105 protein-coding genes, 3 tRNA genes and 1 other RNA gene (1 of these 109 cut by a window edge) are annotated in these 111,868 nt (G+C 66.7%); 53 read left to right on the top strand and 56 right to left on the bottom strand.

Annotated features, from left to right (window positions below; genetic code table 11):
• Positions 1 to 17 precede the first annotated feature (17 nt).
• Together gluQRS and ACF3NP_RS09580 are read left to right on the top strand one after the other, a co-directional pair.
• Positions 18 to 956 (top strand): tRNA glutamyl-Q(34) synthetase GluQRS, encoded by a 939-nt coding sequence (gluQRS, locus tag ACF3NP_RS09585; RefSeq protein WP_181889526.1) that lies wholly within the window; start codon positions 18 to 20, stop codon positions 954 to 956.
• Positions 957 to 1,053: 97 nt separating this feature from the next.
• Positions 1,054 to 4,287 carry a YPDG domain-containing protein gene (locus ACF3NP_RS09580; protein WP_181889527.1) on the top strand — a complete coding sequence of 1,078 codons (3,234 nt, stop codon included), beginning with the start codon at positions 1,054 to 1,056 and terminating at the stop codon, positions 4,285 to 4,287.
• A 69-nt stretch (positions 4,288 to 4,356) separates the two neighbouring features.
• Here ACF3NP_RS09580 and ACF3NP_RS09575 read toward each other — a convergent pair whose 3' ends face one another.
• Both ACF3NP_RS09575 and ACF3NP_RS09570 read right to left on the bottom strand, forming a co-directional pair.
• Entirely contained in the window at positions 4,357 to 6,054 is a 1,698-nt protein-coding gene (locus tag ACF3NP_RS09575; RefSeq protein ID WP_181889528.1) for an alkaline phosphatase D family protein, read from the bottom strand.
• Between the two features lie 85 nt (positions 6,055 to 6,139).
• Entirely contained in the window at positions 6,140 to 6,643 is a 504-nt protein-coding gene (locus ACF3NP_RS09570) for a ferritin (RefSeq protein WP_181889678.1), read from the bottom strand.
• A gap of 347 nt (positions 6,644 to 6,990) precedes the next feature.
• Between ACF3NP_RS09570 and ACF3NP_RS09565 the strand changes: the two genes are divergently transcribed.
• Positions 6,991 to 8,184, top strand: coding sequence for an IS481 family transposase (locus tag ACF3NP_RS09565; RefSeq protein WP_392398516.1), 1,194 nt, complete (start codon positions 6,991 to 6,993; stop codon positions 8,182 to 8,184).
• Positions 8,185 to 8,280: 96 nt separating this feature from the next.
• Here the strand turns inward: ACF3NP_RS09565 and ACF3NP_RS09560 are convergent.
• Positions 8,281 to 8,366, bottom strand: a tRNA-Ser gene (locus ACF3NP_RS09560).
• 122 nt (positions 8,367 to 8,488) lie between these two features.
• On the opposite strand from ACF3NP_RS09560, the gene ffs reads away from it, so the two are divergent.
• From ffs to ACF3NP_RS09530, 6 genes are all read left to right on the top strand, one after another.
• Positions 8,489 to 8,586, top strand: an RNA gene (gene ffs, locus ACF3NP_RS09555) — signal recognition particle sRNA small type.
• 19 nt (positions 8,587 to 8,605) lie between these two features.
• The gene (locus ACF3NP_RS09550; RefSeq protein WP_181889529.1) at positions 8,606 to 9,886 is read left to right on the top strand and encodes an aminotransferase class I/II-fold pyridoxal phosphate-dependent enzyme; all 1,281 of its coding nucleotides are present in this window, start codon (positions 8,606 to 8,608) and stop codon (positions 9,884 to 9,886) included.
• Positions 9,887 to 9,896: 10 nt separating this feature from the next.
• A complete protein-coding gene (locus ACF3NP_RS09545) occupies positions 9,897 to 12,053 on the top strand; it encodes a DNA polymerase III subunit gamma and tau (RefSeq protein WP_181889530.1) in 2,157 nt (718 codons plus the stop codon).
• A gap of 39 nt (positions 12,054 to 12,092) precedes the next feature.
• A complete protein-coding gene (locus ACF3NP_RS09540; protein WP_181889531.1) occupies positions 12,093 to 12,467 on the top strand; it encodes a YbaB/EbfC family nucleoid-associated protein in 375 nt (124 codons plus the stop codon).
• 62 nt (positions 12,468 to 12,529) lie between these two features.
• Positions 12,530 to 13,156 (top strand): recombination mediator RecR, encoded by a 627-nt coding sequence (gene recR / locus ACF3NP_RS09535; RefSeq protein ID WP_181889532.1) that lies wholly within the window; start codon positions 12,530 to 12,532, stop codon positions 13,154 to 13,156.
• A 116-nt stretch (positions 13,157 to 13,272) separates the two neighbouring features.
• Entirely contained in the window at positions 13,273 to 14,355 is a 1,083-nt protein-coding gene (locus tag ACF3NP_RS09530; RefSeq protein WP_181889533.1) for an HNH endonuclease signature motif containing protein, read from the top strand.
• A 52-nt stretch (positions 14,356 to 14,407) separates the two neighbouring features.
• Here the strand turns inward: ACF3NP_RS09530 and ACF3NP_RS09525 are convergent, their stop codons facing one another.
• The 8 genes from ACF3NP_RS09525 to ACF3NP_RS09490 all read right to left on the bottom strand — a co-directional run bounded on the left by ACF3NP_RS09525 (position 14,408) and on the right by ACF3NP_RS09490 (position 22,523).
• Positions 14,408 to 15,130 (bottom strand): glutamine amidotransferase, encoded by a 723-nt coding sequence (locus ACF3NP_RS09525; RefSeq protein ID WP_181889534.1) that lies wholly within the window; start codon positions 15,128 to 15,130, stop codon positions 14,408 to 14,410.
• Positions 15,123 to 16,409: a Mur ligase family protein gene (locus tag ACF3NP_RS09520; protein ID WP_181889535.1), complete on the bottom strand. Its 1,287-nt coding sequence runs from the start codon at positions 16,407 to 16,409 to the stop codon at positions 15,123 to 15,125. Before ACF3NP_RS09520 ends, ACF3NP_RS09525 begins: the two co-directional genes overlap by 8 nt.
• A 10-nt stretch (positions 16,410 to 16,419) precedes the next feature.
• The gene (locus ACF3NP_RS09515) at positions 16,420 to 17,412 is read right to left on the bottom strand and encodes an exonuclease domain-containing protein (RefSeq protein WP_392398645.1); all 993 of its coding nucleotides are present in this window, start codon (positions 17,410 to 17,412) and stop codon (positions 16,420 to 16,422) included.
• A gap of 14 nt (positions 17,413 to 17,426) precedes the next feature.
• Positions 17,427 to 18,650, bottom strand: coding sequence for a hypothetical protein (locus tag ACF3NP_RS09510; protein ID WP_392398644.1), 1,224 nt, complete (start codon positions 18,648 to 18,650; stop codon positions 17,427 to 17,429).
• Positions 18,651 to 18,705: 55 nt separating this feature from the next.
• The gene (gene leuA, locus ACF3NP_RS09505) at positions 18,706 to 20,517 is read right to left on the bottom strand and encodes a 2-isopropylmalate synthase (protein ID WP_181890134.1); all 1,812 of its coding nucleotides are present in this window, start codon (positions 20,515 to 20,517) and stop codon (positions 18,706 to 18,708) included.
• Positions 20,518 to 20,656: 139 nt separating this feature from the next.
• Entirely contained in the window at positions 20,657 to 21,217 is a 561-nt protein-coding gene (locus ACF3NP_RS09500; protein WP_181890133.1) for a PIN domain-containing protein, read from the bottom strand.
• A 1-nt stretch (position 21,218) separates the two neighbouring features.
• Positions 21,219 to 21,635, bottom strand: coding sequence for a helix-turn-helix domain-containing protein (locus ACF3NP_RS09495; protein WP_181890132.1), 417 nt, complete (start codon positions 21,633 to 21,635; stop codon positions 21,219 to 21,221).
• Between the two features lie 36 nt (positions 21,636 to 21,671).
• Positions 21,672 to 22,523: a DMT family transporter gene (locus tag ACF3NP_RS09490; RefSeq protein ID WP_181890131.1), complete on the bottom strand. Its 852-nt coding sequence runs from the start codon at positions 22,521 to 22,523 to the stop codon at positions 21,672 to 21,674.
• Positions 22,524 to 22,613: 90 nt separating this feature from the next.
• Here ACF3NP_RS09490 and ACF3NP_RS09485 point away from each other — a divergent pair, with 90 nt between their 5' ends.
• Both ACF3NP_RS09485 and ACF3NP_RS09480 read left to right on the top strand, forming a co-directional pair.
• Entirely contained in the window at positions 22,614 to 23,879 is a 1,266-nt protein-coding gene (locus ACF3NP_RS09485; RefSeq protein ID WP_181890130.1) for an aspartate kinase, read from the top strand.
• Between the two features lie 12 nt (positions 23,880 to 23,891).
• Positions 23,892 to 24,917, top strand: a complete 1,026-nt coding sequence (locus tag ACF3NP_RS09480; RefSeq protein WP_181890129.1) for an aspartate-semialdehyde dehydrogenase — start codon at positions 23,892 to 23,894, stop codon at positions 24,915 to 24,917.
• 124 nt (positions 24,918 to 25,041) lie between these two features.
• Here the strand turns inward: ACF3NP_RS09480 and ACF3NP_RS09475 are convergent, their stop codons facing one another.
• From ACF3NP_RS09475 to ACF3NP_RS09440, 8 genes are all read right to left on the bottom strand, one after another.
• Positions 25,042 to 26,568 (bottom strand): YkvI family membrane protein, encoded by a 1,527-nt coding sequence (locus ACF3NP_RS09475; protein ID WP_236883628.1) that lies wholly within the window; start codon positions 26,566 to 26,568, stop codon positions 25,042 to 25,044.
• A gap of 80 nt (positions 26,569 to 26,648) precedes the next feature.
• Complete coding sequence (locus tag ACF3NP_RS09470; RefSeq protein WP_181890128.1) at positions 26,649 to 27,200, bottom strand: RNA polymerase sigma factor; 552 nt, start codon at positions 27,198 to 27,200, stop codon at positions 26,649 to 26,651.
• Positions 27,201 to 27,212: 12 nt separating this feature from the next.
• A complete protein-coding gene (locus ACF3NP_RS09465) occupies positions 27,213 to 27,527 on the bottom strand; it encodes a Na+/H+ antiporter subunit G (protein ID WP_181890127.1) in 315 nt (104 codons plus the stop codon).
• The gene (locus ACF3NP_RS09460) at positions 27,527 to 27,793 is read right to left on the bottom strand and encodes a cation:proton antiporter (protein ID WP_181890126.1); all 267 of its coding nucleotides are present in this window, start codon (positions 27,791 to 27,793) and stop codon (positions 27,527 to 27,529) included. The genes ACF3NP_RS09465 and ACF3NP_RS09460 overlap by 1 nt, the downstream gene beginning before the upstream one ends.
• A gap of 3 nt (positions 27,794 to 27,796) precedes the next feature.
• Positions 27,797 to 28,234 carry a monovalent cation/H+ antiporter subunit E gene (locus ACF3NP_RS09455; protein WP_181890125.1) on the bottom strand — a complete coding sequence of 146 codons (438 nt, stop codon included), beginning with the start codon at positions 28,232 to 28,234 and terminating at the stop codon, positions 27,797 to 27,799.
• Complete coding sequence (locus ACF3NP_RS09450; RefSeq protein ID WP_392398643.1) at positions 28,234 to 29,781, bottom strand: monovalent cation/H+ antiporter subunit D family protein; 1,548 nt, start codon at positions 29,779 to 29,781, stop codon at positions 28,234 to 28,236. The genes ACF3NP_RS09455 and ACF3NP_RS09450 overlap by 1 nt, the downstream gene beginning before the upstream one ends.
• Positions 29,781 to 30,242, bottom strand: a complete 462-nt coding sequence (locus ACF3NP_RS09445; protein ID WP_181890123.1) for a sodium:proton antiporter — start codon at positions 30,240 to 30,242, stop codon at positions 29,781 to 29,783. Before ACF3NP_RS09445 ends, ACF3NP_RS09450 begins: the two co-directional genes overlap by 1 nt.
• 3 nt (positions 30,243 to 30,245) lie before the next feature.
• Positions 30,246 to 33,155, bottom strand: a complete 2,910-nt coding sequence (locus ACF3NP_RS09440; RefSeq protein ID WP_181890122.1) for a DUF4040 family protein — start codon at positions 33,153 to 33,155, stop codon at positions 30,246 to 30,248.
• A gap of 148 nt (positions 33,156 to 33,303) precedes the next feature.
• On the opposite strand from ACF3NP_RS09440, the gene ACF3NP_RS09435 reads away from it, so the two are divergent.
• On the top strand, positions 33,304 to 34,689 hold the full coding sequence (locus ACF3NP_RS09435) for an ABC-2 family transporter permease (RefSeq protein ID WP_181890121.1): 1,386 nt from the start codon (positions 33,304 to 33,306) through the stop codon (positions 34,687 to 34,689).
• 363 nt (positions 34,690 to 35,052) lie between these two features.
• A complete protein-coding gene (locus tag ACF3NP_RS09430) occupies positions 35,053 to 38,283 on the top strand; it encodes an alkaline phosphatase (protein ID WP_392398642.1) in 3,231 nt (1,076 codons plus the stop codon).
• Positions 38,284 to 38,499: 216 nt separating this feature from the next.
• Here the strand turns inward: ACF3NP_RS09430 and ACF3NP_RS09425 are convergent, their stop codons facing one another.
• The 3 genes from ACF3NP_RS09425 to ACF3NP_RS09415 form a co-directional block, all read right to left on the bottom strand.
• Positions 38,500 to 39,318, bottom strand: a complete 819-nt coding sequence (locus ACF3NP_RS09425; RefSeq protein ID WP_181890119.1) for a hypothetical protein — start codon at positions 39,316 to 39,318, stop codon at positions 38,500 to 38,502.
• Between the two features lie 229 nt (positions 39,319 to 39,547).
• A tRNA-Pro gene (locus ACF3NP_RS09420) sits at positions 39,548 to 39,624 on the bottom strand.
• Between the two features lie 87 nt (positions 39,625 to 39,711).
• On the bottom strand, positions 39,712 to 40,650 hold the full coding sequence (locus tag ACF3NP_RS09415) for a metallophosphoesterase (protein ID WP_392399145.1): 939 nt from the start codon (positions 40,648 to 40,650) through the stop codon (positions 39,712 to 39,714).
• Between ACF3NP_RS09415 and ACF3NP_RS09410 the strand changes: the two genes are divergently transcribed.
• Positions 40,630 to 41,079: a GatB/YqeY domain-containing protein gene (locus ACF3NP_RS09410; RefSeq protein WP_181890118.1), complete on the top strand. Its 450-nt coding sequence runs from the start codon at positions 40,630 to 40,632 to the stop codon at positions 41,077 to 41,079. The two genes, ACF3NP_RS09415 and ACF3NP_RS09410, sit on opposite strands and share 21 nt — an antisense overlap.
• A 55-nt stretch (positions 41,080 to 41,134) precedes the next feature.
• Here the strand turns inward: ACF3NP_RS09410 and ACF3NP_RS09405 are convergent, their stop codons facing one another.
• Positions 41,135 to 43,501: a penicillin-binding protein gene (locus ACF3NP_RS09405; RefSeq protein ID WP_392398641.1), complete on the bottom strand. Its 2,367-nt coding sequence runs from the start codon at positions 43,499 to 43,501 to the stop codon at positions 41,135 to 41,137.
• Positions 43,502 to 43,681: 180 nt separating this feature from the next.
• Here ACF3NP_RS09405 and ACF3NP_RS09400 point away from each other — a divergent pair, with 180 nt between their 5' ends.
• Genes ACF3NP_RS09400 through ACF3NP_RS09385 form a run of 4 tightly spaced genes read left to right on the top strand, consistent with a single transcriptional unit; the run spans position 43,682 to position 45,521 of the window.
• Positions 43,682 to 44,041 carry a WhiB family transcriptional regulator gene (locus ACF3NP_RS09400; protein ID WP_239307013.1) on the top strand — a complete coding sequence of 120 codons (360 nt, stop codon included), beginning with the start codon at positions 43,682 to 43,684 and terminating at the stop codon, positions 44,039 to 44,041.
• 15 nt (positions 44,042 to 44,056) lie between these two features.
• Entirely contained in the window at positions 44,057 to 44,212 is a 156-nt protein-coding gene (locus tag ACF3NP_RS09395) for a DUF4177 domain-containing protein (protein WP_076590059.1), read from the top strand.
• A complete protein-coding gene (locus tag ACF3NP_RS09390) occupies positions 44,213 to 44,668 on the top strand; it encodes a RidA family protein (protein ID WP_181890115.1) in 456 nt (151 codons plus the stop codon). It abuts the gene before it with no gap.
• A gap of 40 nt (positions 44,669 to 44,708) precedes the next feature.
• Positions 44,709 to 45,521, top strand: coding sequence for an MBL fold metallo-hydrolase (locus ACF3NP_RS09385; RefSeq protein WP_181890114.1), 813 nt, complete (start codon positions 44,709 to 44,711; stop codon positions 45,519 to 45,521).
• A 60-nt stretch (positions 45,522 to 45,581) separates the two neighbouring features.
• Here ACF3NP_RS09385 and ACF3NP_RS09380 read toward each other — a convergent pair whose 3' ends face one another.
• The 3 genes from ACF3NP_RS09380 to glxR form a co-directional block, all read right to left on the bottom strand.
• Entirely contained in the window at positions 45,582 to 46,595 is a 1,014-nt protein-coding gene (locus tag ACF3NP_RS09380) for a DDE-type integrase/transposase/recombinase (protein WP_181889614.1), read from the bottom strand.
• Positions 46,574 to 47,485 carry a hypothetical protein gene (locus ACF3NP_RS09375; protein ID WP_181890113.1) on the bottom strand — a complete coding sequence of 304 codons (912 nt, stop codon included), beginning with the start codon at positions 47,483 to 47,485 and terminating at the stop codon, positions 46,574 to 46,576. Before ACF3NP_RS09375 ends, ACF3NP_RS09380 begins: the two co-directional genes overlap by 22 nt.
• Before the next feature lie 121 nt (positions 47,486 to 47,606).
• Positions 47,607 to 48,290 carry a CRP-like cAMP-activated global transcriptional regulator GlxR gene (gene glxR, locus ACF3NP_RS09370; RefSeq protein WP_181890112.1) on the bottom strand — a complete coding sequence of 228 codons (684 nt, stop codon included), beginning with the start codon at positions 48,288 to 48,290 and terminating at the stop codon, positions 47,607 to 47,609.
• A 264-nt stretch (positions 48,291 to 48,554) separates the two neighbouring features.
• On the opposite strand from glxR, the gene nth reads away from it, so the two are divergent.
• From nth to ACF3NP_RS09350, 4 genes are read left to right on the top strand one after another with little or no spacing between them, the layout of a single operon-like run.
• Positions 48,555 to 49,328: an endonuclease III gene (gene nth, locus ACF3NP_RS09365; protein WP_181890111.1), complete on the top strand. Its 774-nt coding sequence runs from the start codon at positions 48,555 to 48,557 to the stop codon at positions 49,326 to 49,328.
• Complete coding sequence (locus ACF3NP_RS09360) at positions 49,325 to 49,858, top strand: TlpA family protein disulfide reductase (RefSeq protein WP_181890110.1); 534 nt, start codon at positions 49,325 to 49,327, stop codon at positions 49,856 to 49,858. Before nth ends, ACF3NP_RS09360 begins: the two co-directional genes overlap by 4 nt.
• Positions 49,859 to 50,557, top strand: coding sequence for an NUDIX hydrolase (locus tag ACF3NP_RS09355; protein WP_181890109.1), 699 nt, complete (start codon positions 49,859 to 49,861; stop codon positions 50,555 to 50,557).
• 10 nt (positions 50,558 to 50,567) lie between these two features.
• The gene (locus tag ACF3NP_RS09350) at positions 50,568 to 51,752 is read left to right on the top strand and encodes a MarP family serine protease (RefSeq protein WP_181890108.1); all 1,185 of its coding nucleotides are present in this window, start codon (positions 50,568 to 50,570) and stop codon (positions 51,750 to 51,752) included.
• On the opposite strand, the gene ACF3NP_RS09345 is transcribed toward ACF3NP_RS09350, so the two are convergent.
• Positions 51,742 to 52,302: a phage holin family protein gene (locus tag ACF3NP_RS09345; protein ID WP_181890107.1), complete on the bottom strand. Its 561-nt coding sequence runs from the start codon at positions 52,300 to 52,302 to the stop codon at positions 51,742 to 51,744. The two genes, ACF3NP_RS09350 and ACF3NP_RS09345, sit on opposite strands and share 11 nt — an antisense overlap.
• Before the next feature lie 123 nt (positions 52,303 to 52,425).
• Positions 52,426 to 53,241: an HAD family hydrolase gene (locus tag ACF3NP_RS09340; protein WP_181890106.1), complete on the bottom strand. Its 816-nt coding sequence runs from the start codon at positions 53,239 to 53,241 to the stop codon at positions 52,426 to 52,428.
• 179 nt (positions 53,242 to 53,420) lie between these two features.
• Here ACF3NP_RS09340 and ACF3NP_RS09335 point away from each other — a divergent pair, with 179 nt between their 5' ends.
• From ACF3NP_RS09335 to ACF3NP_RS09300, 8 genes are all read left to right on the top strand, one after another.
• Positions 53,421 to 54,017, top strand: a complete 597-nt coding sequence (locus tag ACF3NP_RS09335; RefSeq protein ID WP_392398640.1) for a hypothetical protein — start codon at positions 53,421 to 53,423, stop codon at positions 54,015 to 54,017.
• A 17-nt stretch (positions 54,018 to 54,034) separates the two neighbouring features.
• A complete protein-coding gene (locus ACF3NP_RS09330; RefSeq protein WP_392398639.1) occupies positions 54,035 to 54,436 on the top strand; it encodes a hypothetical protein in 402 nt (133 codons plus the stop codon).
• On the top strand, positions 54,437 to 55,558 hold the full coding sequence (locus tag ACF3NP_RS09325) for a TadA family conjugal transfer-associated ATPase (RefSeq protein ID WP_181890104.1): 1,122 nt from the start codon (positions 54,437 to 54,439) through the stop codon (positions 55,556 to 55,558).
• Positions 55,555 to 56,298 carry a type II secretion system F family protein gene (locus ACF3NP_RS09320; RefSeq protein WP_181890103.1) on the top strand — a complete coding sequence of 248 codons (744 nt, stop codon included), beginning with the start codon at positions 55,555 to 55,557 and terminating at the stop codon, positions 56,296 to 56,298. The genes ACF3NP_RS09325 and ACF3NP_RS09320 overlap by 4 nt, the downstream gene beginning before the upstream one ends.
• Positions 56,295 to 56,843 (top strand): type II secretion system F family protein, encoded by a 549-nt coding sequence (locus ACF3NP_RS09315; protein WP_181890102.1) that lies wholly within the window; start codon positions 56,295 to 56,297, stop codon positions 56,841 to 56,843. The genes ACF3NP_RS09320 and ACF3NP_RS09315 overlap by 4 nt, the downstream gene beginning before the upstream one ends.
• Before the next feature lie 76 nt (positions 56,844 to 56,919).
• Positions 56,920 to 57,078 (top strand): DUF4244 domain-containing protein, encoded by a 159-nt coding sequence (locus ACF3NP_RS09310; RefSeq protein WP_228496346.1) that lies wholly within the window; start codon positions 56,920 to 56,922, stop codon positions 57,076 to 57,078.
• Positions 57,078 to 57,347, top strand: coding sequence for a hypothetical protein (locus ACF3NP_RS09305; protein ID WP_181890100.1), 270 nt, complete (start codon positions 57,078 to 57,080; stop codon positions 57,345 to 57,347). Before ACF3NP_RS09310 ends, ACF3NP_RS09305 begins: the two co-directional genes overlap by 1 nt.
• Positions 57,347 to 57,661: an Rv3654c family TadE-like protein gene (locus ACF3NP_RS09300; RefSeq protein WP_181890099.1), complete on the top strand. Its 315-nt coding sequence runs from the start codon at positions 57,347 to 57,349 to the stop codon at positions 57,659 to 57,661. The genes ACF3NP_RS09305 and ACF3NP_RS09300 overlap by 1 nt, the downstream gene beginning before the upstream one ends.
• A gap of 12 nt (positions 57,662 to 57,673) precedes the next feature.
• Here ACF3NP_RS09300 and ACF3NP_RS09295 read toward each other — a convergent pair whose 3' ends face one another.
• On the bottom strand, positions 57,674 to 60,019 hold the full coding sequence (locus ACF3NP_RS09295) for a DEAD/DEAH box helicase (RefSeq protein WP_181890098.1): 2,346 nt from the start codon (positions 60,017 to 60,019) through the stop codon (positions 57,674 to 57,676).
• A gap of 180 nt (positions 60,020 to 60,199) precedes the next feature.
• On the opposite strand from ACF3NP_RS09295, the gene ACF3NP_RS09290 reads away from it, so the two are divergent.
• Positions 60,200 to 60,403, top strand: a complete 204-nt coding sequence (locus ACF3NP_RS09290) for a cold-shock protein (RefSeq protein WP_034996968.1) — start codon at positions 60,200 to 60,202, stop codon at positions 60,401 to 60,403.
• Positions 60,404 to 60,448: 45 nt separating this feature from the next.
• Here the strand turns inward: ACF3NP_RS09290 and ACF3NP_RS09285 are convergent, their stop codons facing one another.
• Complete coding sequence (locus ACF3NP_RS09285) at positions 60,449 to 61,075, bottom strand: VTT domain-containing protein (RefSeq protein ID WP_181890097.1); 627 nt, start codon at positions 61,073 to 61,075, stop codon at positions 60,449 to 60,451.
• A gap of 136 nt (positions 61,076 to 61,211) precedes the next feature.
• Here ACF3NP_RS09285 and topA point away from each other — a divergent pair, with 136 nt between their 5' ends.
• Both topA and ACF3NP_RS09275 read left to right on the top strand, forming a co-directional pair.
• The gene (gene topA / locus ACF3NP_RS09280) at positions 61,212 to 64,085 is read left to right on the top strand and encodes a type I DNA topoisomerase (protein WP_181890096.1); all 2,874 of its coding nucleotides are present in this window, start codon (positions 61,212 to 61,214) and stop codon (positions 64,083 to 64,085) included.
• 155 nt (positions 64,086 to 64,240) lie between these two features.
• On the top strand, positions 64,241 to 65,278 hold the full coding sequence (locus tag ACF3NP_RS09275; protein WP_181890095.1) for an HNH endonuclease signature motif containing protein: 1,038 nt from the start codon (positions 64,241 to 64,243) through the stop codon (positions 65,276 to 65,278).
• Between the two features lie 57 nt (positions 65,279 to 65,335).
• On the opposite strand, the gene ACF3NP_RS09270 is transcribed toward ACF3NP_RS09275, so the two are convergent.
• Positions 65,336 to 66,859 (bottom strand): adenylate/guanylate cyclase domain-containing protein, encoded by a 1,524-nt coding sequence (locus tag ACF3NP_RS09270; protein ID WP_181890094.1) that lies wholly within the window; start codon positions 66,857 to 66,859, stop codon positions 65,336 to 65,338.
• Between the two features lie 37 nt (positions 66,860 to 66,896).
• On the opposite strand from ACF3NP_RS09270, the gene ACF3NP_RS09265 reads away from it, so the two are divergent.
• Both ACF3NP_RS09265 and ACF3NP_RS09260 read left to right on the top strand, forming a co-directional pair.
• On the top strand, positions 66,897 to 68,096 hold the full coding sequence (locus tag ACF3NP_RS09265; RefSeq protein ID WP_181890093.1) for a DNA polymerase III subunit delta': 1,200 nt from the start codon (positions 66,897 to 66,899) through the stop codon (positions 68,094 to 68,096).
• A 66-nt stretch (positions 68,097 to 68,162) separates the two neighbouring features.
• Positions 68,163 to 68,235, top strand: a tRNA-Thr gene (locus tag ACF3NP_RS09260).
• On the opposite strand, the gene ACF3NP_RS09255 is transcribed toward ACF3NP_RS09260, so the two are convergent.
• Entirely contained in the window at positions 68,235 to 69,860 is a 1,626-nt protein-coding gene (locus ACF3NP_RS09255) for an AMP-binding protein (protein ID WP_181890092.1), read from the bottom strand. The genes ACF3NP_RS09260 and ACF3NP_RS09255 overlap by 1 nt on opposite strands.
• Positions 69,861 to 69,913: 53 nt before the next feature.
• On the opposite strand from ACF3NP_RS09255, the gene ACF3NP_RS09250 reads away from it, so the two are divergent.
• From ACF3NP_RS09250 to ACF3NP_RS09240, 3 genes are read left to right on the top strand one after another with little or no spacing between them, the layout of a single operon-like run.
• Complete coding sequence (locus ACF3NP_RS09250) at positions 69,914 to 70,738, top strand: GDSL-type esterase/lipase family protein (RefSeq protein ID WP_338026669.1); 825 nt, start codon at positions 69,914 to 69,916, stop codon at positions 70,736 to 70,738.
• 11 nt (positions 70,739 to 70,749) lie between these two features.
• Positions 70,750 to 71,847, top strand: a complete 1,098-nt coding sequence (locus ACF3NP_RS09245; protein WP_181890091.1) for an S-(hydroxymethyl)mycothiol dehydrogenase — start codon at positions 70,750 to 70,752, stop codon at positions 71,845 to 71,847.
• A complete protein-coding gene (locus tag ACF3NP_RS09240; RefSeq protein WP_181890090.1) occupies positions 71,847 to 72,467 on the top strand; it encodes an MBL fold metallo-hydrolase in 621 nt (206 codons plus the stop codon). Before ACF3NP_RS09245 ends, ACF3NP_RS09240 begins: the two co-directional genes overlap by 1 nt.
• Here the strand turns inward: ACF3NP_RS09240 and ACF3NP_RS09235 are convergent.
• The 14 genes from ACF3NP_RS09235 to ACF3NP_RS09170 all read right to left on the bottom strand — a co-directional run bounded on the left by ACF3NP_RS09235 (position 72,464) and on the right by ACF3NP_RS09170 (position 86,250).
• Entirely contained in the window at positions 72,464 to 72,814 is a 351-nt protein-coding gene (locus ACF3NP_RS09235) for a DUF2304 domain-containing protein (RefSeq protein ID WP_181890089.1), read from the bottom strand. The genes ACF3NP_RS09240 and ACF3NP_RS09235 overlap by 4 nt on opposite strands.
• Positions 72,811 to 73,500, bottom strand: a complete 690-nt coding sequence (locus ACF3NP_RS09230) for a glycosyltransferase family 2 protein (protein WP_181890088.1) — start codon at positions 73,498 to 73,500, stop codon at positions 72,811 to 72,813. Before ACF3NP_RS09230 ends, ACF3NP_RS09235 begins: the two co-directional genes overlap by 4 nt.
• Before the next feature lie 13 nt (positions 73,501 to 73,513).
• Positions 73,514 to 74,290: a glycosyltransferase gene (locus ACF3NP_RS09225; protein WP_392398638.1), complete on the bottom strand. Its 777-nt coding sequence runs from the start codon at positions 74,288 to 74,290 to the stop codon at positions 73,514 to 73,516.
• A gap of 24 nt (positions 74,291 to 74,314) precedes the next feature.
• The gene (locus ACF3NP_RS09220) at positions 74,315 to 74,533 is read right to left on the bottom strand and encodes a hypothetical protein (RefSeq protein WP_181890086.1); all 219 of its coding nucleotides are present in this window, start codon (positions 74,531 to 74,533) and stop codon (positions 74,315 to 74,317) included.
• A gap of 5 nt (positions 74,534 to 74,538) precedes the next feature.
• Entirely contained in the window at positions 74,539 to 74,787 is a 249-nt protein-coding gene (locus ACF3NP_RS09215; protein ID WP_181890085.1) for a toxin, read from the bottom strand.
• 3 nt (positions 74,788 to 74,790) lie between these two features.
• Positions 74,791 to 75,654: a glucose-1-phosphate thymidylyltransferase RfbA gene (gene rfbA / locus ACF3NP_RS09210; RefSeq protein ID WP_181890084.1), complete on the bottom strand. Its 864-nt coding sequence runs from the start codon at positions 75,652 to 75,654 to the stop codon at positions 74,791 to 74,793.
• 15 nt (positions 75,655 to 75,669) lie between these two features.
• The gene (locus tag ACF3NP_RS09205) at positions 75,670 to 76,992 is read right to left on the bottom strand and encodes a sugar nucleotide-binding protein (protein WP_181890083.1); all 1,323 of its coding nucleotides are present in this window, start codon (positions 76,990 to 76,992) and stop codon (positions 75,670 to 75,672) included.
• 188 nt (positions 76,993 to 77,180) lie between these two features.
• Positions 77,181 to 77,942 (bottom strand): hypothetical protein, encoded by a 762-nt coding sequence (locus tag ACF3NP_RS09200; protein ID WP_181890082.1) that lies wholly within the window; start codon positions 77,940 to 77,942, stop codon positions 77,181 to 77,183.
• 31 nt (positions 77,943 to 77,973) lie between these two features.
• Positions 77,974 to 78,963, bottom strand: a complete 990-nt coding sequence (gene rfbB, locus ACF3NP_RS09195; RefSeq protein ID WP_181890081.1) for a dTDP-glucose 4,6-dehydratase — start codon at positions 78,961 to 78,963, stop codon at positions 77,974 to 77,976.
• A 6-nt stretch (positions 78,964 to 78,969) separates the two neighbouring features.
• The gene (locus ACF3NP_RS09190) at positions 78,970 to 80,148 is read right to left on the bottom strand and encodes a hypothetical protein (RefSeq protein WP_181890080.1); all 1,179 of its coding nucleotides are present in this window, start codon (positions 80,146 to 80,148) and stop codon (positions 78,970 to 78,972) included.
• A complete protein-coding gene (locus ACF3NP_RS09185) occupies positions 80,145 to 81,392 on the bottom strand; it encodes a M1 family metallopeptidase (protein WP_181890079.1) in 1,248 nt (415 codons plus the stop codon). The genes ACF3NP_RS09190 and ACF3NP_RS09185 overlap by 4 nt, the downstream gene beginning before the upstream one ends.
• Before the next feature lie 13 nt (positions 81,393 to 81,405).
• Complete coding sequence (locus ACF3NP_RS09180) at positions 81,406 to 83,373, bottom strand: prolyl oligopeptidase family serine peptidase (protein WP_181890078.1); 1,968 nt, start codon at positions 83,371 to 83,373, stop codon at positions 81,406 to 81,408.
• A 1-nt stretch (position 83,374) separates the two neighbouring features.
• Positions 83,375 to 84,493, bottom strand: a complete 1,119-nt coding sequence (locus ACF3NP_RS09175) for an alpha/beta hydrolase (RefSeq protein ID WP_181890077.1) — start codon at positions 84,491 to 84,493, stop codon at positions 83,375 to 83,377.
• A 332-nt stretch (positions 84,494 to 84,825) separates the two neighbouring features.
• On the bottom strand, positions 84,826 to 86,250 hold the full coding sequence (locus ACF3NP_RS09170) for an alpha/beta hydrolase (protein WP_269952130.1): 1,425 nt from the start codon (positions 86,248 to 86,250) through the stop codon (positions 84,826 to 84,828).
• 80 nt (positions 86,251 to 86,330) lie between these two features.
• Between ACF3NP_RS09170 and lpdA the strand changes: the two genes are divergently transcribed.
• Complete coding sequence (gene lpdA, locus ACF3NP_RS09165; protein ID WP_181890076.1) at positions 86,331 to 87,743, top strand: dihydrolipoyl dehydrogenase; 1,413 nt, start codon at positions 86,331 to 86,333, stop codon at positions 87,741 to 87,743.
• Between the two features lie 561 nt (positions 87,744 to 88,304).
• Here the strand turns inward: lpdA and ACF3NP_RS09160 are convergent.
• Positions 88,305 to 88,769, bottom strand: a complete 465-nt coding sequence (locus ACF3NP_RS09160) for an SRPBCC family protein (RefSeq protein WP_181889682.1) — start codon at positions 88,767 to 88,769, stop codon at positions 88,305 to 88,307.
• Positions 88,770 to 89,034: 265 nt separating this feature from the next.
• Here ACF3NP_RS09160 and ACF3NP_RS09155 point away from each other — a divergent pair, with 265 nt between their 5' ends.
• From ACF3NP_RS09155 to ACF3NP_RS09125, 7 genes are all read left to right on the top strand, one after another.
• Positions 89,035 to 89,808, top strand: coding sequence for a succinate dehydrogenase cytochrome b subunit (locus ACF3NP_RS09155; protein WP_181889683.1), 774 nt, complete (start codon positions 89,035 to 89,037; stop codon positions 89,806 to 89,808).
• A gap of 21 nt (positions 89,809 to 89,829) precedes the next feature.
• Positions 89,830 to 91,908 (top strand): fumarate reductase/succinate dehydrogenase flavoprotein subunit, encoded by a 2,079-nt coding sequence (locus ACF3NP_RS09150; RefSeq protein ID WP_392398637.1) that lies wholly within the window; start codon positions 89,830 to 89,832, stop codon positions 91,906 to 91,908.
• On the top strand, positions 91,908 to 92,657 hold the full coding sequence (locus ACF3NP_RS09145) for a succinate dehydrogenase/fumarate reductase iron-sulfur subunit (protein ID WP_181889685.1): 750 nt from the start codon (positions 91,908 to 91,910) through the stop codon (positions 92,655 to 92,657). The genes ACF3NP_RS09150 and ACF3NP_RS09145 overlap by 1 nt, the downstream gene beginning before the upstream one ends.
• 87 nt (positions 92,658 to 92,744) lie before the next feature.
• Complete coding sequence (locus ACF3NP_RS09140) at positions 92,745 to 93,113, top strand: hypothetical protein (protein WP_181889686.1); 369 nt, start codon at positions 92,745 to 92,747, stop codon at positions 93,111 to 93,113.
• Positions 93,114 to 93,202: 89 nt separating this feature from the next.
• Entirely contained in the window at positions 93,203 to 94,486 is a 1,284-nt protein-coding gene (locus ACF3NP_RS09135; protein ID WP_181889687.1) for a DUF445 domain-containing protein, read from the top strand.
• 14 nt (positions 94,487 to 94,500) lie between these two features.
• Positions 94,501 to 95,043 (top strand): CGLAU_01105 family protein, encoded by a 543-nt coding sequence (locus tag ACF3NP_RS09130; protein WP_181889688.1) that lies wholly within the window; start codon positions 94,501 to 94,503, stop codon positions 95,041 to 95,043.
• 44 nt (positions 95,044 to 95,087) lie between these two features.
• Entirely contained in the window at positions 95,088 to 95,363 is a 276-nt protein-coding gene (locus ACF3NP_RS09125; protein ID WP_181890039.1) for a DUF2516 family protein, read from the top strand.
• A gap of 18 nt (positions 95,364 to 95,381) precedes the next feature.
• Here the strand turns inward: ACF3NP_RS09125 and ACF3NP_RS09120 are convergent, their stop codons facing one another.
• Genes ACF3NP_RS09120 through ACF3NP_RS09110 form a run of 3 tightly spaced genes read right to left on the bottom strand, consistent with a single transcriptional unit; the run spans position 95,382 to position 97,484 of the window.
• Complete coding sequence (locus ACF3NP_RS09120) at positions 95,382 to 96,173, bottom strand: LmeA family phospholipid-binding protein (RefSeq protein ID WP_181889689.1); 792 nt, start codon at positions 96,171 to 96,173, stop codon at positions 95,382 to 95,384.
• Between the two features lie 10 nt (positions 96,174 to 96,183).
• Positions 96,184 to 96,993: a class I SAM-dependent methyltransferase gene (locus ACF3NP_RS09115; protein ID WP_181890040.1), complete on the bottom strand. Its 810-nt coding sequence runs from the start codon at positions 96,991 to 96,993 to the stop codon at positions 96,184 to 96,186.
• Positions 96,993 to 97,484 (bottom strand): DUF2505 domain-containing protein, encoded by a 492-nt coding sequence (locus tag ACF3NP_RS09110; RefSeq protein WP_034997073.1) that lies wholly within the window; start codon positions 97,482 to 97,484, stop codon positions 96,993 to 96,995. The genes ACF3NP_RS09115 and ACF3NP_RS09110 overlap by 1 nt, the downstream gene beginning before the upstream one ends.
• 24 nt (positions 97,485 to 97,508) lie before the next feature.
• Here ACF3NP_RS09110 and ACF3NP_RS09105 point away from each other — a divergent pair, with 24 nt between their 5' ends.
• Positions 97,509 to 98,510, top strand: coding sequence for a UDP-N-acetylmuramate dehydrogenase (locus tag ACF3NP_RS09105; protein WP_338026644.1), 1,002 nt, complete (start codon positions 97,509 to 97,511; stop codon positions 98,508 to 98,510).
• 63 nt (positions 98,511 to 98,573) lie between these two features.
• On the opposite strand, the gene ACF3NP_RS09100 is transcribed toward ACF3NP_RS09105, so the two are convergent.
• Together ACF3NP_RS09100 and ACF3NP_RS09095 are read right to left on the bottom strand one after the other, a co-directional pair.
• Positions 98,574 to 100,310 carry a long-chain-fatty-acid--CoA ligase gene (locus ACF3NP_RS09100; RefSeq protein WP_181889690.1) on the bottom strand — a complete coding sequence of 579 codons (1,737 nt, stop codon included), beginning with the start codon at positions 100,308 to 100,310 and terminating at the stop codon, positions 98,574 to 98,576.
• 33 nt (positions 100,311 to 100,343) lie between these two features.
• The gene (locus tag ACF3NP_RS09095) at positions 100,344 to 102,038 is read right to left on the bottom strand and encodes a long-chain-fatty-acid--CoA ligase (protein ID WP_181889691.1); all 1,695 of its coding nucleotides are present in this window, start codon (positions 102,036 to 102,038) and stop codon (positions 100,344 to 100,346) included.
• Between the two features lie 143 nt (positions 102,039 to 102,181).
• Between ACF3NP_RS09095 and ACF3NP_RS09090 the strand changes: the two genes are divergently transcribed.
• Both ACF3NP_RS09090 and mshA read left to right on the top strand, forming a co-directional pair.
• Positions 102,182 to 103,168 (top strand): MinD/ParA family ATP-binding protein, encoded by a 987-nt coding sequence (locus ACF3NP_RS09090; protein WP_181889692.1) that lies wholly within the window; start codon positions 102,182 to 102,184, stop codon positions 103,166 to 103,168.
• 148 nt (positions 103,169 to 103,316) lie between these two features.
• Positions 103,317 to 104,579: a D-inositol-3-phosphate glycosyltransferase gene (mshA, locus tag ACF3NP_RS09085; RefSeq protein ID WP_181889693.1), complete on the top strand. Its 1,263-nt coding sequence runs from the start codon at positions 103,317 to 103,319 to the stop codon at positions 104,577 to 104,579.
• On the opposite strand, the gene ACF3NP_RS09080 is transcribed toward mshA, so the two are convergent.
• The 3 genes from ACF3NP_RS09080 to ACF3NP_RS09070 are packed head-to-tail and all read right to left on the bottom strand — an operon-like array spanning position 104,580 to position 108,025.
• Positions 104,580 to 105,677, bottom strand: a complete 1,098-nt coding sequence (locus tag ACF3NP_RS09080; protein ID WP_181889694.1) for a chymotrypsin family serine protease — start codon at positions 105,675 to 105,677, stop codon at positions 104,580 to 104,582.
• Positions 105,678 to 105,735: 58 nt separating this feature from the next.
• Positions 105,736 to 106,848: a chymotrypsin family serine protease gene (locus ACF3NP_RS09075; protein WP_181889695.1), complete on the bottom strand. Its 1,113-nt coding sequence runs from the start codon at positions 106,846 to 106,848 to the stop codon at positions 105,736 to 105,738.
• A 52-nt stretch (positions 106,849 to 106,900) separates the two neighbouring features.
• On the bottom strand, positions 106,901 to 108,025 hold the full coding sequence (locus ACF3NP_RS09070) for a chymotrypsin family serine protease (protein ID WP_181889696.1): 1,125 nt from the start codon (positions 108,023 to 108,025) through the stop codon (positions 106,901 to 106,903).
• 66 nt (positions 108,026 to 108,091) lie between these two features.
• On the opposite strand from ACF3NP_RS09070, the gene ACF3NP_RS09065 reads away from it, so the two are divergent.
• The 3 genes from ACF3NP_RS09065 to ACF3NP_RS09055 are packed head-to-tail and all read left to right on the top strand — an operon-like array spanning position 108,092 to position 110,714.
• A complete protein-coding gene (locus ACF3NP_RS09065; protein ID WP_181889697.1) occupies positions 108,092 to 108,838 on the top strand; it encodes a phosphoglyceromutase in 747 nt (248 codons plus the stop codon).
• 15 nt (positions 108,839 to 108,853) lie between these two features.
• On the top strand, positions 108,854 to 110,023 hold the full coding sequence (locus tag ACF3NP_RS09060) for an ATP-binding protein (RefSeq protein WP_181889698.1): 1,170 nt from the start codon (positions 108,854 to 108,856) through the stop codon (positions 110,021 to 110,023).
• A 1-nt stretch (position 110,024) separates the two neighbouring features.
• Positions 110,025 to 110,714 carry a response regulator transcription factor gene (locus ACF3NP_RS09055; protein WP_181889699.1) on the top strand — a complete coding sequence of 230 codons (690 nt, stop codon included), beginning with the start codon at positions 110,025 to 110,027 and terminating at the stop codon, positions 110,712 to 110,714.
• Between the two features lie 6 nt (positions 110,715 to 110,720).
• Here the strand turns inward: ACF3NP_RS09055 and ACF3NP_RS09050 are convergent, their stop codons facing one another.
• Complete coding sequence (locus ACF3NP_RS09050; protein ID WP_181889700.1) at positions 110,721 to 111,635, bottom strand: hypothetical protein; 915 nt, start codon at positions 111,633 to 111,635, stop codon at positions 110,721 to 110,723.
• A gap of 33 nt (positions 111,636 to 111,668) precedes the next feature.
• Here ACF3NP_RS09050 and ACF3NP_RS09045 point away from each other — a divergent pair, with 33 nt between their 5' ends.
• Positions 111,669 to 111,868, top strand: the 5' portion of a protein-coding gene (locus tag ACF3NP_RS09045) for a Ppx/GppA family phosphatase (protein ID WP_239307410.1). It continues 766 nt past the right edge of the window; the window shows 200 of its 966 coding nt (coding positions 1-200); its start codon is at positions 111,669 to 111,671; its stop codon lies beyond the right edge, outside the window.

Genomic DNA, 111,868 nt, shown 5'->3' with positions numbered 1-111,868 from the left:
GCTTTATCATGGCACACATGTCTGATTTTCAAGCTCCCGCCGGCCGTTACGCCCCGAGCCCCAGCGGTGATCTCCACTTCGGCAACCTCCGCACCGCGGTGTTGGCGTGGTTGTTCTCGCGCCACACCGGCCGCAACTTTTACCTGCGCGTGGAGGACATTGATTCGGAGCGCTCGTCCGCGGAGTCCGCGCAGCGCCAGATCGAGGATCTGCAGATGCTCGGCCTCGACTTCGATCAGCCGGTGATGTACCAGCACGACCGCGGCGACGCGTACGCCGATGCGCTGTCCCGCCTGGATACCTACGAGTGTTACTGCACGCGCCGCGACATCCGCGAGGCCGCTTCCGCGCCCCACGCCCAGCCCGGCATGTACCCGGGCACCTGCCGCGATCTTTCAGAAGAGCAGCGAGCTTTTCGACGCTCCGAGCTCCACGCCGAAGGCCGCCTCCCGGCAATCAGGCTGCGCGCGCACGTGAAAGAGTGGACGGTGCGCGACTTCTACCAGGGTGAATACACGGGTCCGGTGGACGATGTGATCTTGAAACGCGGCGGGCGCATCGACCAGGCGCAGGCGGGGGATTGGGCGTACAACTTGGCCGTGGTCGTCGACGACGGCTACCAGGGTGTGGATCAGGTAGTGCGCGGAGACGATCTGTTGTTTTCAGCGCCGGCTCAGGCGTACCTTGCCGACCGCTTAGGGCTCACAGTTCCCGTTTATATTCATGTGCCGCTCGTGGTGGGGCCGGAGGGGCGTCGATTGGCAAAGCGCGATGGGGCGGTGACGTTGCGGGAGATGCTTGCCGGGAAGAGCGTGGAGGATGTTGTGTCGCAAATCGCGGAATCGCTCGGCTACGTGGGCGTTTCGAGCGTCCAAGAGTTACTGGAGGAATTTGATCCGGCGCAGCTTTCGCGCGAGCCATGGTTGTGGACACCTCAACAACCTGAGGGTTTCTAATATATAACCTGACAATTATATCAAAAAATGTTGCAGAATGCCTGAAGTTTCTTCATATTGGGCGAAACCCTTTAGTTAGCCTTTTGAGGAGATTTCAATGAACGCGAAGAAGATCGCCGCGAGCGCCGTCGCGCTGGCTCTCGGCACCTCCGCCATCGTCGCGCCGCAGGCGACTGCGCTGCCGGAAGAGTTTGTCAGCCCGCCGGGTGTGCTCGGCAACCCGGAGCAGGATGACTGCCAGATCACCATGGAGGACAACGTTTCCACCTCCCAGCCGGGCGAAGCCAGGGAAGCGGACCAGAACGGCGTTGCCGCTGGTGTCGCGCTCAACGAGGCCAACACCGAGTACCTGGCGTGGGTCACGCTGGACAGCAAGGGTGAGCGCATCTTCAAGCGTGCCGTGGCGAACGCCGAGATCGCGAACAAAGCGACCAAAGACGTCACGCAGTCGTTCACGGTGAAAGAGCAGCAGTCGGGCGCGCTCGCGTTCGATGCGGAACTCAAGGACAAGAAAGTCAACCTCGACGTTACCGACATTGTCCCGGTGAATAACGACAGCTTCTCGGTGAAGCCCGGCGATGAGCAGAAAGTGTCCGCGAAGCTCGGTCTGAACAATTCCCTGGATAAGCAGACGTGGGCGTGGAAGATCAACCAGCCCACCTCCTCTGGTCAGTCGGTCACCCGTGTGAACACCTGGGCGACCGTCGACGTTGCGCCGTGGCCGATTGAGACGGACAACTGCCTGCCGATTACGGCGTCGTCCACCAAGTCCAAGGCGATCATCGCCGACGGCAACGAGTACGACACCGGCATCACCGTCGCCAACGCCGAGAACGACTTCGAGCGTCTGACCGGCAACGTCACCGTGGGCGGTAAGGCTGTCGCCGACGCGAAGGTGCGCGTGGACGCCGACGGCAAGGTCTACGTCACCCTGCCGAAGAACGCGACCGGCGGCGTCGATAACGACAAGCCTGCCAAGGTCGACGTGCAGCTGCTCGCCCAGCCTCGCGAGGAGACCAAGGACTCCAAGTTCGAGGCCTACAACTCGCCGCAGGCGCTGCGCGTGGTGGACGACCTCGGCCGCGTTACCCAGGATTCGCCGGAGTTCACCGGCGAGGTCCCGGTGCAGAAGTTCGCGCCGGAGTACAAGTCCCCGGCGACCGTGAAGCCGGGCAAGACCGTCAACGTTGCGCTGAAGACCCAGCCGGGCGACGTGCGCGGCAAGGCCGTGGACGCCACCTACACCGTCAAGAACGCCCCGGAGGGCTGGACCGCCGAGCCGGCCAAGGACGGCACCCTGAAGGTCACCGCACCGAAGGGCGCGAAGGGTGGCGACACCGCTGAGTTCACTGTTGAGGTGGCGTACCCGGACGGTTCCGTCGATACGCTTAAGCCCGTTGTCAACGTCAAGGACTTCGACACCACCGGCGCCACGCCGGGCTACGGCGAGGAGAAGGGCAAGCGCGGCACCGAGGTCACCCTGACCCAGAACGAGAAGCTGCCGAAGGGCTCCACCTTCACCATCACCGAGGACCAGGACCTGGGCGACTGGAAGCCGCAGGTTGACCCGAACACCGGCGAGATCACCGTCACCATCCCGAAGTCCGCGAACCCGGGCGACGAAAAGACCATCCTGGTCGACGTGAAGTACCCGGACGGCTCCACTGACAAGAAGGTCCCTGCCAAGGTCATCGTGCTCAACGAGCCGAGCTACGGCGAGGTCACCGACAAGCCGGGCGAGAAGGTCGAGCTGCCGCAGACCGGCGACGTCGTCGACGGCTCCACCTTCACCATCAACCCGAAGCAGGACCTGGGCGACTGGAAGCCGGTTGTGGACGAGAAGACCGGCAAGGTCACCGTCACCATCCCGGAGAACGCGAAGCCTGGCGACGAGAAGGAAATCCTCGTCGACGTCAAGGACCCGAAGTCCGGCAAGACCGACACCGTCCCGGCGAAGGTCATCGTCCACGGCGCACCGGAGTACCCGGCAGTGGAGAAGACCCCGGGCGACAAGGTGACCCTGCCGCCGAAGACCGACGGCGTGCCGCCGAAGTCCACCTACGAGATCACCCCGGACCAGGACCTGGGCGACTGGAAGCCGGAGATCGACCCGAAGACCGGCGAGATCACCGTCACCGTGCCCGAGACCGCCAAGGACGGCGACAAGAAGACCATCGACGTCACCGTCACCTACCCGGGCGGCAAGACCGACAAGGTCCCGGCCGAAATCACCGTGAAGGACCCGAAGACCCCGGGCAAGGACGACGAGCCGGGCACCCCGGGCACCGAGACCCCGGGCACCCCGGAGAACCCGGACAACAAGGGCCCGAAGGTCATCGTCATTCCGGGTGAGACCAAGGAACTGAATCCGGAGGTCATCGGCGACAAGAACGGCGACCCGACCTACAAGATCCCGGACGGCTGGAAGATTCCGGACGGCTGGAAGATCACAGTCGACCCGAAGACCGGCGACGTCAACATCACCGCACCGAAGGACGCCACCCCGGGCACCAAGATCGAGGTCCCGGTGGAGATCACCTTCCCGGACGGCGAAAAGAAGACCCAGGAGATCCCGGTCGAGGTCGGCGAGACCTCCGAGGGCACCATCCCGTACGTCCCGGGCCAGAAGAACCCGCTGGTGATCTTCGTGCCGAAGGACGCGGACAAGGGCACCGACCCGAAGCTGCCTGAGGGCTGGACCATCGTCGAGCGCGGCGACAACTCCTTCACTGTTGAGGTGCCGGAGGGCACGAAGCCGGGCGTCTACGAGGTCGTATTCCCGGGCAAGAACGGCGAGGTCAAGGTGCTGGTCGAGGTCAAGCAGGCCGTGACCGAGCAGGGTTCCTCCGAGAACCTGCAGAAGTGCTTCGCCAACATGTCGTCCGAATCCAACCCGCTGCTGTGGCTGGTCCCGGTCGGCCTGCTCATCGCCATCGGCGCTCCGCTGGCCGGCCCGCTCGGCCAGGAGCTGGGCAAGGCTGCCGCGAACGTGTCGGCGCAGATGAACATCCCGAACCCGCTCGAGCAGTTCGGCATCGGCGGCAACACCAACCGCCGCCCGCAGCCGGAGTGGGTGACCCAGCTGCAGGCTGAGGCTAACCGCATCCAGGCGCAGTTCGGCCCGCAGGTCACCCAGGCCGCCGCAATCGGCCTGTCCCTGGCCGGCCTCGCAGCGGGCCTGGGCATCCTGGCCGCGCTGTGCAAGGACGGCGAGCTGCCGGAGTGGGCGGCTTCCTCCGCCAACGTCGAAGGCTCGTCCGCGAAGAAGGACGCTGAGGGTTCCTCCAAGGAGGAGAAGCCGGCTGAGGAGAAGCCGGCTGAGGAGAAGTAACTCCCACCGCTAGAACGCCCAGCCGCCCCCGTGAGATCAACCGGGGGCGGCTGGTTTTTCGTCGATAGGCTATTGCCCGAAGCCCTCGCCCTTGCGCCACGTCAAGGCCGCGCCGGGGGAGACGGGGGAGGCTGGGTCCAGGATGTTGTGGACGCGAAGCCACTGCATGTCCACCTGCTCGGGCGTGATGGCCACGATCGTGTAGCCGTGCGTGTCCAGCGCCACGTGGTGCAGGCTGGGGTTCGCGGCGCGCAGGTAGCCGCACGCCGCGCTGAAAACGGGGTGGCCGGCGCGGATCTTCGTCGACTCCGCCACGTTCGGCGCGGTGATGGACGAGCAGACGATCTCGCAGCCGATCTCCTCGCCGCCGTGGGTGATGGTGTGCGCCCACTCGGAATGGATGTCGCCGGTGAGGAAGATCGGGTGCTTGCCCAGGCGGCCCAGGGCGTTGATCAGGCGGCGGCGCTCGAAGTCGTAGCCGTCCCACTGGTCGCCGTTGAGCGGCATGTCGTTGAGCTCGGGCAGCGGCGCCTGCGCTGGCACGATGTTCGCGCTGAGTGACTTAGCGACGGGACGCGTGGCCGCATGGTTAAACGCCGCGCCGATGTGCAGCGGGGAGAACATCACCGAGTTGCCCAGCGCGTTCCACGTCGCGGTGGAGCGCTCGAGGGTGTCGATGAGCCAGTCGTACTGCTCCGAGCCCAGCATCGTGCGCGCGTCGCCGGTCTGGCGGGCGCCGCCGCGCCAGAACTCCTTGTCGCGGTAGGTGCGCAGGTCCATGATGGTCAGCTCAACCAGGTCGCCGAATTGCAGGGAGCGGTAGATGTGGCCCTCGTCGGAGGTTGCGGTCAGGCGCACCGGCATCCACTCGTAGTAGGCGCGCATGGCGGCGTCGCGGCGTGTGTGGAAGTCGCCCTCGTCCGCGTTGTGGTTTTCGGCGCCGTCGCGCCAGTTGTTGTTGGCGAACTCGTGGTCGTCCCACACCACCACCCACGGCAGGGCGGCATGCGCGTCGCGCAGGTTGGGGTCGGTGCGGTAGCGGCCGTAGCGGGTGCGGTAGTCCGCCAGGGTGACAATTTCGTGGGCGGGCTGGTGCAGGCGCACGGGCCCGTAGCCGGCGTATTCGTACTGGGCGTACTCGTAGATGTAGTCGCCGAGGAACACGGTCAGGTCCAGCTCGCCGTCCCAGCCGCGCGCCGCCATGTCCTTGTAGGCGGGGAAGAAGCCGGATTCCCAGTTGGCGCACGACGCGACGGCCCAGCGCTGCCGGTCCACGTGGCCAACGGGTGCGGTTTTGGTGCGGCCGAGCGGGGAGGCGGCGCCTTCGTGCGGGCCGTCTGCCACGGTGAACGCGTAGTAGTAGACGGTGTCCGGCTCCAGGCCGCGCACGTCGACGTGGATGGTGTGGTCGCGCTCCACGCGGCTTTCGGTCTCGCCTTCGGCGATGACGTCGCGGAGCTGTGCGTCGCGCGCGACCCGCCAGCGCACCCGGGTGTTGGCGCCGCCGCCGGAGCCGGGCATCGCCTGCTCGTCGGGGGTGATGCGCGTCCAGATCACCACCGCGTCCGGCAGCGGGTCGCCGGAGGCCACGCCGTGCACAAACGGCAGGGGTGGCAGCTCCATCTCCACGGGCACCGGCTTCGTGGGCAGCGTGCTCTGCGACTGCGCACTCGGCACCGCCACCGCCGCACCCGCCGCCGACGTCGCCACAGCGGCGGTGCGCAGGAAGTTGCGGCGGGAGACTGTGTGCGGCGAGTTCACGCCCATATCTTGGGCCGTGGATGGCAGTCCCGCGACCCGAGTGGCGCGATTTTGCGGGGATTTCAGCTCGAATTTTCGCGCTGTTTACCCTTTACGCGGATGGGGTCGCGATGTCGCGGTTGCCCAGCCGGGCGTCGATACGCAGAAGGCCCGAGCCGTCATCGCCGACGAGGTTGAGCTGGTCGAGGATCTCACCGACGGTGGCCTCCTCCTCGACCTGCTCGTTGAGGAACCAGTTGAGCAGGGCGCGGGACTCGAGGTCACCGACTTCGTCGGCAAGCCGGGTGATGGTGCGGATCTGCTCGGAGACCTTCCGTTCGTGGGCGAGCGCGGCCTCGAATGCCTGGCGCGGCGTGTTGATCTCCGGCGCGTTGATCTCGATGGTCTTCGGCACGACGCGCTCACCGCGGTCGATGAGGTGCTGGGCGAACTTCAGTGCGTGCTCGCACTCCTCCTTTGCTTGGGCGACGAACCACTGGCACAGGCCCGGGAAGGACAGTGCGTCCATCTCGTTGGCCAGGTGGCGGTAGGTGTAGGCGGCTGCGTACTCTTCGGTGACTTGCTGGTTGATGGCGTCTTTGAGCTGTTGGTCGATCATGGTGCGCAATCGTACGCGAAATTTTGTAGCTAGGTAAGCCTTGCCTAAAAATTTTTAGGAGGAGCCCTATGGCGGTGAGTGGGTGTGTTGCAACGGCATTGATGACAGATCTGTCGTTTAACCCCAATTCCCCCACGCGTATATGCGAAAACCGGCACCCACGCAGGGCACCGGTTTCGGATTTTGCGGAGGATGTGGTGCCTGAGGTCACGACATATTTGACGGGGTGTGCCTGCGGAAGGCGTTGTGATCCTTGACAGGTGAGTCGCGTCATTGTTGACACTTAGGGTTACCTCAGCCGTGTCGGTGACGCTTGACTGGTGAGTCGGGACATGTTTGACGCTATGAACAGTCCCAACCGCAACCTCGCCATCGTCAGAGCCGTCAGAGACCAAGGCGGCACACCCACCAGCGTCGCCAAGCGCTTTGGCATCTCACGCCAACGTGTCCACCAGATCCTCAACGCCTACGACGCAGGCGGCGCCGAGGCAATCGCACCGAAATCGCGTGCCCCTCACACCCACCCGCACGCCATCCCGGAAGCACTAAGCAACGACATCATCAGCATCCGCAAGCAACTCACCCGGCACGGACTCGACGCAGGACCCGAAACCATCGCCTACCACCTCGAACAGGCCGGCAAACGTGCCCCGTCAACTTCAACGATCCGCCGCATCCTCACCAAAGAAGGCTTGATCACCCCGCAGCCGCAAAAGAAGCCAAAAAGCTCCTACATCCGCTTCGAAGCCGCAATGCCCAACGAATGCTGGCAAGCCGACATCACCCACCTCTTCCTCGCCGACAACACACGAGTCGAAGTCCTCGACTTCCTCGACGACCACTCGCGATACTTGCTGTCAATCACCGCGGCCGCCGCATTTACAGGCCCCGCCGTCGCCGCCGAACTCACCCGCCTGATCGGCGCGTACGGCCCACCAGCATCCACGCTGACGGACAACGGTTTGGTGTTCACCGCCCGCCTAGCCGGGCGCAAAGGTGGAAGAAACGCGTTTGAAAAAGTGCTCGTCGCACACAAAATCCAACAGAAAAACGGCCGGCCCGGCCACCCCCAAACCCAAGGAAAAATTGAGCGGTTCCACCAAACCCTCAAAAAATGGATCAAGGCCCGACCCACAGCACAAACAGTTGCTGAGCTGCAACAACTCCTCAATGAGTTTCGCCAATACTACAACTGCACCCGGCCCCACCGCGCCCTGGGCAGACGCACCCCGCAGCAGGCATACACCACCGGAGTCAAAGCCACACCCAACGACAACCCCAAAGAAGAATGGCGAACCCGAAACGACACAGTCGACAAAAACGGCAAAGTCACCGTGCGCTACGCCGGCAAACTCTTCCACCTCGGCATCGGACGCGCCTACAAACACAAGAAAATTCTCATGGTCATCACCGACAACCACGTCATCACATCACTAGCCGAAACCGGAGAAGTCATCACCGAGCACTACATCGACACCGCCCGCGACTACCAAAAGGCCTACTGGAAACACGGTGACCCACCACTTCGCCCCAAATGAACAAAACCGGCACCCCAGAATAAAAACAACTGGGATGCCGGTCCGTCCAGCATGTCGCGACTCAGGCGTCAAGCATGACGCGACTCATGACATTTGCGGAGGATGTGGGATTTGAACCCACGAGGGTCGTGAAACCCGCACGCGTTCCAGGCGTGTGACATAGGCCGCTAGTCGAATCCTCCAGCGACACTCGAAAGCGTCTTGCGATATATTAGACCACCCGGCGCCCAAGGCCAAAACCGCAGCGCATCCGGCTTATGCGTCCTTGGCTTGTTTCTGGAGGGGCAACATGACTACAGTATCGGGCAGGATCCCACGCGGTGTTATCTTGTGAACTCCCCCAGGGCGGGAACGCAGCAAGGGTCAGCGAGCTCTGGCAGGTGCGTGGGGTCCCCTTTTATTGCGCTGTACGATGTAACCCATGTCTCTTTCGGATCTCGATCCCGCACAGTTCTCCGAGCTGGCCCAGCGCACCCGTCAGCAGTATGACGAGCTCAAGGCCCGCAACCTCAACCTGGACCTCACCCGCGGCAAGCCGTCGAGCGAACAGCTCGGCTTCTCCAACGCTCTGCTCTCCCTGCCGGGGGAGGGCGATTACACCGACAACACCGGCGCGGACGTGCGCAACTACGGGGGCCTGACCGGCATCCCCGACATCCGCGAACTGTGGGCCGAGGCCCTGGGCATCGACCCGGACAACCTCATCGCGGGCGACTCCTCCAGCCTGAACATCATGTTCGACCTGATCTCCTGGTCGTATATCTGGGGCAACAACGACTCGCCGCGCCCGTGGAAGGATGAGGAAACCGTCAAGTGGATCTGCCCCGTGCCGGGCTACGACCGCCACTTCTCCATCACCGAGCACTTCGGCTTCGAGATGGTCCAGGTGCCCATGACCTCGACCGGCCCGGACATGGACGCCGTCGAGGAACTGGTCAAGGACCCGCAGGTCAAGGGCATGTGGACGGTGCCGGTGTTCGGTAACCCGACGGGGGTGACGTTCGCACCGGAGGTCGTCGAGAAGCTTGCTGCGATGGAAACCGCGGCGCCCGACTTCCGCATCGTCTGGGACAACGCCTACGCCATCCACACCCTCACCGGCGCGCAGACCGACAACCCCGACGTGATCGCCCTGGCGGAAAAGCACGGCAACCCCAACCGCTTCTGGTACATGTCGTCCACCTCGAAGATCACCCTCGCGGGCTCCGGCGTGGCGTTCTTCGCCTCCTCGAAGGCGAACTTGGAGTGGTACGCCTCCCACGCCTCCATCCGCGGCATCGGCCCCAACAAGGTCAACCAGCTCGCACATGCGCGTTTGCTTGGCGACGTCCAAGGGTTGCACACGCTCATGAAACAGCACGCGAGCTCGCTTGCGCCGAAGTTCGAGGCCGTCGTCGGGATTTTGCAGGACCGCCTCGGCGAGTTTGGCGTGACGCAGTGGACCGAGCCGGAGGGCGGCTACTTCATCTCCCTCGACGTGCTGGACGGCTCCGCCACCCGCGTGTGGGAGTTGGCCAAGGACGCCGGCATCACCCTGACCAAGGCCGGCGCGTCCTTCCCGCACGGGGTGGATGAGAAAGACCAAAACATCCGCCTCGCGCCGTCGCTGCCGCCTCTCGACGAAGTGCGCACCGCCATGGACGGTGTGGCCACCTGCGTGCTGCTCGCCTGCGTGGAAGCTGCGGAGGCACAGGCGGGCTAGACTTGCCCGCGTGGCTCTGTACAGGAAATACCGCCCCGCAACGTTCGGCGAGGTCATCGGCCAGGAGCAGGTGACCCGCCCACTTTCGACCGCCCTGGACAACGGGCGGATCTCGCACGCCTACCTCTTCTCCGGCCCGCGCGGCTGCGGAAAGACATCCTCGGCGCGCATCCTGGCGCGCTCCCTGAACTGCGCCGAGGGGCCGACTTCCACCCCGTGCGGCGTGTGCGAATCCTGCGTTGCGCTCGCGCCGGGCGGGTCCGGCAACCTGGACGTGATGGAGCTCGACGCCGCCTCCCACGGCGGCGTGGAGGACATGCGTGAGCTGCGCGAGCGGGCGCTGTTCGCGCCGGCGGAGTCGCGCTACCGCGTCTTCATCATCGACGAGGCCCACATGATCACCAAGGAGGGCAACAACGCCCTGCTGAAGATCGTGGAGGAGCCGCCGGCCCACCTGATTTTCATCTTCGCCACCACCGAGCCGGAGAAGATGCTGGGCACCATCCGCTCGCGCACCCACAACTACCCGTTCCGGCTGCTGGCGCCGCAGGCGATGCGCGAGCTGGTGCAGCACGTGGTGGAGGAAGAAGGCGTCCACGTCGACGAGAACGTCTACCCGCTGGTCATCCGCGCAGGCGGCGGCTCGCCGCGCGACACCCTGTCGATTCTGGACCAGATGCTCTCCGGCGCCGGCGAGGACGGCCTGACCTACGAGCTGGCGCTGCCACTGCTGGGCGTGACGGACCTGACGCTTCTCGACGCCGCCGTCGACGCCCTTGCCGACCGCGACGCTAGCGCGATGTACCGCACCATCGACCAGGTCATCGAATCCGGCCACGAGCCCCGCCGCTTCGCCCTCGACCTGCTCGACCGCATGCGCGACCTGCTGCTGATCCGCACCGTCCCGGATGCCTTCGGGCAAGGGCTTGTCGACGCCCCTTCGGACCGCGCCGACATCCTCACCCAAGAAGCCCACCAGTTCTCCCCGCAGCACCTGGCTTTGTTGGCGTCCGAGGTCAACGACCGCATCGCGAGCCTGCGCGGCGCGACCTCGCCCCGCCTGCTGCTGGAGATCATGGCCGCCCACCTGCTGACGTTGCAGCCGGGCGGCGGGGCCGCCCTGCCCGCCCCGGCCACCGGTGCCGGCGCTGCTGGTGCTGTCCAGCCCCAGGCCGCTCCTTCATCTGCGCCGTCACCGCAGCAGCCCCAAACGTCGCAACAACCCAGCTCTGTTCCCGCGGGTGGTGGCGCGGCCGCGGCGGCCGCCGCAGCAGCCGCAGCCGCGAGCTCGCGCAACCGCCAGCAGGAGGCGCCTGCGCAGCCCGAGCCGCAGCCAGCGCAACAGCAGGCAGAACCCCAGCAGCCGGAGCCCAAGCCTGAGTCCCAGCCGGATACGGACGAGTTGTTCGAGCGCATCGACAAGGACTGGACGCGGCTGCGTCAGTCCGTCGGCGAGCGCAACAAGGTCGCCGAGATCATGCTCACCGAGGCCAAACCGCTCGGCTTCGACGGCGACGTCCTCGTGGTCGGCCACCACACCGGCGCGCTGGCCGAGCGCATCAACGCAGAGAAGAACAACGCCGACATCGCCACTGTGCTTTCGGAGAAGCTCGGGGCGAAGATCCAGGTCCGCTGCGTCATCGGCACCGACCCGTCTACCGCGAACCTGCGCCGCCCCGCCAAGCGCGAGGTGTGGAACCCGGGCGCTGAAACCAGCAGCGAGGACGGCTCGAGTTCCGACAGCGCCGAATCCGACGACCCTGCGCCTGCCAGCGGCTGGGACTCGCCCGCCCAGATCGGCGAGTCCGCCGCGGAGCAACCCGCCCCGCCGCAACCACAGGCACAGCAGCAACCGCAGCAGCCAGCCCAACCAACGCCCGCCAAGCGCGAGGACGACTGGCGCAGCGCAGCACTTGCCGCCAGCCAGAAGGCCGCCGAGAAAGCCAAGCGCGAACGCGACGAAATTCCGCCGCCGCCCGAGCCGTATGACTATGACGAGGGGGAGCCGGAGGCGTCGATAGGCAATGTGCCCGAATACACCCGCGAGGACGAAGAACGCGACATGGCTGACCAGGCGCGCGACGAAGCCGGCACCGCCGACCGCCGCGACGCCACCGAAGTCGCGATGGACCTGCTTGCCGCCGAGCTCGGCGCGAAGCCGTTGTAGACTGGCCCGAGAACTATTAGCGAACGAAAGGGGACAACCATGACCCAGCCGCAAGACATGCAGGAACTCATCCGCCAGGCCGCCGAGGTGCAGGCCGCCCTCCAGCAGGCGCAGATGGAGCTGCTGCAGACCGAGGTCACCGGCACCGCCGGCGGCGAACTCGTCACCATCACCATGACCGGCGGCGCCGAGATCACCGACATCAAAATCAAGCCGGAGGCTGTCGACGCCGACGACATCGAGTCGCTGCAGGATCTTATCCTCGCCGCGTACCGCGACGCCCACAACCAGGCCGGCAAGCTCGCCGAGGAGAAGATCGCCCCGCTGACCGGCGGCGCGATGGGCGGCGGCGCACCGCAGGGTGGCGCACCGCAGGCAGGCCCGGGCGAGATCCCGTTCGGCGGCATCATCTAACACCCGCTTAACCGCGTCCGGCCCCTTGCGGTCGGGCGCGTTTTCTTTTGTGAAAGGACGCCGTGTTCGAAGGACCACTGCAGGACCTTATCGACGAGCTATCGCGCCTCCCCGGCGTCGGACCGAAGTCCGCGCAACGGATTGCGTTTCACCTTTTGAAGGAGGAGCCGGAGGACGTCGATAGGCTGCGCGCCGCGTTGGCCGCCGTGCGCGACGGGGTGACGTTCTGCCGCATCTGCAACAACGTCTCGCGCGAGGACGTGTGTCGCATCTGCGCCGACTCGGGGCGCGATAAGGCGCTCGTGTGCGTGGTGGAAGACGCGAAAGACATCCAGGTCATCGAGCGCACCGGCGAATACTCCGGTCGCTACCACGTGCTGGGTGGGGCGCTGGACCCGCTGGCCAACGTCGGGCCGAAGGATCTGGCGATTGCGCCGCTGCTGCAGCGCATCGGTGGGGTGCTTCCGGACCTGGAGGGCGCCGGGGCGCCGGCGGTGTCCGAGGTCATCTTGGCCACCGACCCCGACACCGAGGGCGAGGCGACCGCGTCGTACCTGGTGCGGCTTTTGAAGGATTTTCCGGACTTGACCATCTCCCGTTTGGCGTCCGGCATGCCGCTGGGTGGGGACTTGGAATTTGTCGACGAGCTCACGCTCTCCCGGGCCCTGACCGGCAGACTGCGGTTGTAGCGCCGCGGTTCCCGGGTGGGGGCGGCTGTGGACAACTTTGGGGCTGGTGTGGCGAGTTATCCACAGATTTCGTTTCGGGGGTTGTGCGGGGTTGTGTGCTGTTTAGTGTTCGTGGCATGAACCCGTTCGACGCGTTTATCGAGGCGATGGCCGCAGCATCCATGGAGACGCTGCGGCACTTCGACCTGTCGGTTGCGCTTTCGGCTGGGATGGCGCCGGATCGGGCGCGCGCGTGGGACGGGATGCAGAAGGTGTACTACGGGCCGACGAAATTCACCCGAAAGCAAGCGTTGGCAGTACAGAAAGCCCGCGGGTTCTCCCTGGACGAGCTCGCGTTGATCGAACGCCGCGTCGGCGGCGTGAAAGACGCCGGCGAGCGGTGGCGGCTTCGCCTGGCCTTGTTGGATGTCACCGGCGGGTACCGCGCGATCGAACGCGCCGCACGAGAATTGGTACCCCGCGCGGATAACGCTCCGAAGAAGAAACAGGTCGCGTTCTCCGCGCCGAAGAACGGCCGAGCACGCATCACCATCGACACCACCGACCGCAAAGCAGCAGACCTCGAACACCGCCTGCGGCAAGACATCGACGCCACACAGCCAGCAGCACCCCAGATGGAGGAGGCGCTCTGGCGCATCGTCGAAGGCAAAACCGGCGGGGTCGTCGCTGCCGCGCCACGCCCGATCGTGATGGTGCCGATTTCCGAGCACGCCCGCATCATGGCGGGTAATGGCGACGACATCATCCTCACACTCACCGACGGCACCATCATGACCGGGGCGGAGTACATGCAGCAAGAGTTCGGCGAAGCCTTGGAGGTCGCCGCCTTCCACCCGGAGGAAGGGGCGGTGAACCTGTACGACACCGAGCGCTTCGCCAACCAGAAGCAGCGCGACATGGCCTGCATGGTCTCACCCGTGTGCGCGTTCCCCGGCTGCCGCCACGGGGCGTACGGTGCGGAGATCCACCATGTGGATGCGTGGAAGCACGGCGGCTACACCAACATGGACAACCTCGTGCCGCTGTGTAAGTACCACAACCGCATCAACGACGACGACCCCTGGCGCAAATCCCGCGGACGCATCGCCATGATCAGAGGCGCACCCTGGTGGATCTCACCCCGCGGATACCACCTGAGAAACACAGACCGCGGAGCACTCGACCAACTCTTCGGACCACGAAGTACACCCCTGCACTGACAACGCGAAACGCCGCCGCCCAATCGGACGACGGCGCTCACGCATGCGGTTTTTAGCGCAGGCGCTCCTCGCGCAGCTTGGTTACCGCGTCGAGCTCAAGCGGCTCCAGCTCCGCCAGCGGGATGTCCAGGGCGCGGGCGATGAGCAGGTCCGCCAGCTGCGGGTTCCGGGCGAGTGCCGGGCCGTGCATGTAGGTGGCGATCACGCTGCCCTGCACGACGCCGTCGACCTTTTCTTCGCCGTCGGCGCCGTTGCCCACGCCGCGGGTCACGCGCCCCAGCGCCGACGCGTCCGGGCCGAGCACTGTTGCGCCCATGTGGTTTTCGAAGCCGGTCAACGGCTCGGAAAGCTCGGCGGTGATGCCGGCGCGGGTGGGCTCGGAGGCGAGTTCGCCGGTGGCGCGGCGGGTCAGCGGGGCGGTGGTGACGTCGAGAAGCCCGACGCCCTCGACCTCGTTGCCGTGGGCGCGGAAGGTATGGCCGAGCACCTGCAGCCCGGCGCACACGGCGAAGATGGGCCGGCCGTCGGCGGCCGCGGCCTGCAGCCCGGGGGATGCGCTCAGCCGCGCCGCGGCGAGCAGCTGGGCGGAGTCTTCGCCGCCGCCGAGGGTGTAGAGATCGTGGGAGGGCGGGACGTCGTCGTGAAGCATGATGCGCTCGATGGACGCGTCGATGCCGCGGCGGCGCGCACGCTCGCGCAGAACGAGCGCGTTGCCGTCGTCGCCGTAGGTGCCCAGCACGTCGGGCAGGACGAGGCCGATGGTGAGTTTAGGCACGGTAGTCCTCCTCCTTGGTCAGCGCGCGGCGCAGGTTGAGTAGCGCGGTGTAGTTGGCCAGCACCTCGACGCGCCCGGGCGGGCAGGCGCGGATGGCGGCGATGGGGTCGTGGACAGTGTCGTGGCCGATGCCGCCGTAGGTCAGGCGCACGGCGAGGTCGGTGGCGCGCTCGCCGGCGGCGACGACGTGGGTGTCGCCGAAGTCCTCGAATTTCACGTCCCACAGCCAGGAGACGTCCTCGCCGTCGCCTTGTTGGGCGTTGACGGCGATGACCACGCCGTCGGCATCGCGGTCGACCATGGACAGCGCCTCTTGCCAGCCGGCGGGGTTTTTGGCCAGGAGGAGGTGGACGTCGTGGTCGCCGAGGTGGACGGTGGTGTAGCGGCCGGCGACGTTGTCCACGTCGGCGGCGGCGCGCACGGCGGCGTCGAGGGGGACGTCGAACGCTTCGACAGCGGCAGCGATGGCTTGGGCGGCGTTGCCCCGGTTGGCGCGGCCGGGGAGTTTGAGCTCAAGCTTTGCGACGCCCTCCGGTCCCACCAACGTCTCCCCCTCGACCTTGTACGTGGGGGTGGGGCGGCGGAATTCGCGGCCGTCGGGGAGCGGTTCGACGGCGTACCAGTCCGCTTCCCCCTCGTGCGTGACGGAGGAACGCACGACGTGGCCGCCGGAGCGGGGGTTGGTCACGGAGTCGCCGGTCCAGCCGGCGCCGGCGGAAACCCAGACGGCGTTGGGGTGGTCGTAGGCGATGGAGGTGATCAACACGTCGTCGCAGTTGGCGACGACGGTGGCGTCCGGGTGCGCCATGACGGCTGCGCGCAGGGCGCGTTCGATGGAGTTGATTTCGCCGACGCGGTCGAGCTGGTCGCGGGTGAGGTTGAGCAGCACGAACGCGGTGGGCTGCAGGCGTTCGGCGACTTTGGGCACGTGCAGCTCGTCGCATTCTAAGACGATCGCGTCGGCGTCTTTGCCGGCGAGGAGGGCGGAGATGATGCCGGCGTCCATGTTGTCGCCGCCGTCGTTGGTGGCCACTTTGTGCTTGGCGCCGACGGCTCCGGCGAGCATGCGGGTGGTGGTGGATTTGCCGTTGGTGCCGGTGACCAGGACGGTGGGGCGGCCGCCGCCGAGGGAGGCCATGATGTTCGGGTCGATCGCCGCGGCGACGAGGCCGCCGATCATGCCGCCGGCACCGCGGCCGGTGGCCCGCGAGGCGGCCGTGGCCAGGTTGGCGGCGGTGGCGGCTACCGCGGTGCGGAAGCGGGAGATGGGTCCTTGCATGCGGACAAGGCTACTCCGCGGATTCCATCTGTCCGACTAGCCGGGCGAATTCGTCGCCGGAGACGATGGGGATGTCTTTGCGGTGCGCGTGCATGGCTTTGCCTCGCAGGTCGGCGCCGCGTTGAATGGCGTCGGTGACGGTGACGGACGTTTCGCGGGTGACTTTTTCGCGGTAGGTCAGGCCGGCGCGCACGCCGGCGTCGATGAGCTCGTCGGGGTCGAGGGCGATGTCGTCGGAGACGACGAATTCCATGCCGCGCAGCAGCCCGCCTTTGCCGAGGTGGCCGGGGTTCGCGCCGACGGCGGGGGCTTTTTCCGCATCCACGCGTATCGACGAGCGCTGCAACCCGAACGCGTCCGGCGCCAAATCTTCGGGGTTGAGCTCGACCAGCCCGCCGGGGGCGAGTTGCAGGTACATGGCCACGAGTTTCAGGGTTTGCCCGCGCGAGAAGTCGGCCTCGGGCTCGCCGATGCGCTCGGTGGAGGCGGTCGGCGGGGTGGAGGCGACGCCGACGAGGTTGGCTACAGCGTTGATGCGGGTGTCCACCGGGATGTGGCCCTGCCTGCGCGCACTCGCCAGAAGGTCCACGATCGCAGTTGGCTTAGGGACGTGGCCGACCCTCTGGCGGCGCCTGTTGCCGCGGCCGCGGCGCGAACGGTTCGCCCGGGCCGCGGCGTTCATGGCTCGGCGCGCCTCGGAGACGAGGAAACCCCAGGTGGTGGGGGAGTCGTGGGTGACGAGCACGCGGCCGTCGAGAAGCTTGTCCAGCGTGCGCAAAAAGCGCGAGAACCGCGGGGCTTGGGCGAAGTCGTGCGGGGTCAGGCCGTGGGTGTGGGCGGGGCCGGGGTCGGTGCCGGGGTTGACCACGGCGTGGAACTCCTCGCCCACGCGCCCGGCGGCGTCGAACGTGACCGCGTCGATGGTGAGCAGACGCCCTGTCGACGGGTGAATCCCCGTGGCCTGGGTAAACAGCGCCACGTAGGGGTAGTCGTTCTCAGTCATCGTTCCAACGTAGCTTACGGCTCGGCCACCTCGTACAGTGGCTGATCCAGCCTGGTGTTGGAGCGCACCTTCAGCCCGCCGATGTTGTACTCGTACGGCTGCTGCTGCGGCGCGGGATCCGGGGCAGGTGCAGGCGCGGGAGCCGGTGCGGGGGCGGGAGCGGGCGCCGGCGCCGGGGCCGGTGCGGGGGCCTGCTGCTGCGGCGCGGGGGCTGGCGCGGGCGCGGGCGCGGGGGCCGGGGCCTGCTCCTGCGGGGCAGGGGCGGGCTGCTGGACCTCCACCACGGGCTCCGGGGCGTTTTCCGGCAGCTCGGTGCTGAACTGGGAGGGCGAGGGTTCGGTGGATTCCTCGGTCGGCTCGGTGGAGGGCTGTGTCGAGGGTTCTGCCGAGCTGCTCGGCTGCGAGACCTCGCTGGTTTTTTGGTACGCCGAGGTGGAGTCGCGCTGCAGGCCGGACGGCGAGCTTATCACCACGGTGCCCACGCCCGCCAGCACGAGCGCCGCGACGGCCGCGGCCGCGGCGATCAACGGGCCGCGGGATTTGCCCGGCTCGCGCACGGACTCCGCCGGGCGCTCCTCCGTGTCCGCGGCAAGGGCTGCGGCCTCCGCGTCCATGGTGGCGAAGAAGTTCGTGCCCGGGTGCGCGACTTCCACCTCGCGCACGATCGGCGGCAGCGGGGAGATCGGGATGTCATCGGTCGGGATCGGGCCGGCGATCACGGCCAGCGACGTGCCAGCCTCCACCGCGGTGGTGTAGCCGCGCGCCACTGCGATCAGCCCGCGGTCCTCCAGGCGCCGCAGCGTCGGGGTCAGCGCCTCGCCGGCGGCCGGGTCCAGCTCGCCGATGATGTCGCCGTCGACGCACAGCACGATCTCGCCGGCGTCGTCGAAGCCCATCGACACCAGCACCTGCGCCGGCGCCTCCACCGGCAGCTTACCGGTAAGGTCAGCCACGTAGCGCTCGCCTGCGGGCAGCAGCGCCCACGGCTCGCGCGGCGGGGTGTTCACCGGCAACACCTGGCCGGCCGGCGGCAGCACAACCGCCCCGCCGTCCACGGCCACCACCGGGGTCACACCAGACGACGCCAGCTGGGCCAGCTCCGCGTCCTCCACCGAACCGACGGTCTCGCCGTCCACCACGACGTCGAGTTCCGGGGTGAGGGTCGCCGAAGGAACGTCGATAGGCAAATGCTCCACGGGGAGGCGACGGGGGCCCGAAGGCACCTCGTACATGGCCATCGCGAACCTCCCGCTGAAAAGTGTGGTTAAGTCACGCAAGTATAACGCGCGGGCGCTAATTCGCGGCAGTCGAGCGGTTGACCGCCGAGACGATCGCCTCCAGCGACGCGCGCGTGGTCGACCCGGCGATACCCACACCCCACGCCGAGGTGCCGTCGACGTCCGCGTGGATGTAGCAGACCGCGTCCGCGTCGTCGCCCGCGCTGCGGGCTCGCTGCGAGTAGTCCTGCACCTCGAAGTCGATGCCGACCTGCTCCAGCGCGTTCGCGAACGCCGCGATCGGGCCGTTGCCGGCACCCGCGACCTCGCGGGAGGCGCCCTCGTAGACCACCGTCGCCTCCACGCGGGTGTCTTCGCCCTCCTCCTCGGCGGCGTCGATGCGGTAGTGCGCCAGCTCCAACGGCTCGTCCAAGTCCAGGTAGGTGGTGGCGAAGACGTCCCACATGTTCTTGGAGTTGACCTCGCCGCCCTCGGAGTCGGTGATGTTTTGCACGATCGCGGAAAACTCCGGCTGCATCGCGCGCGGCATGTTGATGCCGTGGTCCGTCTTCATGATGTAGGCCACCCCGCCCTTACCGGACTGCGAGTTCACGCGGATCACAGCCTCGTAGGTGCGGCCGACGTCCTTCGGGTCGATGGGCAGGTACGGCACCTCCCAGGTGGTCTCCCGCAGCTCTTCCCAGGTGACGTCGGAGCTCGTTGCTTCTGGACGCACATTCTGTGCCAGCGCATCCAGCCCCTTGTTGATCGCGTCCTGGTGCGAGCCGGAAAACGCGGTGAAGACCAGGTCGCCGCCGTAGGGGTGGCGCTCCGGCACACGCAGCTGGTTGCAGTACTCGACCACTTCGCGGATGCGGGTGATGTCGGAGAAGTCGATCTGCGGGTCCACGCCCTGGGTGAGCATGTTCAGCCCGAGGGTGACCAGGTCGACGTTGCCGGTGCGCTCGCCGTTGCCGAACAGGCAGCCCTCGATGCGGTCGCCGCCGGCCAGGTAGCCCAGCTCGGCGGCCGCGACACCGGTGCCGCGGTCGTTGTGCGGGTGCAGGGAGATGATGATGGACTCGCGGTTTTGCAGGTTGCGGTGCATCCACTCGATGGAGTCCGCGTACACGTTGGGGGTGATCATCTCCACCGTGGACGGCAGGTTGATGATCATCGGGTTTTCCGGCGTCGGCCCCATCACGTCCACCACGGCGTCGCAGACTTCCTTGGCAAAGTCCAGCTCGGTGCCGGTGAAGGACTCCGGCGAGTACTCCCAGCGCCAGTTGGTGTCCGGGTAGTCCGCGGCGATGGTTTTGATCAGCTCCGCGGCGTCGGTGGCCAGCTTCTTAATCGCGTCGCGGTCCTTGCGGAAGACCACGCGGCGCTGCAGCTTCGAGGTGGAGTTGTAGAAGTGCACGATGACGTTCTTCGCGCCGGCGCAGGCCTCGAAGGTGCGGCGGATCAGGTGCTCGCGCGCCTGCACGAGGACCTGGATGGTCACGTCGTCGGGGATCATGTCCTTTTCGATGATCTCGCGCACGAAGTCGAAGTCCGTCTGGGAGGCGGAGGGGAAGCCGACCTCGATCTCCTTGAAGCCCATCTCCACCAGCAGGTTGAACATGCGGCGCTTGCGCTCGGGGCTCATCGGGTCGATCAGCGCCTGGTTGCCGTCGCGCAGGTCCACGGCGCACCACTGCGGCGCGCGGGTGATTTTCTTGTCGGGCCAGGTGCGGTCCGGCAGTTGGATGTCTTCGACCTCTTCGGCGAAGGTGAGGTAGCGGTCCACCGGCATCTGCGAGCCGCGCTGCTTGTTCCATGCGGGCTGGCCGTCGTAACGCGGGCCGGAAGGGGTCTGGATCTCGCGGGGTGCGAAAAAGTCGGTCATTGGAGCTCTCCTTTTGTTGGGGGTGTGTGTTCCACGGCCGGCCAACAGAAACTCCGCGACGGGGTGCCGGCCGTGTTAGTTGGCCTGATTCCCGCCGCGGCGTAGAAGGAGAAGCGCCCTGTGCGACATGTGGCACACCTTACATCAGGTCGAGTCGTGTGTGCACAATTTCAGCGAACCCTGGGCAGTCCGCAGTGCGGAGCTGGGCGGCGAGGTCGAACGGTTCACCAATACGTCGCCGGAATTCAAGCTGCTGGGAGATCGTCCGATCAACAACGCGCGGTGCGGTGTCGGCTGCCTCGACGAGCCAGCGGTCGGCGGTGACGACGTCGTACGGCAGGCGCTCGGCCACTTGGAAATCGGCCACATTTTGTGTCACTAGCACGTCGATGTCACCGTGAACGGCCGCGGAGTGGACGTGCGCATCCAGCGGGTCCGGCAGTGTAGCGCTGCCGTCGAAAGGGAAGTCGCGGATTTGGTTGTCGCCCATCACTGTCATGAGTCGTTCCCGGAGTTGTTCCATCTGTGTGCTCGATGCGTGCGGGAATCGGCGCCGCCTCGCATGTACCGCTTCGGCGAGGATGTCCTCGGTCCAGTGAAATTTCCACACTCCGGGAGAGACCGCAGCAATCAGGCCGAACCATGAATGCAAGGTCGCGGAGGCCCAAATGTTTGCGTCGGGCAGCACGTTGCGGACCATGTCAGTGGCTGTTGCCCATCGTGTGTTCTAGCTGCATGACGTCGAATACTGCGTCCAACCTTTTGCGCTCGATCTCGTCGCGTAGGGCAAGTACTTCACGTGCAGGAATCCGGTGGTGGCTGCCCACCTTCGTGGCGTGAAGGCGCCCTTCGTCGACGTATTTCATCACCGTAGTGCGGGACAGGCCCAACATTGAGGCGGCGGTGTTGGGGGTGACTTCTTCCGGCAGTGAGGAGACGGAGAGCGGTTCGCCTTCAGCAATTGCTCGCAGGACTGCGTGGAGTACTTCGTTGATGTCGTCGGGCAGCGGGTGGCCTGTTTCGTCGTGCAGCACGCTTAGACGGTCTATCGAATGGGCGACGCGCCGCTGCGTGTCGCGGGTGAAGTGCAGGTTTCCGCTTGCGGGTATCAGCGTCATCGCAACCCCCTTAGGTTGACAGTTATATCTGACACCCTACCGGATGCTCACCCGCGTGAGCATTGCGGCGGCCACGAGCATCACGCCTATCGACGTCCCGACGGCCGCCCACCCCAGCACCGAATCCACGCGGAAGGATTCGCCGAGCACAAGCAGGCCCAGGGAGAACGCGACGAGCGGCTCGATGATCTTCGACGCCGGCAGCGATGTGGCCAGCCTGCCCGCGGCGAAGGCGTACTGCTGCACGATCGTGCCGGCCGTGGCCGCGGCCAGCATCGCCCACAACTGCCACGTGGCGAGCAGGCCGGTCACGCCGCCGTGGACGAAGCCGTCGACGGCGACTTTGGAAAACACGGCTTGGTAGCCGTACATGGCGCCGCAGGCGGAGCCGAAGATGAGGGCTTTGCCGGCGGGGGGACGTCGAGAAGCAATGGCGTACGAGGCCGCAATGATGGCCACCGCGGTGCCCACGACAACCCACCACTCCCAGGCGGCGGGGTCGCGCTCGCCGGGCAGCGGGCGGCCGAGCACGACCACCCCGCCCACAGACGCGGTGAGCAGCACCGCCCAAAACGCCTCCGCGGTGTGCATGTGGCGCTTGTCCGCCCACGCCGAAAACAGCAGCGTGAGCATCAGCGACAGCGCCAGGATCGGCTGCACCACCAGCAGCGACCCGAACGCCAGCGCCGCGGCCTGGAAGCCGTACGCCAAAAATGCGATGCCCATCGACGCCCACCACGCCGGCCGCTTCAGGGACCGTAACGGCGAGTCGTTGTTCTCCCCCTCGGGGGCGCCCGCGCGCATGATGCGGTGGCGCCACACAGTCCCCGCCGCCATGGTCGCGGCCGAGATCAGCGCGAACGCGACGGCGAGAAAATTGTTGTGCACAGTGAATGATATTAACGCGGGTGGCTGAATCGGCAGTTTTGGGACGCTATTCTTGACCGTTGGAATGCACGCAGATCCGCGGAGGTACGAATGGCACTGATCGTTCAGAAATACGGGGGATCCTCCCTGGAAAGCGCGGAGCGGATCAAGGCCGTGGCCCAGCGGATCGTGGACACGCGCCGCGCCGGCAACGACGTCGTGGTGGTCTGCTCCGCCATGGGCGACACCACCGACGAACTGCTCGACCTCGCCGCCGAGGTCAACCCCACCCCGCCCGCGCGCGAAATGGACATGCTGCTCACCGCCGGCGAGCGCATCTCCAACTCGCTGGTGGCCATGGCGGTGCACGCGCTGGGGGAGAAGGTGCAGTCCTTCACCGGCTCTCAGGCCGGCGTGATCACCACCGAACGCCACGGCAACGCCCGCATCCTGGAAGTCACCCCGGGGCGCGTGCAGGAGGCTGTGGACGAAGGCAACATCGCCATCGTCGCCGGCTTCCAGGGCGTCAACCGCGAAACCAAGGACGTGACCACCCTCGGCCGCGGCGGCTCCGACACCACCGCCGTCGCCCTGGCCGCGGCGATGAACGCCGACGAATGCGAGATCTACTCCGACGTCGACGGCGTCTACACCGCCGACCCGCGAATCGTGCCGGACGCGCGCAAGCTGGACACCCTCTGCTTCGAGGAGATGCTCGAGCTTGCCGCGTCCGGGTCCAAGATCCTGGTGTTGCGCAGCGTGGAGTACGCCCGCGCGTTCAACGTGCCCATGCGGGTGCGCTCGTCTTACAGCACAGATACCGGCACCCTGGTCGCCGGAGCATTGGAGGATATCCCCATGGAAGAAGCAGTACTTTCCGGCGTGGCCACCGACGACTCGGAGGCCAAGATCACCATCCTGGGCATCCAGGACGAGGTCGGCGAGGCCGCCAAGGTCTTCCGCTCACTCTCCGACGGTGAAGTCAACATCGACATGGTGATCCAGAACATCTCCAGCGCCGAAGACAACAAGACCGACATCACCTTCACCTTGCCCAAGGCCGACGGCGCGCGCACCATGGAGAAGCTGCGCGAGCTGCAAGCTGCCGAGGGCTGGGACGATCTGAGCTACGACGACGAGATCGGCAAGGTCTCGCTCGTCGGCGCGGGCATGAAGTCCCACCCGGGGGTCACCGCCGACTTCTGCGACGCGCTGCGCGACGCCGGCATCAACATCGAGATGATCACCACCTCCGAGATCCGCATCACCGCCGTGGTGCGCCAGGCGGACGTGGCCGAGGCCGCGCGCGCGATCCACACCAAGTTCGACCTCGGCGGCGACGAGCCGGCCGTGGTCTACGCAGGCACCGGACGTTAGAAGGAGTTTTCAATGACCACTCTCGCAGTCGTCGGCGCCACCGGCCAGGTCGGCCGCGTGATGCGCGACATCCTCACAGAGCGCAACTTCCCCGCCGACAAGGTCCGTTTCTTCGCCTCCCCGCGCTCCGCGGGCAAGCAGCTCGAGTTCCGCGGCGAGGAGATTACCGTCGAGGACCTCACCCAGGTCACCGAGGAGTCCGTCAAAGACGTGGACATCGCCCTGTTTTCCGCCGGCGGGTCCACCTCGCGCGAGTGGGCGCCGGTGTTCGCCGCCGCGGGCGCGACCGTCGTGGACAACTCCTCGGCGTGGCGCAAGGACCCGGACGTCCCGCTGATCGTCACCGAAGTCAACCCGGAGGCGGCGCGCGAGCTGCCCAAGGGCATCATCGCCAACCCGAACTGCACCACGATGGCGGCGATGCCGGTGCTCAAGCCGCTTCACGACGCCTTCGGTCTGACCACCCTCCGCGTCGCCTCCTACCAGGCAGTTTCCGGCTCGGGGCTGGCTGGCGTCGAGGCGCTGGCCACCCAGGTTGAGGCGCTGGGGGATCCGCGCGGGCTGGTCCGGGAGGACGTCGAAAAGCCAAGCGACCTCGGGCCCTACGTCGAGCCCATCGCGTTCAACGCGCTGCCGCTTGCGGGCTCGCTTGTCGACGATGGCTCCGCCGAAACCGACGAAGAGCAGAAACTGCGCAACGAATCGCGCAAGATCCTCGGGCTACCGGAGCTGAAGGTGGCGGGCACCTGCGTGCGCGTGCCAGTGTTCACCGGCCACACGATGGTGGTGCACGCCGAGTTCTCCGAGGCCGTCACCCCGCAGCAGGCCGAGGAGATCCTGGCGGGCGCGCCGGGCGTGAAAGTGGTGGACGTGCCGACGCCTCGCGCCGCCACCGGCATCGACGAGTCCCTGGTGGGCCGCATCCGCCAGGACCAGAGCGTCGACGGCGGCCGCGGGCTCGTGCTCGTCGTCGCCAGCGACAACCTGCGCAAGGGCGCGGCGCTGAACACCATCCAGATCGCCGAGCTGCTGGTCTAACGCCAGGCGGCGGGGCGGCGCTCCTGACAGATTCCGCCGCCCGTTTGCGTCGACCAGGCACGATAAAGCCCCACTGACAGATTCCGCCGGGAATCGTCGGTGGGGCTTAAAGCGTTGGTGGGCGCTACAGCTTGGTCGAGCCGTCGTCCTTCGCGCTCACTGCGGTCGAGCCGCCGGTTTCCTCCGCGGCGTCCTCGTCTTCGTCTTCTTCGTCGTCCTTGTCGCCGCCCAGGCTGTTGTCCGGCCCGGCTGCCGCCTCCTCGGCTTCTTCGGCGGCGATCATGTCGTCGACGGTGTGGTCGTTCCACGGCTCGTCGGGGTTGCGGCGGTACTCGTCGGCGGAGACGGGGTCGGTGTAGGAGACGTAGACCACGTCGGAGGGGTTCTCGCGGTCTTCTTCCTCGAACTCGCTCTCATCGTCGTCGAGCAGCTCCTGGGCGACCTCTTCCTCGAGGGCCTCGGACAGCTCCTCGGAGTCCACGTTGGACTTGGCAGTGATGTATTCGAGTTCGCGCTCGTCGTTCTTGGTGAAGCGCTCGGCCGGGTCCATCTTCTTGCGGGTCAGCTCAAGGGCGCGGCGGCGGCGGTCGCCTTCCTTGCGCAGCTTGGGGATGCCGCGGACCCACGCGATGGTCATCACGACGATGAGCAGCAGGCCCAGGTAGCCCAGGATCGGGTACACGGTGGAGACAAGCTGCTGGAAGCCCACGAACGACAGCACGAAGCCGATCAAGCAGGCGGAGATGAAGATGACGCGGAACTTGTCTTCGCGGCCGCGGGCGAGGCGCTTGCCCAGGGCGAAGAACATACCTAGGCAGGTGGCGAAGATCATGCCGAAGATGACCAGGGACATGATCAGGCCCATGGTGGGGTTGATGTCGCTGATCAGGGTCAGAAGCGGCATGTCCTGGCCTTCGACGGTCTCGATCTTGACCAGCAGCGCCAGCGCCAGCAGCATGAGCATGACCAGGTAGCCGATGCCGCCGAACAGACCGCCGAGGCCGGCTGCGCGGGTGTCCAGGTGGTTGCCGCCGATGACCAGCGCCATGGACACGACGCACATGACGTTCAGGCCGGTGTAGTTCAGCGCGGCGATCCACCAGTTGGGCAGGGAGGTATCCACCTGCGCCGCCGCGGCGTTCAGCGCGCTCCAGTCCGGGTGGGCGTTAATCAGGGTCCAGCCGCATCCGAAGATGACAAACACCAGCAAGAACGGGGTGAGCGCGCCAATGGCGCCGGTGACCTTGTCCACGTCGAGCATGCCGAAGCCGATGGTGGCGGCGAGCATGAGCACCGCGCCGATCCACACTGGGATGCCGAATTGCTGGTTCAGGTTGGCGCCGGCACCGGCGAACATGACAAAGCCGATGGAGAACAGGGTGACAATGGTGGCGATGTCCAGGATCCAGCCCATCACCTTCGAGGAGATGGAGCCGAGGACTTCCATGTGCTCTTTGGCTTGGAAGAAGGAGCCGAGCTGGAGGATGGTCACGCCGGCGATGAGCATCAGCGCGGAGCCTAAGACTGCGCCCCAGATGCCTTGGGTGCCGAAGGCGGAGAAGTACAGCATCGCTTCCTGGCCGGATGCGAAGCCTGCGCCGACGACGGTGCCGATGAAGGCGAATGAAATTAGTAGTGCGTTTTTCAGCATGAAAAAACTCCGGGAGTTGTTTAGCAAAACCTTTTACAAACTTATGCGAATTTCTCCCGGTTGGCACCTTTGCATGCGCTTTACGACGATCCTTCGGCCGTGCCCGCCACCAGATCCCGCCGGGCGCGGGCCACCCGGGAGCGGATGGTGCCGACGCGTACGCCGACGATGCGGGCGGCTTCTTCGTAGGTGTAGCCCATCACTTGCGTGAGTACGAGGGCTTCGCGGCGTTCGGGCGGTAGCTCGTCGAGAAGCGAGCGTGCGTCGATGACGTCGCCCCAGGTGTTGGGGTTGTCGGGGCTGGGGTTGGCGGCGGCGACGTCTTCGTATTCGGCCGCCGATTTGCGGGGTCGGGCCATGTCGTGGCGCACGGAGTCCACCCAGGCGCGGCGCGCGAGCGACAGCAGCCAGGTGCGCGCGGTGGAGCGGGCTTGGAAGCGCGGAAGCGAGCCGAGGACGCGCAGGTAGGTCTCCTGTGTGAGGTCGTCGGCGTGTTGGGGTCCGGCGAGGTGGGCAAGCAAGCGCCACACGTCGTTTTGGGTGAGCCGGATGAATTCGGTGAGCGCGTGTTTGTCGCCACGGCCGGCGCGCAGTGCCAGGTCCGTGACGTACGCGTCGTCGCTAGTGCTCACAAGCTCATTACGTTAGTTCTTTTTGTCGGAGACGGTGACGCCGTAGAGGGAGCGGCCCATGATGAACGACGCCACGGAGCCGACGATCCACACCGCGGCGATGGCCAGCACGGCGCGGATGAAGTCGTTGAGGTCGAAGCCGGTGGTGGTCCAGGAGTGGATGAGTTTGGCCACGATGAGGATGGGGAAGGCCACGACCACCAGGGGGCCGAGCAGGTTCACGCGCGTCAGGGCGTCGGGGGCGCGCAGCTGCAGGATGGTGGTGGCGACCACGCAGATGGTGGCCACGACAACCAGCACGGCGACGATGATTTCGGCGATGGTCATTAGCGGCGTCCTCTCGAGATGATGCGGGCCATGGAGATCGTCGGGATCACGCCGCACACCAGGCCGGCGAGCAGCGGGATCTCGTACGCGATGGCAGACGAATTGAACAGCGTCCACACGAGGAAGATGGCGATCATGGAGTAGAAGATCACGTCTGCCATCACGGCGCGGGAGAGTTCGTCTTTGGTCAGGATCACGGCGCCGAGCGCGATGAGCAGGCTGACGGCCATGATGATCAGGCAGATCTGCATGATGGTGGTGAACATGGCTTAATCCATCCTTTCGGCCGGCGGCACGTTGTCGCCGTTTGTGTCCGGGCCGTGGTCGACGTAGGGCTCCCAGGCGACGGTTTTCGGGTCGATGGGGCGTTTGCTTAGCGACGGCCGAAGGTGTTCCTCCATATCCGCCAAACCCGCGATGACATCTTCCGGGTCGGAGCCGAACGCCGCCTGCACCAGCAGGATGATCGGCCCGTTGTCGGCGACGGGGTGGCGCAGCCCCATGGACAGCGTTCCCGGGGTTGCAGTGATCGAGGTGGTGAACCAGAAGACGTCCCAGTCCGTGTTCACTCTCAGCGGGTAGTAGATGACGATGGGGTCGAACTTCGCCGCCGGGTTGAACGCCTTGGCGACGGCGTCGAAGCCGGCCACGAAGATCTCTTTGGCAAGCCAGACGGCGTACTTCACGCCGTGGAAGAAGCCTCGCATTAGTTCTCGCCTCCATTGGTTTCGGCGCCGAAGGTGTCGCCGGGTGCGGGGACGCCGATGGGGTCGTCGCCGAGCACGGCGGTGGTGTAGGCGTCAACGTCGAGCAGGTCGTCGACGGCGTTGGTGGTGATGTCCCACATGTGGCCGGCGAAGATGAACATGCACAGCGACATGACCATCAGCACTGCGGACGGCAGCATGAAGCTGGCGCGGACGTTGAGCGCCTCGGGGTAGTTCTGCATCGGCCGGCCCCAGAACACGCGCTGCCACATGCGCATCATGGACAGCAGCGCACCGAAGGAGGCGATGATGATGGCGGTGATGGCCACCCAGGAGCGCCAGTCCCCGGCGGAGGCGGCCGCCAGCACGACGGTGACCTTGCCGAAGATGCCGGAAAACGGCGGGAAACCCACGATAGAAAACGCGCCGGCGACGAATACGGCGGACGTCCACGGGTCGCGGCGGGCGATGCCGGACAGTTTCGCCATGGTGCCGGTGCCGTAGGTCTCCTCGATCGCGCCGGAGTTCAGCACGAGTGCCGCGATGGTGATCATGTGGTGCAGGGTGTAGAGCAGGCCGGCGGCGAGGGCGTAGCGTGCGTCGTCGTTAGTAAAGGCCAGCATGATCAGGATGAACGGCATGCCGTTGACCATCTGGTAGGCCAGCACGCGACGCATGGTGGCCTCGGCCAGGCCGGCGAAGCCACCGATGATCATGGAGATGACCATGACCACGATGAGCAGCGTGTTCCAACGCGGGTCCATGTCGAACATGATCACCCAGATGCGGAAGAGCATGTACACGGCCACCTTGGTGTGCAGGCCGGAGAACAGGCCCATCACGGCCGCGGAGGTGGACGGGTAGGTGCGCGGCAGCCAGGTGTAGACGGGGAACACGCCGGCCTTCGTGGCGATGGCGATGACGACGATGCCGGTGGCCACCGTGGCAGGCCCGTTGCCTGCGGCCACGCCTTGCAGCGAGGCGAGGTTCACCGCGCCGGTCACAGCGTAGAGGTAGCCCACGCCGAGCACGAGCATTGTCGATGCCGCCAGGTTGACCAGCACGAACATGCGCGCGGACAGCAGGCGGTGGCGGGTGCCCGTCATGGCGATCAGGCCGTAGGACGGCAGCAGGCACACCTCGATCATGACGAAGAAGTTGAACAGATCGGCGGTGAGCAGCGCGCCGGAGACGCCGGTGATGAGCACCAGCGACAGGGGCACGTAGAACCGGGACTGGGTTTCGCCGACGACGATGGCGAACCAGTTGGACATCAGTGCCACGATCATGGTGGTCACGATCATCACGGCGGAGAACGTGTCGGCGGCAAAGGAGATGCCCACGCCGCCCTGGTACAGGCCGATGACGTGGCCGACAGTGCCGTGGTCGCGGGTGTAGCCGTAGAGCCACACGCCGAGGCCTAGGTTGATGGCGGGGATGAGAATCGCCAGGGCGTCGTTGAGCCACTTCCAGGGGCTGAGCGCCGTGACCGCGGAGACGATCAGCGGCAGCGCCACAAATACGGGCAGGATTGCGTCTACGGCCATTAGTCGGTCACCCTCAGGCTTTCGTTGTCAACGTGGCTGATCTCGCGTGCGCGGATCTCCTCCAGCTTCTTCTGGTTCAGCCGGGCGTTGCGGCCGGCGGTAGACAGGGCCGACGGGCTCAGCCGCATCTTGGAGTAGCCGGCGTCGGTGCCGGTGGGCTGCTCCGCGGTGTCGTCGTTACGCCCCAGCGCGGACAGCATCAGCAGGATCGTCGTGGTGGCCATCGCGATCACGACGGCGGTGAGCACGAATGCCTGGGGCAGTGGATCCGCCATGTCCTCGAACGGCACACGCGACGGGAAGGCTTCCCCGCGCCATGCGCCGACGCCTGTGGCGAGCAGGGTGAGGTTGGTGGCGTGGCCGAACAGGGACATGCCGAAGATCACCCGCACGAGGCCGCGCTGCAGAACCAGGTACACCGATCCCGCGACCAGGACTGCGATGGTAAGTGCCATGACCATGGGTTAGTGCTCCTTCGTGATAACCGGTTGCGGGTCGTGTGCCGGGTTGATCGGCTCCGGGTGCGCGTCCACGGGGTTTTCGGGCGCCAGCGGGGCCGGGATGCTCGGCAGCGGGTTGTCTTCTTCGTCGCGCGAGTAGTCCAGGTCCGACAGGTCCATGCCGGGGCGCAGGTAGCCGCCGAGCGCGTTGATCGCGGCGGTGACCATGCCGAGCACGGCGAGGTAGATGCCGAAGTCGAAGATCAGCGAGGTGGTCATGTGCTCGCCAGCGATCTCGCCGTGGATGGCGTACATGAACCCGCCCTCGATGAAGCCGAGGAAGCCGGAGGAAATGGCGATGATGATGCCCCAGCCGGTCAGGCGGATCGGGGTGAAGTTCTTCACCACGTCCGCGTCCGCGCCGCGGGACAGGTAGTTGATGGCGAACGCCGTGGCCATCACAAGCGCTGCGACGAAGCCGCCGCCGGGGGCGGTGTGGCCGCGGAAAAAGATCAGCACGGACAGCACCACCAGCACCGGTGCGACCAGGGCCGCGGCCTTGCGCAGCGGGATGGAGTTGAGCTGGGACTGGCCGAAGGGGCGTGGGCGGGTGCCGGCCTCGAACAGGTGGCGCGGCATGGAGCTGACCACTGCGGCGATGACCACTGCGGCCATGCCGAGGACGGACAGCTCGCCCAAGGTATCGAAGCCACGGAACTCGACGATGATCACGGCGACGATGTTGTCGGCGCCGGTGACGTCGCCGCCTTCGGTGAGGTACCACTCGGCCAGTTCGGAGCGGCCGCGGCGGCCGGTCAGGCCGTAGACGCCGAAGAAGGTGACCACGCCCGCGATCAGGGCGAAGATGGAGGCAAGAGCCTTGCGACGAGCCTTCGTCTCCGGGAACATCCGCGGCTGGTAGCGAAGCACCACCAGGATGACCACCACGGTCAGCGACTCGACCAGGAACTGCGTCATGGCCACGTCCGGGGCGCCCAGCAGGAACATCTGCAGGGTCATGCCCACGCCGACGGTGCCGAGCAGCACAGCGGAGGCAAGACGGGAGCGGGTGAACACCATGCCCAGCACGGACATCGCGATGATGGCGAACGGGATGAGGTCCCACCACACGTCCAGGCCCTCGGCGCGCGGGGCCGGGGTGACGCCGTCGATGCCGTCGGTCAGGCCGATCACGCACAGGCCCATCGCGGTGACGGACGCCAGCAGCGGGAAGAGGTGGCGCGACGGGTTGAAGCCGTCGGCCAGCGAGCCGAGCTGCTTACCCAGGTTGGACAGGCTGCGGGTGAGCCAGGCCAGCACCTCGGTGCCGTCTGCGGGCAGAAGGTCCTTGTTGCCCAGCGCTGCGAAGACGCGCTTGCGGAAGAACACCACGAACACCACGCCGGCGACCAGCACTGCCACAGACACCAAAAATGGCGGGGTCACGCCGTGCCAGAGTGCGAGGTGGGTGGCAAAGCTGTCGTCGCCCGTCACGGCGCGCACGCCTGCGGAGACGGGGTTGTCCACCCAGAACAGCAGGAACGGCAGGACCGCAGAGGTCAGGCCGGGCAGCGCGGCGGGCAGCCAGAGGGCGGTGGGGGCTTCGTGGACGTCGGGGAGGTCCTTTGGTCCGTCGATAAATGCGCCGAAGACGATCTTCGCCGAGTACACGAAAGTGAGAAATGCGGCGATGCCGGCCACCGTGAGCAGGAGCGCGCCGTAGGAGGATTCGTGGAAGGCGTCCAGGATGGATTCCTTGGACACGAAGCCGAACAGCGGCGGGACCGCGGCCATGGAGGCGGCGGCGATAACGGTGGAGGCGAACGTGAACGGCATCTTGTTGTAGATCGGGCCCAGGCGGCGCATGTCGCGCGAGCCGGCTTCGTGGTCCACCACGCCGATGAGCATGAACAGCGAGGACTTAAACAGCGCGTGCGCCAGCGTGTGCGTCAGCGCCGCGGCCAGGGCGATCGGGGTGCCGATGCCGATCGCGGCGACGATCCAACCCAGGTGGGACACGGTGGAGTACGCAGTGAGGTGCTTCAGGTCCGTCTTGGTAATGGCGAACAGCGCGGACATCAGCGCGGTGAACAGGCCTGCGGTGACCAGCAGGTAGTTCCACGCGGCGACGTCCGAGAAGATGGTGGAAAAGCGCAGCAGCACGTAGATGCCGGCCTTGACCACGGCCGCGGCGTGCAGGAACGCGGAGACCGGGGTGGCGGCGGCCATGGCCTCGGGCAGCCAGAAGTGGAAGGGGAACTGCGCAGCCTTGGTGAACGCGGAAAACGCGATGAGCAGCGCGACTACGACGGTGACGCGGTTGTCGCCCCAGATATCGGCAGCGAGGATGTCCTGCAGGCGCGTCGTGCCGGTCTGCGCGGAGGCCACGGCCAGGCCAGCCAGCAGCGTCAGGCCGCCGAAGAAGGTGAGGATCAGGGTGCGGTAGGACCCGGCCTCACCGGAGGAGCCGGAGCGTGCGATGAGCAGGAACGACGCGATGGAGACGAGCTCCCAGGCGATGAACAGCAGCACGGCATCGTCCGCAAGCACAAGCAGCAGCACCGACAGGGTAAACGCCGTCATGATGGTGTAGAAGCTGGTGTTGCCGTCGCGCTCGGGCAGGTACGCGGCGGAGTACAAAAAGACCACGCCGCCGATGACCAGCGCCAGCAGCGCGAAGAAGATGCCCAGCCCGTCTGCGCGCAGCGCGAAGTCCACGGAGGTGCCCGTGCCCATCACGTCGTGCGCCCACTCCTTGGACCATTCGAGGTCCGTTCCGCGGGAGACTTCTGTGAACTTGGAGCCGAGCACGGCCGCGGCGGCGAAGAGGATCGCCGCGAGCGGGTACCCGGCCTTCTTGTCCATGACTCGCACGAGGATCGGTGAGAGCACCACCGTCGCTGCGACGAGCCCGATGACAAGGGGAAGTGTCATGGTGAACCCATTTCATTCCATGGTTTTGGCAAGAACCCTTACGACAGTATCAAGGCTGCCGACACGGTTCTAACGGTGCGCAGTTCGGGCGATGGGCTGGCGGTGCGCCTCCCGCAGCAAGTCGGGCGCGAGTGCTAAGAACAATGCCATGAAATCGGGCAACGCGTGGCGGTTGGTGTGTGCGCTTCTGGCGCTGGTTGTCGGGGTGTTTTTGCCCATGAATCCGGCCGACACATGGGCGAACGCGGGGCGCGATGCTGAGGTTTCGGGCGCCCCGCAGGTCGGCCCCGACAACTTGGGGGATGCGCGCCGCGCGGCCGGTGAGGCCGGGCAGCAGGCGAAGGTGCTCAAGGAGGGCGCCGGCCAGCTTGCTGCGGGCATCGGGGAGGCGCAGGGGCAAACTCAGCAGCTTATCGACGCCCTCGCCGCCGCCCAGTCCGGCTCCCAGCAACTCGCTGACGGCATGGTCGAGCTCCAGGCTGGCACCGGCCAGTTGGGCGCGGGAGCGACGCAGCTGGCGGATTCCATCGGCGAGGTGGTCGGCCAGGTGTCCGGGTTTGAGGCCGTGCGCGGCCAGGTGGTCGGCGCGATCGACCGTTCCCTGGAGGAGCTCAAGGGCGCGAAAGACCCGGAGGCGGTCAAGGCCCGCGAGTCGCTGAAGGACCTGCGGGCCCAGGCTGAGACCGCCCAGCTGCCGCCGGACGTGGTGGCGAAGATGAACCAGCTTCGCGACGGCTCCCGCGACCTGGCCAACCAACTCGCTGTACCGGGCTACGGCTACCACGACGGTATATATACAGCCACCAACGGCTCCGCCGAGCTGGCCGCGGGCCTGCGTGAGCTACAGGCGCAGACCGGGCAGGCCACCGGCGGCATCGATGAGCTGGTCGCCGGCGTGGAAAAGATCAACCAGATGGCGGTCATGAACGCCGACAAGGTTGGCGCGGTGCGCGCGGCCCTGCCGGTGCCGGCAGTCGCGCCGGGTGCTGCCGGGGCTGAGCCGGTCGGCCCGACCCTTGCGCCGGTGGCGGCGATGCTGCTCGCGGCGATGGCCGTACTCGGAGGCACCGCACTGGCGGCGGCGTGGTTCGCATCCCGCGGGCGCTGGTGGATCCTGAGCGCCGGTTCCGTGGTTTTGGCCGCCGCGGGCACCATCTTGGCCGGGGTGATCGGATCCGGGTTTGGTGTGCAGGAATACGGGGTGGCGTTTATAGGCCTGCTGCTGGGCACGCTCGCCAGCGCGGGCCTGGCTTCCGTGTTAAGTCGAGCGTTCGGCGCTGGGGTTGGTCTTGGCTCAGCCGGCGTGCTTGCGCTTGTGCAGACCGGGCTCGTCGGCTGGGTGTGGCGCACCGCGACCACCGCGCAGGTCGACTCTGTGTGGGTGGCGTTGTCGCAAGCAGCGCCGATGCACTGGGTGTCCACCGCTGTCTCGGCGGGCGGCAACGGCGGCGACTACCGCGGCATCGTCTCGGCGGTGCTGCTGTCCGCCCTGCTTGCGGTGGCGGGCCTGGTTGGGGCACGGGGCCGTCGTTAAGCAAACGCTTAGGTAGACAGCCGTTTTTCAAATCCCTAAAATGTGATGTTAACTGTCACCTCTCTGTTGGAACGTGGTGACACCCGCGCTAGCCCGCGCGAAAAAAGACGGCTCCCGGAGCGATCCGGGGGCCGTTTTTTGCATTGAAGGTCCGGTTGCTGGGGGAGTAGTTAAACCCCTCGTGATGAAAAAGCGCCGCTAATTGAACACCGATTTCACTTACCTACAGCACATATAGGGCCCGGGAGCTGCGATGATGCGGACGTAACCTGAAATTAACCTGAATGTAGCCTCCTGTACGCAACCTGAGAGTAGATTGCGCCGTGGTTACAAAAACCATCCCTCTTACCTCAAGGAAGTCTTATGCGTTTCTCCTCCAAGGCAGTGGCAGCTGTCGTCAGCGTCTCCGCGCTGGCACTGGCGAACCTGCCGGTTTCTCTCGCTCAGTCCGCGGAGCAGGCGTTCAACGGCAAGGACACCTGCATCACCATTGATTCCGAAGGCAACGTCGTCGCGCCGCTGCCGGGCGACTGCACCCAGTTTGGCAAGGGTGGCCAGGGCAACTCCGACGCTCAGGCCCGTAACGTCATCTTCATCCTGGGCGACGGCATGGGCCACCAGGAGATCACCGCGGCGCGCAACTACCTCAAGGGCGCGAACGGCCGCTTCGAGGGCCTCGACGAGCTCACCGCGTCCGGCGCGTACACCACCTTCGCCGTGGGCAAGGACGGCAAGCGCCAGTACGTGACCGACTCCGCCGCGTCCGCGACCGGCTGGTCCACGGGCGGAAAGACCTACAACGGCGCGCTGTCCGTGGACATTACGGGCAAGCCGCACGAGAACCTCTTGGAGATGGCCAAGAACGCCGGCATGCGCACCGGCAACGTCTCCACCGCGGAGATCCAGGATGCGACTCCGGGCGCGATGCACTCGCACATTTCCAAGCGCGGCTACTACGCACCGTCCGGCGAGGCGAAGCCGGTCAAGGGTGCTGAAGCTCGTGAAAACGGCGGTCTCGGCTCCATCTCCGAGCAGATCATCGATACCCGCGCCGACGTCACCCTGGGCGGCGGCCGCAAGTACTTCGACGCTGAGGTGCTTGAGGGCGGCGAGAACCGCAACCCGTTCCTGACCGAAAAGAACGACGGCGGCGCCGACTGGGAGGCCGGCAAGTCGGTCCGTGAGAATGCGATTGCCAAGGGCTACCAGGTTGTCGACGACAAGCAGGGCCTCGAGGGCATCACCGTCGCAAACCAGGACCAGCCGGTGCTCGGTCTGTTCCACGACAAAAACATGACCCGCAAGTTTGAGCAGACCGTGCCGGTGAAGTCCGATGGCACCACCGAGCCCGAGGTCTGCAAGGAAGCGGATCGCGGCGACGAGCCGTCCGCAGCTGAAATGACGAAGAAGGCCATCGAGCTTCTCGACGACCCGTCGGCGGACAAGGGCTTCTTCCTGCAGGTCGAATCCGCATCCATCGACAAGGCGGACCATGCGGCCGACGCCTGCGGAATGATCGGCGAGACCGACCAGATCGACGAGGTGATCAAGGAAGCCTTGGACTTCGCCAAGAAGGACAAGGACACCCTGATCGTGGTCACCGCCGACCACGCGCACACCGCCGAGATCATTCCGGACGGCCGCCCGTCTGTGTCCGCCGTGACCCGCCTGCAGTCCCCGAAGGACGGCGGTGCGGTCATGTCCGTCGGTTTCGGCACTCAGCCGTGGCTGGATGAGGAGGGCAACCCGGTCTTTGACAAGAAGGCAAACGGCGACCCGTTCGACACCCCGAACTTCTCCATGATGCACACCGGCACCCAGGTACGCATCGCCGGCTACGGCCCGGGCTCCGAGAACGTCAACGGCCAGATCGACCAGACCGACGCGTTCTACGTCATGGCCAACGCGCTCGGCCTCAACGGCGGCACCGACGGCGGCCAGAAGCCGTGGAAGATCAATAAGGACAACAAGGTCGTTTCCTTGGCCAACCGTTCGAAGGCCAAGCCGGGCGACCAGCTGTGCTACCTCGTCGCTGCCGGCGAGACTCCGAAGGTGGGCGACTGCGCCCAGTTTGGCACCGAGGGCCAGGGCATCGACAACGCCAAGGCGAAGAACGTCGTGGTCCTGATCGGCGACGGCACCGGCGACTCCGAGATCACCGCTGCCCGCAACTACCTGAAGGGCTCCGCCGGCCGCTTCGAAGGCCTGGACAACCTGGACTACACCGGGTACCTGACCACTTTCTCCCTGGATAAGGAAACCGGCCTGCCCAACTACGTGGCAGACTCCGCCGCCACCGGCACCGCGTGGAACTCCGGCGTGAAGACGTACAACGGCGCCATCGGTGTGGACAACGCTGGTAAGCCGGTCGCCACCATGGGTGAGCTGGCCAAGGCCCGCGGGATGAAGATCGGCAACGTCTCCACCGCCGAGATCCAGGACGCTACCCCGGCTGCCTTCGCCGCGCACGCGCTCGACCGCTCCTACTACGCACCGTCCGGCGACAAGAAGGTGGCCAAGGGCGAGCAGCTGCGTGAAAACGGCGGCTTGGGCTCCATCTCGGAGCAGATCGTGGACCTGCGCGCCGATGTCACCCTCGGCGGCGGCAGCAAGTACTTCGACGCCGAGGTCGTTCAGGGCGGCAAGTGGAACGCCAGCGGCAACACCTGGACCGCCGGCAAGTCGGTGTTGGACAACGCAAAGGACAACGGCTACCAGGTGGTGACCAACGCCTCCGAGCTTGACGCGATCGCCGAGGCGAACGCCGACAAGCCGGTGCTGGGCCTGTTCTCCGAGGGCAACATGCCGCGCGTGCTCAACCAGTCCATCCCGACGACCGACGGTGGCGACCTGCAGCCGGCGACCTGTGTGGCCAACCCGGAGTTCACCGAGGAGACCCCGCGCCTGGGCGCGATGACCTCCAAGGCGCTCGAGCTGCTGCAGAACGACAACGGCTTCTTGCTCCAGGTCGAGTCCGCGTCGCCGGACAAGGCCGACCACCAGGCGGACGCCTGCGGCCTGATCGGTGAGGTCGGCCAGCTCGACGAGGCCGTCCAGGCCGTGCAGAAGTGGGTGGAGGAAACCGGCGAGGAGACCCTGATCGTCGCCACCGCCGACCACGCTCACACCGCGCAGATCACCTACGACAATGCCAACACCGCCGGCCGCGTCACCCAGCTGACCACCGTCGAAGGCTCCACTATGGCCGTGAACTTCGCCACCTCGAAGACCAACGAGGACGAAGAAGCACTCGGCGGCCAGCAGCACACCGGTGCGCAGCTGCGCGTGGCAGCGTCCGGCCCGGGTGCCGCCAACGTCACCGGCCAGATCGACCAGACCGACCTGTTCTTCCTGGTCAACAACGCCCTCGGCATCGAGAGCATCAACCACGGCCTCACCTTCGAGAACAAGATGAAGCCGGTTGAGACAGCCCCGGCCGAGCAGCCTTCCCAGAACTCCGAGGGCTCCTCGCTCTCCAACGTCGGCCTGATCGCCGTTCTGGCAATCTCCGGCATCGTGGGCCTGCTCTCGTTGCTGGCGCTGCTCTTCCCGTTCCCGGTCGATGAGGTTCTTGGCCCGATCGCGAAGCGTTAAATATTTCTAGCCCGTCACGTCCCGTCCCCGGTTCAGCACCGAGGGCGGGACGTTTCGCGTCTCCGGGCCGTCCTTCTTTGCTCGGTGCCGTCTGCTTGAGGTCTGGTTACGGGGGCGTAGCCAGACCTCAGCGGGAAACCAGACCTCAGCGCGTTTGGCGACCTGGGGCTTTGTGGTGGCCGTCGGCTTGAGGTCTGGTTGCGTGTCTAGGCGGGGCTACATGCGCGGCATGTTCATGCCGGGCACGTGAATGCCCAGCATCGGCAGCGCCGCCGCGATTCCCGCCAAAGCCAGCAGGGCAGCGATCACGCCGCCGACGATCGCGGCAACGTTCGGGGAGTCCTTGCCGTCCTTGTCCTTGTCGGACGAACCCATGTCGCCCGGCTTGTCCTTGTCCATGCCTTCCTTGCCCGGCTTGTCCTTGCCCGGCTTAGTCTTATCCAGGGCGATGGGGCCGGTGGGGTAGTCCATTTCCTTCGCGTCGCCCTTGGCGCAGGAGGTGGCGGCTGAGGCGTTAGCTACGTCGATAAGCTGCTGGTTCATGGAGAGCATGCCGCTGGGGGTGGCGGACCATGCCTCGTAGAGCTCGGTGCCCGCGGTGAACGGGGCCTCGGCCATCGGCGCGGTGGACGGACCGACTGTCCACGCGTCGGTGTCCACGTCCTCGAGGGTGGTGGCGGTGGTCGGCTCGGTCTCGTCGAGGGTCCGCAGCGCCTCGGTGTAGGGCTTGACCAGGTCAGCCGGCAGGATCGTGGAGTAGTCCGGCGCCTCGCCCTTGAGGTCGGACTCGTTGGCGGCCATGACGCCCGGGTAGACCGTCTCCACAGCGGCGACGACATCGCGGGCGCGCTCGTGCTCGCCGATCTGCTTGGACTCGTCGAAGGTGTCCATGATGAACTCCTTCTCCATGTCAGTGAGGGTGACGGCGCAGTTGCCGTCCGCGTCCTTCTCGCCGACGGTGGCGGCGTGGGCCGGGGCGGCGACGGTGCCGAGAGCGATCGCGCAGGCGGCGGCGCTGGTGATGATGCGTTTCATGTAGGCCTCCTTGAGGGGTAGGTGTGTACTCGAAGCGGTACGTGCACCAGCGTGATGGGGGCCATGTTGCGAGAGCGTTAAGGGGCAGGGACCCCGACTCTTCGCGGCTGAATCTGTCAGGCGGATCCCATCGCCCCAGGTCGGAGCAAACGGCTGCCGTGATCTGTCAGGATTCTCGGAGCAAGGGCGCGGCAAATGCGAAAACCCGCCTCGAAAGGCGGGTTGTACGTGGTCGGGATAACAGGATTTGAACCTGCGACCTCTTCGTCCCGAACGAAGCGCGCTACCAAGCTGCGCCATATCCCGGTTGTATCGTTGGGCTCTCGCCCGCGGTACTGGCAACACATTACCCCCGGGCGGCGATTCAACCAAAACGCCAGGTAGTCGTCCGAACTACCTGCGCTCCACCACCCGGATCAGGCTCGCGGACGGCGGGCAGAACAGGCGCACCGGCGCGTACTTGGACTGGCCTAAGCCGTTGGAGACTTCCATCCACATCTTGCCGTACTTGTGCAGCCCGGACGCGCGCTCGCGGTCGATGTCCGCGTTGGTCACAATCGCGCGCTCGCCGGGCAGGCAGATCTGCCCGCCGTGGGTGTGGCCGGCCAGCGCGAGCTGGTAGCCGTCAGCCTCAAATGCGTCCAGCACCCGGCGGTACGGCGCGTGCAGCAGCCCGATAGACAGATCGGCATCCTCGTGAGGCGCCCCGGCGATTTCGGCATACCGGTCCAGCTCGTGGTGCGGGTCGTCCACGCCCGCCAGCGCCAGGCGCACGCCGGAGGCCTTGAATTCCAGGCGGGCGTGGGTGGCGTCTTGCCAGCCGCGCTCCACAAACGCGGCGCGCATGCCCTCCCACGGCAGGTCCTCGTAGGACGGCTCGCGCTTCGCCCCGGTCAGGTACTTCAGCGGATTGACGGGCCGCGGCGCCCAGTAGTCGTTGGTGCCGAACACGAACGCGCCCGGGCGGTTCAACAGCGGGCCCAGCGCGTCCAGCACCCACGGCACCCCGCCGACATCCGACAGGTTGTCGCCGGTGTTGACCACCAGGTCCGGCTCGAGGGCATCCAGGCTGGAGACGAAATCGACCTTCTGCCTCTGCCCCGGGATCATGTGCAGGTCGGACACGTGCAGCACCCTAAACTCGTCGCGACCTTTCAACACCCCCGGCTCGAGCAGGGGCAGGGTGTACTCGCGCAGCTGGAAATTGTTGCGTTGGGTGTACGCCCACGTCAGCGTGGCGGCGCCCGTCGATAAGCAAAGTGCTCCGATTCCCGTCAACTTCTTCACCCGCACCACTGTAATCTCGCAAGCATGAGTGCACTGAAAGACCAGATCCGCGCAGACCTCAAGGAAGCCATGAAGGCGAAGGAAAAGGAGCGCACCGGCACGATCCGCATGCTGCTGGCCGCGATCCAGACCGCCGAGACCGAAGGATCCAAGCACGAGGTGGACGACGCGGAGATTCAGAAGATCATCGCCCGCGAGATCAAGAAGCGCCGCGAGTCCGCGGACATCTACACAACCAACGGCCGCGACGACCTCGCCGAGGCCGAGCTCACCGAGGCCTCGATCCTTGAGGTGTACCAGCCGAAGCAGCTGGATGACGACGAGCTTGCCAAGCTTATCGACGAAGCTATCGCCGAGACCGGCGCCGAGTCCATGGCCCAGATGGGGCAGGTCATGAAGGCCGCCACGGCGAAGGCCGAGGGCCGCGCCGACGGCAAGCGCCTCTCCGAGGCCGTCAAGGCGCGCCTGAGCTAGTTGCCGTTTCCGGCCCCGCCGCCGAAGACGTCGGCGATGGCGTCGCGGGCGTCGTTCAGCGATTGCTCGAGGCCCTCGATGCCCGGCGGGGAAGCGGGGCTTGGTTGCGGCGGCGCGGACGGCGAGGGGGCCGCCGCCGAGCTGGGGGCGCGGAGGGGCTGGCGCTGGCGGCGCCGGCGCCGTCGGAGACGTTCAGCGTCACCGTGGTGTTCGGGCCGTCCTGGACCGCGGAGACCACCGTGCCGGCCGGCGCGCCGGCGCCGTTGACCGTGTTCAGCGTGACCGCGTAGCCCTGCGCTTCAAGCTGGGACTTCGCGGCGGAGGAGTACTGGCCGACCACCGCGTCCAGCGCCCCGCGCTTCGTTCCACGCATGTGCACCGGGCTCGCAGGCGGCAGCCCGCCCGCCGCCGCGCCCGGCACCCCGGCCGCCGCCTGGAACCAGGTGTCGGCCGCTTCGTTGCCGCCGAACAGCGTGCCGTACTGGCACTGGCGCACCGGCTGGGTGCACAGCGGGGTGGACTGGGTGCCGTCGTTGTAGATGTACGGCGCGGCCGCCATGGTCTGGGTGAAGCCCAAAAACGCGGTGGAGTGGTGGGACTCCGTCGTGCCCGTCTTCGCGGCCGTCGGGGCGGACCAGCCGTTGTTGCGGGCGGAAGCGGACGCGGTGCCGTCGACAATGTCCTTTGACATGCCCTGGGACAGCGCGCCGGCGATGTCCGGTTCGACCGCCTGCTCGCAGGCGGGGCGGTCGATGAAGACCTGCTTGCCGTTTTCGTCCAGCACTTCCTTGATCGGGTTCGGCTCGCACCAACGCCCGCCAGAGGCCAAGGTGGCACCCACGTTGGACAGCTCCAGCGCGTTCACCGCCAGCGGGCCCAAGGTGAAGGCGCCCATGTTCTCTTCCTTCGCGGCCTGTGCGACGGAGCGGCCGTCGCCGAACGAGTTCTCGTCCGCGTACGACCGCAGGCCCAAGCGCACCGCCAGGTCAACCACCGGCGCCACGCCGGTTTTCTGGATCAGCTCCACAAACGTGGTGTTCGGCGACTGCGCCAGCGCGTCCTGCAGCGTCATGCGCGGGGCGTAGGTGCCGGCGTTTTCGACGCAGTACGCGCCCGGCGGGCAGTTGGCCGCGCCGCCGTCGCCCATGCCGTAGAGTACCGAGCGCGCCGGCGTCTCCAGCATCGTGTTCAAGCCGTAGCCCTGCTCCAGCGCCGCGGCGGCGGTGAAGATCTTGAACACCGAACCCGCACCGGCGCCAACCAGGGAGGCCGGCTGCGGCAGGATGGTCTGGCTCTGGTCCAGGTCCAGGCCGTAGAAACGCGAGGACGCCATGGCCAACACGTCGCGGGAATCCGCGCCGGGGCGGACGATGTCCATCACCTCGGCCACACCCGGGGTGTACGGGCTGACGTTGTTGCGCACCGCGTTGTTGGCCGCCTCCTGCACCGCCGGGTCCAGGGTGGTGGTGATGGTGTAGGAGCCGTTGAGGATGGTCTCCGTGTCCAGCCCCTTGTCCTCGAGGTAGCGGAGGGCGTAGTCGCACATGAAGCCCTTGTCGCCGGCGGCGATGCAGCCCTGCGGCAGCGTCTTCGGCTGCTCCAGGAGGCCCAGCGGGGTGCCGGCCAGGCGGTCCGCTTCCGCCTGGTCCAGGTAGCCCTGGGCTGCCATGTTATTCAGAACCACGTTGCGGCGCTGGGTGGCGCCTTCCGGGTTGGTGTAGGGGTTGAGCGCTTCCACGGACTGCAGGATGCCCACCAGTAGCGCCGCTTGCGCCGGGTCGAGCTCGCGGGCGGGGACGTCGAAGTAGGTCAGCGCCGCCGCCTCAATGCCGAAGGCGTGGTTGCCAAAGGAGACGAGGTTGAGGTACCTGGTCAGCACCTCGTCTTTCTCCAGCGTCTTGTCTAGGTCGGAGGCCATGCGCATCTCGCGCAGCTTGCGCGGGATGGACTGTTCGGTGGCGGCGTTGGCCTCGTCCTCGTTCTCCGCGTCGATGAGCCAGAGGTAGTTCTTCACGTACTGCTGGTTGATCGTGGACGCGCCCTGCTCCACCCCGCCGGCGAGCACGTTGGTCACCATCGCGCGGGCGAAGCCCTGCATGTCCACGCCCTCGTGCTGGTAGAAGCGGCGGTCCTCCGTGGCCACCAGGGCGTCCTTGACGTGCTGGGAGATCCCGTCGCTGGCCACCTCGTAGCGGCGCTGTTTGAAGATCCAGGCCATGGGGGTGCCGTTGGCGTCGTTAATTGTGGTGACGCCGGGGACTTCGCCGTGAGTGAGGTCGGAGAGGTTCGACTGCATCGTCTCGTCGGTGCGGGCGACGGCGGCGCCGCCGAGGCCTGCGAGAGGGGCGAGGCACAGGGCAATGGCCAGCGCCGTCGCGACGAGCGCGGCAAGCAGGCTTCCTAGGGATTTCAGTGCGGACACGCCATTACCTTAAATGACTCGGCCCGCGCGCGGGAATATAAAAGACCCCCCAAAAATGTGACCCATTCGACAGAATTCTTTTTTGTGTGATTACATTTACATAGGACCGCAGATATACGGTCGGATGTATAAAACTGCGCCGGGGAGACGGCGCAGGTGAACGAGTAGAGGAGCACGGCTATGACCACGGCTTTGGGTAACACCGCGCAGCGAAACGCACAACGGACCACGTCCCGCAAGTGCGACGCATCCGGACATCTCGTTTTTGACCGAGGGGATTGGGTCACCCACGCGCAGTGCCGCGGCAAGGATCCGGACGCCCTGTTCGTCCGGGGTGCGGAGCAGCGCAAGGCCGCCGCGATCTGCCGCGCGTGCCCGGTGCTCACCGAGTGCCGCGCCGACGCACTGGACAACAAGGTCGAGTTCGGCGTCTGGGGCGGGCTCACGGAGCGTCAGCGCCGCGCGGTGCTGCGCAAGAACCCGCACGTGACGGACTGGGCGGAGTACCTCTCTGCCGGCGGCGAAGTTGTCGGCCTGTAGGTAGTCTTGGGCGCCATGACGAAATGGGAGTACGCAACGGTTCCGTTGCTCACGCACGCCACCAAGCAGATTCTGGACACCTGGGGCGAGGACGGCTGGGAGCTCGTCTCCGTTGTACCGGGCCCGACCCAGGACAACGTTGTCGCTTACATGAAGCGGGAGGTCGAATAGATGTGGACTGATCGTCTCAAGGAGCTCGGTATCGAGCTGCCCGCCGTCGCTGCACCCGTTGCTGCCTACGTGCCCGCCGTCGAGGCCGGAAACCAGGTGTGGACGTCCGGCCAGCTGCCGTTTATCGACGGCAAACTGCCCGCCACCGGCAAAGTCGGCGCGGAGGTCACCGAGGAGGCCGCTTACGGCTACGCTCGCCAGGCCGCGCTCAACGCGATCGCCGCGGTGGATGACTTGGTCGGCATCGACAACGTCGCCCGCGTGCTCAAGATCGTCGGCTTCGTCGCCTCCGACCCGGCGTTTACCGGCCAGCCCGCCGTGATCAACGGCGCCTCCGAGCTCATGCAGGAGGTCTTCGGTGAAGCCGGTGCGCACGCCCGCTCCGCAGTGGGCGTGGCGTCGCTGCCGATGGACACGCCTGTCGAGGTCGAACTCGTCGTCGAGCTGAAGAGCTAGAACTCCAATACACGGCTGTTAAGCGGGTACGCTGGGGCATATGCAACATCCCGCTTACAGCCAACTGCGCCCTGTGACCGCCAACGCCGCGGTGGTCCTGGCGCCGAACCCCAGCTACGCGGCGCTCGAGGGGACCAACTCCTGGGTGATCAGGGGTGAGGGGGATCAGCGAAGCATTGTCGTTGATCCGGGCCCGGAGGATGAGGGCCACCTCAACGTCCTCCGCTCCAAGGCGGGGGAGGTGGCGCTCATTTTGCTCACGCACCGCCACCACGACCACGCTGACGGCGCGGAGCGTTTCCGCCAGCTCACCGGTGCTCCTGTTCGCTCGCTGGATCCGCAGTACAGCTCGGGGGCGGACCCGCTTGTCGACGGCGAAGTGGTCGCCGTCGACGGCATCACCCCACGCCTGAAGGTCGTGGCCACCCCCGGCCACACCAGCGATTCCGTGTGCTTCTTTGTCTACCCGGGAGACCCGGAGACCACCGAGCTGGAGGGCATCATCACCGGCGACACCATCGCTGGCCGCCACACCACCATGATCTCCGAGACCGACGGCGACCTGGGCAAGTACCTGGATTCCCTGGAGCTTCTGGAGGAGCAGGGCAAGGACATCCCGCTGCTGCCGGGCCACGGCCCCGAGGGCGCGGACCTGTCGGCCTACGCCCGCAAGTACATCGACCGCCGCAACCAGCGCCTGGAGCAGATCCGCGAGGCGCTGAAGACCCACGGCGAGAACGCCGACATCAACACCCTGGTCGACGCGATCTACGACGATGTGGACCCGGTGCTGCGCGGCGCCGCCGAGCAGTCCACCCGCGTGGCCCTGCGCTACCTGAAGGCCGCGCCCTAGGGGTTTTGTACGAATCGACAAAACGCGCTTTGTGTCAAGTGGTTGTGAACAGTTTCTGGTTCAGGCGACGGTAAGTGTGGGTGATTGTGGGCGGGTTTTGGTGGTTGTGCGGATGATGGTGACCTCTTTGGGTAGTCCGGTCGGTGTTTTGGGCATTGCGGTGATGAGTCCGGCTTCGAGTGCGGCACGTGCTGCGTTGATGCGGTTGGTTTCGTATTGCTTCCAGGTACCGTCGAGCACGCTTTGCGGGGTGTAGCCGTTGATGCCGCTGTGGGGCCGGTTGTTGTAGTGCCTGGTAAAGCGGGCTACCCATTGGGTGGCGGCGTCGATGTCGGCGAAGGCTTTCGGGTAGTACGCAAATCCCTTCATGGTGTGGAACAGTGACTCCATCTGGGGGTTGTCGTTGCTTGTTGCCGGCCGGCTAAACGATGCGTCAACGTCGTGTTTGGCGAACACTCGCTTTAAGGCGTTGCTTCGCATAGCTGCCCCGTTGTCGGAGTGCACGGTTTGCACTGTGGGGTAGCGCGTCAAGATGTCGTCGAAGAGTTTGGATACACCGCGTGCGTCTTCGCGGTGGGTGACCAACGTGCCGATCACGGCGCGTGAGTACAGGTCGATGATGGTGTGGCAGGCGTAGTTTTCGTTGACGAACGGGCCAGGCAGGAATGTGATGTCCCAGCACAGCACTTGTGCTGGTGCAGTAGCGACGACATGTGGTGGCTGGTTGTTGCCGCGTTTCGACCTGCGTTTGGTGCGAGTGCAGTTACGGTGCTTCAACAGTCTGTTGTGCTTGCGGGCGATGCGGTAGAAGCTGCTCAAACTGGCGACGTAAACGCCGTGGTTATAGGCGTTGTAGAACACATCGTCCACGCTCGATTGCGGGTTGGCGTCCAGCTGGGCGAGGATCTTATCGACGTGTTCCTGTGTGAGCCGGGCGATGTTGCGTTCGTGGTGGGCAATCGGGTTGGCGGTTTTCGGCCGCGGGTTGGATTCGTAGTAGATCCGGCTGCGGCTGACTCCCAGCAACACACACGCCCGGGAAGTGGAGTGGCCTAATCCGACAAGGGCGTCGATGAGTCGTTGTTCTTCTTGTCGACCAGCTTCATAGCGTCGCGTTTCGTCTTCGGATAGGCGTTTTCCTCCGCGTCGTAGTCCACGCCAGGAAGATCGGGCATGGACGCTAAAGCTTTTCCCAACACATCACTGGTTTTGACCCATTTATCCAGTTCTTGTTCTTGCCGGGTGAGTTTGCGGTTGGCTTTGGCGAGTTCTTTTTTCAACCGTTCGTTTTCCCGAATCATCGCCTCAACCTGGCGACGTGACTGCGTGAGGTCATCTGAGGTGCGTTTTCCCACTGTTCCTGCCTTTCGTTTATGCGTGTAATGCGCGATCGACCCGTCTGCGACCATGGTGGCCCACCGCAGCACTGTCCGGTGGCACAGATCATGCCTGGCGATAAACGCCTCCTTTTCACCGTAAGGAAGCGAAAGGTAGCGCTGCACCAGCGACGTCACCGCCGCGGCGTCGAGCACCGCTGGCAGTTCCTCGTCGCCGACCGACGCTGCCTTTTGCTGCGCGCAGGTCAAAAGCCCAAGCTGTTGGCCCCACCGAAAGATCTTGGCTCCATACAGCCCATGGCGATCAAGCCAGATACCTTTCGCCCCATACGGCAACTGGCGATAGATCGTGACCATCTGTCGCTTCTGAGCGGCAGTAAAATCCAACCCCCGCGAATACGGCTGGCACGCTGTAAACACAACCGCGCCAGCCTGCGGCATAACCAGGTCATCCTCGTCGAGGACCTCGCCAGGAGACAGCACCGTCACCGCAAGGGACAACACATCATCAGCGCGAAGCCTCCGCCTGGGCAGGCGACCGCTTCGAACCTGTTGACCACCGACCGAAGCTGCCTCGGACAGCACGTCCGGCTCCGGGATCAACACTGGAACATCGAGCAAAGTCATGAACAAAACCTCCTACGGATCGTTGTTCACAACCAGCCTGACAGAGAGGGACGCCAACGCTCCGGCTTCTCCCACCTGGGGAAATGCCGGAGCGTTGTCGATTTGTGCAAACGGGGGCGCGCTAGCGGGCGCGGCGGGCGAGGTGCTCGGTGTCGACTATGAGCACGCTCTTGCCCTCGAGGCGGATCCAGCCGCGGTGGGCGAAGGTGGCCAGCGCCTTGTTCACCGTCTCGCGGGAGGCGCCGACGAGCTGGGCGATCTCTTCCTGCGTCAGGTCGTGGTTGACGCGCAGGGCGCCGCCTTCGTGGGTGCCGAAGCGGTTGGCCAGCTGCAGCAGCGTCTTGGCCACGCGGCCGGGCACGTCGGTGAAGATGAGGTCCGCAAGCGACGCGTTTGTGCGGCGCAGGCGGCGGGCCAGTACGCGGAGGAGCTGCTGGGAGATCTCCGGGTGGGTGTCGATCCAGGTGCGCAGCATGGTGGAGTCCATGGTGGCGCAGGTGACTTCGGTGACGCACACTGCGGAGGAGGTGCGTGGACCCGGGTCGAAGATGGACAGCTCGCCGAACATGTCCGTCGGGCCCATCACGGACAGCAGGTTCTCGCGGCCGTCCGGGGCGTGGCGGGCGAGCTTAATTTTGCCGTCGACGATGATGTAGAGGCGGTCGCCGGGTTCGCCTTCGTCGAAGATGGTGGTGCCTTTGGGGAAGGTCACCGTGTCCATCTCGTTGATTAGCGCGGCTACTGCTTCCGGGTCCACGCCCTGGAAAATGCCGGCGCGGGCGAGTGTGTCCTGTACGCCTTCCATGAATCCTCCTCGGTTGGGACGGCCAGGGGGCAGTGGTTGCAGTCACTTTCGCGTAACTTTTTGGCAGCCGTCACAGTGCGTTTTGCACTTTACCACCCATGCGCGGTCTTGGTCAGGTGGTTGGCCAAGTTGGTGTTAATCCACCACGCGCGCCTCGAGCCGCTCCATCGCCAGCGGGAACGCTCCGAGCACTACCGGGATCAGCAGCACGAGAATCACATTCATAGGTGTCATTTTACGCCACGCATAACTAGCATGTCGGTCATGTCCTCCACCACGCCGAAAAAACACCGCCGCCCCGGATCCCATCCGGCGGCGAAGGGGGCGGAGACGGACATCGGCCGCACGAGGAGGGCCCGCCGGATCAACCGCACGCTGGCGGAGACGTTCCCGGACGCGCACGCTGAGCTGGACTTTTCCAACCCGCTGGAGCTGCTAGTGGCGACGGTGCTTTCGGCGCAGACCACGGACGTGCGCGTCAACATGGTCACCCCGGCGTTGTTTGCCAAGTACCCCACCGCCCACGCGTACGCGGAAGCCGATCAAACCGAGGTGGAGGAGCTTATCCGTTCCACCGGTTTCTACCGCTCGAAGGCGAAAAACCTCATCGGTTTAGGCCAGAAGCTGGTGGCGGATTTCGGCGGGGAAGTGCCCACCAAACTCGAGGATCTGGTGACGCTTCCGGGCGTGGGCCGCAAGACGGCGCACGTGGTGCGCGGCAACGCGTTCGGCATGCCGGGGCTGACGGTGGACACGCACTTTCAGCGGCTGGTCAAGCGCCTCATGCTCACCGAGGAAACGGATCCGGTGAAGATCGAGCACGCCATCGCCGGGCTCATCGAGCGCCGCGAGTGGACCATGTTCTCCCACCGCATCATCTTCCACGGCCGCCGTATCTGCCACGCCCGCAAACCGGCGTGCGGCGTGTGCCCGATCGCGTTCGACTGCCCGAGCTTCGGCGCCGGCCCCACCGATCCGGAGGCGGCCTCGGACCTGGTCACGGGCCCGGAGCGCGACCACATCCTGGGGCTTGCATGAAGCGCGCGATCTGGGTGAGTGTTGTGGTCATCGTCGCGGTGACCCTGCTCGTGGTGGCGGGCGCGCGCAGTTTGCTTGTCGACGATCAACCAACGGGGGACCCTGTGGCCGTCGAGAAGCAGGTGCCTCAACGGCCGGACTGCCCGGCTGGGCTGGACCTGCCGTGCCTGGGTGGGGACGTGGCCGGCGAGGCCAAGGAGATCACCGTGGTCAACGTGTGGGCCTGGTGGTGCCAGCCGTGCCGCGCGGAGCTGCCGGCAGTGGAGGAGTTCGCGCGCACGCACCCGGAATACACCGTGGTGGGCGTGCACGCGGACCAAAACGCGGGCAACGGCGCGGCGCTGCTGGAGGATCTTGGGGTGGGCCTGCCCAGCTATCAGGACGACTCGGGCGCCTTCGCCGCGGAGCAGGGCCTGCCGCCGGTTGTGCCGGTGACGGTGGTGCTGCGCGGCGGCGAGCAGGTGGCGGTGTTTGCCAAGGAGTTCACCTCGGCTGAGGAGCTCGCCGCGGCTGTTCAGGGGGCGCTGTAGATGGACGCGCCGCTGCGCCCGGACCGCGCGCCGCGGTGGCTGAAACCCCTGCTAGAGGCCATCGAAGACGGCGGTGCGGGAATCCCGCGCCGGCTGCTGTCGCCGCGCGTGCTGCAACAAGACGGCGCGGACCAGGCCGCCGTGTTGATCCTGTTCGCCGGCGACCCGCGCGCGACCGAGCTGCCGGAGGACGCGCGGGTGCTGATCACCCACCGCACCCCGCGCATGCGCAGCCACTCCGGTCAGATGGCGTTTCCCGGCGGCCACATCGACCCCAGCGACGGCGGGCCCGTGGATGCCGCGCTGCGCGAAGCGTGGGAGGAAACCGGCCTGGACCCGGACCGTGTGATCCCGCTTGCCCTGCTGGACGCTGCCACCACCGGCGGAAGCAACCGGCGCGTGCGCCCCGTGGTGGCGTTCACCCCGGAGCCCGGCGAGGTGTACCCGGCCAGCGAGGAGGAGACGGACGCGGTGTTTTTCGTGCCGGTGCGCGAGCTGGTGGATCCGCGAAACCGGGCGATGCTGGGCATCAAGGAATGGTCGGGGCCCGCGTTTTGGGCGGGGGAGTTTCTGGTGTGGGGCTTTACCGGGGTGCTGCTCGCCGTGGTGCTGAAGCTGGGCGGCTGGGTGCGGCCCTGGGACGAAAAGCCCGGCGACTTGCGGGCTGCGCTGGCGCGTTCTGCCAACCGTGAGCGGTAACATCACCGGAATGCACCTGGTTATCGACGTCCTGCTCGCGCTCGCCGTCGTCGCCGCCTTCATTAGCGGCTGGCGCCAGGGGGCGCTCTCGGCGGTGCTGTCCGCCGTCGGCGTGGTGGCGGGCCTGGTCATCGGGCTTGCGTTGGCGCCGTTCGCGCTGGACCTGGCGGAATCGCAGACGGTGCGCATCGTGCTGCTCATCGCCCTGGTCGTGCTGTTTGTGGGGCTGGGCAACCTGGTCGGCGTCACCGTCGGCGGGAACCTGCGCGGGCGCGTGCGCTCCCGGGGCCGCCGCGTGCTGGATTCCGTGCTCGGCGCGACGTTCCAGTCGGTGGCGGTGGCCGCGGTGCTGTGGTTCATCTCCATCCCGCTGGCGGCCTCGGTGCCGGGCGAGATCGGCGACGGCATCCGCTCCTCCCGCGTCTTCGGCGCCATCGACGCCGCCGCCCCCGAGGCGGCCTCCAAACTGCCGGTGAGGTTCGCCGCGCTTCTCGACGAATCCGGGCTGCCGCCGTTGGTTTCCCCCTTCTCGCCGGGCGGGGCGCAGGTAGCGGCGCCGGATGGGTCGGCGGTGGAGCCGGAGGTCGTAGAGAAGCTGCGCCCCAGCGTGGTGCACGTGATGGGCGACGCGGAAACCTGCCGGCGGCGCCTCATGGGCACCGGCTTTGTCATCGAGGACGGCTACGTGCTCACCAACGCGCACGTGGTGGCCGGCACCGAGCGGGTGGCCCTGGACACCGTGGTGGGGGTCAAACCCGCGCAGGTGGTGCTGTTCGACCCGGACACCGACATCGCGGTGCTGCGCGCCGATGAACTGGGGCTGCCGGAGCTGCGCTGGGCCGAAGACGAGCTGGCGGTCAGCGACAGCGCCGTGGTGATGGGCTACCCCAAGTCCGGCCCGTTCGAGGCGGCGCCGGTGCGCATCCGCGGCAAGCTGGAAATCGCGGGCCCGGACATCTACACCACCGGGCGCGTGGAGCGCGAGGCGTACACCATCCGCGGCAACATCCGCCAGGGCAACTCCGGCGGGCCGCTGCTCACCCCGGGAGGCGAAGTCGCGGGAATGATCTTCGGGGCGTCCCTGGACACCTCAGAAACGGGATACGCGCTGACTGCACACCAGGTGCAGCAGCGCGTAGGGGATGTGCGGAGCTTAACGCGCCCCGCGGATACGCAAGCGTGCGTTAGCGGTTAACGGCGGTGGAGCCGCCGGTGCGCGGCAGCGAGGAGCCCGTGCCGGAGGAGGTGTAGAGGCCAGCCTCGTCCTTGGCCAGGTTCTTCTGCGCCTGGCCCGGCTTGAGGTTCTTCAGCTCGTTGACGGACTCGATGGTCTTCTCCGGCGCCTTGATCTTCTTGATCTTCTTGAAGCCGATGAAGGCGAGCAGGCCAGCCAGCGCCAGCATGACCAGGAAGACAATCAGGAACGCCCAGCCGCGGTGCATCCAGGACGCGAGCATCTCCGCGATGGCGAAGAAGAGGAAGAAGGAGGAGTACAGCGCGATCACGCCGGCCACGGCGAACAGGCCGCCGCCCATGGCGCCCTTCTTCACCTCGCCGACGACCTCGGCCTTGGCCAGCTCGATCTCGCCGCGGACCAGGGTGGAGACCTGCTGGGACGCGTTGGAGATCAGGGTGCCGATGGAGTCGTTGCCCGGCTGGGTGGCGTAGGTGTCGCGCAGCGGGATGGAGTCCACCTTGGCGTTCACGGCGGTGGAGCCGCTGGTGTAGAGGCCTTCGTTGCTCACTTGTAGTTCACCTTCCTGGGTGGCTTTTATACGGCACCCGGGAAGGTGCCTGGAAATTCTTCACACGATGTTAGCGATGTATGGAGGTATTTGCCCGAATCGGGGTAGAAAAGTCACGCGGTTTTACGCCGAGCGCTTGTCGTCCTTGCCGCCGCCCATGGCGCGGGCGATGAGGACACCGGCGACTGCCAGGGCGGTCACGCCAGCGATCACGCCCGCGCCGATGCCCACTTCGCGCGCGTTCGGCATCTGGAACAGCGGCTCCGGGTTTTTGAAGGTGCGGGCCTGCCAGCCGTTGGCCAGCGCGTGTTTCTTCAGCGCCCGGTCCGGGTTCACGGCAACCGGGTTGCCCACCAGTTCCAGCATGGGGATGTCGGTGGCGGAGTCGGAGTAGGCGTAGCTGTGGTCCAGGTCGAAGTCGTGCTCGGCGGCGAACTGTCGCACCGCCTCGGCCTTCGCGTCGCCTTTGAGGTAGCGGGTGATTTCGCCGGTGAGCTTGCCGTTTTCCTCGGCCATTTCGGTGGCGACCACGGTGTCCACTCCGAGTTCGTCGGCGATCGGCTCCACCAGGATCGCAGCCGAGGCCGAGATGATGATGACGTGGTGGCCGGCGTTCCTGTGGTCGTCGATAAGCTGGCGCGCTTCGGCGTAAATAGCGGGGGCGACCACCTCGCGCAGGGTGTCGCGGGTGATGCGCTGGATGGTTGCGACGTCCCAGCCGGCGACCATCTGCGCGAGCGCGTCGCGGGTGGAGTCCATCTTCTGGCTGGACTGGCCCACCAGCATGTACTGGGCTTTGGTGAGGTAGAGCTCCCAGGCTTCCTGTCGGGTGATCATCCCGTTGTTCAGGAATTCTTTGCCGAAGGCGAACGCGGATGACGTCGCAATGATCGTCTTATCCAGGTCGAAGAAGGCCGCCACCGGCTTGTTAGCAGACATACTCCTGCAGTGTAGACCCCAAACCCTACGGATGCGTAGCTAAGGCCTGTGAAACCAGTGTGACGCGTGGGGCGACTTATCCACAGCGGAATTGTTGAAGCGTCCGCAATAGGGGTGGGTTATCCACAGAAAAAATTTCGCCCATTGTTTCCGGGTTGCCACGGTTGCACGCTACCGCCATGACACACGCAAACACAGGCCCCATCGTCGTCGCGGTCGCGGACCCGGCGCTGCACTCCGAAGCCATCCACATCGCCGCCGCCACAGGTCGCAAGGTCATCGACGCCGCCGACGACACCCAGCTCGCCCGCCACGCTCCCAAGGCGCATGCCTTGCTTATCGACGACCTCCGGGCCCCCTCCTTAAGCACCCAAACACGGGGACCGAACGTGTTCACCGTGGTCGCGGACACCGCCCCGGCCGCGACGCGCGAGGACGTCTTCGCCCTGCCCGCCCAGGCCGCGGACGTGCTGCGCAGCATCGGCGCGCTCGCGCTGGCCCCGGCTGTGTCGGCGGCGAGTGGGAAGGTCGTCGCCGTGCTCGGCGCGTGCGGCGGGGCGGGCGCGTCGGTGCTCGCCGCGGCGCTGTGCCGGGCGGCGGGCAACGCCACGCTGGTGGACGCCCACCAGCTCTCCGGCGGCCTGGACCTGTTGCTGGGGCTGAGAGCACGCCCGGCGCGCGCTGGGGCGAGATCGACTTCGCCGCCGGCGGGGCGGTCTCGCGCGCGGAGTTGCGCGGGGCGCTGCCCGCCGGCGAGGACGGCACCGCGCTGCTGACGTTTCCGCGAACAACCGTGGCGGACCCGTTCCGGCTGACATTGGATGAGCTCAACGCCGTGGTGCACGCCGCCGGCACGGAGGGGCTGACGGTGGTGGACGCCCCGCTTGCGTTGCTGCCGGACCGCTGCGACCTCGCCGTGGTCATGCTGCGGCCCGAGCTGCGCGCGGCCGCTGCCGCCGCCCGGATCGTCGCCGAGTGCAACGCCGCCGGGGTGGCCAGCGCGCTGGCGCTGCGGCAAAGCGAGTGGGCGTCGCTGGAGCCCGCGCAGGTGGAGGACACCGCGAAAGCGCCCGTGATCGTGCAGGTGCAGCAGGTCCGGGGGCTGACCAAGCAGCTGGACCAGGCCGGCCTGCCGGCGAAGCTGCCGCGCACACTGAACCGCGCCGCCGAGGCTGTGCTGGGGGAGGTGGCCTAAATGGACGACGTGCTCGCCCGCGTGAAGCGCCGCCTGGCCGACGAGCCAGCCCAGCCCGACCCGGCGCGCGTCGCCGCGATCATCCGCGAGGAAGCGGTGGTGATCAGCGACATCGGGGTGCTAGACATCATGCGCAAGCTTCGCGACGACACCACGGGCGCCGGGCCGTTGGAGGCAATCCTGGCGGACCCGGCCGTGACCGACATCTGCGTCAACGCCCCGGACGAGGTGTACGTGGACACCGGCCAGGGGTTGGAGCGCTCGGAGCTGACGTTCGATTCGGAAGCTTCCGTGAGGCGGCTCGCCACCCGCCTGGCCGTCAGCTGCGGGCGCAGGTTGGACGACGCGCAGCCGTTCTGCGACGGACACGTCACCCGCGACGACGGCACCCTACTGCGCTTCCACGCCGTACTCGCCCCGACCGCCCAGGCAGGCACCTGCATCTCCCTGCGCGTGCTGCGCACCGCCTCGGCCACGCTCGACGATCTTGTGGCGCGCGGCGCGCTTGACGAGGAGAGGGCGGCGCTGGTGCGGGGGATCGTCGCCAAGCGAAAGGCGTTTGTGGTCGTCGGAGGCACCGGCTCCGGCAAGACCACGTTGCTGTCCGCGCTGCTCGCGGAGGTGGACCCGGCCGAGCGCATCGTGGCCATCGAGGACACCCTCGAGCTGACCCCGGACCACCCGCACGTGGTGAACCTGACCAGCCGCGGCGCCAACGCCGAGGGTGCCGGCGCGATCACCATCGCGGACCTGGTGCGCCAATCGCTGCGCATGCGCCCGGACCGCATCGTCGTCGGCGAGATCCGCGGCGGGGAAGTGGTCGACCTGCTCGCCGCGCTCAACACCGGCCACGACGGCGGGGCTGGCACCCTGCACGCCAACTCCATCGAGGAGGTGCCCGCCCGCTTCGAGGCGCTCGCGGCACTCGGCGGGATGGACCGCGCCGGGCTGCATGCCCAGCTCGCCGCCGCCATCGACGTGGTGCTGGTGGTCAAACGCCGCACCGACGGCACCCGCTACCTGCAGCAGATCGGCGTGCTCGAGGGCGAGCCGGTGCGCGCGAAGGTGGTTTGGGACGCCGAGCGCGGCGAGCTGGACGGCTACGAGGAGCTCGCCCGATGATCACCGTGATGCTGCTTGCCTGCGCTGTCGCCGTCGCCGTGCCATCGCCCGCGTACCGGGTGGTCGAGCGCACCCTAAGCCCCGCGCCCAGGCTTATCCCGGCCACCGTGGCGGTTGCGGGCATCGGCGCGGTGGTGTTCGGCCGCGTCAGCCTCGTGGTCGCCGCGGCCATGGCCGGCGCGACGCTGGTGCACGTGCTGCGCGCCCGCCGCGACGACAGGGCCGCCCGGCGGCGCAGCGCGGCGGCCGCGACGTACCTCGGGGCAGTGTCCACCAACCTGCAGGCAGGCGCCGCCATGCCGGACGCGCTGGCGCGTGCCGCCGAGCAGGCGCCAGCCCCGCTGCACACGGAAGCCGCCCGCCTGACGCAGCTCGCCCGCTCCGGCGCGCCGCTGGAGACACACGTGCCGGAGCTTGAACGCCTCGGCACGCTCTGGGCGCTGTCGGCCTCGCGCGGGGTGCCGCTGGCGAAGCTGGTCGCCGCACTCCGCGACGACATCGACCACACCAACCGACACCGCGACGCCACCCGCGCCGCCCTGGCCGGCCCGCAAACCACCGCCGCAGTCCTCGCACTGCTGCCTGTTGCCGGGGTGCTCATGAGCACCGCGATGGGCGCGAACCCGCTGGCGTTTCTCACCGGCGGCGGGCTCGGCGGGGCGCTGTTGGTGGTGGGCACCGCGCTGGTGTGCGCAGGCGTGGCAGTCTCGCGCCGCATCATCGAGGGGGCCAGCGCATGATCGGCCTTGTTCCAGCACTCCTCGTCGCCGCGGCACTGTGCGTCGCCCCGGCTGGCCCCGGCGGCCGCGTCACCGCAGCCACCCCGAAGGCGCCCCGCGACGGTCCCGAAAGGGCCGACCCGGAGCGCTGCGCCAGCGACATCGAACTGTTCGCTGCATGCGTCTCAGCGGGCCTGCCCGCCGCCACCGCGGCGGCTGCGGTCGCTGACACCCACGGGACACGCAGCCCGTGGCACACCGTGGCCTCGCTGACGGCGCTGGGGGTCGAACCCCAGCGCGCCTGGGCCGAGATCCGCCACCTGCCAGGCGGCGAAGATCTCGCCGGGCTTGTTGTCCTATCCGCCACCTCCGGAACCTCGCTGGCCGCAGGCTGCGGGCGCATCGCCGCCCAGCTGCGCGCAGGCGCGGGGGACCGGGCCAAAGCCAAAGCGGAACGCGCTGGCGTGCTTATCGCCATCCCGCTCACCGCGTTTTTCCTGCCGGCGTTTTTCGTCCTCGGGCTCGCGCCCGCGGTGATCAGCCTCGGCACCTCACTGATCAACTAGAAGGAGTTTTCCCATGCGTCACCTCAATTCCGCACTCACCACTGCCTACCTGTACGCTGCCTCCAGGGCCCAGAAAATGCGCTCTGACCAAGGGATGTCAACTATCGAATACGCCTTTGGCAGCCTCGCGGCCGCGGCCCTTGCCGGCGTGCTCTACCTCGTGGTCAACGGCGACGCCGTCACCAACGCCATCGAAAGCGTCATCACCGACGCGCTGAGCAACACGCCGGGCTGATGAGCACCATCGAAACCGCGCTGTCGCTGTCGGCCCTCGTGGTGGTCACAGCCGCGATCGTGGGCGGGATCGCCACCGTTGCCGCCTACATCACGGCCGTGGACATCGCAGGTGCCGCCGCCCGCGCCCACGCGCTGGGGGTGGACTACGCCGCGCCCCGCGGCGACGTTGCCGTCACCGAAAACGCGGGCCTGGCCACCGCGGCCGCCTCGGTCCCGGCGCCGATCGGCACCATGCGCGCCACGGCCGTGTTCCCGGTGGAGTTCTGATGCGTCTGCTTTCCGACGAAGGCTCCGCCACCATCACCGCCACCGGCATCATCACGTCAGTAGTTTCGCTGGCACTGGCGGTGGTGGCGCTCGGGGTGCACACCTCCGACACGCACCGGGCCCGGGTCGCGGCGGACCTAGCCGCCGTGGCGGGTGCGACCGCGATGTACCGGGGCGGTGACGCCTGTGCCACGGCCGGCCGCACCGCGGAGCTCAACGGCGCGCGCGTGGTGTCCTGCGAGGTCACCGCAGGCGACGTCGTGGTGGCAGCCACCCGCCGCCGGGCGGAGGCCGCCGCCCGTGCCGGGCCGTAACGTGCGCACCGCCTAGCGCGGTGCTTCACCCGCCGTCATGGTCACTAGCGCGCCGAGCAGCTTCAGCGCGGCGCGCTTGTCCAGTGGCTGGTTGCCGTTGCCGCACTTCGGCGACTGCACGCACGACGGGCAGCCGTCCTCGCAGCCGCAGGAGCGCACCGTCTCCCAGGTCGCCTCGATCCACTCGTGGAAGCGGGCGAAGCCCTCGTCGGCGAAGCCCGCGCCGCCGGGGTGGCCGTCGTAGACGAACACCGTGGGCAGCATCGTGTCCGGGTGCAGCGCGGTGGACACGCCGCCGATGTCCCAGCGGTCGCACGTGGCCAAAAGCGGCAGCAGCCCGATCGCGGCGTGCTCGGCGGCGTGCAGGGCGCCCGGGATCTCGCCGGCGGTAATGCCCAGCTCGTCCAGCACCATCGGGTCGATGGTGTACGCCACCGCGCGGGTGACCAAACGCTGCTCGGGCAGGTCGAGGGGGATGTGTTCGCTGACGGTGCCGTCGGCAAGCCGCACCACGTAGCCGGTGACCCGGTCGATGACCTCCACGTCGACGCTTGCCACCCACAGCCCCGGCGAGGGGTTGACCAGCTTGTGGGCCTCGCCCAGGATCGTGATGTCCGTCGTCGAGCGCGCTTGCGTGGAATAGTCGGGCAGCTCCGGCGCCACCAGTGCGACGTAGTCGTCCAGGTCCAGCGCCTGGACCACGAAGTACTCGCCCTGGTGGATGTAGACCGCCCCGTCGTGCACCTGGCTCATCGCGCGCGCCGCGTCCACGGTGCCGAGCAGCCGACCGTCGGCGACGTCCACGATCATCACCTGCTCGCCCACATCGCCGCGCAGCGACACCGAAGCGTGCGCCGACTCCGGCGTGATCTCGCCGTCCAACTGCGGCACCGCGAACCAGCCCGCCGGCCGGCGGCGCAACAAGCCCGCAGCAGTCAGGTCGTCCACCACGTCGTGGGCGCCGAAGGCCTCCACGTCCGCCTCGCTCAGCGGCCGTTCCACCGCGGCGCAGTACACGTGGCCGCGCAAAATGAACGGGTTGGTTGGGTCGAACACGGAATTTTCCACCGGCTTGCCCAGAAGCGCCTCCGGATGGTGGACCAGGTAGGTGTCCATCGGCTCGTCGCGCGCCACCAGCACCGCCACCGAGCTCTGCCCGCGACGGCCCGCGCGCCCCGCCTGCTGGCGAAACGACGCCACCGTGCCCGGAAACCCCGCCATCACCACCGCGTCCAGCCCACCGACGTCGATGCCCAGCTCCAGCGCGTTCGTGGACGCCACCCCCAGCAGCTCACCATCGTCCAGGCGGCGCTCCAGCTCGCGGCGGTCCTCCGCCAGATACCCCGCCCGGTACGGCGCGACACGCTCGGCCATATCCGCGCGGCCCGCCGCCGACAGGTGCTCCTGGGTGCGCATCGCCACCGTCTCCGCGGCGCGCCGGGACCGCACGAACGTCAACGTCCGCGCGCCCTGCAGCAACAGCTCAGCCGACACCGACGCCGCCTCCGCGGTGGCGGGGTAGCGCACCGGCGCGCCGCCCTCGCCCTCGGCGCCCTCGATGAAGCCGGGCTCCCACAGCACGATGGTGCGCTCGCCGGAAGGGGCGGCGTCCTCGGTCACGGCCACAGCCTCGCGCCCGCTCAGCCGGCGGGCCTGCCCCGCCGGGTCCGCCGCGGTGGCCGACGCGTAGATCAGCGTCGGGGAAGACCCGTACGCGGCGGCGATGCGCAGCAGCCGCCGCAGCACTAAAGCCACGTTCGCGCCGAACACGCCCCGGTAGGTGTGGCACTCGTCCACCACCACGTACTTCAAGTGCCGCAAGACCCGCGCCCACCGCGCGTGCGAGCCCAACATCGACGCGTGCAGCATGTCCGGGTTGGTGAACACGTAGCGCGCGTGCTCCCGAATGCCCGCGCGCGATTCCGTCGGCGTGTCCCCGTCGTAAGGCGCCGGGTGGATGCCCTCCAAGCCCGCGCCCTTAACCATCCGCAGCGTGGCCTGCAGCTGGTCCGAGCCCAGCGCCTTCGTCGGCGTCAGGTACACCGCGCACGCCGTCGGATCCTGCACCAGTGCGGTCAGCACCGGCAGCTGGTAGCCCAACGACTTGCCGGAGGACGTCCCCGTCGCCACCACCACGTCCTCGCCGCGCCACGCGTGCTCTGCGCACAAGGCTTGGTGGAGGTAGGGGGAAGCGAAGCCTTCGTCGATAAGCAATTGCTTCAAACGCGGCTCCACCCACCCAGGCCACTCGCTGAAGCGGGCCTGACGTGCGGGGACCTGCTCGACATGCGTGATCGTCGCCGCAGGATGGCGGCGCTTCAGCGCGCCGAGGAGCTCGGTGCCAAACGGGGAAACCATAATCACCGGAAAGTATGCCAGTTCCCAGTGCTAAGGCCCGCACTTCATGGCACACTGGGTGGCGGTCACAGATTTTGTGTGCGCCCGAAGCGGTGCTCGCGAGGATTGTGCACGCGGGCACCAGGACCCGTTAGGCCCTGGTGGACGACATCTCTACGCAAATTTTTGAAAGGTTTCACCATGGCAACCGGTACCGTGAAGTGGTTCAACGCCGAAAAGGGCTTCGGCTTCATCGCCCCGGACGACGGCTCCTCCGACGTCTTCGTCCACTACTCCGAGATCCAGGGCTCCGGCTTCCGCACCCTGGAAGAAAACCAGCAGGTCGAATTCGAGGTCGGCGAGGGCGCCAAGGGCCCGCAGGCGCAGCAGGTGCGCGCGCTCTAAGCACACTTTGCTTATCGACGGGGCTTCCGCTCGGAGCCCCGTTTTTTATACGTTGCTCACGCCTTGGCGCACGTCACGCCACTCGGCAAGCTTGTTCTGGCCCTTTTGAATCAGGTAGCCGACAGACGAGCCGAGCACCACGCCCAGAAGCATCGCGAGCAGCGGGTAGTCCTGCAGGATGCGCCCGCCCAAGTAACCGACGCCGACGCTCAAAAACGCCCAGAGGATCACGCCGACGGTGTCGAAGAAGACGAACTTGAACCAGTTGTAGCGCACCGACGCCAGCACAATCGTGGCCACCCAGCGCGCCCAGGGGATGAAGCGGGCGACGATAATGGTCGCGCCCGCGCCGCGGTTCATGTTCCGGCGCACCCAGCGGATCGCCTGGCCCGCCTTCGACTCCGGGTCCAAGGCTTCCACCCGGTGAATGAGCTTGCCGCCGAGGGCGAAGCAGATGTTGTCGCCGATGATCCCGCCGATGGACGCCGCGGCGATCACGCCCCACACACTCGGCACTCCGCGGGATGCCGAAAACGCGCCCGCCAAGTTCAGCACCGTCTCCGACGGCACCACGGGCGCCAGCGCATCCGCGACAATAAGAACAGTCACCAGCGGGTAAAACACCGGCATCGCCATGAGCGTGTGCAGGAAATCGATGAGGGAATCGACCACGAAGACGCATCCTTTCCGCCCCCGGGGTTCACGGCTCCGGGGCACCCGAGCAGTGTAGTCCTATTACCCGGGTGCACAATCGTGTGCTAGTTGTCTGTTAGGCAATAACTCTGTGCAAAGCGAGGTGTCAGTCAACGTGGCTGAAGGTGGCAAGACCCTAGTCATTGTGGAGTCCGCGACGAAGGCGAAGAAGATCCAGAAGTATCTGGGCGACGACTTTATTGTGGAAGCCTCCGTCGGCCACATCCGCGACCTGCCCGGCCGAGCCGCCGACATCCCCGCCAAGTACAAGAAGGAACCGTGGGCCAAACTCGGCGTCAACCCCGAGGACGGCTTCACACCCATCTACGTCGTCGACGCGGACAAGAAAAAGAAGGTCACCGACCTCAAATCCAAGCTCAAGCAGGCCGACAAGCTCCTGCTCGCGACAGACCCGGACCGCGAAGGCGAAGCGATCGCCTGGCACCTTCTGGAAACGCTCAAGCCGAAGGTGCCGGTGGAGCGCATGGTGTTCAACGAGATCACCGAATCCGCCATCCGCGAAGCCGCCGAAAACACCCGCGAGCTGGACATGGACCTCGTCGACGCGCAGGAAACCCGCCGCATCCTCGACCGCCTCTACGGCTACGAAGTCTCGCCGGTGCTGTGGAAGAAGGTCATGCCGCGCCTGTCCGCCGGCCGCGTCCAATCCGTGGCCACCCGCGTGATTGTCGAGCGCGAACGCGAGCGCATGGCGTTCATCCCGGCGGAGTACTGGGACCTGGTCGCGGAGTTGGAGAAGGGCGAAACCTTCGACGCGAAGCTCGTCGCGCTCGACGGCAAGCGCATCGCCCAGGGCCGCGACTTCGATGACCGGGGGCGGCTGAAGGGCGAGGCGGTGATCGTCGATAAGCAAAAGGCGCACTCGCTTGCCGACGCGCTGGGCACCGCGCCCATGCACGTCACCGCAGTGGAGGAGAAGCCGTACTCGCGTAAACCCTACGCGCCGTTTATGACCTCCACGCTGCAGCAGGAGGCCGGACGCAAGCTGCACTTCACCTCCGCGCGCACCATGCGCATTGCACAACGGCTGTACGAAAACGGCCACATCACCTACATGCGTACAGACTCCACCTCGCTGTCCAAGCAGGGCCTCGACGCCGCGCGCTCCGCCGCCCGCGAGCTGTACGGCGCCAATTACGTCACGGATGCGCCGCGCACCTACGACCGCAAGGTGAAAAACTCGCAGGAAGCCCACGAAGCCATCCGCCCCGCCGGCGAACGCTTCGCCACCCCCGGGCAGCTGGCTGGGGCTTTGGACGCCGAGGAGTTCAAACTCTACGAACTCATCTGGGCGCGCACCGTCGCATCCCAGATGCAAGACGCCCGCGGCACCTCGATGAAAGTCACCGTTCAAGGCGACGCCGACGGCGAGGCGTGCGAATTCGCCGCAACCGGCCGCACCGTCACCTTCCCCGGCTGGCTGCGCGCCTACTCCGACCGCCAAGCCAACGAAACCCGCCTGCCGCAGCTGGCCAAAGGCGACGAGCTGGCCACCAATAAGGTCACGGCAGATGGCCACTCCACCAACCCGCCGGCGCGCTACACCGAGGCATCGCTGGTGAAAAAGATGGAGGAGCTCGGCATCGGGCGTCCGTCCACCTACGCGTCGATTATCAAGACCATCCAGGACCGCGGCTACGTCGTCGCGCGCGGCAACGCCCTGGTGCCGTCGTGGGTCGCGTTCTCCGTGGTGGGCCTTTTGGAGAACAACTTCGACGCGCTCGTGGACTACGACTTCACCTCGTCCATGGAAGACGAGCTCGACGAGATCGCCCACGGCAACCAGGACCGCACCAAGTGGCTGTCCGGCTTCTACTTCGGCGACGCCGACGCGCGCGAATCCATGGCGCAGGCACTCGCGCGCCGCGGCGGGCTGAAGCACATGATCGAGGACAACCTCGAGTCCATCGACGCGCGCGCCGCGAACTCGCTGAAGCTTTTCGACGATGCCGAAGGCCGCCCCGTCATCGTCCGCGTCGGACGCTACGGGCCCTACATCGAGCGCGTCGTGGGCGAGAAGGACGGCGAGCCCGAGTACCAGCGTGCCAACCTGCCCGAATCCGCCACCCCGGACGAGATCACCCTGGAGATGGCGGAGAAGCTCTTCGCCACCCCGCAGTCCGGCCGCGAACTCGGCGTCAACCCCGCCAACGGACGCACGGTGGTGGCGAAGGAGGGCCGTTTCGGCCCGTACGTCACGGAGCTCGTGCGTGACGACGAGCGCGCCACCGCCGAAGCCCGCGCCGAGGAAGTCATCGCCGCGGAGCGCGCCGAGGAGGACGCTCAGCGCGCCGCAGAAGGCAAACGCGCGAAGAACTGGGAGACCAAGACGGCGGCGGCGCAGAAGGAAAAGCGAATGGCGCAGCTTGTCGACGAGCAGCTCAAGCCCGCCACCGCGTCACTGTTTTCCTCGATGGAGCCGTCGAGCGTCACCTTCGACGAGGCGATGCAGTTGCTGTCCCTGCCTCGCGAGGTTGGCGAGGACCCAGCGGACGGCGAGATGATCACCGCCCAGAACGGCCGCTACGGCCCGTACCTGAAGAAGGGCTCCGACTCGCGCTCGCTGGCTTCGGAGGACCAGATCTTCTCCATCACGCTGGAGGAGGCCCGCCGCATCTACGCCGAGCCGAAGCGCCGCGGACGCGCCGCCGCGAAGCCGCCGCTGAAGATGCTCGGCGACAACGACGTCTCCGGCAAGCCGATGACCATCAAGGACGGCCGCTTCGGCCCGTACGTCACCGACGGCGAAACCAACGCGTCCCTGCAGCGCGGCGACACCCCGGAAACCATGACGGACCAGCGCGCCAACGAGCTGCTCTCCGCCCGCCGCGCCCGCGAGGCCGAGGGCGGCGGCAAAAAGGCCACGAAGAAGAAGGCCGCGAAGAAGAAGGCGACCAAGAAGGCTGCCAAAAAGGCCACGAAGCCGAAGCAGACCACCAAGCGGGTGGTCAAGGCCCGCAAGCGCTAAAACTTCGCAACGTATACCGCGGTGGCGTGCTTGCGCCACCGCGTTTCGCGTTCTTGTGGACTACTGTGTTGCGGCGTCAACAATCGGCGGGGGTTATCCACAGATTTTTATTTGGCCCTTGTTCGGGGTTGCGGTGCCGCCATAGCTTCTGGGCCATGAACTTCACTGACTTTGTTTCCGCAGGCGTGGCCGTGCTCGCCGACTTCGACCGCGACGTAGCCATGGCCGCCGGCCTGTCCACCGGGCGGGTCCGCGACCTCGCCCGGGTGCACCACACCTACTTTGGCCCGACCCAGTTCACCCGCAAACAACGTGACGCCCTCGCCGCCGCCGAGGGTTTACCTATCGACCAGCTCGTGCACATCGAGAAGAAACTCCTCGCCGTCGAAGGGGCAGCCGAACGCTGGCGCATTAGGTTGGATTTGGTGCGCCACCGCGGCTCGTATAGGGCCCTGACCAAGCGCATCAAACGGTTGATCAAACAACCCGTCAAACCCGCCCCACCCTCGTGCAGGTTCAGCCGCTCGAAGGCAGGCATGCGCACCATGATCTTGACCTACAACGAGCGCGACCTCGCCGATCTCGAACACCTGCTGCGACAACTCATCGACGCCGACGACCCCGCCGCCGCCCAAATGGCCGACACGCTTATCGGGATCCTGCGCGACGGCAAGGGCGTGCCGAAGGCGAATTTCCGGCCGATCATCCTGGTGCCGATCGCCGACTGGGCCCGCATCCAATCAGGCCACGCAGACGAGGTCACCCTGATCTGCACCGACGGCACCACCATGACCGGAGCCGAATACATGGAGCACGAATTTGGCGACATACTCGAAGTCGCCGCGTTCCACCCCCAGGAAGGCCCGGTCAACCTGTACTACGGTAAGCGCTGCGCCAACGCGAAGCAGAAGGTCATGTCGAAGCTGCTCTGCCCGTCGTGTGCGTTTCCCGACTGCAAACACTCCGCAGAGACCACCCAAACCCACCACATCAACGCGTGGCGCTACGGGGGAATGACCAACATGGACAACCTCGCCGAACTGTGCCCCTTCCACAACGGGGTCAACGCCGACAACAGGCAAGGCCCGTTCGGCTACATCGACAACCCGAACGCGAGAATCCACTGGGTCGCACCCAACGGCACACGCGTCCCCATGACCACCCCGGGGGCGATGGAGCTGCTCTTCGACTAACCCGCCCACACACCGAAAACCCGCCCCAAAAGGGCGGGCACATCGGCATGCCCGCAACTAGGAGCGGTCGGCCATGGTGGAGCGCACCGGGCGCGCCAGCTGCGTCATCTTGCCGCGGCCGCGCAGCTCCACGGACTTCATCAGCGTCCAGCGCTGCTGCTCCACCTCGTTGGCCGCGCGCAGGGTTCCGGCGTTGGTCAGCACCAGGCCCGGGGTGTCCTTCGCCATGTCGGTCAGGCGCGCCGCGGCGTTGACGGCGTCGCCGATCACGGTGTACTCGAAGCGGTCCGAGCCGCCGATGTGGCCCGCCACTACATGCCCGGACGCCACACCGATGCCGGCGCGAAGCTCTTGGCCGGCCAAATCCCGCTGGAGTTCGCGGGCGGCTTGGAGGGCGTGCGAAGCGGCGTCGTGAAGCGAAACGGGTGCCCCGAACACCGCCAAGGCCGCATCGCCCTGGAACTTGTTAATCACGCCCTTGTTGCGGTGCACCACCTCGACAACGACGTCGAAGAAGTCGTTCAGCGCAGCGACAACCTCCTCCGGTGTGTGGTCCACGGCGTAGGTGGTGGAGCCGACGACGTCGATGAACAGCACCGCCACCTTGCGCTCCTCGCCGCCGAGCTCCGGGATCTCCTCCAGCGCCTTCTGCGCCACCTCCGCGCCGACGTACTGGCCGAAGATGTCGCGCACGCGCTGGCGGTCGCGCAGCCCCTTCATCATCTCGTTGAACCCGGCCTGCAACACGCCGATCTCGGAGCCGTCGTAAATGTCCACCTGCGTGTTCTGCTCGCCGCGGCGCACGCGGTTGATCGCGCCCTGCAGCTCCTTGATCGGGTCGGCCACACTCATGATCACCAGCGCGGTGCCCACGAAACCGGTGACCATGCCGGCGGTGATCAGCGCGACGATCGCGGAGGTGAGTTCGCCGACGTTGCCGGTGAAGTAGCCGTGGCGCTGCGCCACCGTCAGCAGTAAAACGCCCACCATCGGCACGGCGGAGGTGGTGAACCACGTCAGGTACAGCTGCCACTTGATCGGCGGCTGCAGCGTGGAGTCCTCGAAGCGGCGCGCCAGCGCGGAGGCGGCGATGGGGCGCACGAGGCGCTCGGCCTGCAGGTAGGTCAGCACGGCGGTGACGAAGGTGGTCAGCGAGGCGGTGGCGAGGACGACGGTGGCCAGACGGGCGTCGACACGCCAAGCCCCCACAGTGACGATCGCGGTGCCGATACCCCACACGCCCACCACAATGATGGTTTGCAGCACCGGCAGCCGCATGACCAGGTGGCGCACCATGTTCGGGTCGTGCCCGTCGGGGTGGCGCTGCCATTCCAGCACGGGCCGGAACAGGTACAGCGTGACCACCACGCCCAGCACCACGGCGATTGCCGCGTAGATCACGCCGATGGCGCCGAGCTGCCCGCCGAGGCCGAGTTCGCGCACTTCCGGCATGGGGATGAGGTAGCGCACGAACAGCATGCAGCCGATCGCGGCGATGACGTTGGTTCCCAGCACGGTCGCGGCGTACAGGGGCCATGACGTGCCCCAGAGCCACCGCAGCTCGCGCCAGAATCGTTTCATGGTGTATCACCTTAGCGCGCGGGTACTGTGATCATCCGTGACTACCCGTAGCGTCAGTGAGCGGCTTGCCGGTACTCCGGCGGTGCGCGAGACAATCATGTCGGCGGCCAAGGCTGCAAGGCTTGGCGACGGCTACGCCATGACCCACGCCTGGCTTTTCACCGGCCCTCCGGGAGCGGGCCGCTCGCAGGCCGCGTTGGCGTTCGCGGCGGCGCTGATGTGCACGGACCCGGTGGAGATCGGGTGCGGGCGCTGCGACGCGTGCCGGCTGGCGTTGGCGGGCACGCACACGGATCTGCTGCACGTGGTGCCGCAGCGGGTGAACATCCCGGTGGATTACGTGCGCCGCACGATCGTGCCGCAGGCGGCCCGCCTGCCGACGGTCGCCGCCTGGCGCGTCATCGTCATCGAAAACGCCGACCGGTTGAATACCGACGCCGCCGACGCGCTGCTGAAGACGGTGGAGGAGCCGCCGGAGCACACCGTGATCATCATGTGCGCCCCGTCGGCGGATCCGCAGGACTTCTCGCAGACGCTGCGCTCGCGCTGCCGCCACCTGTACGTGCCGGCGCCGACGGAGGACGAGGTTGTGCGCATCCTGGTCGAGGAGGAGGGCGCGACCGAGCACGACGCCCGGCTTGCCGCGGCCGCGACGATGCGGCACGTGGGGCGTGCGCGGCTGCTGGTGCGCTCGGACCAGGTGCAAAAGCGCCGCTCCATGGCGATCAACCTGGCGGAGCTGGTGTTCCACGGCGCGCAGGCGTTCCAGGCCGTCGGCGCGCTGGTCACGGCGGCGGAGAAAGAGGCCGTGGAGGCCCACAAGGCCGAGGACGAAGCCGAGCGCGCGAAGCTGGAAAACGCGCTCGGCATGGGCGCGAAGGGCAAAGGTGCGGGCAAGGCGTTGGGGGGCGTTGCGTCGTCGATAAAAGCGCTCGAAGAGGAGCAGAAGAAGCGCGGCACCCGCCGCAAGCGCGACATGTTCGACCTGGTCCTGGTGGACCTGGCGGGGGTGTACCGCGACGCCATGATCATCCAGTCCGGCGCCGGTCTTGCCCTGATCCACCCGGACTACGAGGGCTTGGCGCGAGAGATCGCGGAGCGCACCACCCCAGAAGGCCTGGTGGAGTGCCAGGAGGCCATCGCGCAGTGCCGCGAGCGGTTGACGCAGCAGGTGCAGCCGGCGGTGGCGTTTAACGGCATGCTCGGCCGGATCAGGCTCGCCTGCAAAGTGTCCTGAGCTGCCGGTTTCTCAGTTCCCCTCGGCTGCACTACACTTTCGCGGTGGTGCATCTTTGTATGCCCGGCCACTATAGCTCAGTCGGTAGAGCATCTCACTCGTAATGAGAAGGTCGCGAGTTCGATTCTCGCTGGTGGCTCAATTTTTTTGCCTTAAACCGGGCAGAAACCGCGGCACAACCTTGCCGACGGCGTTGCGCGGCAGCTCGTCGACGAAGTGCACGTCGCGGGGGATGGAGTGGTCGGCCAGGTGGGCGCGCACCCAGTCGCGCACCGCGTCGGCGGTGATGTCGGCGCTGCGAACCACCCACACGGCGATGCGCTTGAACATCTGCTCGTCGTCGACGCCGTGCGCGTACACTTCGCCGACACCCGGCATGTCCTCGAGCACTTCCACCACGGACTGCGGGTGGACGTTTTCGCCGCCGACGATGATCATGTCGTCGTTGCGCGACTGCACGTGCAGGTACCCGTCGTCGTCGAGGTAGCCGAGGTCGCCCATTTCCACCAGGCCGTCGATCTCCACCATCTCGGTCGCGGGGTTGGTGTAGCCGCGCAGCGCCGTTTCGTTGTACAGGAAGATGCGTCCGGTTTCGCCGGGGCGGACTTCGTTCCCTTGGTCGTCGTAAAGCTTGAGCACCGTGCCGGGCGGGACTTTGCCCACGGTGGTGGGGTCGGCCTGCATCTGCTCGGGCGAGGCGGCCGCGGCGAGGGCGAGTTCGGTGGAGCCGTAGATGTTGGCCAGGATCGGGCCGAAGCGCTCCGTGGTGCGGCGCAACAGCGCGGGGCTGACGGCGTTGCCGGCGGAGGCGAGGTAGCGCAGCGAGGACGTGTCGTAGCTTTCCTGCAGATCCAGCATCTGTTTGAAGAAGATGGGCGAGGAGATCAGCCCGTCGCAGCGGTAGCGCTGGATGTCGCGGAAGCAGGCGTCCGGGTCGAAGATGCGGCGGGTGACAATGGTCGAGCGCGTCGCCAGCGCCACCTGCAGGGCGGACCAGCCCCAGGTGTGGAAGATCGACGCGGTCAGTTGCACGGTGTCGCCCGCGCGCCACGGGATGGCCTCGAGGTAGCCGGCGACCACGAACGGCATGCGCGGTTCGGGCCGCACGATGCCTTTGGGGATGCCGGTGGTGCCGGAGCTCATCAGGACGAGGTTGCCGTGTTTCGGCCAGCGGGGCAGTTGCCTATCGACGTCCATCCGGACCACCTGCCCAATCGAAATCCCCTCGCCGCCGTCTTCGTGGGCGCGGACGATCGTGATGCCGTCGGTGTTGGCGGGGAGGCGGTCGGCGAATTCGTCGTCGATGAACAGGACGTTGATGTCGTTTTCGGCGAAGATGCCGGCGAGCTGCTCCGGCGAGGAGCCGATGTTGAGCAGGAAGATATGCGCACCTGCGTAGCCTTTGGCGGCCAGCGGCAGGATGATGCCGCGGCCGTTGCGTGCCATCACGCCGATGCGAAGCTCGTCCAGGCCGCGTTCGTCTTGCAGCGCGAGGAGCCATTTGGCCAGCGAGCGTGAGTCGTCGCGGAGTTGGCGGTAGGTGAGGACACCGGTGTCGTCGATAAGTGCGATGCGGTCCGGTGCGGCGGCGGCACCTTGTTCGACCTCGCGGGCGGTGGTGAACCAGTAGCGTGCGAGGTTGGGTGCGAGCGCGAGGGCTGCGCGGGGGCCGCCTTCGGCGCTGACGAAGCCGGCGCGTGTAACGGCGGGCACGAAGCGGGCGAAAGACTTGAGTAAGAACAGCGGACGATGGGTGGGTCGCATGTGGATAATGTAGCCTACTGTTACGCAAGTTCCCCCTGTGAAAGGATTTCGCCGTGTCATTTTCCCGCCGCATCGCCGCCGCCTTCGTTGCGGCGGCCACGCTTCTCGCCCCGCTCGCCCCGGCGGCGCAAGCGCAGGACCGCAACATGGTCATCTTCGGCGACTCTGTCATCTCCGACCCGAACATGGGCCAGTGGGCCGCAGGCAAGCTGGGGCTCGACCCGCGCGGGCGCTCCGACAACGGCACCTGGTGCCCGACCTCGCCGACGAACTGGGGCAAGCGCTCCGCCGCCAAGCTCGGCCTGGCCGCCCGCGACTACTCCTGCACCGGCGTGGTGACCATCTCCAAGGGCCCGGGCCTGTTCCAGCAGGTGGACCGCGCGATCGCGGACCGCGGCCTGTCCCCAGCGACCGCGCGCGTGATCATCTCCGTCGGCTTCAACGACACGTACAACAACACCTCGCGCCCGGATGCCGACATCCGCCGCGACTTCACCCGCTACATGGTCCCGCAGATCAACCGCATCCGCGCCGCCGCGCCGAACGCGCGCATCCAGATCGTGGGCTACCCGAAGATCACCGCCGGCGACCGCGTGTGCCTGTTCCACATCGCCCCGAACGTCTCCGATTGGACCCGCTTCCAAGACGTGCAGCGCTGGGAGAACCTCGCGCAGTGGATGCAGGTGGACACTGCCCGCGCCGCCGGCGTGGAGTTTTTGGACCTGAAACCCTCCACGTGGAACAACAACATGTGCGCCCCCGACAACACGCGCATGTGGGCCGGCCTGGTGGACTTCTACGGCGGCCCGGGCAACCTGCCCATCCACGTTAACCAGCGCGGACACGAGCACGTGGCAAACGTCATCGCCCGCTCGTAGTGTTGGGGGACATGACACAGACTGTTCAAGGCGTAATCGCCCGCGAAAAGGGCGCCCCGGTCGAGGTCGTGGACATTGTGATCCCCGAACCCGGCCCCAACGACGTCGTGGTCAAGGTCCAGGCCACCGGCGTGTGCCACACGGACCTGGCCTACCGCGACGGCGACATCGAGGACGCGTTCCCGTTCCTGCTCGGCCATGAGACGGCCGGCGTCGTGGAAACGATCGGCGAGGACGTCACCCACGTCCAAGAAGGCGACTTCGTGGTGCTGAACTGGCGCGCGGTGTGCGGCGAGTGCCGCGCCTGCCGCAAGGGCGACACGAAGAACTGCTTCAACACCCACAACGCCTCGCAGAGCATGACGCTTGACGACGGCACTCCGCTCACCCCCGCACTCGGCATCGGCTCCTTTGCAGAGAAGACCCTCGTGCACGAAAAGCAGTGCACGAAGGTCGACCCGGAGGCCGACCCGGCAGCGGCCGGCCTGCTCGGCTGTGGCATCATGGCCGGCCTCGGCGCCGCCGTGAACACCGGCGACGTGCAGCGCGGCGAGTCCGTGGTCGTGTTCGGCCTCGGCGGTGTCGGGCTTGCGGCTGTGGCCGGTGCCGCGTTGGCGGGGGCGACGACGGTGGTGGCTGTAGACGTCGATAAGCGAAAGTGCGACGTTGCCACCGAGAAGTTCGGCGCCACCCACGCCATCTGCGCCAAGGACATGGGCGAGGACGAGGTGATCGAGGCCGTGCGCGAGCTCACCGGCGGCTTCGGCGCCGACGTGGCCATCGACGCGGTGGGCATCCAGCCCACCTGGCGCCAGGCGTTCTACTCCCGCGATCTCGCCGGCCGCATGGTCATGGTCGGCGTGCCCAACCAGACGGACCACGTGGACATCCCCGCGATCGACCTGTACGCCCGCGGCGGCTCCATCAAGCCGGCCTGGTACGGCGACTGCCTGCCGGAGCGCGACTTCCCCACGTACGTGGAGCTGTACAAGCAGGGCCGCTTCCCGTTGGGCGAGTTCGTCTCCGAGCGCATCGGCGTGGGCGACATCGAGGAATCCTTCGCCAAGATGAAGCGCGGCGACGTGCTGCGAAGCGTGGTGGAGTTCTAATGCGCATCGACAACGTCGTCACCTCCGGCCTGTTCAAGCTCGACGGCGGCGAGTGGGAGGTGGACAACAACGTCTGGATCGCCGGCGACGACTCCGAGGTCTACATCATCGACGCCGCCCACAACGCCGAAGCCATCGCCGAGGCGGTGGGCAACCGCCGCGTCAAGGGCATCCTGGCCACCCACGGCCACTCCGACCACATCGACGCCGCGCCCGAGCTGTCGCGGCTTGTCGACGCCCCGGTGTACCTGCATCCAACCGACGGGTTCCTCTGGCAGCGCCAGAACCCGGGCGCGCACTACCGCCAGCTTCTCGACGGCGCCACGTTCACCATCGCCGGCACCGACCTGCGCGTCATGTCCACCCCGGGCCACTCACCGGGCTCTGTGGTCATCTACGCCGAGGAAGCCGGCGAACTGTTCTCCGGCGACACCCTGTTCCAGGGCGGGCCGGGCGCGACGGGCCGGTCGTTCTCCTCGTTCGACACCATCATCCGCTCCCTGCAGAAATCCGTTTTGGACCTGCCGGCGGAGACGGTGGTGCGCACCGGCCACGGCGACCACACCACCATCGGCGCGGAAGCCCCGCACCTGGAGGAGTGGATCCGCCGCGGCTTCTAGCGCTCCGCGTCCGCGTCCTGCTCCGGCGCCTGCGCGTTCTGCAACGCGACGGCGCGGGCCAGGCGGGCGTAGCGCAACTCCTGCTCGCGGAAACGCGTCCACGTGGAGACGGTGACGAAGAAGAAAGCCACCACCAGCACGTACAGCATCAGGTCGGTGCCGCGCGCCACGCCCAGCCAGTTCGCCACGACGGTCACATCGTCGGGGCGGGCAATCGCCCACACCGCCGCCACCATCATGAGGGCGAAGCCGATTTTTACCCAGGCTTTGGCGTTAGCTTTGCGTCGATTAGCAAAGAAGTACCAGGCCAACGCGACAACCGCGAGCAGCAACAACGCCTGAATCATGGCAACCTCCTTGCAACGAGCCCGTCGGCGAGGATGTTCACGCCGTTGATCAGCGACTGGCCCTTCGACATCGAGTACTCCGTGTAAAGGATGTCCACCGGCTCCTCGTCCACGCGCCAGCCGTGTTTCTCGATCATGGAGACGATCTCCGAGGCGTGCGACATCCCGTTCATGCGGATGTTCATCTCCTCGGCCACCTTGCGGTTGAACGCGCGCAACCCGTTGTGCGCGTCCGTGAGCCCGAGTTTCTTCGTGCGCGGCGAGAGCATCACCACCGTCTTGAGCACCGCCCGCTTGATCCACGGCACCTGCGAATTGTCCTGGCCGGCGAAACGCGTGCCGACGATGATGTCCAACGGCTCAGTGCGCAGCCGCTCGATCATGCGCACGACGTCTTTTTCCTGGTGCTGGCCGTCCGCGTCGAAGGTGACAAAGTACTGCGCGCCCGGCTGTTTGCGGGCGTACTCCACGCCGGTTTGGATCGCCGCGCCCTGGCCCAGGTTGACCGGGTGGTCCACTAGGTGGGCGCCGGCGGCGCGAATCTGCTCCGCGGAGTTGTCGACGGAGCCGTCGTTGACGCCCACGATGTTGGGGAACGTCTCGCGCGCGTGCGTGAGCACGTCGAAGATGACCGTGCCCTCGTTGTAGCAAGGCACGATCAGCCAAGTGTCTGAAAATCCGCTCATGTCGGAAGTTAGGTTACCTCCCGCGGTGGAACAAAGCGGCGTACACGCGCCGGAGCAAACCTGTGGGTAGCGCGCGGTACGCGGTGCGCGCCGCCAGGTTGAACGCGGCCCGCGGGCGCGAAATCAGCCCGTAGGAGACCAGGTTGCGCTGCATTTTCGCCTCCGCGGCGAGCATCTCGCGGCCGGTGCGGCGGGCGAACTGCGCGTCGGTGACCTGGAAGTCTGTCAGCGACTCGGGCAGGTTGCGCACCTGCCAGCCGTCGGCGATCAGGCGCGCGTAGAGGTCGTAGTCCTCCATGAAGTGCACGTCCTGGTACCCACCGACCTCCTTGACCGCTCGCGTGCGCAGCATCACCGAGGGGTTGTTCACCGGCGAGTTCATCTTCGCGTAGGCGTGCGGGTTCTCCGGCAGGGCGCGCACCCTCCCGGTGTCGCCCGGGGTCTGCGCGAACTCCTCGACGGCGCTGCCCAGCGCGCCGACCTCCGGGTGCGCCTCCAAATACTCCAGCTGCCGGGCGAAGCGCTCGGGTTTCGCGGCGTCGTCGGAGTCCAACCGCGCGGTGTATTCGGAATCGATCGTGGCCAGCCCGGCTTGCGACGCCGGGCCCGCGCCCACATTCTCCGGCAGCCAAATCACCCGGGCATCTTGCTTTGCGACGACCTCCCGCACCCCCTCACCCACCGGCCCGTCAGCCACAATGACCAGCTCATCCGCCGGCCGCGTCTGTGCCTGCAGGGAGTCGAGGGCGCGCTGCAGATCGTGCGCGTCGGTGCCGTGGTAGACGGTCACCAGTGCCGTAATCCTCGCCATTGTCTACGCGGCGCTGTTGTCGAGGTACTGCGACAGCGCCGCTTCAATGACCGACAAGTCGCTGGTTCCTTCTTTGCGCGCCCGCGCCTGCACCCGCTCGGCGAGCGCCGGCGGCAGCATGTCCACCAGGCCGGGGCCCCAGGACACTTCGGCGCTGCGAATGCGCTCGTCCGACCAGCCCCGCTCGAAATCCTCAGCGGTGCGCATTTCTTCAGGGGTCATTGCGCTCACATTCCTTCCAAGTAACGTTTACGGGCCGGCATGGCGTGGAAAATCTTCTCTGAGCCATCAGCGTATATTTCACCGCCAATTTCTAACAGCCTTGCCTGGGAATCGAACCCGATACGGATGACCTTGAGTGGGTCATCCCGTTCGACGAATTGCTTCACATAACGCTTCCACGCCTGGAGGATGTCATCAGAGCTCGCCCCGTGCTTATGTGCGGACGGCAAGATCCGCGGCGAGTTCTTCTGCATTGTCTAGTCCCTTGCTGCGTCGATGAGGTAGCGGCCGTAGCCGGATTTCAACACCTGCTCGCCTAGGGCCTCCAGCTGCGCGGCGTCGATGAAGCCCTCGCGGTAAGCCGCCACCTCCGGCGAGCCGATGACGGTGCCGGTGCGCTTCTGCAGCACCTCGACGTAGGCGCTGGCCTCGCTCATCGAGTCGATGGTGCCGGTGTCCAGCCACACGTCCCCGCGGTGCAGGCGGTGCACCTTCAGGTCGCCGCGGCGCAGGTACGCCTCGTTGACGGAGGTAATCTCCAGCTCCCCGCGCGCCGACGGTGCGATGGATTTGGCGATCTCTACGACGTCGTTGTCGTAGAAGTACAGCCCCACCACAGCGAAGTTGGACTTCGGCGCCTCCGGTTTCTCCTCGATGGACAGCGCGGTGCCGGAGGTGTCGAACTCGACCACGCCGTAGCGCTGCGGGTCCGAGACCTCGTAGGCGAAGATCGCCCCGCCGTCGATGTCGCGCACACGCCCGAGCGCCTCCGAGATGCCGTTGCCGTCGAAGATGTTGTCGCCGAGCACGAGCGCCACCGAGCCGTCGCCGATGAACTCCTCTCCGATCAAAAACGCCTGCGCCAGCCCCTCTGGGCGAGGTTGTTCGGCGTAGTGGAGCATGACGCCGAGACGTGAGCCGTCGCCAAGCAATCGCTCGAAGTTCGGCCGGTCCTCCGGCGTGGTGATGATCAAAATCTCGCGAATACCCGCGCTGATCAGGGTGGATAGCGGGTAGTAGATCATCGGCTTGTCGTAGATGGGCATGAGCTGCTTTGAGATGCCCTGGGTGATCGGGTACAGGCGCGTGCCCGAGCCGCCAGCGAGGATGATGCCCTTCATGACAGGGAAGTCTAGCTACCGCAGCGCGACGTAGAGCGCCAGCGCCGCGCGCCAGTTCGTCGGGCTGAAACCCGCGGCTGTGATCTTGTCCAGCGCCAGGGTGGATTCGCGCGGGCGCGGCGCTTCCACGCCGAATTCGGCGCCGTACTGCTCGGTGGTCACGGGGTGGACGTCCGCGGGGTCGCCGCCGACGGCCACAAACACGGCCATGGCGATCTCGTCGCGCGTGACTGTGTCGCCGTCGGAGGTGATGTTGTACACGCCGTACTCCGCACCCGTGTCGAGCAGGTGCGCGATGCCTTTCGCCAGGTCTTCGGCCCAGGTGGGGCGCCCGCGCTGGTCGCACACGACCTTCGGCGCGACGCCCTTGTCCGCGAGGTCGGCCATCACGGACATGAAGTTGCGGCCGTCGCCGAACACCCAGCTCGTGCGCACCACGTAATGCTTCCGCGCCACCTGCGCCGCTGTGTCGCCCGCGGCCTTCGACGCGCCGTACGTGCTCAGCGGTGACGGCACCTCCGCCTCGTCGTGCACCTCGACGCTGCCGTCGAAGATGTAGTCGGAGGAGACATGCACCAACGTCAGGTCGTGGGCATTGCTTATCGACGCAAGCTCCGCCGGCGCCGCCGCATTCACCGCCCATGCCCCGGCCCGGTCGTCCTCCGCGCCGTTGACGTCGTTGTAGGCGGCGCAGTTCACGATGGCCCAGTAGTCCGCCCAGTCGATGCTGGGCGGGTTCGTTATGTCGAACTCGTCGTGGCTCACGAAGTGGGCCTGATCCTCGGGCCAAATCTGGCGCAGCGCGCGCCCTAACTGGCCGTTGGCGCCGGTGACGAGGATGCGGCGTGGGGGGAGCGGAGTGGCGTCGATAAGCATGGGGTGCTCGAGGTCCTTGGCGGACAGCTCGGTGGGCTCGAGCGGCCAGTCGACTTCTTTGTAGGAGCAGAACGCGCCGCCGGGGGAGTAGCGCTGGTTGACCAGGTAGATGTAGGTGGTGTTGTCCTCGAGCGCCTGGAAGCCGTTGGCCACGCCGCGCGGGACGTATACGGCGGTGTCCGGCCCGATCTCGCAGGTGAACTTCTCCCCAAACGTGGCGGAGCCTTCGCGCATGTCCACCCACGCGCCGAACACGCGGCCGGTGGCCACGGAGACCCACTTGTCCCACGGCTCGGCGTGCATGCCGCGGGTCGCACCCCGCCGGGCGTTGAAGCTGACGTTGTGCTGCTTCGGGGTGAGTTTTTGGCCGGACCAGTTCTCTTTGAACCAGCCGCGGTTGTCTTCGTGGACGGTGAGCCGGTGGACCTCGAGGCCGTCGATGGTGGGGTTGTTGCTATTCACGATGGATGATTAGAACCCCAGAAGCTTCCGCGTTGTTCGTGCATTGGATTCTGCCCGCTTCCGGGCTTTCTCGGCATTGACTCTGCGACTGGCTTCAAGACGCTGACGGCGAGCATCAACGGTTTTTTGGTCCAGTCGTATCGCCTTAGGCGAAAAATTGGTGCTCATGTAACTCACTCCTTCATGGTTCACGGCCGGTCCGCTGCATCTCGGAACGCTGCAAGCAAGCGCGCAATAGTCAAAAGATTGGATTCGTCTCGTTCGTCGAAGTCCATGCTCATCGTGGTGTCTACGGTGAGCAAACCATACGCCAGGCTACCACCTGATCCCGACACTGAAGCCGAGACGAAGCTGCGGTACTTCCTCCCAGAAATACCGTTTTGACGTTCGGTTTCTGCGTCAGATCTAACGAGCACCAACATTCTCTGAAACCGTTCTTCACCCACTTTATGGGTCCGGGGCAGGTCGTCGTCGCACCCAGAGTAGGACTTAGGGACTAGCGTCTCGTCCCCGTTCTCATCCTCGCCGTGCTCGAAATAGATCACTCTCGGGTTGAATGCTCCAAAAACTTCTTCTGCCAGTGCGTTTGTAAGCTCATCGCAAGCGCTTTCATACGCGTCGATTCGATCCTGTTTGTCTAATTGGTCAGACACCGGCAGTTTCGCAATGGAAAAGGCAGCAAGTTGGTTTGTAGCGAATTCGCGTTCATGCTTGGACTCGTTTTCCTCGCGCTGCCAGCGCTCGTGAGTAGTTGAGACAGCTAGCGGGCCGACACCGACGAGAAGCAGCAGCGCTCCGATCCAGAAGGAACCAACACCTATTAGCTCTCCCAGCGAGTGGTTTGCGGCTGCGGCGGACAGGAAAATTCCTCCTACCAGGGTGAAAATCCACGGCCCGACGGTTACAAAGAATACCTCTGCTGTAAGCAGAAGCCTTCGCCGATGCCTCATGTCGCCCCCCCTTTTTCTGCAGGTCAGTGTATCACTGCCCCCGCTGCGCGTACCCGCGTTCAATGCCTGCCTTATCGTTTTCCCACCACCAGCGGTTGTCGGTGTACCAGGCGATGGTCTGCTCCAGCCCGCTGCGCAGGTCCGTGTGCTTCGGCGCCCAGCCGAGCTCGCGGCGCAGCTTAGTGGCGTCCATGGTGTAGCGCTGGTCGTGGCCGGGGCGGTCGGCGACGTGGACGTATTCGCCGCCCATGAGCTCGCAGATGGTCTCGATGACCTGCTTGTTCGTGACGTGAGCGTCACCGGAGCCGGGCGAGCTCGCGCCGATGTTGTAGGTCTCGCCGATGCAACCGCGCTCCAAAATCGCCAGCACGGCGTCGTTGTGGTCGTCCACGTGGATCCAGTCGCGCACCTGCGCACCGGTGCCGTAGAGCTTGGCGGGCTGGCCGGTGAGGATGTTGGTGATCTGGCGCGGGATGAACTTCTCTATGTGCTGGTAAGGCCCGTAGTTGTTGGAGCAGTTCGAGATCGTCGCGCGCACCCCGAACGAGCGCACCCAGGCGCGCACGAGGTGGTCGGAGCCGGCCTTCGTCGCTGAGTAGGGCGAGGAGGGGTTGTACGGCGTGGTCTCGGTGAACGCGTCAGTGCCGCCGAGCTCGAGGTCGCCGAACACTTCGTCGGTGGAGATGTGGTGCAGGCGCTTATCACTCTTGCGCACCGCCTCCAGCAGTGCAAACGTGCCGACAAGGTTGCTGTGCACGAACGCGGACGGGTCACGCAGCGAGTTGTCGTTGTGCGATTCGGCGGCGAAGTGGATGACGGTGTCGTTGGCGGCCACGAGCTCGTCGATAAGCGATTGCTCGCAGATGTCCCCCTCGACGAACTCGATGCCCTCGGGCAGGTTCGCGCGGGTGCCTGCGTAGGTGAGCTTGTCCACGACGGTGACGCGGAAGCTTTGCGACGCCTGCCGGACAAAATTCGCCCCAATGAACCCCGCACCGCCAGTGACAAGCAAACGTTCCATGGCCAGCTACCTTACAAGGCCCGCCAGGTGCACGAGCGCGCCGACGATCGGCCCGGCGAATAGCGCCACCACCACGGTTGTGGCAACGCCCCACGGCGCGAGGAAGAGCACGGCGAACGCGGTGGCGGTGGCGGCGAGCCAGCCGGCGACGTAGAACCCGTGGCGTTCCAAGGCAAGCACGGCCACGCCGGTGATCATGAGCATGCCCATGAACGCGGAGGCGAAGGTGAGCAGGCCCAGCGTGAGGCCGCCCACGAACAGCTCCGGCTTGTACGCCACCCGCAGGATCCACGGGCCGATCAGCCAGGCCGCCGCGAAGCCGATGAGGCCGACGCCCAAGATCGCGCTGACGGGCGCGGCGAGCGCCCTGTAGATGCTGCCGCGGCGCTCGACGAAGCGCACCACCAGCGCCGATTGGAAGCGCTGCAGCGGCACCAAGACTGGCGCGCGGGTGAGCATGACGGCGTTGTTGACCGCGGCAACGGTCGCGCCCGCGGTTGCGGCGGGGAAGGCGGCGGAGGCGGCGGTGGGAAAGCCCGTGATCAGCGCGGCCGACGCCCCGGAGGCCACCATGGCGGAGCCGACGCGGCGCAGAAACGCCCCGCGGTCCACGTCCAGGTGCACCCGCACCGGGGCGAGCGCCAGGATCACCGCCCAGCTCAGCGCGCCGATGACGGTGATGATCAAAAACTCCACCAGCCCGCCGCCGAGCGCCCACACCACCACGGCCAGCACGAGGCGCACGCCGGAGTCCAGGGCGACCAGCGCGGCGTAGCGGTTCCACAGCCCGGAGCCGCTCAAGACGCCGGAGAGCACCGCCTGGAAGGCGTAGCTGATCAGGCCCAACGCCAACAAGCCCGTGGCCGTGCCGGGGTGGGTGGGCACGATGCGGCCCATGGCGAAAACCCCTGCCAGCAGCACCACCGCCGCGACAACCGCGCCGACCGCAGCGCCGAGCTTCCACGGGTTGGCGCTGCCACGCACGTCCGTTTCGCGGGAGGCTGCCACGGCGCGGGTGGTCTCCTGCGTGATGCCGTCGATGAGCCCGGTGCAGGCGAAAAACAGACCCCAGTAGGCCAAAAAGGAGTTGTAGCCGTGCTCCGCGTCCAGCGCCCAGCTGGCGATCCACATGACCACAAAGCCGCTGGCCGCGGCGAAGATGGTGGCCAGGGAGAGGTTTCTCACGGGCACTCCGGAAGTTCGGGGTGGTTGATCCACGCGTCGATCACGTCGCCGACAGCGATGCCCTGGCGCGCGAACGCGTTGACCAGGTCGAAGGGCTCCACCACACCGTGGGCGCCGCGGGCCACGTAGTCCCGGACCGCAGCGAAAAACGCCGGGTCGCCGGCTTTGCGGCGCAGCGCGTGCAGCGTGATGGCGCCGCGTTTGTACACGCGGTCGTCGAACATGTCGCGCGCGCCCGGGTCGGCCAGGGTAAACCGCATGGGCGTGATGTTGTCGTAGTGGGTGCGCACGGAGGCGTCGATAGGCATCTGCCCCGAAAAGTCCGCCCACAGCCACTCGGAGTAGCAGGCGAAACCCTCGTTGAGCCAGATGTCCTCCCACTGCGCGATGCCCAGCGAGTTGCCGAACCACTGGTGCGCCAGCTCGTGCGCGATGAGGCGCTCGTTGCCTCGCAGGTGGTTCACGCCGAAGATGGACAGCCCCTGGGCCTCGAGCGGGATCTCCAGATCTTCTTCGTGCACAACCACCTGGTAGTTCTCAAACGGGTAGGGCCCGAAGACGGTTTCGAAGTAGTCCAGCATGGCCTGCTGCTTGTCCAAATCGCCCACCTGGGTCGCCGCCGGCAGCCACGCCACCGTGTTGCGCCCTAAATCAACGCGGTGGAACTGGCCCACCTGCACCGTGGCCAGGTAGGTCGCCATCGGGCGGGCGGTGGTGTTGGTCACCGCGACGTACCCGCGGTCCGCGCGCACGTTGAAGGTGTAGGTGGCTTTCTCGTCCGGGGTGTCGTCGCAGGGGAACCAGGACGGCGCGCCGTTGGGCTGGTTGGCGGTCAGTGCGCCGTTGTCCAGCTCCTCCCAACCCAGCATGCCCCAGGCGGTGCGGCGCGGGCGCGGGGAGCCGGCGTAGCGGATGGTCAGCTGCAGCTCAGTGTCCACCGGGATGAACTGGTCGAAGGTGATGCGCAGTTTGCCGCCGTGGTGGCGGTAGCGCTTGACGTCGAAGCCGTTAGACGCCTCCACGCGGCGCACCGACAGGCCCTGGGTGAGGTCGAGGGTGAGGTGGTTCAGCTCGCGCCACGTGTTCAGCGTCAGGGTCGCAGTTGCTTCGAGACGGTTCGGGGCCACCTTGTAGTCGAAATCCAGGTTGTAGTGCGTGACGTGGAAGCCCAGGTTGAACTCCACGCCGGTGTAGCGGTCGCGGGTGCCGGGGATGGGGGTGGAGCGAAGCCTCAGGTTACTCATATCGCCGGGAAGTCTACGCCAGCGGTTGGCCGATCTTGTCGTCGATCCACTGGTAGATCAACGCCTCCACCCGCGACACCTGTGCATTATCCGCGGCGCCGGCGTGCCCGCCTGCGGTGTTCTCGAAATAGTCCACCGGCTGGCCCGCCCGCCACAGGGCGAGCGCGAAGGTGCGGGCGTGGGCGGGGTGGACGCGGTCGTCGCGCGTGGAGGTGGTCACCAGCGCCGGGGGATACGCCACGTCCTCGCGCGGGCGGACGTTGTGCAGCGGCGACCAGGTTGCAATCGCTGCGCGCTCATCGACGTTGTCCGGGTCGCCGTACTCCGCCATCCACGACGCGCCGGCGGACAGGGTGTGGTAGCGCAGCATGTCCGTCAGCGGCACCTGGATCACGGCCGCGCCGAAGCACTCCGGGTACTGCACCAGCGCGCCGGAGGTGAGCAGCCCGCCGTTGGAGCCGCCGCGGATGGCAATCTGCGCAGGTTCGGCGTAGCCGCGGGCGACGACGTCCTCGAGCACCGCCTTGTGGTCCTCCCACACCTTGTGCCGGTTGGTTTTGACCACCTGCGAGTGCCACTCGGGGCCGAACTCGCCGCCGCCGCGCAGGTTGGGCTGGACGTAGAAGTTGCCCTGTTCCAACCATGCGATGCCGCGCACGTTGGAAAACGCGGGCGTGAGCGAGACCTCGAAGCCGCCGTAGCCGCCCACCAGCGTAGGACGTGCACCAAGGGAGAAGTCGCCGGTGATGAAGTACGGCAGCCGGGTGCCATCGGCGGAGGTCACCCAGTGCTGGCGGGTTTCCAGCCCTGCCGTGTCGAAGTGGGCAGGCGCGCGCTTGGCCTCGGTGAGTGCGCCGGAGGCGTCGCCGCGCAGAAGCGTTGTCGGCGTGGTGAAGGAGGACGCGGCGACCCAGAACTCGTCGCCGGCCAGCGGGCTGGAGGCAACGACGTGCGCGCTCGCGGCCTCCGGCAGCGCGAGCTCGGTGCGCTCCCAGGTGCCCAGCGCGATGCGGGAGATGCTGGTGGCCACGTCCACCAGGCAGGTCAAAAGCAGCGCGTTTTCAGTGAACGCGATCGCTTCCACGGTCGCGTCCTGCTCCAGCACGGCGAACTCTCGGCCGCCCTGCTGGAACGCTTCGAGCTCGATCACGCCGAGCGCGCCCGCGGGCACGCCCGCGAACTCGGTGCGCGGCTGGATGAACAGCCACTTGCGGTGGGGGATGGCGTCGCAGTCGTCCGGCACGTCCAAAAACTCGCCGTCGACCCACGTGCGCGAGGTGTAAAAATCGAGCGCCCGCGTGACGACGGTCCTCCGGTCCACCACGTCAAACCCCGACCACACGCCAACGTCGTCGGGTTCGCCGGTGAAGGTGACGGTCTTGCCGCCGTCGCGGGTCCAGCGCGCCACCTGCATGGGGTAGCCGGAGTTGGTCACCGTGCCCGGTCCCTCGTCGGTGCCCACCAGGATGGTGTCGCGGTCCACCCAGTCGACGGAGGATTTCGCCTCGTCGACGGTGAAACCACCGTCGGCCGCGCCGACGAAGGCACGGTGTTCAAGGTCGAATTCGCGCACTACCACCGCGTCCGCGCCGCCTCGCGACAGGCGGATCAGCGCCCGGTCCCAGCTCACAGGCAGCACGGTGGCGCCCTTGTACACCCAGTCCTCGCCTTCTTCCTCGGCGAGCGTGTCGACGTCGAGGAGGACCTCCCAGTCGGGTTGCTCCTCCCCGAGGAACGAGGCGAGGGTCGTGCGCCGCCAGAGTCCGCGCTGGTGGTCCCCCTCGCGCCAGAAGTTGTACAGGTACTCGCCGCGCCGGGTGACAAACGGGATCCGGTCGTCCGAATCCAACGCGGCGCGGATCCGCTCGCGCAGCGCGGACGAATCGAGCCGCGCTTCTGTCGCGTCGGACCACTCCCGGGCCCATTCGAGGGCGGGGGCGGCCGTGAGGTCGTCGAGAAGCTTGGGCTCGATGTCGCGCACGCTAGACCCCCAGGGCAGGCTTGATGGTGGTGTGCCAGGCGCGGTCCATGTCCTCGGTCCAGTACGGCCACGAGTGGGTGCCCACGTTGCGCAGCTCGAAGTGCGCCGGGATGCCCAGGCCGTCCAGCTTGGCCTTCAGGTCGTGGGTGCACTTGTTCACCGCGGCCTCAATCACGCCGCCTTCGACCTGCAGCACGGCTGCACCGGCCTGCGCCGCCGGCATCGGGGCGCCCTTGCCCAGCAGGTAGCTGACCTGGTCCGGGTGCCCCGCAAGGCCCGAGCCGGAGGAGATGTACAGGCGGGTGCCGCGCAGCTTCTCCGCGCCCAGAAGCGCGTCGTTGTAGCGGTTGTACGGCCCGTTCATCGGACCCCACATCATCTCCGGGGTGACCGTCTGGAAGTTCGGGGTGCCCGCGCGGTTGACGGTCAAGCGCGCGAAGTTGTAGCCGTGCGGCGAGGACGTGGACGCGCAGCCGGAAAACGCCGCCGCGGCCTGGTACATCCCCGGGTTGTGCTGCGCGAACAGCAGGGCAGAGGTGGCGGACATGGACACACCCGTCACGGCGCGGCGGCCGTTGGCACCCACCACGCGCTCGATCGGGCCGGGCAGCTCCTTGGTCAAAAACGTCTCCCACTTCTGCGGGCCGTTGACGTAGTCGGAAGCGACGTCGTCTTTCACCCAGTCCGTGTAGTAGGAAAACGCGCCAGCCTGCGGCACCACCACGTTCACGCCCTTGCCGGCGAAGTAGTCCTTCACCGGGTAGAGCTTCAGCCAGTCCTGGTTCTGCTCCGCGCCGCCGGCGCCGTTGAGCAGATACAGCGTCGGCGCGTTGCGCACGCGGTTGCCGGCGGCGTCGGTGGCCGGGACGACCGCGACCGGGATGTCGCGGCGCATGGAGGGGGAGTACACGTTGTAGGACAGCACCGTCTTGTGGTCCACCTGGTTGACCCACTCCTGCGCCTGGCCGGTGCGGGTGATCAGCGGCGGGTTCGTTCGCGCGTCCCACGCCTTCACAATTCCCTCCTGGCCGGCCGGCTGGGCGGACACCGCCGGAGCGCCGGAGCATGCGAGGGAGACTGCCGTGAGGGCGGCAAGCGCCGCCGCCTTGATCTTCTTCATCTGTGTATCCAGTCCTGGGGGAGGGGGTTAAACTGACAGGCAATTATTGCGCCATTCTATGGGACATTCGTTACTGTAGTGGCCAGCGTTACGCGTGTGGTGTGTTGCGCCCCGCCCTGAAACCCCGAAAGGACCCCAACATGAACCCCATCGAAACTTTCCAGGTGCAGATCAACCAGATTCTCGGCGAGCTCGTGCACGCAGGCTCGTCCATGTCCTCCACCATCGCCTACGGCATGGGCATGTTCTAAAACGCGCTATCGCGCGCAAACCGAAAACGGCGCCTCCCGGCTCGAAGCGGGGAGGCGCCGTTAGGCGTGGAAAGCAAGTGCCTACTGCTCCAGGCCGAGCGCCTTCTTGAACACCTTCTCGTAGGAAAGCTTCACGTCGTCGCGCCAGGACGCCCAGCTGTGGGTGCCCACATTGCGCAGCTCAGCGTGGGTGACCTCCACGTCGTTGGCGCGCATCTTCACCATCAGATCGTGGGTGCAGGCGTTCATCGCCGCCTCGATCACGCCGCCTTCAACCTGCAGCGTCATCGCATTCGACAGCGCACGGGCCGAAGCCGCATCCGGGTCCACGCCGTACGTATTGATCAGGCGGTCCTTCAGATAGCCCGGTGTATCGCTCTCGCCCGCCAGGCCGGTGCCGGTGGACAGGTATACCGCGGTGCCCTTCAGATCCGCCGCGTTGACCAGTGCGTCGTAGTGGCGGTTGTAGTCCGAGCCGCGCTCGCCGAAGATGTACTCCGGCGCCATCACATTCGGCGCGCCGCGGCTGACGGTCAGGTCCAGGTACTGCCACGGAAGCGGCGTCGAGGTCGCCGCGCAACCGGAGAAGGAACCGACGGCGTCGTAGAAGCCAGGGTTGTGCTCCGCCAAAAGCAGCACGGAGGTCGCGGCCATGGACAGGCCGGCAGCCGCGCGGTGCTCCTGGTCGGCGTTCATGTACGGCTCAACCGCCTGCGGCAGTTCATCCGCCAGGAAGGTCGACCACATCTGCTTGCCGTGGTAGAAGGGGTTCGTGTCCGTGTCCACCGGCGGCTCGGCCGCCCAGTCCACGTAGTAGGAGAATGCGCCTTCCATCGGGATGACCACGTTCGCGCCGGAGTCCTTGTACGTCTTCTCCAGCTCGTCGTAGGCCTGCGCGACCCAGTCGGTGTCCTGTTCGGAGCCGCCGGCGCCGTTGAGCAGGTAGACGGTCGGGGCGTTCTCCTTGCGCTCGCCGTTTTCGTCGGTGGCGTAGAAGATCGCCACCGGGATGTCGCGCTCCATGGACTCGGAGTACACGCGGATCGCCTCGTTGTCCCAGGTGCCGCGGCTGCCTGCGAGGATGCGCACCCACCTCTGGTCCTTGCCGTTGTAGGTCTTCGGGGCCTCACCCAGTGGCTTGATGTTCGGGTGCTCGTCCGTCGGCTCCGCCTCTGCGGTGGTGGCCGCGGTCGAGCTCAAGCTTGTCGACGGCGTCTCCGGCACCACCGTCGTCTCCACAACCTTCGGCTTCTCCTGGGGCGACGTCGGCGTGCTCGTGGCCGGACTCGTGGTCGCGCTGGTTGTCGTGGTCGGGCTCGTGGTCGAGCTCGCGGTGGTGCTGGAAGTCGGGGTCTCAAGCGAGGTCTGCACCGTCGTCGCCGCCGGGGACAGGGTGGTGACCGGCTTCTCGGCGCCGCCCTCCGCGAAGTGCTGGACCGCGGGCACGGAGCCCGCGGCGATAAGGGCGGCGGCGCCCAGGGCTACCGCCGTGCGAGTGAACTTCACAGTGAATCGCTCACTTTCATTCAAAAAACAAACAAGATGCTTCGCAACATTTTGCCAGACGGGCACGTACGATATGCAGCGTGAGTAAAGAACATTTTGACGTTGTTGTCCTCGGCGCTGGCCCCGGTGGCTACGTCGCCGCCATCCGTGCAGCTCAGCTGGGTAAAAAAGTAGCTGTTATTGAGAAGCAGTACTGGGGCGGTGTCTGCCTCAACGTGGGCTGCATCCCCTCCAAGGCCCTGATCAAGAACGCTGAAGTGGCTGAGATCTTCAACCACGATGCGAAAACCTTCGGCATCAAGGGCGACGTGGAGTTCGACTACACCGACGCCCAAAAGCGCTCCCGCAAGGTCTCCGAGAAGATCGTCGGCGGCGTGCACTACCTGATGAAGAAGAACAAGATCCAGGAGATCAACGGCCTGGGCTCGTTCAAGGACGCGAACACCATCGAGATCACCGACGGCGACGACAAGGGTATGACCGTCACCTTCGATGACTGCATCATCGCCACCGGCGCTGTGGTGCGTACCCTGCCGGGCATCGAGCTGTCCGAGAACGTGGTCTCCTACGAGGAGCAGATCCTCAACCCGGAGGCTCCGGAAAAGATGGTCATCGTCGGTGCAGGCGCGATCGGCATGGAGTTCGCCTACGTGCTGTCCAACTACGGCGTGGATGTCACCGTCATCGAGTACCAGGACCGCGTCTTGCCCAACGAGGACAAGGACGTGTCCAAGGAGATCGCGAAGGCCTACAAGAAGCTCGGCGTGAAGCTGCTGACCGGCCACGCCACCACCGAGGTGCGCGACAACGGCGATTCCGTCGAGGTGGACGTGAAGAAGAACGGCTCCGACGACGTGGAGACGCTCACCGCGGACCGCGTGATGATCTCCGTCGGCTTCGCCCCGCGCACCGAGGGCTACGGCCTGGAGAACACGGGCGTCGAGCTCACCGAGCGTGGCGCGATTGCTATCGACGAGCGCATGCGCACCAACGTCGACAACATCTACGCCATCGGCGACGTCACCGCGAAGCTGCAGCTCGCCCACGTCGCTGAGGCGCAGGGCATCATCGCTGCCGAGACCATCGCGGACGCGGAGACCCTCGAGATCGAGGACTACATGATGACCCCGCGCGCCACCTTCTGTAACCCGCAAGTCGCCTCCATGGGCTACACCGAGGAGCAGGCGAAGGAGAAGTGGCCGGACCGCGACATCAAGGTTGCCACCTTCCCGTTCTCCGCAAACGGCAAGGCAGTGGGCTTGGCGGAGACCGCTGGCTTTGGCAAGCTCGTCGCGGACGCCGAGTTCGGCGAGATCTTGGGCTGCCACCTCGTCGGCGCAAACGTCTCCGAGCTCATACCGGAGGTCGTCCTCGCGCAGCGCTTCGACCTCACCGCAGGCGAGATCGCGCGCTCCATCCACATCCACCCGACTCTGCCGGAGGTGATCAAGGAGATCGCGCACGGCATCGAAGGCCACATGATCAACCTGTAAGCCTTCGCTTTACGACGCACCAAAGGCGGGCCCCGCTTTCTGGCAGGGCCCGCCTTTTTGCGTGCCGTGGCAGCCGCCCGCGCGAATCCGTGGATCGTCTAGCGGCGCGCGCGACCCTGCTAGACGATCAGCAATCCCCGATTGTATTTCCCCAGGTCGTAATGAAGCTGATGTTCATTACCAGCGTGACCGTCTAGCAGCGCTTCGACACCGCTAGACGAACACGGCAGGGCCGGAGTGGGACCAACCCTGGCGGCGAGGGTGGCACGGCTGGGCTGCTTCAGTGGCAGATCTGCTAGTTCCCCGCCCCGTCTTCCTCCGGGCAACTAGCAGATCAGGCTCATAGTGAAAGTCGTTGCCGATATCAACTGCGGAAACGAAAAGTTGGACAGTTGATCTGCTAGTTCGCGATTTTGGGGAACTAGCAGATCAGGCCGGGGTTCTGGGGCGGGCGGGGGCGGGCAGTCTCGGGCGGGGCGGGGGCGTCGCGGGCATGCGAAAGGCGGCCGGCCGGGCGCTGGGTCCGGCGGGCCGCCTTTGGTGACGTCGAGAAGCGAAGGCTTATGCGCCTGCGACTGCCTCTGCGAGGGAGTCGAGGGACTTGGCCAGGAAGTCGTCGTCGAACTTCTCGGTCATGGCGAGGAGGTTCTCCTCCAGCTCATCGCGCTGGTAGGTGAGGGTGACGCTGGTGTTGTCAGCGTCGATCGGCTCGAGCTCGTAGAGCCACTTCGCGCCGACCTTCACCTCTGCGGTGGTGTTCTCCACGTTCTTCCAGCCGATGATGCGGTCGTCCTGGATGGCGAAGACCTCGTTGACGGTCTGGTAGTCGCCGTCCTCCTTGGTCATGTTCATGGTGAAGGTGTCGCCGACGTTCTTCAGGCGCTCGCCCTGGTCCGCGGAGACGACCATGCCGGAGTTGTCCGTCTCGGCGTGGCGCTCGGGGTTGGAGAGGATGTCGAAAATCTCGGCTGCGGGAGCGTCGATCTGGCGGGTTGCTTTGTTTTCAGTGTTCTTGTCGATAGCCATGGCAGCCAGGGTACCGATTTTCGGCTCATAGGGTCGCGCTGGAAGTAAGGGTGAACTAACCAACCAATGATTGACACTTAAAGGGGTGGAGAATGTGGGGTCTAAGGTGGATCGGCAATGCGGTGACGAAGGTCACATTCAATGTGGTGCGCTGGATGAAGGGCTCAAGTGGGGGTTGAGGCTAGGGGGTGTCTCGGGCAACCTGGCAATCCGGTGTGTATGAGCGGGGGCTATCTCTTAGAGTATTAGCGACACTGGAGGTGCCATGACTGTACAAAACGCAGACCGTGAAGCCATTCGTCACGGAAAAATTACTGAGAAGCCGCTGCGCGAGCGGCCGTCCTACCCCACGTGGGCCGTCAAGCTGACCATGGCGATCACTGGCCTGATCTTCGGCCTGTTCGTCCTCGGCCACATGGTGGGCAACCTGAAGATCTTCATGCCGCTGAACGCCGACGGCTCCGCGCCGATCGACGACTACGGCGAGTTCCTGCGCACGATCGGCGAGCCGCTGTTCCCACGCGAGGGCTTCCTGTGGATTCTCCGCATCATCCTGCTGGCCTGCCTGGTGCTGCACGTGTGGGGCGCATTCACCCTGCGCGCCCGCTCCAACGCGTCCCGCGGCCGCTTCAAGCGCACCAACCTGATGGGCGGGTGGCAGTCCACCGCCACGAAGTCGATGATCTGGACCGGCATCATCCTGCTGCTGTTCATCATCTTCCACCTGCTGGACCTGACTCTCGGCCAGGCTGTCGCCTCCGACGAGTTCGTCCAGGGTGCGGTGCGCAACAACCTGCTCGCCACCTTTGCCCCGGGCCGCTGGTGGGTCACGCTGGTGTACGTGGTTGCCAACCTGGCGCTGCTGCTGCACCTGACGCACGGTATCTACCTTGCGGTGTCCGACCTCGGTTGGCTGGGCAAGCGCGGCGAGGGCCTGATGGTCATCCTCGCGTACATCCTCCCGTTCATCGTTGTCGCAGGCAACGTTGTCATGCCGCTCGCCATCGCGTTCGGCTGGGTCCCGGATTTTTCCAGGTAACGGCTTTTTAGGAGAACAACTATGACTACCTCTATTTCCGGTCTTTCCGGGGCCCAGGGTTCCAACGGCGGGGAGCAGACCTCCGCTGAGGCACAGGGCCAGCAGAGCACCGGCGGCTTCCGCCAGCCCGAGTCTGCAGCTGCAGGCGTGACCCCGGGCAACGTCCTCGAGTCCAACGAGCCGAACCGCGACGAGGTTCGCATGAAGGACATGTGGCAGCACCAGAAGGACCACATGAACCTGGTCTCGCCGCTGAACCGCCGCAAGTTCACCGTCCTGGTGGTCGGCACCGGCCTCTCCGGCGGCGCCGCGGCCGCGGCACTGGGCGAGCTCGGCTACAACGTCAAGGCCTTTACCTACCACGACGCCCCGCGCCGTGCGCACTCCATTGCGGCCCAGGGCGGCGTGAACTCCGCCCGCGGCAAGAAGGTGGACAACGACGGCGCCTACCGCCACACCAAGGACACCGTCAAGGGCGGCGACTACCGCTGCCGCGAGTCCGACTGCTGGCGCCTGGCCGTCGAGTCTGTCCGCGTGATCGACCACATGAACGCCATCGGCGCTCCGTTCGCCCGCGAGTACGGCGGCACCCTGGCCACCCGCTCCTTCGGCGGCGTGCAGGTCTCCCGCACCTACTACACCCGCGGCCAAACAGGCCAGCAGCTGCAGCTGTCCACCGCGTCTTCGCTGCAGCGTCAGATCCACCTGGGCAACGTGGAGATCTTCACCCACCACGACCTGATGGACCTGATCATCACCGAGAAGGACGGCAAGAAGCACTGCGAGGGCATTGTCACTCGCAACCTGATCAACGGTGAGATCGCGCCGTTCACCGGCCACGCTGTCATCCTCGCCACCGGCGGTTACGGCAACGTGTACCACAAGACCACGCTGGCGAAGAACTCCAACTCTTCCGCCATGATGCGCGCGTACGAGCGTGGCGCGTACCTCGCGTCCCCGTGCTTTGTGCAGTTCCACCCGACCGGCCTGCCGGTCAACGCGAAGTGGCAGGCGAAGACGACGCTGATGTCGGAGTCCCTGCGTAACGACGGCCGCATCTGGACCCCGAAGGAAAAGGGTGACGACCGCGACCCGAACACCATCCCGGAGGAGGAGCGCGACTACTTCCTGGAGCGCCGCTACCCGGCCTTCGGCAACCTCGTGCCTCGCGACGTGGCTTCGCGCGCGATCTCCCAGCAGCTCAACGCCGGTTTCGGCGTGGGCCCGCTGCACAACTCCGCGTACCTGGACTTCAAGGATGCCATCGAGCGCCTCGGCGAGGACACCATCCGCGAGCGCTACTCCAACCTGTTCGAGATGTACGAGGACTCCACCGGCGAGGACCCGTACAAGGCTCCGATGCGCATCGCCCCGACCGTCCACTTCACCATGGGCGGCCTGTGGACGGACTTCAACGAGATGACCTCCATCGACGGCCTGTTCGCCGCCGGCGAGTGCTCCTGGACCTACCACGGCGCGAACCGCCTGGGCGCGAACTCGCTGCTGTCCGCTTCTGTGGACGGCTGGTTCACCCTGCCGTTCACGGTGCCGAACTACCTGGCCGACCACCTCGGCGAGGAGAAGCTGGCCGAGGATTCCCGCGAAGCCCAGGACGTGGTGGCTGACGTCACCGAGCGCATCGAGCGCATCATGTCCATCCGCGGCCCGGAGCCGCACGGCCCGGAGCACTTCCACGAGCAGCTCGGCGACATCCTCTACGAGCACTGCGGCGTGTCCCGCACGGTGGAGGGCCTGCAGGAGGGCATCCGCAAGATCCGCGCCCTGCGCGAGGACTTCTGGACCAACATCTCCATCCCGGGTTCCCCGAACGACATGAACCAGACGCTGGAGGCTGCACTGCGCCTCGTCGACTACATCAACCTCGGCGAGCTCATGTGCATCGACGCCCTGGACCGCGACGAGTCCTGCGGTGCGCACTACCGTATGGACCACCTCACCGATGACGGCGAGGCAGAGCGTGACGACGACAACTGGTGCTTCGTGTCGGCCTGGGAGCCGGCCGGAGAAGGCCAGTTCATCCGCCACGCAGAACCCCTGCACTTTGATTCGATCCCGCTGATGGCAAGGAACTACAAGTAATGAAACTGACACTTGAAATCTGGCGCCAGGCTGGTCCTGACACCGAGGGCAGCTTCGAGACCGTTCAGGTCGATGACGCTGTGGAGCAGATGTCCATCCTGGAGCTGCTCGACCACGTGAACGAGACCTACGTCGAGCAGGGCAAGGAGCCGTTCGTCTTCGCCTCCGACTGCCGCGAGGGCATCTGCGGCACCTGCGGCCTGCTGGTCAACGGTCGCCCGCACGGCGCAGGCCAGAACACCACTGCCTGCCTGCAGCGCCTGTTCAACTACAAGGACGGCGACACCCTGAAGATCGAGCCGTTCCGCTCCGGCGCGTTCCCGGTGATCAAGGACCTCGCCGTGGACCGCTCCGCGCTGGACCGCGTGATGGAGCAGGGCGGCTACGTCTCCGTCAACGCCGGCACTGCACCGGACGCTGACACCCTGCTGGTCAACCACCACGACGCGGAGACCGCGCTCGACTACGCGGCCTGCATCGGCTGCGGCGCGTGCGTGGCTGCGTGCCCGAACGGCGCTGCGCACCTGTTCACCGGCGCGAAGCTGAAGCACCTGAAGCTGCTGCCGCTGGGTAAGCAGGAGCGTTCCCGCCGCGCCCGCAAGATGGTCGACGAGCTGGAGACCAACTTCGGCCACTGCTCGCTGTACGGCGAGTGCGCCGACGTGTGCCCGGCTGGTATCCCGCTGGATGCGGTCGGCGCAATCAATGCCGAGCGCGCCCGCGCCGCCTTCAAGGGCGGCGACGACTAGGGACGACCACGCGTCCTGTCGTATACTCGAACCATCGCAGCAGCTCACGCTGAAGTCACACCGAAGCTGAAGAAGGAAACAAGAACAATGGGTTCCACCGCAGTTGCAGATATCCGCAACGAGTCCTACCCGGAGTACGTCGGCCGCATCGATGACACCTACATCGACGGCTACGACCCGGTGTCGCTGAGTGCTCCGCACTCTTCCCTGACCCGGAACTCCACCTGGGTTGCAATGGGCCTGATCCTGTCCACCCTCTTCGGCATCGGTCTGGCCGTGTGGGGTGCCGGCGCGATGGTCTACGGTTTCGGCTCCCAGACCCACGACCTGGCCCAGCGCCTGCTGATCCTCGGCATCGTCGAGGCAGTGGTCACCGCCATCCTCGGCGCCATCCTGATCGTCGTGGGCCGCAAGGACTACAAGGCCTACCGCAAGCGCACCGGCCGCGTGAACTAGCCGCGTAGCGCTTCCCGCAAAATGCCCTCTCCACCTGCGGAGGGGGCATTTTTCGTGCCCGTGTCGGCACGCCTGCTTTAATCATGGGCATGAGCGAGCAGCTTTCCATGATGCCCACCCCCACAAACGAGGACGAGCGCCGCCGCGTGCTGCGCAAGCACAAGATCGCGGTGACCAGTCTTCTGGGCCTGATGGCGGTGGTGTTCCTGTCGTGCTCGTGGGCGCAGTCCCAGGGCAACGGCGCGGCCTGGATCGGCTACGTCCGCGCCGCCGCGGAGGCGGGCATGGTCGGCGGTTTGGCGGACTGGTTCGCCGTCACCGCGCTGTTTACGTACCCGATGGGCATCCCCATCCCGCACACCGCGATCATCCCGCGGAAGAAGGACCAGGTCGCCGGGGTGCTCAGCGACTTTGTGTCCGAGAACTTCCTCAACGCCCGCACGATTACCGACAAGGTCATGGCTGCCGGCATCCCGGAGCGGGTGGGGCGCTGGCTTGCCAAGCCGGAGAACGCGGAGCGTGTCAGCGAGGAGGCCGGCAAGTTCACCGTCCGCATGGTCGAGGGCATCGATCCGAAGGAGGCGGAGGCGTTCATCAACACCCAGCTCATCGACCGTTTGGCCGAGCCGATCTGGGGCCCGCCGTTGGGCCGCACCCTGGAGGGGCTGATCGCGGACGGCAAGGTGGATCCGGTGGTGGACGACATTGTCGCCTGGGGGCGCCGCAAGGTCGACGGCATGGAAGAGACCGTGGTCACCATGATCGACGAGCGGATGCCGCGCTGGGCCCCGCGTTTTGCCAAGGAGCTGGTGGGCCAGCGCGTCTACGACGAGATGGTCGCGTTCATGGAGGACGTGGACACGAACCCGCACCACGAGGCGCGCCGGGCGATCCGCCGCCAGATCAACCAGTTCGCCCAGGACCTCCAGTTCGACGGCGAGATGATCTCGCGGGTGGAGGCGCTCAAGGCCGACATCATGGGCTCCGGCGCGGTCACGTCCGCGGCGGGCAGCATCTGGGAGCAAATCTCGGCGTCGATTGTGGCGCAAGCGTCGGATGGGCGAAGCGGGCTTCGTCGTAAAGCTGCTGCTTCGGCGCGCGAGTGGGGGCGAAAGCTTGTCGACGACCCTGCGGTGCGCGCCGACGCAGAGCGGGCCCTGGAGAAGGCCACGCACTTCGCCGCGGACAACGGCGCCGACCAGATCGTGGGCATCATTGCGGAGACCATCGAGCGCTGGGACGGCGAGGAAGCGGCGGAGAAAATTGAGCTCATGGTGGGCAAAGACCTGCAGTTCATCCGCCTCAACGGCACAATCGTCGGTGCACTGGCCGGGCTAGCTATTTACACTGGTTCGCAACTGATCTTCTACTAGCGAAGGAGCGAATGATGACCGAGAACACCAACCTCAACAACAACACCGAAAACAACACAGGCGACGAGGTGCGCAACAACCTCCGCGAGGCCGGCGACGCGCTGCTGTCCGCTGGCTCCGCTATCGGTGCGGCGCTGACGAGGGCCACCGGCGAGCTGTCGGACCGCTTTAAGACCGCCACGGAGGACGCGCGCCAGAACCTGAGCAACGCGAACACCGAGGGCGAGGTGCGCGGCGCCGCCACCAACTTCACGGACGAGGCGGAGAAGCTCTTCAACAGCCTGCGCGAGCGCGACCTGCAGTTCACCGACGACGTGAAGGCGAAGCTGCGCAGCACTATCGACGATGCGCGCGCCGCGTTCAACGAGCGCCTCGACAGCACCCAGGCCGAGGGCATTGAGGGCACCGTGGACGACCTGCGCGCCCGCTTCGAGGGCCTGGTGCAGCGCGTCCAGGACCAGTTCGCTGGCGAGAAGACCGGCGGCGATATCATCGACGGCGAAGTTGTGGACAACACCAAGAACGACACCACCGTCAACGTCGAGGACCTGAAGTAAACGCCATGGATACCGCCGCTGTCAGCCAAATTCACCAGATCATGATGCTGCCGTCCCGCGTCGGGATGGTGCTGATGGTGGTGGTGGGCATCGCCGGCATCGTCGGGGCTGTCATGGCGGCCACCACGCGCGCTGACGCCTTCGAGGCGGCGAACCGTCAGTCCAAGGGCGCCTGGGTGGGCATCCTGGTGCTGGCGGCGTTGGCGTGCCTGCTGCGCTTCCCGTTCATCGCGTGGTTCGGCGCAGTGGCCATCGGCATCTACTTCTTCGACGTACGCCCGCAGATCCAGCGCATCGTAAACGGCGACTACGGCTGGTAAAGCGCGCCGCAGCGGCGGTTACGCCGGCTGCGACTCGGGTTGCTGGGGCTGCTGGAGCGCCTGCTCCGGCTGGCCCGGCAGCTGCTGGGACTGCTGCATGTCCTGCAGCTCCTTGAAGTTGACGTTCTCGCCCGAAACCGTGACCCGGAGGCCACCGGGGATGACCGTGAAGTCTTCCACGCTCATCCCGCCGGTGGCCTCTTGCGCGACACCCTGGGACATGGCGGAGCTGATGGCGTCGGCGACGTCGCCAGGCAGGGCGAAGCCGAACAACTCGGTGCTGCGGGCCTTGAACGTCAGCTGGCCGTCCCGCATCTCCGGCTGCAGCTCAATCCCCGCCGCGCCTGAGGTGAACACGATGGAGAACGTGCCGGCGTCCTCGTTGGACACCACGTCGGAAACGGTGATCACGTTGGCGAGGAAGTTGTCGCCGATCTGATCCTGGATCTGCTGGTTCAGCATGGCGCGCACGAAGTCGTTGGGCAGCTCCGTGGTCAGGCGCACGGACTCAGCCACGGGTTCGCCGTTGTTGAGGCGCACGTTGTCCATGTCCACCACGGACGCCGGGTTGCCGGTGATCTGGTCGCCGTTGATCTGGAGGTCGGACTGCTGGTCCACCGTCATGTGGGGGAACTTGCCGCCGAGCAGGCCGATGGTCACGGGGCTGGCGCCGAAGGACACGGACGTGCCCTCCGGGGCCTGGGAGGTGACCTGGTGGGCGACGAACGCCCGGATGCCTGCCTCCGCCACGATGAACAGCAGCAGCACCGCCACGATGATCGATAGGACAACTCTCCACGCAGTTTTCATGCGGGCCAGTTTACGAAGCAGGAGCGACTGCCAGCCAATCCACAGTGACAAAGTTGTCCGCCAGGCGGCGCCGCTGGGGGTGCACCGGCCAGTCCCGGGCCAGGTCTTCCAGCGCGTGGCGCCACCGCACGCGCGGGCCGTGCGGGTCCCAGCCGCTGGCGCGCTCCCAGGCCGCGTCCGCATCAACCAGGAACTGGTGGATCGGCTCGCCCGGCACGTTGCGGTGGATCAGCGCCTTGGGCAGCCGCTCCGCCACGTCCGAGGGCTTGACGGTGTGGAAGGGGGCCCAGGACAAGGTCAGCGTGCGGGGACCGGAGGCGTCGAGAAGCAGCCATGCGCAGCGCCGCCCCAGCTCGTCGCAGGTGCCCTCGATGAAGAGGCCGCCGGGGGCGAGCCCCGCGCACACCGTGCGCCACACGTCCGGGACCTGGTCTACGTCGTATTGACGCAGCACGTTGAACGCGCGCACGAGGTGGGGGCGGTAGCCGGCGAGTTCGAAGCCGCCGAGTTCGAAGCGGACGCCGTCGCGAGGCGGCAGGACGCGCTCCGGGTTGATCTCCAGCCCCACGACCTCGATGTCGGGGCGGATTTGGCGTAGCCACCCGGCCCACTCCACGGTGGTGGTGTGCGACGCGCCGTAGCCCACGTCCACCGCCAGCGGCGCGGCGGCGGAGCGCAAAAGGGACTGGACCCGCGGGTTAAAGCGGGTCCAGCGGTCTGACCTGCGCAAACGATTCACCCCGGTGGTGCCGCGGGTGATCACCCCGTAGGGCTTGCCGGCGGCACCCGGGGTGGCGCGCAGGTTGTGGTAGTGGGGAATTAGAGGTTCTCGCTAATCCACTGTTCGGTCAGCTTCGCCTCGTTTTCCACGATTTCCTCGAGCGCGTCGGCCACCTTCGGCTCCAGCGCGGCACCCATGAACGGGATGTTCACCTTCGCCTCGAGTTCGTAGTCCAGCTTGGTGTTGTCGCCGTCGCGGGTGGCGGTGTACTCGGCGCCCAGGTCCACCGGGGTGCCCTTCACGTCGCCGGTCATGGTGTGCTTGGCGGTGTCGCCGTCCAGCTCGCCGACGGTAACCACGCGCTTGAGCTTCAGGTCCTGGGAGACCATGGCCTGCGCGGCCTCCGGGAGGATGGACTTGGGCAGGATCTCAAACAGGGTGGCGGTGTTGTCCGCGAACTCGTTGAGCTCGCCCGGCTCCGGGGAAAGTTTCTCGGCGATGAACTCCCAGTATTCGCGGGTGCTGTAGGCCTGCGCGACCTTCTCGATCGGCTGGTTGATGGTCACAGTGATCTCACTACGTGCAGTCATGGCTCACAGACTACCGTTGTGGACGTGATTGCCCCATCATTCGCCTCCCTGACCACGCTGCGCGTCGGCGGTACCCCGGCCGCGGCCTACGAGTGCCATAGTGCCGACGAGCTCGCCGAAACCGTGGCCAAGCTCGACCGCGACGGCACCCCGCTGCTGGTCGTCGGCGGCGGCTCCAACCTGGTCGTCGCGGACGGTGATCTCGACCTCGCGGCGGTGCTTGTGCGCAACGAGGGCATCTCGCTTATCGACGACCTCCGGTTGCGCGCCCAAGCCGGCACCGAATGGGACGCAGTTGTCGCCTACGCGGTGGAGCACGGACTCGGCGGCATCGAGGCCCTGTCCGGCATCCCTGGCTCCGCCGGGGCGACCCCGGTGCAGAACGTGGGAGCCTACGGCGCGGAGATCGCCGACGTGCTCACCCGCGTACGGCTGTGGAACCGCGAGACGGGCGTGGACGAGTGGGTGCCTGCGTCCTCGTTGAAGCTGGCGTACCGGTACTCCAACCTGAAGTTCACCTCGCGGGCCGTGGTGCTGGAGATCGAGCTGCAGCTCGAGCGCACCGACGAGTCCATCCCCTTGCGCCACCTGGGCGGGGCGCGCGTGCCGCTGGCCGAGGCCCGCGAGTCCGTGCTGGAGACGCGCCGGGCAAAGGGCATGGTGCTGGACGCGGAAGACCACGACACGTGGTCCGCCGGCTCGTTTTTTACCAACCCCGTGGTGCCGTCCGCGCTTGCCGACGACATCGCCGCCCAAGTCGGGGAGGAGGCGATGCCGCGCTTCGTCGCCGGCGACGGCAAGGAGAAGCTGTCGGCGGCCTGGCTCATCGAGCGCGCCGGCTGCCACCGCGGCTTCCCCGGCGAGGATGCCCCGGCGCGCCTGTCCACCAAGCACACCCTCGCCCTGACCAACCGCGGCAACGCCAGCGCCGCCGACATCGTCGAGCTCGCCCGCCGCGTGCAGGCCCAGGTCCGCGACGCCTTCGGGGTGGAGCTGCACCCCGAGCCCGTCTGGGTCGGCCTCTAGGCGTCGGGCCCAGCCCGCTCCGTGCTCCAGCCCCGCCTCCGCCGCGGCCGCGCCGCTGAAGCGCTAGCGCTCGGCGAGCTTGGACAGCAGGTCGTCGCGCACCTCGCGGCGGCGGATCTTGCCCATCTGGTCCTTCGCCAGCTCGTCGAAGTGGTAGAACGTGCGCGGGACCTTGTAGCGGGTGAGGCGCTCGCGGGCGAAGTCTTTGAGGCCGTCGGGGTCGAGGGCGGAGCCGTCGTTAAGCACGATGCATGCGACGACATCCTCGGAACCGTCGGCGCGCGGGCGGCCCACGACCGCGACATCAGCGACGTCCGGGTGGGTGCGGATGACTTCCTCGACCTCGGCCGGGTAGACGTTGAAGCCGCCGGTGATGATGAGCTCCTTGATGCGGGAGACCAGCTTGATAAAGCCGTCTTCCTCCATGATCCCCATGTCGCCGGTGCGGAACCAGCCGTCGTGGAAGACCTTTTCGGTGGCCTCCGGGTTGTTGAAGTAGCCGGAGAAGACCTGGGGGCCCTTGGCCAGGATTTCGCCGGCCTCGCCGAACGGCATGTCCTCGTCCGGGTTGTCGGGGTTGACGATGCGGATCTGCGTGTCGGGGAAGGGGATGCCGATGTAGCCGGGGCGGCGGTCGCCGGATTCGGGGTTGCCCACGATGATGGGGGAGGTTTCGGTGAGCCCGTAGCCCTCGACGAGGTGGCCGCCGGTGGCGCGCTCCCATTCCTCGATGACGTCGGCGGGCAGCGAGGATGCGCCGGAGAAGCCGATCTTGATGTCGGAAAGGTCGGCGTTTTTCTTCTTCGCCGTTTTCACGATGCGCTCAAAGACGGTGGGCACGCCCGGGACGAAGGTGGGCGGGGTGATGCGGATGGCCTTCATGATCAGGTCCATCTTCGGCGCGGGCAGGAGCACGAGCTCGGAGCCGACCAGCATGGTCAGCGTCAGCGAGAACGTCAGGCCGTAGGCGTGGAAGAACGGCAGGGTGGCCAGCATGCGCTGGTTGCCTTCCTGCAGCTCCTTGACCCAGGCCTGGCCCTGCAGCGGGTTGGCGATGAGGTTGCGGTGCGACAGCGCCGCGCCCTTTGGGGTGCCGGTGGTGCCGGAGGTGTAGAGGATCACGGCGGGCGAATCCGCGGTGACGTCCTCGGGCGTTTTCAGGTCTGCACCTAGACCCCCGATGGCGGAGCTGGTCAGCGACTCCCAGGGCACCGTGTGCAGGGAGGTGTTCTTGCTGGTGGCGGTGAGCGCTCCACGGGCCTCCAGGATCTTGGGCAGCGGGATGCGCAGGGCGAGCTGCTGGGCGCGCGGCATGGCCTTGGTCATGTTGACGCTGACCACGGTTTCCAGCGCGGTGTCCGCGCGCAGTTTCTCCAGCGTGTCGGCGGCTTTGTCCCAGGCGATGGCGACGCGGGCGCCGTGGTCGATGAACTGGGGGCGCAGCTCGTGGGCGGTGTAGAGGGGGTTGTGCTCCACCACCACGCCGCCGATCATCTGCACGGCGAAGAAGGCGGCGACGTGCTGGGGGCAGTTGGGCAGCATGATGGCGACGCGGTCGCCGGGTCGCACGCCGAATGCTTTCAGCCCGGCGGCGGCGCGGCGCACTTCGCGGTCGAGCTCGCCGAAGGTTTGGGTGCGGCCGAAGAAGCGGGTGGCGATCCGGGAGACGTTCTTTGCAAGGTTGTCTTTGTACAGCTCGCCCAGAGTTTTCTCGCCGTATTCCAGCGAGTGCGCGGTCCACTCGGGGTAGTACTGCAGCCAGGGTTTGACGTCGTTGACGTTGGATGGGGTGAGAGCCATGCGCACCACCCTACGCGCTTTGCCGCCCGTAACCTACGGTTGCGTAAGCAACTGCAGTAGCGTGTCGCGCACTTCCCTCCGCCTGATCTTGCCGGTCTGGTCCCTGTTGAGCTGGTCAAAGTGGTAGAAGTCGCGCGGGACCTTGTAGCGGGTCAAGCGCTGCCGGGCGTAGGCCTTGAGGCCGTCGGGGTCGAGGGCGGAGCCGTCGATAAGCGTGATGCAGGCGACGACATCCTCGGAGCCGTCCGGGCGCGGGCGGCCCACGACTGCGATGTCCTCGATGTCCGGGTGGTTGCGCATCACGCCTTCGACCTCGTCGGGGTAGACGTTGAAGCCGCCGGTGATGATCATTTCCTTGATGCGCGCGACCAGTTTGATCCAGCCGTCCGGCTCCATCACCGCCATGTCGCCGGTGCGGAACCAGCCGTCGTGGAACGCGCGCTCGTTGGCTTCGGGGCTGTTGAGGTAGCCGGAAAAGACCTGGGGCCCGCGCGCGAGCAGCTCGCCGGGTTCGCCGTCGGGCATGGTGCGCGACGGGTCGTCGGGGTCGGCGATGCGGATCTCGGTGTTGGGAAACGGCAGGCCGATGTAGCCGGGCCGCCGCGTGCCGTCGAGGGGGTTGCCGGCCAGGATCGGGGCGGTTTCGGTCAGCCCGTAGCCCTCGATCAGGCGCCCGCCGGTGGCGTTTTCCCAGCGCTCGATGGTTTCCACGGGCAGGGTGGACGCGCCGGAGACGGAGGTGTGGATGGACGACAGGTCCGCGTTGGTTTCCACCGCCCACTCGACAATCTTGTCGTAGAGGGTGGGCACGCCCGGCAGCACTGTGGGGCGCGTTTTGGTGATCGCGGCCTGGTAGAGCTTCGGTTTCGGCGCCGGCACAAGCACCATTTCCGCGCCGATGCTCAGCGGCAGCGCGTAGTTCAGCGCGAGGCCGTAGATGTGGAACATTGGCAGCACGCCGAGGACCTTCTCGCGCACCGCGCCCCAATCCTCCATCCACTCCATGCCGGCCTTGAGCACCGCGATGATGTTGCCGTGCGTCAGCGGCGCGCCCTTGGGCCTGCCCGAGGTGCCGGAGGTGTAAAGGATGAACGCGGTGGCGTCCTGAGTGATCTGCGGGAAGTGCACGGAGCGGGAGCGCTGGCGCATGAACTCGCGCCACGGCATCGCGCCGGGGGCGGGTTTGGTCAGCTCGGCGCGCAGCTTGGTCACCGGCGGAATGGGCAGCGCGAGCGCCGCGCGCAGGTGCAGCGGGGTTTCCTCGAGCATGTTCACTGCCACCACGGTCTCAAGCTGGGTGCTTTTGCTTAACGACGAAAACGTCTCCGCCACCCTGTCAAAGACAATCGCTACCCGCGCCCCGTGGTCTTCGAATTGCGGCTGCAGTTCTGCCGCGGTGTAGAGCGGGTTGTGCTCCACCACGGTCGCACCGAGGCGCAGGATGGCGGTGACGGCGATGACGTGCTGCGGGCAATTCGGCAGCGCGACGGCCACGCGGTCTCCGCGGCGCACGCCGAGTTGCGTTAGTGCTGCGGCGGCGCGGGCGACCTGCTCGTTGAGCTGGCTGTAGGTAAGCGTTTTGCCCATGAACCAGGTGGCGGTGCTCTTCGGCTGCATGGCCACCGCCTGGTTGAACCAGCTGACCAGGGTGTCCGTCCCGATGTCGGGGTTGGGGTCGGTCCACTCGGCGTAGTGGTCGATCCAGGCTTTGGTGTCAAAGGCTCCCACGGAAATCCTCCTTGTTGTTAGTTGGGCAAAACAAGTTGGCGACAAGTGTAACCTACGTTGCGGTAAGTTTGTTGCGCTGCAGGGTGGGCGGGTTTGCTCTAGGCTGTGGCGCGAAACCATTCGAGGGGGAATTGGGGGAAACCATGACTACCTATTTCGAGCCGTCCATCGACACCGATGCCGGGTTTGAGCTCACACCGCCCGCAGTGCTGGACCAGTCCAACCTGGTGGACCCGGTGAAGGCGCCGCCCAAGCAGGGCTGGCGCAAACTCATCCACTCCGCCACGCGCGGCCGCATCAACCCGGGAGGCTCCCGGCGGGAGCTGGAGCAGCAGCAGCTTTTCGACGCCATCCGGGCACCCCTGCGCGGCGACTACCGCATCGCCGTGATGAGCCTGAAAGGCGGCGTGGGCAAAACCACCACCACGGTCGCGCTCGGCGGCGTGTTCGCGCAGACCCGCGGCGACCGCGTCATCGCCATCGACGCCAACCCGGACCTGGGCACCCTGGCCCAGCGCGCTGCCACCGCGCCGCCGGCGACCATCCGCGACCTGCTGCAGGCGCCGGGCACGGAGCGCTACCCCCAGGTGCGCGCCTACACCAACCAGGCATCCTCGCGCCTGGAAGTCATCGGCTCCGAGCGCGACCCGGCCGTCAGCGAGGCGTTCTCTGAGGACGACTACCGCCGCGCCATCGACATCCTGCAGCACCACTACAACGTCATCCTCACCGACTGCGGCACAGGCCTGATGCACTCCGCCATGGCCGGCGTGCTCGATCTGGCCAACGCGCTGGTGCTGGTGACCTCGCCGGCGCTCGACGGGGCCCAGTCCGCCTCCGCCACCCTGGACTGGCTGAACTTGCACGGCTACGACCAGCTCGCCGCCAACGCCGTGGTGGTCATCTCCGCCTCCGCGCCGGGCAAGCCGACCATCGACATGGGCAAAGTCGCCGACCACTTCGCCTCCCGTGCCCGCGCGGTGCACACCATCCCGTACGACCGCCACCTCGCCGAAGGCGCCGTGGTGGACCTGGAGCGCGTCTCCCCAGCGACGTTGAAGGCCTACCAGCACCTCGCGGCCACGGTCGCCGCGGACTTCGGCTCCTGGCACCGCCACGCCGCGCTCTGACGGGCGCGGTTCTGGCTCACCTCAACCGCGACCCAGACACTTCGCGGCCGAATCTGTCAGCCGGGCCCTATCTGTCCAGGTCGGCGCAAACGGCCGCCGTGATCTGTCAGGAACCTAGGTGAAACCCGTGTGCGCTAGTCTTGCCCGCATGCGCGTCGCCATGATTTCCATGCACACCTCCCCGCTCGAGCAGCCGGGGACGGGTGATGCCGGCGGCATGAACGTCTACGTCCACAACACCGCCACCCAGCTGGCCCGCAAGGGCACCACGGTGGACGTGTTTACCCGCGCGACCCGCCCCAGCCAGGGCGAGGTGGTGGAGGTGGAGCCCGGCTACCGGGTTATCAACGTGGTGGCCGGGCCCTACGAGGGGCTGGAGAAAGACGACTTGCCCACCCAGCTCGCCGCCTTTTCCGGCGGGGTGGTGCAGTTCGCCCGCACGAACGACGAAAACTACGACCTGATCCACTCCCACTACTGGCTCTCCGGCCAGGTGGGGTGGCTGTTGGCGGATCTGGCCGGCATCCCGCTGGTGCACACCGGGCACACCTGGGCAGCGGTGAAAAACGCCTACGCCACGGACGCTTCCGAGTCGGAGGCGCGCCGCATCTGCGAGCAGCAGTTGGTGGACAACGCCGAGGTCTTAGTGGTCAACACCGAGGACGAGACGAGCGAGCTCGCCCGCTTCTACGACGTGGACCCGGCGAAAATTTCCGTGGTCAGCCCGGGTGCGGACACGGAGCTGTTCACCCCCGGCACGAACCGCAACACGGAGCTTGCGCGCCGCCACCTGGGCATTCCGCTGCACGCGAAGGTGGTGGCGTTTGTGGGCCGTCTGCAGGATTTCAAGGGCCCGCAGGTGCTGATCCAGGCGATGGGCGAGGTGGTGCGCCGCGGCCGGGTCGACGGCCCGTTGCGCGTGATCATTTGCGGCGGCGCGAGCGGCGCGGGCTCGTCGGTGGAGCGCTACCGCGAGCTTGCGGTGTCGGAAGGCATTGGCGGCTGCACCCGTTTCCTCGGGCCGCGGCCGCCGGAGGAGCTGGTGAGCATCTACCAGGCCGCGGACATCGTCGCCGTGCCCAGCTACAACGAAAGTTTCGGGCTCGTGGCGGTGGAGGCGCAGGCCGCGGGCACTCCTGTCGTCGCGGCGCGCGTCGGGGGCCTCCCGCTCGCGGTCGCGGACGGTCAGACGGGCCTGCTCGTCAACGGCCACGGCACGGAGGCGTGGGCGCAAGCACTGGAGCAATTGCTTATCGACGATCCCACGCGCATCCACATGGGCGAACAGGCCGTCAGCCACGCAAAAGCGTTCAGCTGGGCCGCCTCGGCGGACAAACTGATAGAGGTCTACACCGACACCCTGTCCGGCTACGTCCCGGGCGAGGCCACCCGAGACGCCGGCGGGATGTAGCTAGAGGCGCTTGCCGATCTCCTCGCCGAGGGATGCCCCGCCCCAGTAGCCGATGCGGTCGGAGTGGTATCCGATGGCGCGGTTGATCTCCGCCGGGTCGAACTGGCCCTGCGAGGCCTTCTGCGCCAGGCCGGCGGCTTCCTGCTGGGCGTTGTCGACGGCCTTGCGGAGCTCGTCGCGAGGCACCGGCTGCTTGAAGTCGGGGTTAAGGCGCTTGATTTCGGCCGCGACGCGTTCTTCCTCATCGCCGGAGGTGGTGAAGTTCTCGCGCGGCGCGGTGGAGTCGGTGGGGGTGAACACTTCGTTGACGTGGCCGTCGGGGATGCCGTAGGCGTCCTCGATTATGCGGTCCACCGGCTGCGCCTTGCCGAGCGGCCCGAGCGTCATGGAGGACACGCCGATGGCGGCGCCGTCGCGGGGGTCGAAGTTCACGCCGCCGGAGTCGCCCTGCACGTAGTTCAGCCCCCAGCTGTAGATGCCGTTTCTTGTGCGGCCGATCTGCTTGGCGCAGGTGCGGCCCGTGGTGGCGCCGTCCTTGCAGATGGGCTGGCCGAAGTTGTCGACCGAGACCTCACCCGGAGCAAGCGTGCGGAAGTCGCGCACATGCGTGATCTTCACCGGTTCGCCCTGCACGCCGCCGTTGAAGTCGCGGGAGTGGGACAGGCCGGTTTCGGTCACGCCGTCGTCGATGCGCACCACGCCCCAGTCGGCAGTGCGGATGGACTGCATCGGGTCGCTCAGGTTCATGGCTTCCGGGGTGACGTGGTTGGACGCCACGCGCTCGCCGAAGCGCTTGTACTCGGTGCCCACGGGGGCGTAGAACTCGTTTTTCACCTCCGGGAAGCCGGGCATGGTGTTCACGCAATGGGAGACAGTGAGCATCACACGCTGCGGTTCCTCGCCAGGCAGGTGCAGGGTGCCGTTGGGGCCTTGGGAGCAGGTGCCGGCCCAGCCGTCGCGCGGCATGGTCAGTTTCTGGCCGTTGGGCAGGTCGATTGTTTTCGGCGGGTCCTGGGGGAACCCTCGCATCGGCGCGCCGGGTGCGACGAGCGCGGGCGCGGCTTCCGCCGGCGCGGGGAGGGCCTGAAGTGCGAGCATGCTGGCTGCTGCAAGTGCTGTTGCTGGTGTTCGAAGGCTGAATCGCATGAGAATTACCTTAACGTGCAAACCCGGCCCATAGGGCGATATCGTTGCCATGCTTTTCGACGAGCCGCTGAACCTCACCAGCGTCCACCCCGCCACGCAGCGCCCGGCGCGCGGTTTCGTGGGCGGCTTGGCCCGCCTCGTTTACGGCGCGGCGCAGCTCCGTCTTCGGGTTCGGCGGGACGTACCCGGGGTTGAGCTCGCGCGTGGCCCGGTCGATGCGTTCGCGTTCCGCGCCACTGGTGGTGAACTCCGCGCGCGGGGCGGTGCCTGCGATCTGGAACGCCTGGTTGACCTGGCCGTCGGGGATGCCGTAGGCGTCCTCGAGCGCGCGGTCCGCGGCCTGGGAGACGAACAGCGGCCCGATCACGCCATGGGAGGTGCCGATGACGGCGCCGTCACGCGGGTCGAAGTTCACCCCGCCCGAATCGCCCATTTCCGCCGCGACGCCGACGCTGTAGACGGTGTCGCGGCCGCGGGCGATCTGCCTTCCGCAGGACCGTCCGGTGGTGGCGCCGTCTTTGCAGATCGGTTGGCCGAAGTTGTCCACCGAGTACTCGCCGGGGCGAAGCGTGCGGTAGTCGCGGATGCCGGTGAGCTGCACAGGGGCACCCGCAGAACCGCCGGCGGCGTCGCGGGAGTGGGAGAGGTCCGTGGCGGTGGCGGAGTCGTCGATACGCACGAACGCCCAGTCGGGTTCCGTGAGCGCTGCGGGCAGATCGGCGAGCGAGTGGGTCTCAGTGGTGGGCCCGCTATTCGGGCCGCGGGTGCCGATGCGGGTGTAGCCGTCGCCGATTGGCACGTTGATTGTCGATGACGGCTCAGGCATGCCCGGGATCCGGTTCACGCAATGCGAGGCGGTGAGCATCACACGCTGCGGGCCCGTCGGGGTGGCGACGGTGCCGGACGGGCCCTGAGAGCAGGTGACGGTGTAGAGCTCCGGGGGCACGTTGAGCCGCTCACCCCACGGCGTGGCCGCCTGCGCGGGCGGGTTGACGGCGGGGACGCGGAAGGGGGCGCCAGGGGCGGCGAGCGCAGGCTCCGCGGCCTGTGCCGTGAATGTGGTTAGCGGCGCCGCCAGGGACAACAACAGCGCTGCGGCGGCGAGAGACGCAGGGGTTTTCATACCTCCAGTGTAAATCCGCCGCGCCCGCGTTTCAGGTGGTCAGCGGTGTGATCTAGCGCAGGAACGCGTCGACGGCGCCGCGCACATCGCCCGCGTGCTGCTGCGCCGCCGCGTTCGCGCGGCCGGCGAGGTCTTGCGCCGCCGCGACTGGATCCTCAGCCTGCGGCAGCTGCGCGGCTTCCGCGCTGAACCGCGCCGCGTCCGCCTGCGCGCCCATGACGGCGCGGTCGAGCAGCTCGCGTGGCTGGGGGCCGTCGACAAGCTGCGGTGCATTGTTGGGCGAGAAATTCGCGACCTCCTCGTACAGCGGCGCGAAGTCGGCGCGCGGGGCAGGGGCCGCCGGGGTGAACGCCTCGTTGACCTGGCCGTCGGGGATGCCGTAGGCGTCCTCAAGTGCGCGATCCACCTGCTGCGAGTTGCCGAACGGGCCGAAGCCGATGATGCTCAGCCCCACAGCCTCGCCGGTGCGCGGGTCGTAGTTGATGCCGCCGGAATCGCCCGACTCGTAACCCACGCCGAAGTGCCACACGAAGTTCTGGGTGCGGAACATCTGCACGCCGCACGAGCGGCCGGTGCGCATCCCGTCCTTGCAAATGGGTTGGCCGGCGTTGTCGAAGCTGATCAGCTCGTCGCCGCGCAGGTTGCGGTAGTCCTTCACCCCCGTGATCGTCGCCGGCGCGGACGGGCCGCGGCCCTTCTGATCCACCGACGACGACGCGCCTGACGCCTCCACGCCGGGAGCGAGACGCACCGTGACCCAATCGGGCTCGTCGATGATGCGGTAGAAGTCCATCAACTCGCCGTTGCCCAGCTCAAACGGGGTGCGTTGCCTATCGACGTCCCCCACCCGCGGGTAGGCCACCTTCCCGCCTTCGCGCAGCGGCGCGAACACGACCGGGCGGACAGTCTTGCTCTTGGACTCCATGCAGTGCGCCGCAGTGACCATCACCTGCTTCGTCTCACCGTCCGGGGTGCGCACGGTACCAACCGGGCCCTGGCTGCACCGCGCGGTGTGGACGAAGGAATCGGAGCCTTCGTCGAGCATGGCGATCGGCGCGCCGGGAGCGGCGAGCGCGGGGGCTGCCGCGGCGGCGGTGGGCGCGGCGGGGGAGGCGAGGGCGACGCAGGCGGCGGCGAGGCTGGCGGCGAGGGCGGAAGCGGAGCGGGGTGAAAACATGCCTTTAGACTCTAAACCCCCGACAAACCCCCGACAGTTTCGCCCATCCGTGGCATGCTTGAAGGCATGGGTAACGGAAAGCTGATTCTCGTTCGCCACGGGCAGAGCGAGTGGAACAAGTCGAACCAGTTCACCGGCTGGGTCGATGTGGACCTGACCGAACAGGGCGAGGCCGAAGCCGTCAACGCCGGCAAGCTCATGGAAGAAAAGGGTGTCCTGCCGGACATCCTGTTCACTTCGCTGCTGCGCCGCGCGATCCGCACTGCGAACATCTCGCTGAACGCGGCTGACCGCCACTGGATCCCGGTGGAGCGCAGCTGGCGCCTCAACGAGCGCCACTACGGCAAGCTCCAGGGCCTGAACAAGGCGGAGATTCGCGAGGAGTTTGGCGAGGAGCAGTTCATGCAGTGGCGCCGCTCCTACGACACCCCGCCGCCGGAGATTGACACGGACAACGAGTACGCGCAGACCAACGACCCGCGCTACGCCTTCCTGCCTGAGGTGCCGCGCACCGAGTGCCTCAAGGACGTGGTGGAGCGCTTCCTGCCGTACTACATCGACGTCATCGCGCCGCACGCCATGGCAGGTAAGAACGTGATGGTCGCCGCGCACGGCAACTCGCTGCGCGCGCTGGTGAAGTACCTGGACAACATCTCCGACGAGGAGATCGCCGGGCTGAACATCCCCACTGGCATGCCGCTGGTGTACGAGATCGATGAAAACGGCAAGGTGCTCAACCCGGGCGGCACCTACCTGGACCCGGAGGCCGCTGAGGCTGGCGCCGCTGCTGTGGCGAACCAGGGGCAGAAGTAAGCCTCGAATCACACCGTGACGCCGATTCTCGCTTTTTTCATCGGCGCCGCGCTGACCGTGCCCGCTGTGCTGCTCGGCCAGCGGGCGCTTCGTTGGCGCGCCCGCAACCGGGCGGATGACGGCGGGCAGGACGACACCGCAGCCGCAGTGAGCCAGGTCCTTCACCTGGTTACGCAGGGCTCGCCGACCGGAATCGCTGTCATCAACCGCGCCGGCAACGTGATGCTGTCCAACGCGCGCGCCCACGACATGTCCATCGTGCACGACGGTAGCGTCAACCCGCGTGTGCTCGAGGTGGCCGAAGAGGTGCTTGAGCAGCAGGAAGAGCAGGTGCTGGACCTGGATTTGCCGCAGCGCACCACGGGCAGCCGCATCCGCAATGTGCGCGCGCTGATTGCGCCGCTGATGCTGACGGACAACTCCTACGCCATCGTGTACGGCTCTGACGAGTCTGAAAACGTGCGCATGGAAAACGCGCGCCGCGACTTCGTGGCAAACGTCTCCCACGAACTGAAAACCCCGGTCGGAGGCATAGCGCTTCTTGCCGAGGCACTGCTGCAGGACCCGACGGACCCGGAGATGGTGGACTACTTCGGCACCAAGCTGCACAAGGAGGCCCACCGCATGGGGGAGATGATCACGGATCTGATCTCCCTGTCCAAGCTTCAGGGCGCGGAGGCGCTGCCGGACATGGCGCCGGTGCGTGTGGACGACATCGTGGACGACGCGGTTGCCCGCAACCTGGTCGCCGCTGAAAACCACGGCATTGAACTCACCCGCGGCCAGCGTTTGGGGCTGCGGGTGATGGGGGATCGGGCGATGCTCACCGTGGCGGTGTCCAACCTGATCACCAACGCGATCAACTATTCGCCGAGCGGGCAGCCGGTGAGCGTGACACAGAAGCCGGTGCGCGACAATGTGGTGCTGATCCGGGTCACGGACCGCGGCATCGGCATCGCGCCGGAGGACCAGAAGCGCGTGTTCGAGCGGTTCTACAGGGTGGATAAGGCGCGCTCGCGTTCCACGGGCGGCACGGGGCTGGGTTTGGCCATCGTGAAGCACGTGGTGGCGAACCATGGCGGTAGCATTACGTTGTGGTCGAGGCCTGGGACGGGCTCCACGTTCACCATTGAGCTGCCCCTGTATGACCCCGAGGCCGCCGGCAGAGCAGAAAAGGAAGAGTGAAGTGACGACCATTCTCATCGTTGAAGACGAGGAATCGCTGTCCGACCCTTTGGCCTACCTGTTGCGCAAGGAAGGCTTCGAGGCGGTTGTGGCCGCAGACGGGCAGGCGGGGCTGGACCTGTTCGCCTCCCAGGACATCGACCTGGTGCTGCTGGACCTGATGCTGCCGGGGATGAGCGGCACGGAGGTGTGCAAGAAGCTGCGCGCCGAGTCTTCGGTGCCGATCATCATGGTCACCGCCCGCGACAGCGAGATCGACAAGGTTGTGGGCCTGGAGCTGGGCGCGGACGATTACGTGACTAAGCCGTACTCCACCCGCGAGCTGGTGGCCCGCATCCGCGCGGTGCTGCGCCGCGGCCCGGAGACCGAGGTGGTCGAGGAAGACGACGAGCAGCTGCTGCAGGGCGGCCGCGTGACCATGGACGTGGAGCGCCACACGGTGCTTGTGGACGGCCAGCCGGTGCCCATGCCGCTCAAAGAGTTCGACCTGCTGGAGTACCTGCTGCGCAACGCGGGCCGGGTGCTCACGCGCGGCCAGCTGATCGACCGTATCTGGGGCGCCGATTACGTCGGCGACACCAAGACCCTGGACGTGCACGTCAAGCGCCTGCGCACGAAGATCGAGGCGCAGCCGTCGCGACCCACCCAGCTCGTCACTGTGCGCGGCCTGGGCTACAAATTCGAAGCGTAAGCGCGGCTACTCGCGCGCGGCTTGGGTTGCTGGGTGGGTGGCCCGGAGGTCGTCGCTAAGCTGGGCGCGCTTTTCGCAATGCTTGGCGACGACACGGTACGGCTTTTCGCCGATCAGCGCGACAAGCTCGTCTTTCATCGACTGCCAAATCGGCGTGCCACCGGTGTGGCACGCGGGGGCGGAGGTGCACCACCAGTCGAAGTCCTCTCCGCCGCCGCCCCACTGACGGCGGTGGTACTCGCCGATGGTGGTGCGCAGAATCTCCTGGCCGTCTGAGCGCTCCTCCCAGGCGTCCTCGCGGGAAAACGGCACCTGCCAGCACACCTCCGGTTTGGTGCCCACGATGTTGCGCCCTTCCGCCATGGCGAACTGGTGGAACGCGCAGCCCGCGCCGGTGGGGTGGCCGGGGCGGTTGGCGAAGATGCAGGCGCCGTCGACGACCTTGGTTTTGATGTGGGGGCCGGCCTCCTCGTCGTCGGGGTCGGGCTCGAGCGCGTTGTCGTCCTCTTCCTCGTCCCACTCCAGCCACGGCTCGAGCCACGTCGGGTCGTTGGCCGCGAAGTAGGCGTCCGTCTCTGCGGGCCGCAGCTGCCAGTACTTCGCCGGCATGTCCTTCACCGCGTTGTAGACGGTGTCGCGGTCTTCCTCGTCCGCGATGTAGGCGCCGTGGATGCAGCAGCCCACGGCCGGGTTGGATTCGTCGATGCCGTGGCACTCAGGGGTGCCGAAGCGGCAGGACCAGGTGGCCTCCGCCCAGGTCAGGTCGATGGAGAAGATGTGGTTCGGGTCGTCCGGGTGGACGAACTCGAACCATTCGCGCGGGAAATCGGGGCGGGTTTCGCGGCCCGCCAGGATGGAGCGGCCGGCTGGCGAGTCCGCCGGGAAGCCGAGAAAAACGGGTTTCGGGGCTGGTTGATTCACACCTGGACACGGTAGACCCGTTACCCTGGGGTGGTGCGATTAGGTGTATTAGATGTCGGCAGCAACACGATCCATCTCGTGGCGGTCGACGCGTACAGCGGTAGCCGGCCGACGCCGATGAGCGATTGGAAGCAGCCGCTGCGTCTCGTTGAGCTGCTGGACAAAAAGGGCAATATCGAGGACAAGGGCGTGGACAAGCTCGTCGACGCTGTCCAGGAGGCCTCCGACCTCGC

Origin of the sequence: Corynebacterium lehmanniae (genome assembly GCF_043161975.1) — a bacterium.
In the GTDB taxonomy this organism is placed as follows: domain Bacteria; phylum Actinomycetota; class Actinomycetes; order Mycobacteriales; family Mycobacteriaceae; genus Corynebacterium; species Corynebacterium lehmanniae.
This window is presented reverse-complemented; position numbering and strand designations above follow the sequence as displayed.

What these genes read in the sequence shown, in the direction of transcription:
- ACF3NP_RS09550 (WP_181889529.1), top strand. Translation starts at nt 8,606, where the DNA reads ATGTCTCTTTCGGATCTCGATCCCGCACAGTTCTCCGAGCTGGCCCAG.
- ACF3NP_RS09325 (WP_181890104.1), top strand. Translation starts at nt 54,437, where the DNA reads ATGGACGACGTGCTCGCCCGCGTGAAGCGCCGCCTGGCCGACGAGCCA.
- ACF3NP_RS09395 (WP_076590059.1), top strand. Translation starts at nt 44,057, where the DNA reads ATGACGAAATGGGAGTACGCAACGGTTCCGTTGCTCACGCACGCCACC.
- ACF3NP_RS09120 (WP_181889689.1), bottom strand. Translation starts at nt 96,173, where the DNA reads ATGAAAACTGCGTGGAGAGTTGTCCTATCGATCATCGTGGCGGTGCTG.
- ACF3NP_RS09300 (WP_181890099.1), top strand. Translation starts at nt 57,347, where the DNA reads ATGCGTCTGCTTTCCGACGAAGGCTCCGCCACCATCACCGCCACCGGC.
- ACF3NP_RS09445 (WP_181890123.1), bottom strand. Translation starts at nt 30,242, where the DNA reads ATGGTCATGGCACTTACCATCGCAGTCCTGGTCGCGGGATCGGTGTAC.
- ACF3NP_RS09410 (WP_181890118.1), top strand. Translation starts at nt 40,630, where the DNA reads ATGAGTGCACTGAAAGACCAGATCCGCGCAGACCTCAAGGAAGCCATG.
- ACF3NP_RS09200 (WP_181890082.1), bottom strand. Translation starts at nt 77,942, where the DNA reads ATGAGGCATCGGCGAAGGCTTCTGCTTACAGCAGAGGTATTCTTTGTA.
- ACF3NP_RS09245 (WP_181890091.1), top strand. Translation starts at nt 70,750, where the DNA reads ATGACACAGACTGTTCAAGGCGTAATCGCCCGCGAAAAGGGCGCCCCG.
- ACF3NP_RS09360 (WP_181890110.1), top strand. Translation starts at nt 49,325, where the DNA reads ATGAAGCGCGCGATCTGGGTGAGTGTTGTGGTCATCGTCGCGGTGACC.
- ACF3NP_RS09075 (WP_181889695.1), bottom strand. Translation starts at nt 106,848, where the DNA reads ATGAAAACCCCTGCGTCTCTCGCCGCCGCAGCGCTGTTGTTGTCCCTG.
- rfbA (WP_181890084.1), bottom strand. Translation starts at nt 75,654, where the DNA reads ATGAAGGGCATCATCCTCGCTGGCGGCTCGGGCACGCGCCTGTACCCG.
- ACF3NP_RS09145 (WP_181889685.1), top strand. Translation starts at nt 91,908, where the DNA reads ATGAAACTGACACTTGAAATCTGGCGCCAGGCTGGTCCTGACACCGAG.
- ACF3NP_RS09270 (WP_181890094.1), bottom strand. Translation starts at nt 66,859, where the DNA reads ATGAAACGATTCTGGCGCGAGCTGCGGTGGCTCTGGGGCACGTCATGG.
- ACF3NP_RS09425 (WP_181890119.1), bottom strand. Translation starts at nt 39,318, where the DNA reads ATGAAACGCATCATCACCAGCGCCGCCGCCTGCGCGATCGCTCTCGGC.
- ACF3NP_RS09255 (WP_181890092.1), bottom strand. Translation starts at nt 69,860, where the DNA reads ATGCGACCCACCCATCGTCCGCTGTTCTTACTCAAGTCTTTCGCCCGC.
- ACF3NP_RS09220 (WP_181890086.1), bottom strand. Translation starts at nt 74,533, where the DNA reads ATGACCCCTGAAGAAATGCGCACCGCTGAGGATTTCGAGCGGGGCTGG.
- ACF3NP_RS09235 (WP_181890089.1), bottom strand. Translation starts at nt 72,814, where the DNA reads ATGATTCAGGCGTTGTTGCTGCTCGCGGTTGTCGCGTTGGCCTGGTAC.
- ACF3NP_RS09215 (WP_181890085.1), bottom strand. Translation starts at nt 74,787, where the DNA reads ATGCAGAAGAACTCGCCGCGGATCTTGCCGTCCGCACATAAGCACGGG.
- ACF3NP_RS09240 (WP_181890090.1), top strand. Translation starts at nt 71,847, where the DNA reads ATGCGCATCGACAACGTCGTCACCTCCGGCCTGTTCAAGCTCGACGGC.
- ACF3NP_RS09100 (WP_181889690.1), bottom strand. Translation starts at nt 100,310, where the DNA reads ATGGCTCTCACCCCATCCAACGTCAACGACGTCAAACCCTGGCTGCAG.
- ACF3NP_RS09430 (WP_392398642.1), top strand. Translation starts at nt 35,053, where the DNA reads ATGCGTTTCTCCTCCAAGGCAGTGGCAGCTGTCGTCAGCGTCTCCGCG.
- ACF3NP_RS09515 (WP_392398645.1), bottom strand. Translation starts at nt 17,412, where the DNA reads ATGACTGAGAACGACTACCCCTACGTGGCGCTGTTTACCCAGGCCACG.
- nth (WP_181890111.1), top strand. Translation starts at nt 48,555, where the DNA reads ATGTCCTCCACCACGCCGAAAAAACACCGCCGCCCCGGATCCCATCCG.
- ACF3NP_RS09530 (WP_181889533.1), top strand. Translation starts at nt 13,273, where the DNA reads ATGAACCCGTTCGACGCGTTTATCGAGGCGATGGCCGCAGCATCCATG.
- ACF3NP_RS09385 (WP_181890114.1), top strand. Translation starts at nt 44,709, where the DNA reads ATGCAACATCCCGCTTACAGCCAACTGCGCCCTGTGACCGCCAACGCC.
- ACF3NP_RS09485 (WP_181890130.1), top strand. Translation starts at nt 22,614, where the DNA reads ATGGCACTGATCGTTCAGAAATACGGGGGATCCTCCCTGGAAAGCGCG.
- ACF3NP_RS09150 (WP_392398637.1), top strand. Translation starts at nt 89,830, where the DNA reads ATGACTACCTCTATTTCCGGTCTTTCCGGGGCCCAGGGTTCCAACGGC.
- ACF3NP_RS09575 (WP_181889528.1), bottom strand. Translation starts at nt 6,054, where the DNA reads ATGGGCGTGAACTCGCCGCACACAGTCTCCCGCCGCAACTTCCTGCGC.
- ACF3NP_RS09305 (WP_181890100.1), top strand. Translation starts at nt 57,078, where the DNA reads ATGAGCACCATCGAAACCGCGCTGTCGCTGTCGGCCCTCGTGGTGGTC.
- gluQRS (WP_181889526.1), top strand. Translation starts at nt 18, where the DNA reads ATGTCTGATTTTCAAGCTCCCGCCGGCCGTTACGCCCCGAGCCCCAGC.
- ACF3NP_RS09295 (WP_181890098.1), bottom strand. Translation starts at nt 60,019, where the DNA reads ATGGTTTCCCCGTTTGGCACCGAGCTCCTCGGCGCGCTGAAGCGCCGC.
- ACF3NP_RS09475 (WP_236883628.1), bottom strand. Translation starts at nt 26,568, where the DNA reads ATGCTGAAAAACGCACTACTAATTTCATTCGCCTTCATCGGCACCGTC.
- ACF3NP_RS09510 (WP_392398644.1), bottom strand. Translation starts at nt 18,650, where the DNA reads ATGGCCATGTACGAGGTGCCTTCGGGCCCCCGTCGCCTCCCCGTGGAG.
- ACF3NP_RS09350 (WP_181890108.1), top strand. Translation starts at nt 50,568, where the DNA reads ATGCACCTGGTTATCGACGTCCTGCTCGCGCTCGCCGTCGTCGCCGCC.
- ACF3NP_RS09375 (WP_181890113.1), bottom strand. Translation starts at nt 47,485, where the DNA reads ATGACTTTGCTCGATGTTCCAGTGTTGATCCCGGAGCCGGACGTGCTG.
- ACF3NP_RS09290 (WP_034996968.1), top strand. Translation starts at nt 60,200, where the DNA reads ATGGCAACCGGTACCGTGAAGTGGTTCAACGCCGAAAAGGGCTTCGGC.
- ACF3NP_RS09130 (WP_181889688.1), top strand. Translation starts at nt 94,501, where the DNA reads ATGACCGAGAACACCAACCTCAACAACAACACCGAAAACAACACAGGC.
- ACF3NP_RS09230 (WP_181890088.1), bottom strand. Translation starts at nt 73,500, where the DNA reads ATGAGCGGATTTTCAGACACTTGGCTGATCGTGCCTTGCTACAACGAG.
- ACF3NP_RS09390 (WP_181890115.1), top strand. Translation starts at nt 44,213, where the DNA reads ATGTGGACTGATCGTCTCAAGGAGCTCGGTATCGAGCTGCCCGCCGTC.
- ACF3NP_RS09135 (WP_181889687.1), top strand. Translation starts at nt 93,203, where the DNA reads ATGAGCGAGCAGCTTTCCATGATGCCCACCCCCACAAACGAGGACGAG.
- ACF3NP_RS09580 (WP_181889527.1), top strand. Translation starts at nt 1,054, where the DNA reads ATGAACGCGAAGAAGATCGCCGCGAGCGCCGTCGCGCTGGCTCTCGGC.
- ACF3NP_RS09155 (WP_181889683.1), top strand. Translation starts at nt 89,035, where the DNA reads ATGACTGTACAAAACGCAGACCGTGAAGCCATTCGTCACGGAAAAATT.
- ACF3NP_RS09465 (WP_181890127.1), bottom strand. Translation starts at nt 27,527, where the DNA reads ATGACCATCGCCGAAATCATCGTCGCCGTGCTGGTTGTCGTGGCCACC.
- ACF3NP_RS09320 (WP_181890103.1), top strand. Translation starts at nt 55,555, where the DNA reads ATGATCACCGTGATGCTGCTTGCCTGCGCTGTCGCCGTCGCCGTGCCA.
- mshA (WP_181889693.1), top strand. Translation starts at nt 103,317, where the DNA reads ATGCGCGTCGCCATGATTTCCATGCACACCTCCCCGCTCGAGCAGCCG.
- ACF3NP_RS09565 (WP_392398516.1), top strand. Translation starts at nt 6,991, where the DNA reads ATGAACAGTCCCAACCGCAACCTCGCCATCGTCAGAGCCGTCAGAGAC.
- ACF3NP_RS09080 (WP_181889694.1), bottom strand. Translation starts at nt 105,677, where the DNA reads ATGCTCGCACTTCAGGCCCTCCCCGCGCCGGCGGAAGCCGCGCCCGCG.
- ACF3NP_RS09455 (WP_181890125.1), bottom strand. Translation starts at nt 28,234, where the DNA reads ATGCGAGGCTTCTTCCACGGCGTGAAGTACGCCGTCTGGCTTGCCAAA.
- leuA (WP_181890134.1), bottom strand. Translation starts at nt 20,517, where the DNA reads ATGACCGACTTTTTCGCACCCCGCGAGATCCAGACCCCTTCCGGCCCG.
- ACF3NP_RS09480 (WP_181890129.1), top strand. Translation starts at nt 23,892, where the DNA reads ATGACCACTCTCGCAGTCGTCGGCGCCACCGGCCAGGTCGGCCGCGTG.
- ACF3NP_RS09335 (WP_392398640.1), top strand. Translation starts at nt 53,421, where the DNA reads ATGACACACGCAAACACAGGCCCCATCGTCGTCGCGGTCGCGGACCCG.
- ACF3NP_RS09315 (WP_181890102.1), top strand. Translation starts at nt 56,295, where the DNA reads ATGATCGGCCTTGTTCCAGCACTCCTCGTCGCCGCGGCACTGTGCGTC.
- ACF3NP_RS09275 (WP_181890095.1), top strand. Translation starts at nt 64,241, where the DNA reads ATGAACTTCACTGACTTTGTTTCCGCAGGCGTGGCCGTGCTCGCCGAC.
- ACF3NP_RS09125 (WP_181890039.1), top strand. Translation starts at nt 95,088, where the DNA reads ATGCTGCCGTCCCGCGTCGGGATGGTGCTGATGGTGGTGGTGGGCATC.
- rfbB (WP_181890081.1), bottom strand. Translation starts at nt 78,963, where the DNA reads ATGGAACGTTTGCTTGTCACTGGCGGTGCGGGGTTCATTGGGGCGAAT.
- ACF3NP_RS09065 (WP_181889697.1), top strand. Translation starts at nt 108,092, where the DNA reads ATGGGTAACGGAAAGCTGATTCTCGTTCGCCACGGGCAGAGCGAGTGG.
- ACF3NP_RS09495 (WP_181890132.1), bottom strand. Translation starts at nt 21,635, where the DNA reads ATGACGCTGATACCCGCAAGCGGAAACCTGCACTTCACCCGCGACACG.
- ACF3NP_RS09460 (WP_181890126.1), bottom strand. Translation starts at nt 27,793, where the DNA reads ATGTTCACCACCATCATGCAGATCTGCCTGATCATCATGGCCGTCAGC.
- ACF3NP_RS09355 (WP_181890109.1), top strand. Translation starts at nt 49,859, where the DNA reads ATGGACGCGCCGCTGCGCCCGGACCGCGCGCCGCGGTGGCTGAAACCC.
- ACF3NP_RS09310 (WP_228496346.1), top strand. Translation starts at nt 56,920, where the DNA reads ATGCGCTCTGACCAAGGGATGTCAACTATCGAATACGCCTTTGGCAGC.
- ACF3NP_RS09160 (WP_181889682.1), bottom strand. Translation starts at nt 88,769, where the DNA reads ATGGCTATCGACAAGAACACTGAAAACAAAGCAACCCGCCAGATCGAC.
- ACF3NP_RS09450 (WP_392398643.1), bottom strand. Translation starts at nt 29,781, where the DNA reads ATGGCCGTAGACGCAATCCTGCCCGTATTTGTGGCGCTGCCGCTGATC.
- ACF3NP_RS09520 (WP_181889535.1), bottom strand. Translation starts at nt 16,409, where the DNA reads ATGCAAGGACCCATCTCCCGCTTCCGCACCGCGGTAGCCGCCACCGCC.
- ACF3NP_RS09540 (WP_181889531.1), top strand. Translation starts at nt 12,093, where the DNA reads ATGACCCAGCCGCAAGACATGCAGGAACTCATCCGCCAGGCCGCCGAG.
- ACF3NP_RS09070 (WP_181889696.1), bottom strand. Translation starts at nt 108,025, where the DNA reads ATGTTTTCACCCCGCTCCGCTTCCGCCCTCGCCGCCAGCCTCGCCGCC.
- glxR (WP_181890112.1), bottom strand. Translation starts at nt 48,290, where the DNA reads ATGGAAGGCGTACAGGACACACTCGCCCGCGCCGGCATTTTCCAGGGC.
- ACF3NP_RS09185 (WP_181890079.1), bottom strand. Translation starts at nt 81,392, where the DNA reads ATGAGTAACCTGAGGCTTCGCTCCACCCCCATCCCCGGCACCCGCGAC.
- ACF3NP_RS09175 (WP_181890077.1), bottom strand. Translation starts at nt 84,493, where the DNA reads ATGAAGAAGATCAAGGCGGCGGCGCTTGCCGCCCTCACGGCAGTCTCC.
- ACF3NP_RS09500 (WP_181890133.1), bottom strand. Translation starts at nt 21,217, where the DNA reads ATGGTCCGCAACGTGCTGCCCGACGCAAACATTTGGGCCTCCGCGACC.
- ACF3NP_RS09090 (WP_181889692.1), top strand. Translation starts at nt 102,182, where the DNA reads ATGACTACCTATTTCGAGCCGTCCATCGACACCGATGCCGGGTTTGAG.
- ACF3NP_RS09140 (WP_181889686.1), top strand. Translation starts at nt 92,745, where the DNA reads ATGGGTTCCACCGCAGTTGCAGATATCCGCAACGAGTCCTACCCGGAG.
- ACF3NP_RS09440 (WP_181890122.1), bottom strand. Translation starts at nt 33,155, where the DNA reads ATGACACTTCCCCTTGTCATCGGGCTCGTCGCAGCGACGGTGGTGCTC.
- ACF3NP_RS09435 (WP_181890121.1), top strand. Translation starts at nt 33,304, where the DNA reads ATGAAATCGGGCAACGCGTGGCGGTTGGTGTGTGCGCTTCTGGCGCTG.
- ACF3NP_RS09110 (WP_034997073.1), bottom strand. Translation starts at nt 97,484, where the DNA reads ATGACTGCACGTAGTGAGATCACTGTGACCATCAACCAGCCGATCGAG.
- ACF3NP_RS09340 (WP_181890106.1), bottom strand. Translation starts at nt 53,241, where the DNA reads ATGTCTGCTAACAAGCCGGTGGCGGCCTTCTTCGACCTGGATAAGACG.
- ACF3NP_RS09400 (WP_239307013.1), top strand. Translation starts at nt 43,682, where the DNA reads ATGACCACGGCTTTGGGTAACACCGCGCAGCGAAACGCACAACGGACC.